Raw genomic sequence first — 102210 nt, 5'->3', positions numbered from 1 at the left:
AACAATGTAGAAGAATGTACTTAAACTTCTATATTGTTCTACATTTTATATAGCAGAATTAGGAATTTTGGAAGTGGTACCATATATACAATAAGTGGTTCTTGATTAGGGGAATGCTCATGACATGAAAAGCCCTAGATTTTTTTGAGAAAATTTAATTAAAATCTGTAAAAATGGACATGACGACTTGAAAAAAGCCTTAAAAAAGTGCACAATGGTATATAAACTTATAAATTGAGGAGTTATAAAGCGCATGGCTAAAAGAGGAATGTTGATCGTCCTTTCAGGTCCTTCTGGTGTGGGGAAGGGTACTGTGCGAAAGGAGATCTTTTCACAAGAAGGAAACAACTTTGACTATTCGATCTCAATGACGACTAGACAAATGCGACCAGGCGAAGTTGACGGTAAAGATTATTACTTCGTTTCAAAAGAAGAGTTTGAAAAAGAGATCGCTGACGGAGGCATGTTGGAGTATGCTCAATATGTTGACAATTATTATGGTACACCATTAAAATACGTTAATGAGATGCTTGATGCGGGTAAGGATGTCTTTTTGGAGATCGAAGTCAAAGGTGCAATGCAAGTACGTGAAAAAGTTTCTGACGGCTTGTTCATCTTCTTGACCCCACCTGACCTAATGGAACTTCGCCAACGGATCATCAATCGCGGGACTGATGATCTAGAAACGATCGATAAGCGTATGGAAAAGGCAAAAGACGAGATCGAAATGATGCAAAATTACGATTACGCGGTCGTAAACGATGAAGTTGCTAAGGCAGCTGAAAAGATCAAAACGATCATTCGGGCTGAACGTTGGCGTGTTAAACGTTTCTTGCCTGATTATAAGAAACAATTAGGGGTCGACTGACCGCTTTAAGTCGAGAGCTAAGAAGTTTAAATGTGAGGCAATAGCGCAATAAATCTAGGAAAGGAAGAGACTATATTCTTCACAAGTTTATTTTGACTTGTTCACATTCATATAGTCGAGAATATTCAATGATTTTATATCCATCAGTAGATGAACTTTTAGAACGTGTCGATTCACGTTACTCTTTGATCATGCTTGCATCTAAGCGTGCCCATGAACTTGATGCTGGGGCACATCCAATGTTAAGCGAATATGAATCGGTAAAAAGTGTTGGCCGAGCTTTAGAAGAAATCGTTGCCGGTGACCTTAAGATCAAATCTGAAGGTGAAGAAGGCTAATATAGTAGAGTGAGACTGAGGTTGACCTTGGTCTCATTTTTTTTGAACAACTAAAAATATTAAATTTGAGGAATGTGCTAAAATATGTATAGATAATTAAAGGGGCTGATTTTTTGGAGAAAAAACATATAGCGCTCTATGTAAGTGGTGGGATCGCGGCCTATAAAGCAGCTATTTTGGCGCGACTCTTCGTTAAACAAGGGGCAAAGGTCAAGGTCGCAATGACTAAAGCGGCGCAAGCGTTTGTTACACCACTAACTTTTAAGGGCTTGACCCATCAAGAAGTTTATACCGATCTCTTTGAAAATGATTCACCTGTACCACATATCAAGTTAGCCGATTGGACCGATCTAGCTGTGGTAGTACCAGCTACAGCTAATGTGATCGCTAAAATGGCTAATGGGATAGCTGATGACTTTGTAACGACTGCTCTATTAGCGACGGCAGCGCCTAAATACGTTGTGCCTGCCATGAATGATAAAATGTGGGCTGATCCTGCAACAAGGCGCAATATTGCACGATTACAGGCCGATGGTGTTGCAATTTTAGAGCCAGTGAATGGTCTATTAGCTGAAGGTTATGCCGGTAAAGGCCGGATGCCCGAACCAGAAGCTATCTATGCTTGGATCGCTGACGTAGAAAATATCGAACAAGATCTTAGAGGAAAAAAAGTTTTGATAAGTGCAGGCGGGACCCGAGAAGCGATCGATCCAGTCAGATATATCGCCAATCGTTCGAGTGGAAAAATGGGATATGCCTTAGCCAAGCGAGCTTTAGCCCGGGGAGCAGAAGTTACCTTGGTCACTGGCCCGACTAAACTAACGCCACCAGCAGGGGTCACGACATATGAGATCCAGACTGCCGCAGAATTAGAGGAAGCGATGCTCACCCATTATGCCAAACAAGATATTGTGATCATGGCAGCCGCAGTGGCGGACTATCGCGTTAAAACAGTTGCAGAACAAAAGATCAAGAAAAATGCTGAAACATGGCAGTTAGAGCTCGTAAAAAATCCGGATATCTTAAAACGGTTAGGCGAATTAAAGCGTGAGCAAGTATTGGTTGGCTTTGCGGCTGAAACGACCGATCTTTTAGCGCATGCAACTAAAAAGTTACAGCAAAAAAATGCTGATCTCTTAGTTGCAAATGATGTTTCACGAAAAGATATCGGCTTTGGGGCTGACGATAATGAAGCCTGGCTATTGACAAGAAAAAACGCACCTAAAGCTACGGGTAAGCTAAAAAAGACGCAATTAGCTGATCTGATCTTGAGTTCTGCTTTGCAGTTACGAGGTGAGAGCTGATGGCACGTTATGCGCAAGTTATTGTTGATGTGCCCGCCATGCAGACTAATCGTCCCTATACGTATGAGTTACCGCAAGAATTACAGGATCAAGCTCAGGTAGGGATGCGAGTGATCGTTCCTTTTGGTAAAGGAGAACGCCAGATCCAAGGGTTTATCGTCGGTCTGACTGATGAATATGAGCTTGCGATCGCTCCTAAGCGCGTTACAAGTTTAATGGACTTAGCCCCAGTTTTGAATAATGAAGCTTTACAATTAGCCGATTGGTTAGCCCAAAAGACATTTTCATTTAAGATCCGTTGCCTGCAAGTGATGTTGCCTAATGTCATGCGTGCGAGTTATTCTAAGAGTTTACGTTTGCTTTCGGCTGTTGAATTACCGCAAGAACTGAACTCACTTTTTGCTGGAGGATCCGAGATCGAATTTGATGAGAGCAAATTGTCGGCACAACAATTGAATAAGTTAGCACAAATGCGCCAAGCTGGTCATTTAGAAGTGGTCTATCATGTTAAAGATCGGGCTAAAGCTAAGCTAGTCGGGGTGGTGACTTCACTGGTCGATGAACAAAATTATACTCAATTCAAAGCTAAAGTGCGGAAAAATGCCCATAAACAATTGGAGTTATTAGAATTTTTATACCAAAATCCGCACCAAAGTTTTTTGCAAACAAAGCTACAAGCAGATTTACAAGTCAGTCTAAATCAATTAAAAAAAGCGGCTCAGCAAGGCTGGCTAAAATTAGCTCAGCAAGAACGCTATCGTGATCCCTATGGTGATAAAACGCTCCAAGTAACTACGCCCAAGCAATTAACGCCTGAACAACAGCGAGCGGTCGAACAGATCGATCAAGCGATAACAGCTAAAAATGCGACTACATTTTTATTGGAAGGTGTGACTGGCAGTGGTAAGACAGAAGTCTATCTGCAAGCGATCGCCCATGCATTGAGCCAAGGACGTTCGGCTTTGATGCTCGTACCAGAAATATCGCTGACGCCACAGATGGTCCAAAGAGTCAAAGAGCGTTTCGGCAAAGATGTTGCGATGTTGCATAGTGCGTTATCAGATGGAGAACGTTATGATGAATGGCGTCGGATCGAGCGCAAGGAAGCCAAAGTCGTAGTTGGTGCGCGCTCAGCTATTTTTGCTCCTTTAGATGATCTTGGGCTGATCATTATTGATGAGGAGCATGAAGCGAGTTATAAACAAGAAGATATGCCCCGTTATCAAGCCCGGGATGTGGCGCTTTGGCGTGGAAAATACCACAATTGTCCCGTCGTTTTAGGCTCAGCGACCCCAGATCTAGCGACGCGTGCGCGGGCGCAAAAGGGTGTTTATCAACAATTGAATTTAACTAAACGGATCAATGGTAGCTCTTTGCCACAGGTCACTTTAGTCGATATGCGTGAAGCGGTCAAAACAGCGCCTGCTCCAGATTTTTCGCAGATATTGCTTGATCAGATCACCGAACGTTTAGCTAGAAAAGAACAGGTCGTCTTGATGTTGAATCGGCGTGGCTATTCGTCGTTTGTTTTGTGTCGCGATTGCGGCTTTGTCTTGAAGTGTCCGAATTGTGATGTTTCGTTGACCTTACACATGGATACGCACTCGATGAAATGCCATTATTGTGGTCATGAAGAAGCGATCCCGAATCGCTGTCCGAGTTGTGATAGCAAAAAGATCCGTTACTATGGGACCGGAACTCAAAAAGTCCAAGCTGAGTTAGAAAAGTTATTGCCTGAAGCAAGGATCTTACGGATGGATGTGGATACAACACGTAAAAAAGGCGCACATGAGCGGTTATTAGCTAAATTTGGAGCGCATGAAGCTGATATTTTATTAGGAACACAAATGATCGCTAAAGGGTTAGACTTCCCCGATGTGACTTTAGTTGGAGTTTTAAATGCTGATACATCTTTGAGTTTGCCAGATTATCGTTCGAGTGAACGGACTTTTCAACTTTTGACCCAGGTAAGTGGACGGGCTGGACGGGCCGATAAGACCGGCCAAGTGGTCATTCAGACTTATAATCCCGAGCATTATGCGATCCAGTTAGCCTGTCGTCAAGATTATGAGCAATTTTTCTTCTATGAGATGAATTTGCGCCATTTGAACAATTACCCGCCGTATTACTATACGATCAAGATCACAGTTAGTGCTAAAAGTGAGGCAGAAGCTGCTAAAGAAAGCTTTGCGATCAAAAAAGGACTCGACCAATGCTTGAGCCCACAAGCGCTAGTTTTAGGGCCAACGCCAAGTTCGATCTTAAAGATCAAGAATCGGTTTTATTACCAATTAGTGATAAAATATAAACAAGAACCCGCTTTGGAAAAATATTTACAAGACTTGCTCTTACAAAGCCAAAGCGGTGAGAAAAAAGGGATCATGGTCGTGATCGATCGTGAACCAGTCAATTTTTTATAATGTTAAGTAAAGAGGATGATAAGTGAAATGACATCAGTAGTATTTATGGGGACACCACAATTTGCTGCCCCGATCTTAGAAGGTCTAGTGACCAATGGATATGACGTAAAAGCAGTCGTGACCCAACCAGACCGTTATACAGGACGTAAACGAGTCTTGACAGCTTCACCAGTCAAAGAAATGGCTTTAAAACATGGGATCAAGGTTTTACAACCAGAAAAGATCTCAGGGAGTCCTGAGATGCAAGAGATCATTGATCTACATCCAGATTTGATCATTACCGCCGCTTTTGGTCAATTTTTACCTACTAAACTGATCCAAGCAGCAAAGATCGGCGCGATCAATGTTCACGGTTCCTTGTTGCCTAAATACCGTGGGGGGGCTCCGGTACAGTATGCGATCATGAATGGGGATGATAAGACAGGTGTCACGATCATCTATATGGTCAAGCAGATGGATGCGGGCGCAATGTTAGCTCAAAAAGAGATGCCGATCGGACCAAAAGACGATACAGCTTCGATTTTTGAAAAGATGAGTATCTTAGGGCGCGATACCTTACTAGAAATGCTACCACAATTGATCGCAGGTGAGATCAAACCAGTTGAACAAGATGAGACTAAAGTCGTCTTTTCACCAACGATCAAACCAGCAGAAGAGAGCTTGAGTCTAGATCTGACAGCTAAAGAACTCGACTGGAAGATCCGTGCATTACGCCCAGCTCCAGGCGCATACTTTGCCGATCTCAAAGGTAAGCGGACTAAATTATGGGAGATCGAACCATTGACGCAAACAACTGAGTTTGAAGCTGGGACAGTGGTCGAAGTTTCAAAACATGAGCTGATCTTAGCTGCAGCTGAAAATACGACTTATAGTGTCAAAATTTTACAACCAGCAGGTAAGCCTAAATTAAAGATCACCGATTATTTAAATGGTGTTGGTCAAGGACTAAAAGTAGGGCAAAAGGTAATTTCAGATGGCAAAGAAGATAAATAAGACACCACGTTATTTAGCGGTTGAATTGCTTGAAAAAGTCGAAAAGCAAGGCGCATATTCAAATTTAGCACTCAATCAAACGATCAAGCAAAATGAACTGACAAAGCGGGATGCCCATTTATTGACTAATATCGTCTATGGTGTGATCCAACATAAGCTTACTTTGGAATATTATTTAAAGCCTTTTATCAAACGGCCAAATAAATTACAAAGTTGGGTCAAACAACTGCTTTTAACGGCGCTTTATCAACAGATATATTTGGATAATATTCCTAAACGGGCGGTCTTTAATGAAACGATCGAGATCGCTAAAGTTAAGGGGCATGCTGGGGTCCGAAAGTTTGTCACAGGGATCTTACATGCAATCGATCGCCAAGGCATACCGAGCTTAGATGCGATCACTGATCCGATCGAAGCTTTGAGCATTGCGACTAGTACACCGCGGTGGTTGGTCGAGCAGTTGCAAAAAGAGGTCGGTACAGCTAAAACTAAAAGTATCTTAGAAACTATCAATCAAGCACCAAAGCAAACCGTCCGTATCAATACTAAAGTAACGACAGCTGAGGCCCTAGCGGCGCAGTTAGAAGCGGAAAAACTTGAAGTAGCTAAAAGTCCAGTCACGCCGTTAGCATTGCAAGTCAACACTGGCTTTATTCCAGCAACAGAAGCTTTTAAAACTGGTCAAGCGATCGTGCAAGATGAAAGTGCGATGTTGGTAGTTGAATCGATGGCGATCAACGCTGGTGACCAAGTTTTAGATGCTTGTGCAGCACCAGGCGGAAAGACTACGCAGATCGCTGCCCAGTTAGAGACCGGCCAAGTTACTAGCTTGGATATCCATAAGCATAAAGTCGCTTTGATAGAACAAAATGCGCTCCGGGCCCATGTTGAGGCGCAAGTGAAAGCTTTACAAATGGATGCACGCAAGGCGTCCGAAGAGTTCGCTAAGGAAAGTTTTGATAAAATACTAGTAGATGCTCCTTGTTCAGGGATCGGTCTGTTACGGCGCAAACCTGAGGTCAAGTATGAGAAAAAATATCAAGACTCATTAGACCTTCACCGGATCCAAGTTAGCATTTTAGATGCGGTGGCACCGTTACTAAAAGTCGGTGGCACCCTGACATATAGTACCTGTACGATCTTAGACAGTGAAAATCAACAAACTGTCTCGGCGTTTCTAAAAGCCCACCCAGAATTTGAGCAGGTCAAAACCAAAACGGCTTTTGAGCTCAAAGCCGACCGTCAAGAGCTGGGCTTGACGATCTATCCTGATGATCACTTATCGGATGGATTTTATATCGCAACATTAGTTAAAAGAACTGAGGTGTAACAGATGAAGATCGCATATACAAGTGATGTTGGTCAAGTCCGCCAAGTCAATGAAGATCGCGTCGCAACTTTTAAAAATAAAGCTGGCTTTAGCTTTGCGATCGTAGCAGATGGCTTAGGCGGACATTTAGGTGGGGAAGTTGCCTCTGAAATGGCAGTTTCTCACCTCGGCTACCTATTTGAACAGACAGAATTAAGTGATGCAACAGCAGCGATAAAATGGCTCGAAGATCAAGTGATCGTTGAAAATAATAGTATTTTGAAACGAGCTGATCAATATCAAGATCTAGCTGGAATGGGAACGACACTTGTATGTGCGATGATCTTTGCCGACCAGATCGCGATCTCAAATATCGGTGATAGTCGAGCGTACTTGTTACATGCCGGTGAATTTGAGCAGATCACAGAGGATCACTCTTATGTCAATGAATTAGTCAAGCGTGGTGAGATCAGCAAGGAAGAAGCTAAACATCATCCGCACAAGAATATTATTACACGGACGTTAGGGGTCTCTAAGCAAGCTAAGATCGATTCATGCATTTTAAAGCTATTGCCGACCGATATGTATTTACTCTGTTCGGATGGCTTGACGAATATGTTAGATGATGAAAAGATCAAGCAGATCTTAGAGTTGCCCGAACTGTCTTTGCAAGCAAAAGCTGAAAAACTAGTTGAGCAAGCTAATTTAGCTGGAGGTTCGGATAATATCACAGTTTTGATAATTTGGTCAGATGAGGAGGACGATGAAAAATGAGAGCCGGTTATGCGATCAATGGTCGCTACCGCATCATCCGCTCTTTAGGCGAAGGTGGCATGGCTAATGTTTACCTAGCTTACGATCTGATCTTAGAACGTGAGGTGGCAGTCAAGCTCTTGCGTCTAGATCTAAGCGACGATAAAGCTGCAATCAGGCGCTTTCAACGTGAAGCCAATTCGCTGATCGAGCTCGATGATCCACATATCGTTGATATTTTCGATGTTGGTGAAGATCATGGTATGCAATATTTGGTAATGGAATATGTTAAAGGGATGGATCTCAAGCGCTACATCGAAAAGCACAAGCCATTAGCCTATGCTACAGTGATCGAGATCATGGAGCAGATCTTGTCAGCCGTAAAAGAAGCGCATAGTCATGGGATCATCCATCGCGATCTAAAGCCCCAAAATATCTTATTAGATGAAGCGGGAAATGTTAAAATAACTGATTTTGGGATCGCGATCGCCTTAGCCGAAGAAACTATGACTAAGACCAATACGCTGATGGGATCAGTTCATTATATCTCACCCGAACAAGCGCGGGGCAGCATGATAACTCAACAATCTGATATTTATTCATTAGGGATCATTTTGTTTGAAATGTTGACAGGGCGCGTTCCATATGATGGTGAAACAGCTGTTTCGATCGCATTGAAACATTATCGCAGTCAAATGCCATCGCCCCGTTCGTTTAAGCAAGATATCCCCCAAGCCTTAGAAAATATCGTTTTGCATGCTACTGCTAAAGATTGCGCTGATCGTTATCAAAACGTGGAAGAGATGCAAGCTGATCTAGCAACTTGTTTAGATGAAAAACGAACAGCTGAGCCACGTTGGCGTCCGCGGATACATGTGGAAGAAGAGACTAAGATCTTACCTAATTTTTATGATGAGGTAGCTCGTGAAGATAAAAACTTAACTAAGACGGTACAAATTACACCAGAACCTAAAAAAGCCGTGAAAGTTCGGCCTAAGCGGTTGAAAATTTGGTTGCTAGTGATCTTAGCGTTACTAGTGGTTCTTGGGGCGATTGTTTATACGCTTCCAAGAGATGTATCGGTCCCTAATTTAAAGGGAATGCATAAGAAAGAAGCGGTCCAGTTATTGGAAAGTCAACGCTTGAGTCTAGGTAAAGTGACTTACCAATACGATGACCGCTATGATGTAGGCTGTGTGACCTTTACCTCTCCAAGTAAGGGAACGACAGTCAAACAGCGCACTAAGATCGATCTGATCTTATCTAAGGGGCTACCTAAAAAAGCTTTTGGCGATTATCGTGGTCGTGATTTTAGTGATGTTAGTCGTAAATTGAAAGCTCAAGGGGTCACGGTCAAACAAAAGAAACAGTATTCAGATAGCGTAGCAAGTGGTGAAATAATTGCCCAATCGATCTCACCTAAAAAGAAAGTTGCCTTTGCCAAAACAACGGTAACATTTACAGTCAGTCAAGGCCCTAACTTAGAAGGAATGATCGATCTAACAGGCTATACTTTGAGTGAAGCTAAGGAATATGCAAGTGAATGTGGTTTAGAATTAGTTGTGAAAAAAACATCAAGTTCAAAGAAGAAAGCTACGTTTGTGATCGCCCAAGAGCCAGCAGTAGGGACACCTTTGCACGAAGGTGATGTTTTGGAGATAACTTTGGGTAGTAAGACTGAAAATATTCCCTACAACTATGAAGTAGAATAGAAATGAAAGGTGATAGAGTAATTGACAAAAGGACAGATCAGACAATCTTTAAGTGGCTACTATGATGTGGTCACTACTGATGGTGTAGAGTATCGAACTAGAGCACGAGGAAATTTTCGCAAAAAAAAGCAAACTCCGCTGGTGGGGGATTGGGTAGAGTTTAAAGCGCAAAAAGCCGACGAAGGATATATTTTAGAGATCTATCCGCGAAAAAATCAGTTAGTCAGACCACCAATGGCCAATTTAGACACAGCTCTGGTAGTTACCGCATGTGTCCAACCGGATTTTTCCAGTAATTTACTTGACCGTCAGTTAGCGATGTTAGAGGCGAATGATGTCTCACCAGTTTTGTATTTTTCAAAATATGATCTTCTTACCGAAGAACAAAAAGCCAAGCTTGATCCGATCCTCAACTACTATGCTAAGTTTTATCCGGTCTATCGGGGCAGCTTGCCAGCTCGACCGGAGACGTTAGAGACGATGTTAGCAAATTTACATCATCAAGTCATCGTTGTTATGGGGCAGACTGGTGCGGGCAAGTCCACACTTTTGAATCAGTTAGAGCCCAGTTTAGAGCTAGCAACTGGCGAGATCTCTAAGGCCTTAAGTCGTGGACGGCATACGACACGTAAAGTTTCACTTTTGCCGATCGGAGATAATCTATTAGCTGATACGCCTGGTTTTTCATCCTTTGAATTATTAGAGATCACTAAAGAACAACTTCCAACGCTCTTTCCAGATCTAGTAGCTCATCAAGCTGACTGCAAATTCAGGGGATGTATGCACATCAATGAACCTAAATGTGCAGTCAAGGCAGCAGTCGAGGCGGGAGAGATCATGCCTAGTCGCTATGCTAATTACCAGTTGTTTCATGATATGATCATAAATCAAAAACCTAAATATAGATAACGGAGGAATTTAATATGAAAATTGCACCTTCAATTTTAAGTGCTGATTTTGCAAATTTAAAAGATGATGTTTCTGTAGTAGAAAAGGCAGGCGCTGAATATTTACACATCGATATAATGGATGGCCATTTTGTCGATAATTTAACATTTGGAGCTAATGTAGTAAAGGCTTTGCGCAAGCATTCAGAATTAGTTTTTGATTGTCATATGATGGTCGATGAACCAGAAAAATATATCACTGATCTAAAAAATGCAGGTGCTGATATCGTTGGGGTCCATTTAGAAGCCACACCGCATATCCATCGTGTTTTGAGCCAGATCAAAGCTAGTGGTCTGAAAGCAGAAGTTGTTTTGAATCCAGGGACACCAGTTATGGCGGCAGCAGAAATTTTACCGCTAGTCGATCAAGTTTTGATCATGACAGTCGACCCAGGTTTTGGTGGTCAAGCTTTTATCCCTGAAACAGTTGCTAAGGTAGCTGAATTAGCAGCTTATAAAAAAGAACATGGGCTTGACTTTGAGATCGAAGTTGATGGTGGGATCAATGCTGAAACGATCAAAGAAGTTGCCCAAGCGGGAGCAACAGTTGCAGTTGCTGGTTCATACGTTTTTAACGCAAAAGATCCAGCAATGCAGATCGCAACGTTAAAAGAAGCTGCTAGATAGGATGCAAGTAAATTTATTAGTCGGAGGTCCAGTGGATTATCTGCCACCGGGGCTTTTGCAAGCTAAGAAAAATGAACGCTGGGTCGGAGCTGATATGGGAGCAGTCCGCTTATGTCAAGCAAAGATCAAGCCCTTATTAGCTGTTGGCGATTTTGATTCTGCAACTGCAGAACAAGTCAAGTTAGTCACAGAAGCCAGTCAAGCTATCTGTAGTTTACCGGCAAAAAAAGACTATACCGATACTGAAGTAGCATTGTTAGAGATCGAGCGCCGGTATCATCCGGAACAGATCGTGGTCTACGGGGCCACTGGGGGACGAAGTGATCATTTTTTGGCTAATTTATTTAGCGTTTTACGTTTAGATTTTCCGACATTTGTGCCTAAAGTTTGCTTCAAAGACTGTCAAAATGAAATTCGATTTTATTTACCTGGAAGTTATACATTAACTAAGTTAGAAGAAATGAGTTATCTCTCATTTATTTCCTTAACACCGGTAACTAAACTAACGCTCCCTGATGAAAAATATCAATTATTTGAGCAAGATCTTTCACTGCCAACTGCATATGTCAGCAATGAATTTGTTGGCGAAAGTGCTAGTTTTAGCTTTGATAGTGGCGTGTTGTGTGTTATTCAAAGTAAAGATAGTTAAAGAAATAATGGTCGTCAATTATTTGGCGATCATATTTTTTTGCAAAAAAATATTGCTTTTTGATTTGTTTTAGATTGAAATTAACAAAACATTAATTAATGTTAAATAATATATAGCATGAGGGGGAGTATTATGAAATTTAAACGATTGGTGACTGGGGCACTTGCTTTAGCAGCCACGGGCTTATTAGTGACAGCTTGTTCAAACAAGCAAAAGGCAAATTCTACAGGGTAGGTAGCTTCAAAACAAGTCTTGAATTGGAGTTATCTAGCTGAACTGGCAACGCTTGATCCATCGAAGGTCTCGGATGCCTATAGTGGTGATATCATCAATAACTCGATGGAGGGGCTATATCGCTTAGGAAAAAACAGCAAGATCGAACTAGGATTAGCGACACAAACAGAAGTCTCAGATGATAATTTGACATATACTTTTAAGTTAAGAAAAGATGGTAAATGGTCTAATGGAGATAAGGTGACCGCGCATGATTTTGTTTATGGTTGGCGCCGAACTGTTGATCAAAAAACGGCCTCACCATACGCTTATCTCTATAGTGGAGTCAAAAATGCTGATGCGATCGTTAAAGGTGAAGCTAAACCTGAAACTTTAGGGATCACAGCTAAAGATGATCATACCTTAGTGGTAACTTTGGAGAAGCCGATCCCATATTTCCAACTATTATTAGGCTTTGAACCATTCTTACCTCAAAATCAAAAAGCAGTCGAAAAATTTGGTGATGAGTATGGAACTTCGGCTAAAACCATGGTCTATAATGGACCATTCGTAGTTGAAGGTTGGACAGGTTCTAACTTGAATTGGAAACTTAACAAAAATCCAAATTATTGGGACAAAAAGAAAGTCAAACTCGAAACGATCAACTTTAAGGTCAATAAGAGCACAACGACATCGTATAATCTCTATCAAAGTAAGCAACTCGACTACACGACTTTGAGCAATGAACAGGCTAAGCAATTGGCAAAAGATCCAGCATATAGTACCTTAAAACAAGCCCGGACTACCTACCTAGACTTTAACCAGACAAAGGAAAGTTTTAAGAATTTAAAGATTCGGCAAGCACTATCCTATGCTGTCGATTGCCAAGAATTAGCTAAAAATATCGTTGGCGGTGGTTCGCAACCAAGTCTAGGGATCGTTTCTCAAGGTCTAGCTGAGTACAAAGGCCAAGACTTTGCTCAGGCAGCGAAAACGACAGCTGGTGTCAGCTATGACAAGAAAAAAGTCAAGGAATTATTGAAGGAAGGTTTGGCTGAATTGGGCCAAGATAAATTATCATTTACTTTAATGAGTAGTGATGATGATATTTCAAAGAAAGTGGCTGAATTTATCCAAAGTCAGCTGGAAGAAAATCTATCTGATGTTAAAGTTTCAGTCCAAAGTGTACCATTGAAAACACGGATCGCCCGTGGTGAAAAAGGTGACTTTGATGTTCAGTTAAGTGGTTGGTCAGCCGATTTTGCTGATCCGATCAGTTTCCTAGATCTCTTTACAAAGGATAATTCTTATAACTTTGGTAAATGGGAAAATGCAGAATACGACCGCTTGATCGAAGCTTCCAAAACGACTGATGCGAGTGATAAAGCGAAGCGTTGGGATGATCTAGTTCAAGCGTCTAAAGTCTTAAGTGAACAACAAGGTGTGGCGCCGCTTTATCAAACTAATGTACCGCAGTTGATAAATGTGACTGTTAAAGGTTTGATCCAAAATTCGGCAGGTGCTACTAATAATTGGAAAGAAGTTTATATCGTTGAGTAGATAAAAACTCCCCGTAAATAGCCTAGTGCTACCTACGGGGAGTTTTTATGTGTTTTTAAGGTAAAATAAAAAGCCCTCAAGTTGGGGCCTGTAAACGCCTCGATTAGACGCGTGTAACTTTACCGGATTTCAAAGCACGAGCTGAAACCCATACCTTCTTAGGCTTGCCGTCAACCAAGATGCGTACCTTTTGCAAGTTTGGCTTCCAGCTACGGTTTGTTTGGTTCAAAGCATGGGAACGCTTCTTACCAAAAGTTGTCTTACGACCAGTTACAAAATCTTTAGCCATGATTATATCCTCCCTTATCTCGAATTAAGGAGCAAGGGGTCTTGCTCATTCACTAAATAAAATTATCATAGATAGCGCGCGATTGCAATAGTTTTCTATAAAGTAATTTTGCTTGACAGCTATAAATGCCTAAAATATAGGCTTTTCCAAAAGTTAAATTTTTATCTAAACCAATATTAGTGGCCTAATAGGGGAGAATGCTAGTATTTAAAGGGTAAAAAAGATAAAATGAACAACTGTTTTTGGGCAATTGCGATAAACATGGTATAATGAAAGGACAAGTATTGATCGAGCAGTGAAAAACTGAACATCGATTTGATATTTCTTTTCCATTTTTTGGGAAAAGGGAATTGTCTTATTAGTTAAGGAGGCTGTATAAAATGGCTGTTAAAATTCAAAATCAATTTGGAAATATCGATATCAGCAATGAAGTGATCGCAACTGTTGTTGGTGGAGCCGCAACTGAAATTTTCGGGATCGTTGGTATGGCCAGCAAAAACCAGATTCGAGACAATTTGAATGAAATTTTAAAGCGTGACAATTACTCTAAAGGTGTTGTGATTCGTCAAGAAGATGAAGGCATCGCTGTGGATGTATATATTATTGTCGGTTATGGTACAAAGATCTCAGAAGTTTGTCGCAATGTACAAGATAAAGTTAAGTACAATTTAGATTCAATGTTAGGCATTACCGCTGAATCTGTGAATGTTATCGTTCAAGGCGTACGTGTCATCAACGATTAGTACCGCGAAATAACCAAGGAGGAGTTAGTAACTTGAAAGTGGAGAATATTACTGAAACAGAATTTCGTAAAATGATTCTGGTCAGTTCGAAAAGATTGACTAATAATGCAGAATTTATCAATTCATTGAATGTGTTTCCGGTGCCCGATGGGGATACAGGGACAAATATGAGTCTTTCCTTTGCGAGCGGTGAAAAATATGTTGCCGAGTCAACTTCAAGTAATGTTGGGGAATTAGCTAATGCTTTAGCTAAAGGTCTGTTGATGGGGGCACGTGGTAACTCGGGTGTTATTTTATCCCAAGTTTTCCGTGGCTTTTCAAAAAGTGTTACCCAAAAAGAAACTTTGAGTGCGGCTGATCTGGCTGTAGCCCTTCAAGGTGGGGTCGAAACAGCTTATAAAGCAGTTATGAAACCGCAAGAAGGTACGATCTTGACGGTAGCACGGAAGGCAGCTGAAGCAGCTAAAAAAACGGCTGCCCAAACAGCTGATGTCGTTGAAGTTATGAAAGCGACTTATGAAGCTGCGGAGGCTGCGTTACAAACGACCCCAGATCTTTTACCCGTTTTAAAAGAAGTTGGCGTTGTTGATTCTGGTGGTCAAGGACTAACTTTTGTCTATCAAGGATTTTATAATGCTTTAGCTGGCAATGAACGCCAAGAAGATGAAGTTCATACACCAAGCCCGATCGAAATGGATGAAATGGTCAATGCAGAACACCATAAGAGTGCCCAAAGTCAATTGCATACTGAAGATATTGAATTTGGTTACTGTACTGAGATCATGGTCCGTTTAGGGGCAGGACGCTTAGTCGACAAGGAATTTAACTACGATGAATTCCGGGAACATCTATCTAAGATCGGGGATTCATTACTCGTTATTGCCGACGATGAAGTGGTTAAAGTTCACGTCCACACAGAGAATCCAGGTAAGGTATTATCCTATGGTCAAGAATTTGGTTCTTTGATCAAAGTCAAAGTCGATAACATGCGTTTGCAACATGAAACGATCTTGGAAAAAGATGATGAAATGCCAGCACCTAATATTCCGGCTACCCCAGAAGTTCAAAAAGAATATGGTGTGATCGCGATCGCTTCAGGTGAAGGGATCGCTAATATCTTCAAAAACTTGGGCGTAACGCATATCATCAATGGTGGTCAAACGATGAATCCAAGTACGAAAGATATCGTTGAAGCGATCGAGCAGACCAATGCTAAGAAAGTGATCATCTTACCAAACAATAAGAATATCTTCTTAGCAGCTCAACAAGCAGCTGAAGTAGCTGATGCTCAAGTTGCCGTAGTTTTGAGTAAGACGATCGCCCAAGGTATGAGCGCAATGCTTGGCTTTAATGATGCAGCTTCGATCGAAGAAAATACCGAAGCGATGACTGAAGAAATGGATGCAGTTCTTTCAGGGCAAGTTACGGTCGCGGTACGTGATACAACGATCGAGGGTCGCCCGATCAAGAAAGATGATTATATGGGGATCGTTGATGGTAAGATCGTAGTCACCCAACCAACTTGTGAACAAGCAGCGATCGAGATGGCTAAGGTGATGTTAGATGAAGATAGTGAGATCGTAACGATCATCTATGGTCAAGATGGTTCAGAAGAACAAGCAAACGAAATTGCAGCTCAGCTTGAAGAATTAGATCCTGAGATCGAAATTGAGATCCATGAAGGTGACCAACCAGTTTATCCATACTTGATCTCAGTCGAATAATGCGCGATAAATTCTAACTTCTAGCGAGCATAGAAGTTAGAATTTATTTGTTTGAGGGGGATTATTTATGGCACGAGCCTTGACGGACTCACCTGCAGTGTTGAAAGGCGTGGGTCCTAAAAAATTACAGGCGTTGAACAAATTAGGGATAAATACGATCGAAGACCTGTTGACCTATTACCCATTTCGCTATGAGGATCTGACGGTCAAACAACTAAGCGACGTAGCTGATGGCGAAAAAGTCGTCTTAAAGGGTGTCATCGCTGCACCACCAGTCGTTTCTAATTTTGGCCGGGCTAAAATGCGGTTGAATTTTGGCTTATTGGTCGAAAATGATCTAGTTAAAGTGACCTTTTTTAATCAAGGTTATTTAGCTAAACAATTGAGTACGGGGCAAGAGGTCGCGATCTATGGTAAATATGATCAACGCCGCCAGAGTTTGACTGGGATGAAAGTGATGTATCAGGCTAAAGATGAAGATCTAGCTGGTGTTTACCGGGCTTCAAAGGAGATCACGGCTAAAACGATCAAAGATCTTGTTTCACTAGCCTATGCTGACTACCATGATCTGATATTTGATATCGTCCCCGATAGTTTGCGCCAAAAATTTCGCTTAGAGACACGTGCGCAGATGATCCATGATATGCATTTTCCAGTGACTTTGGCTCAAGGAAAAGCAGCCCGGCGTTCAGCGATCTTTGAAGAGTTTTTTAAATTCCAATTGCGGATCCAACTGCTTAAGCAAAAACACCGTAAGGAAAACGGGATCGTTATCAAATACGACAACGATAAATTGCGTCAATTCATCAAACAGTTACCGTTTGAACTGACAGCGGCCCAAAAACGGGTCGTTAACGAGATCTGTCGGGATCTACACCGGCCGGAACACATGAATCGTCTCTTACAGGGGGATGTGGGTTCAGGAAAAACGGTCGTGGCGGCTTTAGCCATGTATGCTGCTGTTACAGCGGGGTATCAAACGGTCTTGATGGCACCGACTGAGATCTTAGCGCAACAACATGCCCAAAAGTTAGCCCAATTGTTTGAAGGTATACCAGAGGTCAACGTAGCCTTATTGACCAGTAGTGTGACTCGCAATCAAAAGGCTAAGCAGACTTTACTGGATAATTTAGCCAGTGGGGAGATAAACCTATTAGTCGGGACACATGCAGTGATCCAGGACAATGTCAATTTTAAAAAGCTAGGCTTAGTCGTTACTGATGAACAGCATCGCTTTGGTGTTGGTCAGCGTCAAGCTCTACGCCAAAAGGGAGATTCTCCTGATGCCTTAGCGATGACCGCGACTCCGATCCCACGGACATTAGCGATCACGACTTATGGTGAGATGGATGTTTCGATAATTGATGAACTACCTAAGGGCCGGCAAACCATTAAAACAAACTGGTTACGCCAAAAGCAATTTACGCAAGCACTTGACTTTATGGAACAACAGTTGCAAAATGGTTCACAAGCTTATGTGATCTCACCATTGATCGCTGAGTCAGAAATGCTAGATCTTCAAAATGCTACAGAGATCTATGAAAAGTTAAAGGCTCACTATGCAGGACGCTATGAGTTAGGATTGTTACATGGTCAGCTGACGTCCGAACAAAAAGATGAAGTAATGGATCGCTTTAAAGCAGGTGAGCTAGACGTTTTAGTCTCGACTACAGTGATCGAAGTTGGGGTCGATGTCCCTAATGCAACAGTCATGGTGATCTTAGATGCTGACCGCTTTGGTTTAGCGCAGTTGCATCAATTGCGTGGTCGTGTCGGACGGGGCAATAAACAATCATATTGTTTGTTAATAGCTGATCCTAAGAGTGAGTATGGGATCGAAAGAATGAAAACAATGGTCGAAACGACAGATGGCTTTGTGATCGCCCAAAAAGATCTAGAATTACGCGGCCCAGGGGATGTTTTAGGTAAGAAACAATCGGGGCTACCGGATTTTAAGATCGGTAATCCAGTGAGTGATTTCAATATTTTACAAGTAGCACAATTAGAAGTGGCTAAACTTTTAGCCGACGAAAAATTCTGTTATCGTCAGGAAAATACCGGCTTGATGCGCTATTTGAATCAAGAGCTTACTTATTTTACCAGTTTTGACTAAAGAGAGGATGTATGAAATGAAAATTGCGATCGATGCAATGGGGGGCGACAATGCACCCGAAAGTGTTGTTAAGGGTGCGCTCAAAGCACGTGATGAGTTCAGCGACCTAGAACTTGTTTTGTATGGTGATAAGACCGCGATCGAGAAATATATAACTGATCAAACGCGGATCACGATCGTTAACACAACTGAAGTGATCGGGATGAATGATGAACCGGTCCGGGCGATCCGGCGTAAGAAAGATTCGTCTTTGGTCGAGGCAGCTAATGCAGTCAAGGCTAAAGAAGCCGATGCGCTGTTTTCTTGTGGGAACACAGGGGCTCTTTTGACAGCGGGACTTTTACTGGTCGGACGGATCAAGGGGATCACGCGTCCGGGCTTACTATCGACTTTACCTGTTGTTTCAGGACAGGATGGAGCATTCAACTTACTTGATAGTGGGGCTAATGCCGATAGTAAACCAGAGCACCTTTATCAATATGCCCTTTTAGGTACGTATTACGCTAGCAACGTTCGCGGGATCAAAGAACCACGGATCGGACTATTGAACAATGGGACTGAACCGCATAAGGGAAGTAAAGTGACACAAGAAGCTTACCAACTTTTAGCAGCTGATGAAAATTTGAATTTTATCGGAAATGTTGAGTCTAAAGATCTGATGAAAGGTGTCTGTGATGTAGTCGTTGCGGATGGCTTTACAGGTAATGCAGTCTTAAAAGCGATCGAAGGGACGGCTCTAGCTGTAATGAGTTTGTTGAAAGACACGATCGCTAATGCTGGTGCTAAAGGCAAATTAGGTGCACTATTACTAAAAGACGATCTAAAGAGCATTAAGGGTCGCATGGACCAAGCTCAATATGGTGGTGCGGTCTTACTTGGGGTCAAAGCACCGGTCGTTAAAGCGCACGGGTCAAGTGATGATCTGACGGTGTATTACACATTAAAACAGATCAGGACCATGATCAATGAAGAAATGGTGCCTAATTTTACAAAATACTGGCAAGCCCAACAAGCGAAAGAAGCTTTAGATAGCAAAGACGCTGAGTAATATGATATACTTGTTTGCGAAAAACTAGGATAGGTGAGGTTGATATCCATGACAGAAAACGAAATTCTTACAAAGATCACAACAATTATTGAGGATCACTTCGATGTCTCCACTGATAAGGTGACAGAACAAACAAACTTTAAGACTGATCTTGATGCCGATTCGATCGATCTGGTAGAATTTGTTTTGGAATTAGAAGATACTTTTGGTGCTGAAATTTCTGACGAAGATGCCGAACAAATCGTGACAGTTAAAGATGCTGTAGATTATATCGCTTCACATCAAGGATAGAATTATCTTAGACCAGCTGTAACAAAGCTGGTCTTTTTTGCTATAATGGATAATGCATTAATAAAGTGAGGAGAATCATTTTGATAATTGGACTAACACAAATGCTAAAGGATGATTTTGGCATTGATTTTAAAAATACAGCTTTACTTGACGAAGCTTTTACCCATGCTTCTTATGTAAACGAACATCCACGTGAAAAACTAAAATATTATGAACGGATCGAATTTCTAGGCGACGCTGTGATGCAACTTTGCGTCTCAGAATACCTGTTTAAACGCTATCCTACTTTACCAGAAGGAAAACTCTCACGCTTGCGTGCGGCGATGGTCTGTGAAGACAGTTTCAGCAAATTTGCTAAGGAATGCCATTTTGATGAATATATCCGCTTAGGCAAAGGTGAAGAAAAAGCCAATGCACGTAATCGGGCGTCGTTACTTTGCGATATTTTTGAAGCTTTTATCGGGGCATTATACCTTGATCAAGGTAAAGGCGTCGTAGTCAGCTTTATCAGTCGGGTCGTCTTTCCTAAGCTTGATCTGGGCTGGTTTGATCACTATTTAGATCATAAAACTGAACTTCAAGAATTATTGCAACAACATGGGGATTGCAAGATCACTTATGTAAAAGTTGCTGAAAATGGTCCGGATAATGAAAAAGAATACACCATGGCGGTTTATGCTGATGGACAAAAGATCGGTGAAGGAAAAGGAATGTCAAAGAAAGCTGCCGAACAACAAGCGGCTTTCCAAGCATTAAAAGCACTCCAAAAAAATTAGTTTATTTGAAGGGAAGAAATTCAGCATGAAGTTAAAGTCGTTGACTCTAAACGGATTTAAATCCTTTGCTGACAAGACCAAGATCGAATTTCAAGATGGTATGACTGGGATCGTTGGGCCCAATGGGAGTGGTAAAAGTAACATCATCGAAGCTTTACGTTGGGCTTTAGGGGAGCAATCCGCTAAGAGCTTACGCGGGGGAAAAATGCCAGATGTTATTTTTGCTGGTTCTCAAACAAGGGCTCCGCTAAATCATGCCGAAGTTGAATTAGAATTTGATAACTCAGACCATTTTTTAGATCTAAATGCCGATCAAGTTGTGATCTCGCGTAAGATCTACCGAAATGGTGACAGTGATTTTTTGATCAATAATGCTAAAGTCCGTTTGCGTGACATTGTAGAATTGTTCATGGATACTGGCCTGGGTCGGGAATCATTTTCGATCATCTCACAGGGGAAAGTTGAAGCGATCTTTAACAGTAAACCCCAAGATCGGCGTGTCTTGATCGAAGAAGTCGCCGGTGTGGTCAAGTACAAAAAAGAAAAGCAAAAAGCGCAACAAGAGCTAGCTGAAACTACAGATCACCTAGATCGGGTAGCAGATATTATTACTGAATTACGGCAACAAAGAGAACCACTAAAAGAACAAGCAAGTATTGCTAAGGACTATGTGGCTCAAAAAGAAGAGTTTGATCATTATGAAAAAAGTCGGCTAGTCTTAGAGATCGAGCAACGTGCCAAAACTAAAGCACAGATCGAAACAAAACTTTCTGAGATCGAAAAATTGCTAGCGACTCACACGAAGTACGCTGAGCTCCAAGAGCAAAAATCGCAACAATTAGCCGATAAGCAAGCAAAATTAGAAGCAAAATTAGATGAAGATCAAAGAGAATTCAACCTTTTGACGGGACAACGTGAGAAGCTGATCGGACGTCAAGATATCTCAAAGCATGATGATGATCTCTTTAAAGAACGCCTCGCTGAGTTCAATGAAAATATCAAGCGCGATGAAAGTTTGGTTGCGCAATTACAAGCACAAGTTGATGATCTGACAACACAGCAAGCCAAAGCAGCTTCCTTACAAGATAAGTATACTAAGCAGATCCAGGATATCCAGGCGGCATTAGTCGATGATCCTGAGACTTTGGCTGATCAGATCGAAAAGCTACGGCAAGACCTGATCGATCTGATGCAGGCACAAGTTTCGGCTAAAAATGAATTAGCCTATTTAGAACAGGAAAACAAACGCAATTCAGATCAAAAGCAAGCTGACAAAAAGCGGATCACAAGTGCTAAAGAACAGTTGGCCACGCTCAAAGAAAAACAGGCAAAGGCAAGTAAACAAGCGGCTGAAGCTAAAGCGGCTCATGCTAAACTTCAAGCAACAGTGAACGAACTTCAAACACAACAAACGACCGCTCAGCGTTTGCGCGAAGACCAACAAAGACGCTGGCTCAAGGCAAGTGAGATCTTGCAAAAGGCGCGTGCGCAGCATGAATCACTGCAAAATATTGCAGCTAATTATGCCGGCTATTATCACGGGGTCAAAGCGATCTTACAAGCAGATCTGACTGGTGTAGTAGGTTCGGTAGCTCAACGGCTTAAGGTCCCAGCTAAAGTAGCTAAAGCAATCGATGTGGCATTAGGTGCACAATTACAAAATGTGATCGTGACCGATGATAAAAGTGCAAAAGCGGCAATCAATTATCTGACGAAGCAAAAAGCTGGGCGGGCGACATTCTTGCCCCGTACGACTGTCAAACCACGCTTTTTAGCCCAAGGTCACTTACAGACGGTCAAGCAACAAGCAGGTGTTGTCGGGCTGGCCAAAGATCTGGTCCAGTACGATCCTTTGGATAAACCTGTTGTCGAACATTTATTAGGAGCGATCGTGATCGCCCAAGACCTAGATGCAGCTACTAAGCTTGCTGTAAAGCTCAATTATAGTGTCAAGATCGTAACTTTAGCGGGTGAAGTTATCAATGCTGGCGGCTCGATGACTGGGGGACAAGATAGAAAGCAACGAACTGGTCTGTTAGAACAACAGCAACAAGTTGAAAAACTGGCAGCTGATATTACTGTGATGGAACAAAAACTATCGCAGATCGAATTTGAAGGTGGCCAGACTAAAGAAAAAGTTGAACAACTAGTCCAAGAGCTAGAAGAAATGAAGCCAAGTGAACAACAGGCATTAGAAGAACAACAACAAGCACTCAAGGCTTTGGAACGCTGTGAGCTTGAAGTCGAACATCAAGCTAAGCAAGTTGAACAGTTAGAAGTAATAGCTAGCATGAGTGAGGCTGATCAAAGTCAGTATGAAAGTAAACGTCAAGCTTTGGTCGAGCAACAGGCAACGTTGGCAAAAGATATCGAAGCCAAGCAAAATGAGATCAAATTGCGAGTCGCTTTACAAAAAGATACCAGTGCGACACAAGCAAAACAGCAAGAGTCTTTAAATGAACTCAAGCAAAAAGAAGCGATCGCCAAAGAAAGAGCGCAGTTGCTACAAGTTCAAGTCAAAGAAAGCCAAGTGCAATTAGACCAAACACATGCCCGGATCACTAAAGTACAAGCTAAGATCACTGAGATCAAAGAAAATCAAAAACAAAATCAGGTGCGCGACACCGATATCGAAGCTAAACGCCAAGATGTCGAACAGCGTTATGAAGAGCTTGAGCAAGCGATCGCAGATCAAAAACAAAAACGTCAAGATCTAGCGGTACGCCTTAAAAATGCCCAACAAGAATTGAAACGGGCAAATGAATTGCGTCAGGCTAGCCTGGATGAAAAGAGCGAGATCAAGGCACAACTGGGGAGTTGCAAAGCAGATCTAGCACGTGATCTAGATGAATTAGCTCAAAACTATGGCTTGAGTTATGAAATGGCTAAACAAGAAAACCAAGCAACAGATCTAGAATTTGTCAAAAATAAAGTCCATCTTTTGAAATTAGGGATCGAAGAGCTAGGTGAAGTCAATTTAGGGGCGATCAGTGAATTTGAACGGATCAATACGCGTTATGAATTCTTGACGCAACAACAAGCCGATCTGTTAGAGGCAAAAGCGCAATTAGTCCAAAGTATGGATGAAATGGATACTGAAGCCAAAAGTCGTTTTAAACAAGCTTTTGATGAAGTTGCAGCTGCCTTTTCTGAGATCTTTCCGCAGGTCTTTGAAGGAGGAAAGGCGCTACTTAGTTTGACTGATCCAGCCGATCTCTTGACCACTGGTGTCGAGATCATGGCTCAGCCACCAGGTAAGAAATTCCAGCATTTAAATCTACTTTCAGGTGGGGAACGGGCTTTGACTGCGATCGTATTATTGTTTGCGATCTTAAAGGTCCGCCCAGTACCTTTTGTAGTTTTGGATGAGGCTGAAGCTGCTTTGGATGATGCTAATGTTATCCGTTATTCACGCTATCTCCAACGGTTCAATGCCCAGACGCAATTTATCGTGATCACCCACCGTAAAGGGACGATGATGAACGCCGATGTCTTATATGGGGTCACGATGCAAGAATCTGGGGTCTCAAAGATGGTCTCGGTATCGTTGGATGAATTAGCATAGTGTTTTGGAAAATGCAAATGAATTTGATAAAATAAAACAAAATAAGAAATGAGGGATGGGCATGGGCCTTTTTGATCGATTAAGACGAGCCTTTTCGGGTGAACCTGAAGAAGAGCCAAAAAAAGAAGACGAAATTGTTTCGACCTCAGAAGAAGAAAGCTCAGAACCTGAGGAAACTGCGACTGATGAAACGACAACTGTTACACCAGAAGAAGATCAGTCTGAAGTAACAGAAACAAAAACTGATGAAGCAAAAGCGACTGAACCAGTCGATAAGGAAACTGAAGTGACTGAAGAAGTGGTCGAAACACCAGAAGAAGTAGAAGTCACAAAAGAAATTGAAGTAATATCAGAAAATGAAGAAGAAGTCGAAGAAGAGTCATTAGAACAACAAAGTGCTGAGTTAGAAGAAACTAAAGTGGCACCTAAGGAACCTGAAACAGAGACGACACCTTCTGAAACCGTGCGTTATGACAAAGGTTTGGCTAAGTCGCGTAAGGGATTTGGTGCTAAATTAAATGCTTTATTGGCTAATTTTAGACGAGTAGATGAGGATTTCTTTGAAGAACTCGAAGAAACTTTGATCGAAGCTGACGTTGGCTTTGAGACGGCGATGAAAATCAGTGATGAATTGCAAGATGAAGTAAAATTGCGTAATGCTAAAAGTCGCTCCGATGTCTCTGATGCGATCATCGAGCGTTTAGTCGACATCTATGAAAGTGAAGGCGTTGATGAAGACAATAGTTTACATTTTGCTAAGGACCCAGATGAACCGACCGTGTTCTTATTTGTTGGGGTCAATGGTGTAGGTAAAACGACAACGATCGGTAAATTAGCTCACCGTTACCAACAAGCTGGTAAAAAAGTGTTGTTAGCCGCGGGTGATACTTTCCGAGCAGGTGCGATCGAGCAGCTAGCTGAATGGGGCCGACGTGTTGGAGTCGATGTAGTTACTAAGCCAGAAAAAAGCGATCCAGCAGCTGTTGTTTACGATGCTGTGATCAAGGCTAAAAAAGAAAACTATGATATCTTATTGGTCGATACAGCTGGACGTTTGCAAAATAAAGTCAACTTGATGAACGAGTTGGATAAGATCAAGCGTGTCATTACGCGTGAATTGCCCGAAGCACCGCAAGAAGTATTATTGGCTTTAGATGCTACAACAGGTCAAAATGCCTTGACGCAAGCTAAACAATTTAAAGAAGTTACCGACGTTACCGGGATCGTCTTGACTAAGTTAGATGGGACTGCACGTGGGGGGATCGTGTTAGCGATCAGAAATGAACTTCATTTACCAGTGAAATTAGTTGGTCTAGGCGAAAAAATGGACGATCTCCGCGACTTTTCACCTGAAGAATTTGTCTATGGCTTATTCAAAGGCCTAGTTACACCTAAGAAAGATTAAGGTAAGAAAATGGCAATTGAAAAAACCAATCGGATAAATGCTTTGTTTGAATTCTATGAGCCTTTGCTGACTAAAAAGCAGATGAATTACATTGCTTTATATTACCGGGACGATTTTTCGTTAGGTGAGATCGCCGAAAACTATGAAGTTTCACGGCAAGCAGTCTATGATAACATCAAGCGGACCGAAAAAATTTTAGAAGAATATGAGCAGAAACTGCATCTGTATCGTGATTTTTTACAACAAAGCGAAAAAACGGATGAACTTTTAGCTTATGTGACTGAAAAATATCCGACCGATGAGAAATTATTAGCATTGGTCGAAAAATTAGAAATTTTAGAAGAAAAATGAAAGTTGGTGCACTAAATGGCATTTGAAGGATTAACAGAACGTCTCCAAAATGCGATCGGAAAATTACGGCGTAAGGGTAAGGTCAGCGAATCCGACGTCAAAGAGGTAATGCGCGAGATCCGTTTAGCCTTGTTGGAATCTGACGTTAACTTTAAAGTAGTCAAAGACTTTGTGAAGACCGTGCGTACTCGAGCTGTAGGTGCTGAGGTGCTAGAAAGCTTGACGCCAGCACAACAGATCGTCAAGATCGTTAATGAAGAATTAGTCAAGGTGATGGGGGAAGAAGCCACACCATTGAATAAGTCACCTAAGATCCCGACAGTCATTATGATGGTCGGGCTACAAGGTGCCGGTAAAACAACAACAGCAGGGAAAATGGCTAAGCGCCTAAAAGACGAACAAAATGCACGTCCATTGATGATCGCGGCTGACGTTTATCGCCCAGCTGCGGTCGACCAATTGAAGACGATTGGGCGTGAATTAGATGTCCCAGTCTTTGAAATGGGAACCGATGTCGATCCCGTTCAGATCGTTAAGCAAGGGATGGAACTAGCCAAGGAAAAGAAAAATGACTATGTGATCATCGATACGGCTGGTCGTTTACAGATCGATGAACGATTGATGGATGAGTTAGTCAATATCAAAGAATTGGCCCAACCAAATGAGATCTTGCTGACAGTTGATGCGATGACCGGGCAAAATGCCGTGGAAGTCGCCCAAGGTTTTAACGATCAATTGGATGTAACGGGGGTCGTCTTAACGAAATTAGATGGCGATACTCGTGGTGGGGCTGCGCTTTCGATCCGTGCGGTGACAGGTAAACCGATCAAATTTATCGGGCAAGGTGAAAAAATGACGGCCTTAGACGTCTTTTACCCTGATCGAATGGCATCACGTATCTTAGGGATGGGTGATATGCTCACATTGATCGAAAAAGCTCAAAAGGACTTTGATGAGAAAAAAGCCGAAGAACTCGCCGATAAAATGCGGGAAAACAGCTTTGATTTCAATGACTTTTTAGATCAATTAGAACAAGTTCAAAATATGGGACCGATCGAAGATATCATGAAGATGATCCCAGGGATGGCCAATAATCCAGCCCTAAAAAATATTAAGGTCGATCCTAAAGATATGGAGCATACCAAGGCGATCGTTTACTCAATGACACCACAAGAACGGGAAGATCCAGATCTTTTGAATCCAAGTCGCAGACGCCGGATCGCAGCTGGTTCAGGACGTCCGATCCAAGAAGTGAACCGAATGATCAAGCAATTTAAACAAATGCGTGATATGATGCAAAAGATGTCTAAGGGGAATTTCAGTGGGATGGAAGGTCTCTTAGGTGATGGTATCAGTGGTAAATTAGCTAAGATGTCCATGAATCGCATGGTACGTAAAAATAAAAAACGTAAATTACAACGTTTGCGTAAGCGGCGCAAATAGGCGGTAAATCAAGGTTTTTCATTAAATTAGAAAAATTTTTTATAACTGTCAAGAATTTTCCCTTTACAGCAGACCAAATTACTGGTATATTATTTATCGTTGATAAGATATTAGGAGGTGTAATGCATGTCAGTAAAAATTCGTTTAAAGCGTATGGGTTCTAAGAAGCGCCCATTCTATCGTATCGTTGTAGCAGATTCACGTTCTCCACGTGATGGCCGTTTCATCGAAACAGTGGGTACATACAACCCATTGACACAACCAGAACAAGTTACACTTAAAGAAGAAGCTATCATGGGCTGGTTGAATAACGGTGCTCAACCATCAGATACAGTTCGTAACATCCTTTCAAAAGAAGGCGTTATGAAGAAATTCCACGAAGCTAAGTACTCCAAGAAATAAGGTTAGGTAAATGACAGAAGCAGATGTGAAACAATTGATCTTATCGATTGTCAAACCATTGGTGTCTGAACCTGAGGCGATTGCGATTACAACTGCCCAGGATGCACATTTTCTGAATTTTAACTTATCTGTAGCGCCTGAAGATGTCGGGCGTGTGATTGGAAAACATGGTCGGGTAGCTCAAGCGATCCGGACTATCGTTTATAGCATTCGTATTGACGGACCTTTGCGTGTTCGTTTAAATATTGTAGATGATTAATCAAACCTCTGTCTGAAACCTAGTTTCTTCAGAGGTTTTTTTAATAGCAAATACGAGGAGGGTTTTAAATGGAATTTTATCAAGTTGGGAAAATCGTTAATACTCACGGGATCTGTGGGGAAGTCAAGGTGATCGCAACGACTGATTTTCCAGAAGAGCGTTTTAAGCCAGGTAATAAATTATATGCTTTTAAGCAAAATGCAAGCACGGGAACGGAATTAACGATCCAAAAGAGTCGCCGCCATAAGCAATTTATCATGTTAGCGTTTGAAGGCTACGATAACATCAATTTAGTTGAAAAATTCAAGGGTGATGATCTAAAGGTTTCGGCTGATCAACAAGAAGAACTTGAAGATGGTTCATATTACTATCATCAGATCATCGGTTTAGATGTTGTAGATGAAAATGGCAACTCACTTGGGGAGATCAAGGAGATCTTATCGCCTGGTGCTAATGATGTCTGGGTCGTCAAACGTAAACAAAAAAATGATCTCTTACTGCCAGTGATCGATGAGGTGATCAAAGATGTCGATCTAGCTGCTGGTAAAGTACATGTTGAACTCTTAGAGGGATTGGATGACTAGATGAAGATAGATATTTTAAGTTTATTTCCCGAAATGTTCAAGGGACCATTGACGCAATCGATCGTGGGCAAAGCGATCGAAAAGCAACTCCTTGATGTCGAAGTGACCGATTTTCGTGACTATACGACTAATAAGCAACGTCATGTTGATGATACACCTTATGGAGGTGGCGCTGGCATGTTGTTACAAGCTCAACCAATCTATGATGCTTTAGATGCGATCGCTGCTAAAAATGATGGCTTAGGCAAAGTCATCTTATTAGATCCAGCTGGACGTAAATTTGATCAAAAAGTTGCCGAAGAATTATCGCAAGAAAAACATTTGACCTTTATTTGTGGCCATTATGAAGGCTATGATGAACGGATCAGAGAACGCGTGACAGATGAGATCTCATTAGGGGATTTTGTCTTGACTGGTGGTGAATTAGGTGCGATGGTCGTGATCGATGCGACGGTACGTTTATTGCCTGATGTTTTGGGTAACCGTGAGTCGGCTTTAGGTGATTCATTTTCGATGGGCTTACTTGAATATCCACAATACACCCGTCCAGCCGATTTTAGAGGAATGAAAGTGCCTGAAGTACTAACAAGTGGTAACCACCAAAAGATCGCGGAATGGCGCAATAAGGAAGCTTTACGTCGGACTTATGAGCGCCGGCCTGACCTTCTAGAAAATTACGAGCTTTCTGCTCAAGAGGAAAAATGGCTACGGGAGTTTAAAACACTTGAGGTAAATGACGATGAGTGAAGTCGTGATCAGACCGGTCCAAAAAGCTGATGCTGAGGCTTTGCGCCAGATCTATGCTTATTATGTTGAAAAGACAGCAATCACGTTTGAATATAAAGTTCCGACTTTAGCCGAATTTACTGAACGGATCGAAAAGACTACGGCGATGTATCCTTATTTAGTAGCGGTAAAAGATGATATCGTAGTTGGATTTGCTTATGCAGCTTCTTTCAATCACCGAGAAGCGTACAAATGGGCCGTTGAAGTCACAGTCTACTTGGACCATGCTAGTCGAGGTGGTGGCATTGGCAAAAAGCTCTATCAGGCGTTAGAAAAAGCTCTTAAACGACAAGGGATCCAAAATATCAACGCATGTATCAGTGTTCCTGCGACTGAGGAGCAAGAGCATGTTGATTATGCCAGCATGCATTTTCATGAGCATTTAGGGTATCGGCTGGTCGGCCGTTTCCATAGCTGTGGCTACAAATTTGATACTTGGTATGATATGGTTTGGATGGAAAAGTTTATCGGGACTCATCCAGTGCCAGCACCACCATTAGCTAAACCAAATTTTTAAAATTGATGTTTACATTCAATTTTGAGTATGTTAAGATATTTATTGGCTATTTGCCGACGATTAACGATATTCCGCTGTATCTGGACATGAATGTCGAGGAAAAGGAGAACATATATAATGTCAGTAAACCCATTGATCCAAAAGATTACGGAATCTCAATTACGTAATGATATTCCAGAATTCCGCGCTGGTGATACAGTGCGTGTTCACGCTCGTATCGTTGAAGGTAAGCGTGAACGTATCCAAATCTTCGAAGGCGTTGTTATCAAACGTCGTGGCGAAGGTATCTCAGAAACTTACACAGTTCGTAAAATCAGTAATGGTGTAGGTGTTGAACGTACATTCCCATTGCACACACCACGTGTTGACAAGATCGAAGTTGTACGTTACGGTCGTGTACGCCGTGCTAAGTTGTACTACTTACGTGCATTACAAGGTAAGGCTGCTCGTATCCCAGAACGCCGCCGTTAATAAAAACGTCGAAACCCTTGAGTTTTCAAGGGTTTTTTTATTTGCAAAAAATTAGATGAGGCTAATTTGATCTAAAAAAATACCCTTTGGGGGGACAAATGGGAGAAAACTTTTTTAAAGCTCGTCCAATTTTGAATTCAATTGTTTCTTAGCCTGTTCTGTGACATGAAGATAAATCGTCTGTGTTATTTTGCTTGATTCATGACCAACACGATTCTAGATCACATATAGTGGCACACCTAGCTCTGCGAGTTTGGAAATATGCGTATGCCTAAAAATATGCGATGATACTAGGTTGCGCATTCCGGCAGCGGTTTTAGTTTGATCCGATTTGTATTGATTTGAAATGGCTATATTTTTATATTCTAGCGTTTCTGTGACACTGACGATAATTTTTCTCCCTTTTCTTGAATGTACGTTCTTTTATAGTTTTTTTAAAACTCATTGTAGTAACGGGTTAGGGGATTTTTCAGAAAGGGGCGCTGTGCCACGTAGGTCTCTTCTTGGGGTGAAGATTCTTTTATTGTAGTTACAAGAAATGGTAATATAGTTACAGTATACGAACCAGATCCAAGATACTTAAATAAACAAAAAGAAGGGAAGCGTCTATATTGATGAATTTTGAAAATATTAGTTTTAAATTAACTTCATACTTTATGGATGAAACAATACCGGCAATCGGTGTTGATTTTCTAGATATAACGGGAAAGACTCGTTTTGGTGAAATCGAACTTCCTGGTAATGGGGTATCTATAATTTATACGGATTCAACTAAAGAAGGAAAAATTAGTTATATCGAGATTGTAGACCCAGCTGATTTTTTAAATGATCCATTTTTAGATAATATTGAAGTCAATAACTACAACGTCAAGAATTTGATCATGGTGGCGTATCGTCGATTAAACATTGAACAATTGACTTAATTTTTAAGTACTCATGGTTAAGTGCTTTTTTAATATACTGGAGTGATAAATGTGAAATCAAATTCCTACGAAGGAAAATTTGAATAAAATACAATTCTTGAACACGGACTTCGCAAGAGGATATTATGTAGGTAGAGTTGTTACTATAGATAACGAGTGACAACAGCTAAAATATACTATAGCAGTATAGGTGTTCATTTAGTTCCATGGAAAGGTGATTCGATTCAAATGATTTTAAGTAATTTTGAAAGGACCGCTAGGGGAAAAGTCGTTTTAAAAAATGGTAAAGTATTTATCGGAAAAATTGTAGATTATACTACTAGTTATGATAACAATGATGATGGTGCATACTTGACAATTGTCCCCGAAGCTGGTCCGTTAAAAGGTGGCTATATTTGTTGCTATGAAGATGAAGTGTCACATGCAGAATATCTAGAGTAGTCTAAAATTATTCGAGGGTGACTGTTCCATCGGGAATGTTTACGTTAGATTGGAATAGAGGAAACTGTATAACCAAACGTAGGCAGACGACAGAACTATATACTAGATATGATAATAGTTAAATCAAATAAATATTCTGTAGAATTAAATGTGATGAATAGGTGTAAAATGGAATGGAAAAGTACAAATAACTACTCTTGCAAGCGAGTTTAAAGTATAGAAAATTATAAAAATGGAGGAAAGTTGTATTAATGGACTTTGAGAACTTTAAGTTCAGTTTGACTGAATACGAATTAGATGAAACTGTTCCTGAAATTGACATTGACTTCCCTAACAGGATTGGCCCCACATACCGCGGGGGAATAGAACTACCTAAGGGGATTCAGTCTGTTCTTTTTGCAGAGTGGACAGAATTTTCTGGTGGTGAAATTTGTTCTGTTCAAGTTGCTGATCCTGAAGCGTTTTTAAAAGCGCCAGAACTGGATGACTTTGAAGTTGACGGCTATAATGTTAAAGAATTGATTATGGTAGCGTATCGCCGCTTGAATATTGTACAATTATCTTAAATCTTATGCACTCGTGATTGAGTGCTTTTTTAATATGTTGGAGTGATAGACGTGAAATCAAATTCCTATGCTCGAGTAACGTGTAAAATCTTGAAATACCTAAATGAATTGTTATAAGAACGATTTAGATATTAACATCGACAGTCTGAACGCTAGCATGTTAGATGTTTCGAATCGCCAATTATACGAAACGATGAAAATGCTGTCCGAGTATGGTTACGTCAAAGGAATAGAGTTCATGGACGTTATTTCACCAGAAAATAGTGTACTTAACCATCCGAGAAATTGGCATATTACTAGTCAGGGATAAACAAGCAGGCTACAAACCGCAGCTTGAGCCACCTAATATTCAAGAAAATTTTGCAAAAGGCATTTGGAAAGATGAAATCAATAAGCATGCTCAAAAAAGACATCAAAACAAGGATATACCACATACGCCACAAGACGGAAAAAGTAGAGTTTGAAAAAAATGAAAACTCCGAGTATGACCCTCGTGAAAGGGTATATGTAGGTAGAGTTGTTGCTATAGATAACAAAGGACGAAGGCTTACTGGTGTAAAAATACACTAAGCAGTACAGGTGTTCATTTAGTTCCATGGAAGGGTGATTCGGATTATTTTGAGTAATTTTGAAAGAGTTGCTAGGGGCAAAGTTATTTTAAAAAATGGTAGAGTTATTATTGGGAAAATTGTAGATTATACTACTAGTTATGATAATGATGACAATGGTGCGTATTTAACGATTGTCCCCGAAAAGGGACGTGATAAGGGAGATTATATTTGTTGCTACGAAGATAACGTAGCGCATGCAGAGTATCTGGAGTAGTTTAAAATTATTCAAGGTTATAGTTGCTGTTCTATCAGGATATGATATAGTGAAAGAAAATAAATATGCTGTAGAATTGAATGTAATGAACAGGGGCAAGATAGGATGGGAAGGCATAATTACTTAGAGTATCAATATAAGATAGATTATTACGTGTTGAAAGAAATATGGGGTGCTACTGGTCCACTTTTATATGGAGCAGGTGAACAACTTGCTGAATTTAGGCATAAAGTCGGAATGGAACATTATATAATGCTTGATGAACAGGAGAGGATGAATAATCCTGATGGGTGCTATTATTTCAATGATGTCGATGAATTAGTATTTCAAGGGTGTAGAGAAGAAGATAAGATTATGATGCGTACTAAGATCAAAGAGAACATGGTATCAAGAAATACGGTGCTTTAGAGGAAAGACTATAGTAAGTGTTAGTTCAATGGAAAAAATTTCAATTGACTTTAAGTAACTATTGATGTGCATTCACAACAATAGTTAGATATAGTGATTATTTCCTAAAACAAAGTGTAGAAAACCTCCAACCGATAGCCTTAAATGGGTCGTCGCTGAAAATAGGTTCGAAGAAATATTCACGTCCACAAAATTCTATGCCAGTCTCCCTTTGAAGCTGCATCAGTTCTGTAAATTGCTCGATTTTTGCTTGGCTTTCTGGTGTGGTCATGGAACGATCTCCTCAGTACTTTTGAGTAAAAAGATAGCAGATGTCTCAAACATCTGCTATCTTTTTACTCAAATTCGATCTCAAGGACACTTTCTTCCAACTGTTCTAAGAGTCCGTATTTTTCGATATAATCGAGCCAAGCTTGGCGATCATATTTGTCTTCGATCGCACTGCGTAATTTGGTGTAGATCCCAGTAAGAAAAGTATCGTACATTGCATCGGCGGCTCGTTGGACTTTGGCATCATTCCAGCGAGCCGATCTAGCGCGATTTTGATTGTTATTGGCTTGGTAGTCTAAAGCTCGTTCTTGAAATTTAGTTAAAGCCGAGCAGTGCTCATTTAAATAAGTCTCGAATTCTTGTTTATCCATATCTAATACCTCTTTTGCGAATGCATGTTCTTTTTATATATTGTAGCACATATGTTCGTTTACCGGACAAATAGATCCTGAATTTTTAAATTTATCTTTAAATTACTTAAAACGACAGCTTAAAGATTGCTTTTACAAAATAAAATAGTAAGATAAAGAGTGAGAAGTAGGCTTGGTTAGTAAAATATTGGTTAAAGGAGTTAGGCAGCATCTATGAAAAAAGACGTATGGCGTAATGATGAAGAATATATGAGCTATGTAGGTGAATTGCTAGAAAAGCCAGAAGTCCAACGGTTGGCTAATTATACGCAACACCATTTTTCAACGCGCTTAGAACATTGTATTGCTGTTTCCTATGAAAGCTATTTACTTGCTAAAAAATTCCACTTGGATGCAAAAGCTACAGCTCGTGCTGGCTTGTTGCATGATTTATTTTACTATGATTGGCGTGTGACTAAATTCGACCGTGGCACGCATGCGTGGATCCATCCGCGGATCGCTGTACGTAATGCTGAAAAGTTGACCGTACTAACTCCACGCGAAAAAGATATCATCATCAAACACATGTGGGGTGCAACGACTTGCCCTCCAAAGTATCCAGAAGGCTACATTGTGTCATTAGTTGATAAATATTCGGCAACTGAAGAATACAGTAAACATCTTTCTTTGAAAATAATTGGTTCATTAAAACAAGCTCTATGCTTTGCGAAAGTAAGTGAATAGTGTAAAATAGTGTTAAGCACTATTGAAAGCACAGATAATAGGCCCGTATCACTCGATAGTGCGGGTCTATTTGTGTAATTTAGAAAGGGGTATGTGCCTTGAGTACACAATCAGTATTCAAAGTCTGTCCGAAGTTCCAAAAGACTTTTGGGATTTTAGGGAAAAAATGGAATGGTTTGATCATCGAAGTTTTATTGAACGAAGGGCCACAGCGTTTTAAAGAAATAGCACAAAAAGTTGAGAAATGCAGTGATCGCGTTTTAGTGGAACGTCTAAAAGAGTTGGAGAAGGAAGGGTTGGTAGAACGTGTGATGACTAGCAATAGTTCACGTGCGGTCTATCAATTGACCGACCGGGGCGCCGCTTTAAAAACGATCATGCAAGAGATACATATTTGGTCAGAAAAGTGGTATTCTGAAGAAGATTGCAAATAACTACTTGACTATTTATGCATGCGAGCTTAAACTGAATTGTAGAATATTTAAAGACGTAGACGGAAATTAGTAAGCTGATCGATCAAGACAGAAAAGAGCCGGGAGCTGAGAAGGCTTGCTTGATCTAAGGCCGAATTTCACTTCCTGAGTTGCTGTTGGGATTCCTTAGGATGAATAACAGATCGGTTCATGACCGTTTTATCATGAAAGAGTGCTGTTATTTGCTTAACAGAACAAGGGTGGTACCGCGAAGCCTCGTCCCTTTTTTAGGGATGGGGCTTTTTTACGTTGGAACAGCCGGATGAAAGGAAAGATTAGTGTGAATCTAAGAGAAAAACTTGAAGAGATCAAACAAAATGGCTTAGAAGAAATTAGGCGTGCTGAAGATACTAAACATATCAATGACGTCCGAGTAGAATTATTGGGTAAAAAGGGCTCAATTACTGAAGTTTTGCGGGGAATGCGTGATCTAAGCGCTGAAGAACGTCCTAAGGTCGGAAGCTTCGCTAACACGATCAGAGATGAATTGACCCAAGCGATCGCTGAAAAGCACGCTGAATTAGAGGAATTAAAGTTGGCTAAACGCTTAGAAAGTGAAACGATCGATGTTACTTTACCAGCGACTCCAGTTAAGACGGGGACACCCCATGTTTTAGTCCAAGTTATCGATGAGATCGAAAAACTCTTCTTAGGGATGGGCTTTCAAGTTGTCGATGGACCTGAGATCGAAGAAGATCATTACAACTTTGAAATGTTGAACTTGCCACAAGATCACCCTGCCCGTGATATGCAAGATACATTTTACATTACGAAACAATTATTGATGCGGACGCAAACATCACCTGTGCAAGCTCGGACGATGGAAGTTCATGACTTTAGCAAGGGACCATTGAAGATGATCTCGCCAGGTAAAGTTTACCGCCGTGATACAGACGATGCGACACACTCGCATCAGTTCCACCAAGTTGAAGGTCTAGTCATCGATAAAAATATTACGATGGGTGATCTAAAGGGTACGTTAGAGTTGATCGCTAAGACGGTCTTTGGCCAACAACGCGAGATCCGTTTGCGTCCAAGTTACTTCCCATTTACGGAACCCTCTGTTGAAGTTGATGTTTCCTGTTTCAAATGTGGTGGTAAGGGCTGTTCAGTTTGCAAGCAAACAGGTTGGATCGAAGTTTTAGGTGCTGGTATGGTCCATCCTAACGTTTTGAAGATGGCTGGTGTCGATCCAGAAGTTTATGGCGGTTTTGCCTTTGGTCTTGGACCTGATCGCTTTGCTATGCTCAAATACGGTGTCGATGATATTCGCGAATTTTATCTAAATGATGTTCGATTCTTACAACAATTCGCACAGAAAGGATAACTGATTCATGAAAGTTTCAACAAAATGGTTAAATGAATATGTGCCTGTCGCTGACCTTGAACCGTTAGCATTGGCTGAAAAAATCGAAAGAACGGCGGTCGAAGTTGCTAGCACAGGTAAACTTGAAGATGGACTAAAGAAGATCGTTGTAGGTTATACTTTGGATGTTAAAGATCACCCAAATTCTGACCACTTACACATTTGCCAAGTAGATATTGGTGAAGAAGAACCATCACAGATCGTGTGTGGTGCACCTAATATCAAGGTTGGTCAAAAAGTCATCGTTGCTTTACCAAATTCACGGATCGCTGGTAATGTGAAGATCAAACGCGGTAAGATGCGGGGCGAAGTTTCTGAAGGGATGATCTGTGCTTTACAAGAATTAGGTTTTTCTGAAAGTGTAGTTCCTAAAGAATTTGCTGACGGGATCTATGTTTTACCCGAAGATGCTAAACCAGGTGAACCTGTTTTTGGTTACTTAGGGATGGACGAAACGGTGATCGATCTTGATATCACACCAAACCGTGGTGATCTTTTAAGTATGCGCGGTGCTGCCCATGAGATCGCAGCTATCTATGATCGTGAAGTGACCTTGCCTGTGCCAAATGTGATCGAATCCGCTACAGATGAGATCGCTGATCACGTTACTGTCAGCGCACCTGAAGAATTAGCTAAACCATATATGATGCGGGTCATAAAAGATGTCAAAGTCAAAGAAAGTCCAATGTGGTTGCAAACACGTCTTTGGAATGCAGGCATTCGCCCGTTGAACAATATCGTTGACGTGACAAACTATATCTTGCTTGATTACGGTCAACCATTGCATGCTTTTGACTTGGATAAGTTAGGATCTAAGCAAGTCGTTGTGCGTTTAGCTAAAGAAGGCGAAATGCTAGTTACCCTTGATGGTGAAGAACGTAAATTACAACCAAATGACATTGTGATCACAGCTAATGATGTACCAGTTGCTTTAGCGGGTACGATGGGTGGCTTAGAGACTGAGATCAGCGACGAAACGACCACAGTTGCTTTGGAAGCAGCTGTCTTTGACGGTCATCGGATCAGAAAGACTTCACGGCGGGAAAACTTGCACTCAGAAGCTTCAATGCGCTTTGAACGTGGTGTTGACGTAGCAGCTGTGCGTGAAGCGTTAGATGCTGCTGCGGCAATGATCACTGAATTAGGTGAAGGTCAAGTGGTCAAAGGGGTAGCTAGTGTCAACGAACAAGAAACTACTCCAGCTAAGATCAAGACCTCAGCTTCACATATCAATAAAGTTTTGGGTACAGAATTGACGGTGGAACAGATCCAAGCTATTTTTGATCGTTTAGGCTTTGAAACGATAGTCGCAGCTGATGAGCTGACAGTCTATGTACCAACAAGACGTTGGGATATTGCGATCGAAGCTGACCTAGTTGAAGAAGTAGCACGGATCTATGGCTATGATAATTTGCCAACAACACTGCCAGCAGGGCAAACAACACCAGGTAGCTACACTCCAGCTCAAAAATTGATCCGCCAAGCACGCCAAACTTTAGAAGCAACTGGCTTAGATCAAGCTATTTCATACGGGTTGACGACTGAAGAAAAAGCCAAACGTTTTGCTTTAGAAGAAGCTTTGCCGACTAATTTAGATTTTCCAATGAGCAGTGAACACACGACGGTTCGCATGAACTTGATCTCAGGGCTTTTAGATGATCTAGCCTATAATGCAGCACGTAAAGTTAACGATGTTGCGTTATATGAACAAGGACGGGTCTTCTTTAGAGATGAAGATCAAACACGCCCACGTGAAGTTGAACATATCGCTGGGGCAGTAACGGGCTTAGTCAGTGATGCTAACTGGAATACTACAAAACAAGAAGTTGATTTCTTCTATCTCAAAGGGATCGTAGCTAACTTGTTACATGAATTAGGTGTAACTAACGAATCTTATCAAGCAGTTGCCATGCCAGATATGCATCCTGGTCGGACGGCTGCGATCTATGCAGGAGAAACTTACTTAGGCTTTATCGGTGAAGTTCATCCTAACACAGCTAAGGAATATAAATTAAAACAACGAGTTTATGTTTTTGAACTTGATCTACAAAAAGTTATCGAGTTGCCAAAAGCAGCTAAACTTTATACACCAGTTTCAAAATATCCATCGATCACACGTGATATCGCTTTGGCAGTTTCGGCTGATGTGACAAATCAACAGATCGAAGATTGCATCCGCAAAAATGGTGGTGCTTTCTTGAAAGATATCAAGCTGTTTGATGTATATCAAGGTGAACATATTATGGATGGCTTTAAATCATTGGCTTACACTTTGGTCTACTCTGATCCAAATGCAACTTTACAAGATGAAGCAGTTACCAAAGCTTTTGAAAAAGTGCAAGCTAAGTTAGTCGAAGAATTCGAAGCAGACATTCGTTAGAAATAAAATTAAAGGAGCTCATATGGGCTTCTTTTTTTAGAAATTAACCATGATACAATATTGCAATTAGGCAACCACGCTTATATAATGGTAGAGATAGAGTTTACACGGGAGTGGCTTAGATGAAATAATGCCATGGGTCAAAGAGATCATAGTCAGAAAGAGCACAATGTGGGGCTAAAGATCTCATAAAATCGATAGATCCAGTGTATGATCTTTATACATAGCAAGTTAGCTAGGGGCTTAAAACGCAGGAAAGGAAAAACTATAATTCTTTCACAAATATATATTTATATTTGTTCACATTAGTGTAGTAAGGGTGATTACTTTGGGTAAAGAAAAAGCAAAGAAATCGGTTGCTAAAAAAATCATCACTGGAGTTATCTTGGTGATCGTAGTTTTGATCGTATTAGTCGGAGCATTTGGCTACCACTACGTTAAGACGGCTTTGCAACCACTTGACAAAAACTCGAGTCAACGTATCGAGGTCAAGATCCCTGTTGGAAGTAACAACAAACAGATCGGCGCTATTTTGGAGGAAAAAAAGGTCATCAAGAGCGGCTTTGTCTTTGATTACTATGTTAAGACCAATAAACTAGGGAATTTTAAGGCAGGGTACTATGAACTAAAACCCTCGATGACACTTGAACAGATCTCAAAAGCTTTACAAAAAGGTGGCACTAGTGAACCACTTGACTCAGGAAAAGTTCTTGTTAAAGAAGGGGTAACGATCGATGAGGTCGGAACTGAGATCCAAAATGCGACTAAGTTCAGTAAGAAGGACTTTTTGGCATTAGTCAACGACGAAACTTTCTTAAACGAGTTAAAAAACAAGTATCCAGAGTTATTAACATCAGCGCTTGAAGCCAAAGATGTTCGTTATCGTTTAGAAGGCTACTTATATCCAGCTACTTATTCAGTTCAAGATGATACGACATTAAAACAATTGGTCGAACAAATGGTAGCTAAGACTAATGAAATGTTGTCACCATACTACAGTAAGATCTCCGAACGTCACTACACAGTTCAACAAGTCTTGACCTTAGCTTCTCTAGTTGAGCGCGAAGGTGTGACTGCAGATGATCGTTATAAGATCGCAGGTGTGTTTGAAAATCGCTTAGAAAAGAATATGAAGATCCAATCAGATATCTCAGTTCTTTATGCTTTGGGTAAACACAAGCAAAATGTGACATATAAAGATCTTGAAGTTGATTCTCCATACAATCTATATCAAAATGAAGGTATGGGACCTGGGCCGTTCAATAACCCAAGTATTGCATCGGTAAAAGCTGTCTTAGACCCAGTCGATAAGGATAAAGGTTATCTTTATTTCATCGCAAATATGAAGACAGGTAAGGTCTACTTCTCCAAGACTTATGAAGAACATCAAGCATTGACCAAGAAACTCGAAAAAGATAATCAATAATTAATTTAAGGTAGGTATTTATTAATGTCAGAAGCAAAGAAGCGTCCACGTCCAATTATTATCGGTGTAACTGGGGGATCAGGTAGTGGGAAGACCTCTGTTTCCCGTGCGATCTTTGATCAACTTCATGGTCATTCCTTGATGATGCTCCAAGAAGATTCATATTACAAGAGTCAAGATGATGTTCCATTTGAAGAACGTACTAAAGTCAACTATGACCATCCAAATGCCTTTGATACAGATCTCTTGATCGAACAACTTGAAGATCTGCTCAACTGGAAGACGATCGAGATCCCGGTTTACGATTATGCTGCTCATACACGGAGCAAGGAAGTCGTAGTTCAAGAACCGCGAGAAGTTATCATTGTGGAAGGTATTTTAACGCTAAACGACGCACGTTTACGTGATTTGATGGATATTAAGATCTTCGTGGATGCTGATGACGATATTCGGATTATTCGTCGTATCCAACGTGATATCGAAGAACGCGGTCGGACCTTGCAATCAGTGATCGATCAATATCTTGAAACGGTCAAGCCAATGTATCATCAATTTATTGAACCTTCAAAGCGTTATGCTGACATTATTGTGCCTGAAGGTGGCGAAAATCAGGTTGCGATCGATCTTTTGGTCACAAAAGTTCGTGACATCATTCGTAAAAACGAAGACTAGTTGTGGTATAATGAACCACGCAGTTAATGATATTAATGAGGTGTAAAAATGGCTGAAGAAAAAACATTTCCAATGACATTGGAAGGTAAAGAAAAACTTGAAGTTGAATTAGAAGAACTTCGGACAACTAAACGAGCAGAGATCATCGAACGGATCAAGATCGCTCGTTCCTTTGGAGATCTATCTGAAAACTCCGAATACGAAGCAGCAAAGAATGAACAATCAATGCTTGAAGGTCGGATCAAAGAAGTCGAAAACATGTTGAACCATGCTGAGATCATTGATAATGGCTCGATCGCTGCTGACGAAGTTGCGATCGGTAAAACAGTAGTCTTCCAAGAAGACGACGATGAACCAGAAACTTACCAGATCGTGGGTGCTGCTGAAGCTGATCCATTTGCTGGTAAGATCTCAAACGAATCACCGATCGCCCAAAGCTTAGTTGGACATAAAGTGGGCGAGACCGTGAGTGTTGAAACTCCTGGCGGTGAAATGCAAGTCAAGATCATTGAAGTTAAATAATTTTGTCCAAAGAAGATCTGCCAAAAAGGCAGGTCTTTTTTTGTACGCAAAAAACTCCCTTAGCCATGACCAAGGGAGCAAATATTTAAGTTCTGAAAACAAATAGTCCAGTGCCGATCCCGATAAAGATACAAGCTAAACAAAGAAAGATACTTGTCCAAGCGTTGCCGATCCGAAGCCAAAAATTGCGCGCTGTCATAAGAAATATTAGGCAGGCGGTAATAAAAAATAGAAAGTAGATCAATTTTAGTGGCGCAAAAATAAATAAGACCATCAAAGCGCAGAGCAACAGTAAATTTCTAAAATTTTTGTACCAGTACAAAGTACCAAAGAAGGCTTGTTGGTAAGAAAAACTGCGGTTATGCGGTAAAGAACTAAATTTTAAGATGCCCAGCAAAAGCCAAAAGATATAAAGGGATGTCCCAAGAATATTCATTGCTTAAGCCTCATCTTCCTAATTTTTGCTAAATAGCGTCGTCAAACGTTCCATGAATAAATCGACAAAGCGGGTTTTATCAACGTTGACGGCTGCTTTAGTCAATAAAGCGGGTTCGTTGATCCGAGTCTCATCCCCGATCGTGCGTCCGGCATAAGGCCCCTCGGTATCAACTTTCATGTTTAGATCAAGTGTTGTTACTAACGAAGGATCGATCGCTGCTGCAACAGCTAGTGGATCGTGTAAAGCACAGCCACCTAAGTGAGGACTTGTAACTTTGTAAGCATCGATATAGTAATCTGTCAGATCAGCATATTTTTCACCGGCTAAAGTCTTTAAGTCGCGCCACTTTTGAGTTTCTTTTGTAGTCAAGAGTGTTCGGGTCGTAACGTCTAAGCCGATCATCGTCAATGGGAATTCACTGCGAAAGACTTTATCAGCTGCTTCAGGATCTTGATTGATGTTAGCTTCAGTTACCGGATTGACGTTACCAGGAACAGTCAAAGCTCCACCCATTAAGGTAACTTTACCTACAAGTTTAGCGATCTCAGGATCTTTTTCTAAGGCGGCAGCTAAGTTTGTCAAAGGACCAGTTGGAACGATCACGAGATCTTTGCCGTATTTGTGAGCAGCTTCGATGAAGAAATCGACTCCAGACATTGTTTCTGGTTTACGGTCAGCCTTTTTAAGTTTGACTTCACCGATCCCGTTTTTGCCGTGGATCTGGGCACTGATCGGCATAACTTCAAAGCTATCCTTAGTAGAAGCGTGTGGAAGCCCAGTGAAAACTGGAATATCTGGATGTCCTAACAGTTCAAGCAAGTCTAAACTATTTTGGACCCCATCTTCGACTAGAATGTTACCATATGAACCCACGATCCCGATCAGATCGCATTCTTCTGAAGCTAAAGCATAAGCGATGGCTAATGCATCGTCGATCCCAGTATCGAGATCAAGAATCATTTTGTATTTTGCCAAGTAAATCATCTCCTAAAGTTAGTAATTCACACTCTTAGTTTATCAGAAATTATGGCTTTTGTACTTACTTGAGTGTAAAAAATTAATAAAATATTGCTAAAAACGATAAAATATACGTTAAATCAGCTAAAAACAAAAGATTATCGAATTAAACTTGTTTTCTATCCCGCCTAGAGGTTACTATATTAGTATAACTATACACAGACAGGATTGATTGGATGGCAAAAACAGATCTTTTGACTTTTTTGGAAAGCAATATAGATAGCTTAGATTTTGATGGTAAGATCGAACTTTTTTGGAATAAACGCGCCAAAACATTTGAGATGGAATTGACTTTTTACGCCGAAAATTCTACTAGTCAAGTCATCACAGACGCGGAAGGAGTAAGTTCGGATGAAGCGATCATTTCATTTAGTGACAGTATTTTATTTTATGATGAGAAAAATGCAGCTCAAGTCGAACCAGAAGCGTATTTAGCGTGCTTGAGCTATGCTGGTAAAAAAGGTTGGACATTAGCACGTGGTAAAGCATTTTTTAGTTATTTACAGATCGTGTTAGACAATGGACGTTCGGATCTGCTTGACTTTTTAAATGACAGCGACAAGGAATTATTCGAATTGACCTGGTCGATGAGTGAATTTGAAAGATTTGTGCAGGATGCGACTGAGAATACGGCTGCGGAAAATTTGCCGTACCCTAAATTTTAAGCAAAGGATGAATTTATTTTGGATTGGATCAAATTAACTGTAACGACGACAAATGAGGCGAGTGAAGCTGTTATCAATCTTTTGATGGAAAATGGGGCTGGTGGCGTTGAGATCGATGATTCAGATCTTAGTCAAGTTGAATTAGCTACATATTTTCAAGCACAGGCTGGCTTAGTAGAGCTACTCCCTGAATTAGAACAAAAGATCGCACAATTGCGCGAATTTGGCTTAGATCCAGGCAAGGGAACTGTCAAATTAGCCGAACTGGATGATGATTCTTGGGCAGATGTTTGGAAGAAATACTATCATCCAGTCCGTTTAACGCGCTATTTGACGATCGTGCCAAGTTGGGAAAGTTATACGCCAGAAACAACTGATGAAAAAGTTATCAAACTTGATCCCGGTCGTGCTTTTGGAACGGGAACTCATCCAACAACTAAATTAGCATTACAAGCATTAGAGACTGTTGTGCGTGGTGGAGAGACCATGATAGATGTGGGCACTGGTTCGGGTGTCTTGAGTATTGCAGCTAAGTATTTTGGTGTCGCTCAGATCGCTGCTTATGATGTTGATGCTGAAGCGGTCAAGGCGGCCGAAGAAAATTTGGCGTTAAATGGCATGCAAGATGCGATCACGGTGGGAGCAAATGACTTGTTGGCTGGGATCAAGACCAAAGTTGGGTTGATCACGGCTAATATCTTAGCCGAGATCATCGTACCTTTGATCCCTCAAGCTTATGAGTGCTTAAAGCCAGGTGGGATCTTTATCACTTCCGGGATCATCGCTGATAAAAAAGATTTGATCGTCAGTGAAATTGAAGCCAAAGGTTTTGTGATCGATCAAATCTTAAATATAAAAGATTGGTACTCGATCATCGCCCATATGCCAACGACAGATGAGGTCTAAAAAATGCAACGTTATTTTTATAATGAAATGTTAGCCAATGAGCAATTTGTTTTACCAAAAGATATCTATAAGCATGCAATCACAGTAATGCGGATGCGTGTTGGGGATAAATTTGAGTTGGTGACTCCAGATAAGCAAGTTCAATTGATGGAAGTGACTGCAGTCGATAAACAACAGGCACGAGCTAAGGTCATTGAAACTTTTAGTCATCAAACTGAATTGCCCGTTGTAACCACGATCGCTTGTGGCCTTTCTAAGGGTGATAAAGCGGAATTAATCGTGCAAAAGGGAACAGAATTGGGAGCTGATAGATTTATCTTTTTCAAAGGTGATTTTTCGGTCGCCAAGTGGGATGATAAAAAGCAAGCTAAAAAGATCGCACGGTTGGAAAAGATCGCTTTAGCAGCGGCTGAACAGTCACATCGCACAACGATCCCAACAATCAGCTATTGCAACAGCTTGAAAGAATTAAAACTAGCCACAGATGAGTCAGGTATCGTGGCCTATGAAGAAGCAGCTAAACAAGGGGAAAAAGCTAATTTAGTCAAAGTTATTGAACAACTTATTGCACACCAAGCCCCACATCTGACGGCAGTTTTTGGCCCAGAAGGTGGTTTATCAACAAATGAGATCGAGATCTTGATGCAAGAAGGTTTCATTCAAGCGGGGTTAGGGCCAAGGATTATGCGGGCTGAGACAGCGCCACTATATCTTTTAGCGACGCTTTCGTATGCGTTAGAATTGGTCAAATAGCCTGTAGCAGAGTTTCTTCTATACTAAAATGTGATTTTACGGTAAAATAAAATTAATTAATTTTAGAAACAGGTAATGAGAATGCAATTAAGTAAAGTATCACCCCAAAAAATAATTTCATATTGGGCTTTTGCCACACTGTTTAGTTTCGTGATCCCGATCATTTTTACGGTTTTAAATGTTGATGAGATCACGAAAACGGGTGCGATCTTATTTGGTATCAATGTAGTTTATGCGATCGCAATTGGATTTTATGCAGGTAAACATGCCGATAAGTTTTGGCTAGTGCTATTTTTCCCAGTTATTTACTTGATCGGTTGTGATTTCTTTTTTGATAGCCATGCGATCTATTGTACCGTAGTTTATCTGATGTTGACATGCTTTGCCTATGGTGCTGTACGCAAATAAAATTTACAACAGCAATAGGCACTTTTTGCAGTAGTGAAAAGTGCCTATCGTGCATTCAAATGAATTTGGTAGATTGGTGAGAAAGGAAGCGCTACTGTCTTTAGTGGCGACGGTGATGAGATGGAAAAGAACGTAATTTGGAGTGCAGAAGATGTGATCAACAAATGTAGTGAATACATGAATGCAGAACATGTGGCGATTGTACAAAAAGCCTGTGATTTTGCTACCTACGTTCACCGTGAACAATTTCGTAAGTCAGGAGAACCATATATCGTCCACCCGATCCAAGTGGCTGCGATCTTAGCTGAATTAAAAATGGATCCTGAAACGGTAAGTGCCGGTTTTTTGCATGATGTGGTCGAGGATACGCCCGTTATTTTGGCTGATATTGGTGAGCTTTTTGGTAAAGATATCGAAGTGATCGTAGACGGGGTCACAAAATTGAGCAAGATCCGCTACAAGTCACACAAAGAACAGCTAGCTGAAAATCACCGTAAACTACTCTTGGCGATGTCAAAAGACTTACGGGTCATTATCGTGAAGTTAGCTGACCGTTTGCATAATATGCGTACCTTAAAACATTTGCGTCCAGACAAACAACGCCGTATTGCAAATGAAACGCTCGAGATCTATGCACCGTTAGCTGATCGTTTAGGTATCAGTACGATCAAATGGGAATTGGAAGATACCTCATTAAGATATTTGAACCCTCAACAATACTATCGCATCGTGCATTTGATGAATTCAAGACGTGACGAACGTTTACAATACATCAATGAAGCAATCGATGAGATCAAAGGTGCGATCGTGGATCTTAAGCTCAAAGATTGTGAGATCTATGGGCGACCAAAGCATATTTACTCGATCTATCGTAAGATGCGTGATCAGCACAAGCAATTCAGCCAGATATATGACCTACTTGCGATCCGTGTGATCGTTAAATCGATCAAGGATTGTTATGCGGTATTAGGGGCGATCCATACGAAGTGGACCCCAATGCCAGGCCGATTCAAAGATTATATTGCGATGCCTAAAGCTAATATGTACCAATCGTTGCATACGACTTTGATCGGACCAAATGGGACTCCATTTGAGGTGCAGATCAGAACTGAGGAGATGCACCGGGTGGCTGAATATGGTATCGCTGCTCACTGGGCTTACAAGGAAGGTAAGACAGATGGTGTTAAAGAAACGACAACGGGTGAAAAACTCAACTTGTTCAAAGAGATCATTGAGTTACAAAATGAATCCATTGATGCTAGTGATTTCATGGAAAGTGTCAAGGGTGATCTCTTTAGTGACCGGGTCTATGTCTTTACACCTAAAGGGGATGTCTTTGAATTACCTAAAGGAGCCGGTCCACTAGATATGGCTTATTCGATCCATACGGAGATCGGAAACCATACGACGGGAGCTAAGGTCAATGGTAAGATCGTTCCACTGGATTATCAGGTCAAAAATGGCGATATCGTTGATATTTTGACCTCGCAAAATTCGGCCGGTCCTAGCCGTGACTGGCTAGAGTTAGTGCATACGAATAAGGCACGTAATAAAGTCAAGCGTTTCTTTAAACAACAAGATCGGATCCAAAATATCGACCAAGGTAAAGATATCTTAGAAGAAGCGCTGATCGAAGAAGGCTATAATGTACACGATGTTTTAAATACTAAAAATATTGAGCGGGTCTTGGCTAAACGGCATATTTCCACGAGCGACGATATGTATGCAGCGCTCGGATTTGGTGAATTACAGCCAGCTGGGGTCATTAATATTTTGACACAAGATATTCGTGAGCAAAAAGAATTACAACGTAAAAAACAACAAGAAAAAGATCTTCTTGAAGATCATAAAGGGATCAAAAATAACAATGCTAACAGTAAGAATAAGCATGATGAAAGTGTCTTGATCGAAGGGATCGATAATCTATTGGTCCGCTTGAGTCATTGTTGTAATCCGATCCCAGGTGATGAGATCGTTGGGTATATCACTAAAGGGCGTGGGGTCTCGGTCCATCGAACTGATTGTCCTAATGTGAAAAATGCTGAACAAAGTGGTACGCGTTTGATCGATGTAAGTTGGAATGTTGTTTCTGATGATCGGACACACTATAATACTGACCTTGAGATCCAAGGGTATAATCGTTCTGGTCTGTTGAACGATGTTTTACAGGCGATCAACAATACGACAAAACAACTCAATTCGATCAACGGACGGATCGATCATAATAAGATGGCAACGATCGATGTGACAGTAGGGATCAGAGATAAGGTACATTTGCAACGGGTCATCGATAATATCAAACGAGTCCCTGATGTTTATGTAGTAAAACGAACGATCCATTAAGTGAGGTAAAGAAAAGTGCGTGTAGTATTACAACGAGTAAAAAAAGCCAGTGTGGCGATCGCAGACCAAACTGTTGGTCAGATCGATCAAGGGCTACTGCTATTAGTGGGTTTTCAGGCTGGCGATGGTAGCGAGCAGATCGATTATTTAGTAAAAAAAATCGCCAATTGTCGGATCTTTAGCGATGAAGAGGGGAAAATGAATCTGAATGTCCAACAGATCGCGGGGAAAATTTTGTCGATCTCACAATTTACGCTTTATGCTGATACTAAGAAGGGAAATCGCCCAAGTTTTACTAAGGCCCAAGAGCCAGCTAAGGCGGTGGCTAATTATGCTGAATTCAACCAAAAGTTGCAAGCTTTGGGGATCGAAGTTCAAACTGGAGAATTTGGGGCCGATATGCAAGTGAGTTTGGTAAATGATGGTCCTGTAACGATCATCTTTGATACAGAGAATAGATAGTGAGGTCATAATATGTATCAAAATTATTTTTTTGATTTTGATGGAACGCTCTATGATACGTATCCTGGCATGGTCAAAGCTTTTGTTGAAGCTTTTGCACTTCAAGGAGTAGAACTATCAACAAGTGAAGTTTATCAAGTGATGCGTGAGGCTTCCGTGCGTGAAGCTTATCGACGATACACGACCGCACAGTTAGATGAGGCTAAATTGCATGCTGATTATCGACGTCTAGAAGAAAAGTATCAAGTTCAAGCTAAGCCGTTTTCAGGGGCGCGTGAGTTATTAGAGCGGATCATTGCTAATGGTGGGCAAAACTTTTTATTGACCCATCGCGATAAAAGTTCATTGACATTGCTCGAGCGTGATGGATTTTTGCAATATTTTACGGATCATTCGACGGCAGACGATGGTTTTAAACGTAAGCCAGATCCTGAAGCGTTGAACTTTTTGGTCGCTAAGCATGGACTAGATCCCAGTGTTTCTGTAATGGTCGGTGATCGGACTTTAGATATCATAGCGGGGCACAATGCTAAGATGGCGGGGATCTTATTTGATCCCGATAAGTTGATCAAAGCCGATGTTCATGCAGAACAGATCGTTCAAAACTTGAATGCTATTGAATAAAAATTGCTATAAAAAAAGAGGGGCCTACCACGAGCTTATCGTGATAGGTCCCTCTTTTTTTATACGGCACTGATCCTTAGTTAGTCTATGAGTTGAAACATCAAGATCCCGGCAGCAACGGCCACATTTAGCGATTCAGCATGGCCTTTGATCGGGATATAGAGATTGAGTGAAGTTTGTTGTAAGAGTTCTGCGCTCATCCCATTACCTTCATTGCCCATGATCAGAGCAAAATTTTGGTGTTGGCCAACTTCTTGATAAGAACGAGCATCTTTGTTTAATTCGCTTCCGAAAACAGGATAATTTTTAGCCTTGAAAGCTTGGATCCAAGTGCTCAGATCAGCTGTGACTAATTGAAGGTGGAATTGGCTACCTTGCATTGAGCGGACGACTTTGGGTTGATACATATCAGCTGTCTTAGGCCCAAAAACGACCCCTGAAAAACCAGCTGCATCAGCGGTTCGCACCATAGTTCCGATATTTCCTGGATCTTGGACACCATCAAGTAAGAGCCATGCACCAGAAGCAGTGGTCGGACTGATCGTAGTTTGGTCAAAGGCTACTTCAGCAAAGATCCCTTGGGGCGATTTAGTTTCGCTGAGATGCTTGGCGATCGACTCACTGATCGAGAAATATTGGATCTCGGGCAAGATCTCTAAGTCAGCTAGATACTTGAAACTCGGTGTGACTAGGATCTTTTGGATCGGTTCGTCAGAATTCAATGCCTCTTTGACTAAATGCCAACCATCGAGCAGATAAGTTTGACTTTGTTGACGCCCTTTTTTGGTGACGAGTTTTTTCCAAGCCTTGACTTGAGGATTGGAGACCGATGTAATTTCTTTCATTATCCATGACCTCGTTTTCTAATTTACATAAAATTCAGTATAACATATTAACTGTAACAAGGAAGAATGTTTTTAAAAACGATAACTTATTATAAATTGATTATATAAGTTATGGTTGATGGAATTTTTGTGAACTAAGGAATATAATACGGATAAAAAGTAAATGGGGGCGGTAATTTGCCAAACTTATTAGAGAAAATCTATTTTGAAGAACAAGATCAAACAATGTTAGTTCTTAGTACAAAACAAAATTTTAAGGGTGCTACGGCGATCGTTGATGGAACAGACAAATGTTTTATGATCGTTCGAGTTCATTTTCGAAGTCTCAAAAGTTATCGAGCTAATCGGATCATCGTGATAGTCAAGGGAAACTATATCGCTGATAAGATCAAGGCGATCGTTTAGATTTTCTAGCGCGCATAGGTGTGTTATCATGAGATAAATATGGATCAAGGAAGGTATCAATGATGAATGAATTTGACCAACGTTGTCAACGCTTACGGCAAAAAATGCAAGAAGCTAGTGTAGATGCTTATTTGGTGACTTCACCAGATAATATCTATTATTTAAGCGGCTTTACCGGGGATGCCGGCATTCTGTTAGTAACAGAACAAGAACGTTATTTGATCACTGATGCACGTTTTGAGACGCAAATAGCTCAAACTAATCCGTGGTTAAAAGCAGTGATCACACGGGATTATTTTGGACGAGCCTTAGAGATATGCGAACGTGAGAAAGTTGTTGCTTTAGCATTTGAAGAAAGTTTGAGCTATCAAGTTTATGATCAGTTAGATGAATATGCTCCATGTGATCTAGTCGCATTGAGTGGTTTGATAGAAGCCTTGCGTTCACAAAAATCTGCTACTGAGATCGAAAAGATAAAAGCGAGTTGTCGCTTGGCTAAGGCTGGATTTGAGCATGTCTTAAAACTTGCTAGACCAGGACTTGGAGAACAAGAGCTAGCCTTGGAACTAGATTATTACATGCGAAAAAACGGGGCTAGTCAAGCCTCCTTTGAAACTATCGTAGCTTCAGGAACACGTTCGGCCTTACCACATGGTGTCGCAAGTAACAAGAAATTAGCTTCAGGGGACTTAGTAACTCTTGATTATGGTTATTTTTTAGACCACTATACTTCGGATGTGACCCGAACCTTTTCGCTAGGCAAGGTCGATCCTAAGCTAGAAGAGATCTATCATATCGTTGCTGAAGCTAAGCAACTGACGATCGAAGCAGTCAGACCCGGGATCACCGGAAAAGAACTTGATCAGATCGGACGCGACTATATCGCTCAAAAAGGTTATGCAAAATATTTTGAACACGGTATGGGACACGGGATCGGACTAAATGTTCATGAGGGCCCTTATATCGGTAAAACAAGCACAGAAGTTTTACAGCCAGGACAAGTGATCACTATCGAACCGGGGATCTATTTACCTGATCTGGGTGGGGTACGTTTGGAAGATGATATCTTAGTCACCGAAACGGGCTATGAGAATTTGACCGATTTTTACCAAGAATATTATGAAATTTAAGCGAGATAGCGGTGATTAACTTGCATTTACCGCTGTTCTTTTGATATTATAAAGTGTATGAATTATATTTGGATAAGTGTGCTACTAATGAGATAGTGGGACTTATGTAATTATTTTAGGAGGACTAATATGATTTCAGTAAATGATTTTAAAAATGGCTTAACGATCACAGTCGATGGTGAATTATGGCGTGTGGTCGAATTTCAACATGTAAAGCCAGGCAAGGGTTCAGCTTTTGTCCGTTCTAAATTAAAAAACTTACGTAATGGTGCTGTTCAAGAAAAAACATTCCGTGCTGGTGAAAAAGTAGAACAAGCACAGATCGACCGCAAGAAGATGCAATACTTATATGCTGATGGTAACAACTATGTCTTCATGGATACAGATACTTATGAACAATTAGAATTACCAGGTGAAAGCTTAACAGAAGAATTGAAGTACTTGAAAGAAAACATGGTCGTTAGTGTTATCATGTACGGTTCTGAAACATTAGGTGTTGAATTACCAAATACTGTTGATCTTACAGTTGCTGAAACTGAACCAGGTATCAAAGGTGATACAGCTTCTGGTGGTTCTAAGCCAGCTACAATGGAAACAGGTGTTGTGGTCCAAGTTCCATTCTTCGTTAATGAAGGTGATGTATTAACGATCAACACAACTGACGGCACATATATCTCACGTGCCTAATTTGGTCAATTGAACGTTATTTTCGCCAAAAATCAACCATTTAGCAATTTTAGCTATTTTTTGTGACAGTGACCGTAAGAAAGATAATATGGGATCGGGATTGTCCTGGCATAAAAAACTTGAAGACAGGTAAATTTTTAAAAAAGGATTTCTTGGTTGAATATTGGAAGTGAAAAAATTTAAGAAAGGAAATATATAATCTTTCTTGAGATATAGGGAGTTTCCCTATATTTTTCCATATTTTATATAGCAGGTTTTAGATATGTCTGAAGATAATAATATTGTTTTAACAAGTAAAGAACCCAGCTTAGGTGAAGTTCGTTTAGCACCAGAAGTGATCGAAGTGATCATTGGGATCGCAGCAAGTCAAGTTGATGGTGTATATTCGATGCGTGGTTCGATCGCCAACAGCTTTTCAGAACTCTTAGGCCGTCAAATTCGAGGTAAAGGTGTCAAGGTCAACAAAGACGAAGATCAATTAAAAGTTGATGTCTATGTCTTTTTGAACTATGGCGTCTCAGTTCCTAAAGTTGCGGCTCAGATCCAAGAAAAGGTTCGCCAACAAGTTCTCTTTATGACGGGAATTGAAATTTTAGGCGTTGATGTGCACGTTCAAGGGGTAATACCTGAAAAACAAGAACAAACAATTGACCCAAATAATTTATTTGGGGAAGAGAATGGTGAAGAATAGTGAGTATTAGTAGACATGATACGCGTAAACTGGCTTTTCAAGCACTTTTTGCGTTGAATAGCAACCCAGATGCCTTACCACAAGACGTTTACGAAGCTTTGTTGGAAGATGAGGCGACAACTACAGTACCAGCCTACTTGCCTGAATTGGTAGAAGGCGTACTTACACACCAATCTGAATTAGACGCAAAGATCGATCAACATTTGAGCGCAAATTGGACGCTCGCACGCTTGAACAAGACAGACCTCTTGATCTTGCGCTTAGCGATCTATGAAATGCTTTATGTTGATGATGTTCCGGCTAAAGTGGCTTTAGACGAAGCTTTGCAGTTAGCTAAGGAATTTAGTGATGATAAATCACGGCGTTTTATTAATGGTGTTTTATCAAATCTACTTTAAAGATGAAAAATGTCTGTACTAAAGTTTAGTGCAGGCATTTTATTTTTGAAAAAAATGTAGCTGAGTGTGCTAAAATATTAGGTATACACTAAAGTTAAGGTTGTGATTTATATGACAGTGATGATAGACGGACGCGGAACTGCTGAAAAAATCCGCAGCCAATTAAAGGGAAAGACAGAAAAGTTAAAGCAACAAGGGTTAGAGCCATGTTTGGCTGTTGTTTTAGTAGGGGATGATCCGGCTAGTCATGTATATGTCCGCAATAAAAAACGGGCAGCTGAAAAGATCGGGATCAAGACTAAAGATATCACTTTACCAGCTAACACGACACAAGCAGAGTTATTACAATTGATCGATGAGTTGAATGGCGATGTAACAGTCCATGCGATCTTGGTGCAGATGCCGTTACCAGCACAGCTTGATGAAAATGCAGTGATCGAACGGATCGATCCGAAAAAGGATGCTGATGGTTTGCATCCCGAAAATTTAGGCCATCTTTTTATGGACCAGCCTAAAGCTTTACCATGTACCCCACGTGGCATTATGGTCCTATTAGAAGAGTATCAGATCCCGGTGGCTGGTAAAAATGTTGTGATCATCGGACGCAGTAATTTAGTTGGACGTCCTTTAGCTGCTTTGATGATAAATGCAGATGCTACCGTCACTGTGGCGCATAGTAAGACTAAAGATCTTCCAAGAGTTGCTAGCCAGGCTGATATTTTAGTCGTTGCAACGGGACGAGCTGAAATGGTCGATGAGACTTATATCAAGGAAGGCGCAACTGTGATCGATGTTGGGATCAACCGTTTGGCTAACGGCAAATTAGTCGGTGATGTCAAACAAGCTAGTGCTGTAACTAAGGCAGCTTATTTGACACCAGTTCCCGGCGGCGTTGGACCGATGACGATCGCAATGTTGATGCAACAAACGCTTGAATTGGCAGAAAAGAGCAATAGCTAATGGAAAAAGATCAATATTTGACCGTCACCGCACTAACTAAGTATTTACATCGAAAATTCAGTGCTGATCCATATTTGAATCGTGTCTATCTGACTGGTGAGATCTCAAATTTCCGTTTACGTCCCCGCCATCAATATTTTAGTTTAAAAGACGATGGTGCTAAAATAGATGCAGTCATGTTTCAATCGGCATTTAACAAACTGAAATTCAATGTTGAAGATGGAATGAAAGTCTTAGTGGTCGGAAGAGTAGATCTGTATGAACCTAGTGGAAATTACCAAATCACGATCGAGAAGATGGAACCAGATGGTGTGGGCGCTTTGTATCAAGCGTTTGAGCAATTAAAAACTAAATTAGCCACAGAAGGGTTGTTTAGCGCACCTAAGCGGCCATTAGTCCATTTTCCTAAACGGATCGCAGTGATCACTAGTCCATCGGGCGCGGTCATCCGCGATATCATCACGACTACTAGACGGCGGTATCCGATCGCACAACTAGTTTTATTTCCCGCAGTCGTTCAGGGCGAAAAAGCAGCTGATTCATTAGTTGGACGTTTAAAAGAGGTCAATGCTCGAGGAGATTTTGATACGATCATTATCGGTCGTGGTGGGGGCTCGATCGAGGATCTATGGCCCTTTAACGAAGAAAAAGTTGCCCGAGCGATCTTTGAAAGCCAGATCCCGATCATTTCTTCGGTTGGACACGAAACCGATACGACGATCGCTGATTTAGTAGCTGATGTCAGAGCGGCGACCCCTACTGCAGCAGCTGAATTGGCAACACCGGTCTTAGAAGACGAGATCTTACGGATCAAACAAGATAAGTTGCGCTTGATCCAAAGTTATCAAGCTATGCTGAAGTTACGCCGCCAACGGCTACAAAAATTGCAAAATTCTTACGTTTTTATGCAACCAAACCGTCTGTATGAAGGCTACCTTCAAAAGCTTGATGGTTACCAGAATCGACTCAAACAGGCTTACCGGGAACAGTTATATCAAAAAGAAAAGTCATTTTCGGAGTTGATGACGCGTTTGCAGAGTTCTTCGCCAAAAGATACGATCAACTTGCATAAACAACAAGTGGTACAACTCAAAAAAGATCTATTCCGGGCAACGGAAAAGTATGTTGGTGATAGGGAGCAACGTTTGATAAAGGCTACTAATGCCTTGGATATGTTGAGCCCGTTACGTGTCATGGGACGTGGCTTTTCTTACGTCACAGCGGATGAAAAGATCATCAAAAAGACATCTGATCTGACGGTCGGTTCGGAGATCAAATTGCATTTGAGCGATGGTAGTGTGAAGGCTAAAGTTACTAAAATTGATGGGATGAAGAAAAAATGACAGAAAATAATTTAACTTTTGAACAAGAATTACAAATGTTAGAAGCGATCGTAGGCAAACTTGAGCAAGGCGATGTTCCTTTAGAAGAAGCGCTAGCACAATTCCAAAAAGGGGTAGCTTTGAGTAAAAAATTACAAGAGACCCTCCAAAATGCCGAGGATACTCTGACCAAAGTTATCAACGAAGAAGGTCAAGAAGTCGTCTTTGAAGCAAACAATGACTGAGATTTAGCTGTGTATTGTGAGAAATTTGATGGGAGCAATACTGTTAAAGTAAACAAGGAAGGAATCTAGGTTTTCTTGATGATCCCATACCTAGAGAGTGAAAAATGCAGTTAGCAACTTTTCAAAATAAAATGATCCCTTTGCTTGAACAGCATATGCGACATTACTTGGCACAATTTACTGAGAATAAGACGCTACAAGCAGCTATGCAATATTCGCTTGAAGCGGGTGGTAAGCGGATCAGACCGCTTTTGATCATGTTGATCTGTCAAAGTTTAGGCAAAAAGATCGATCCAGATGTTTTGAGTGTGGCGGGAAGTTTAGAATTTCTGCACACCTACTCTTTGATCCATGATGATCTACCTGAGATGGATAATGATGATCTCCGGCGGGGAAAACCGACAAATCATAAAGTTTTTGGTCAAGATATAGCGGTTTTAGCAGGTGATGCCCTTTTAACTGAGGCTTTTGGTTGGATAGCTAAAACAAAGCTGTCACCTAAAAAACGTGTTACCTTGGTGGCTGAACTCGCCAAAGCTGCAGGGGCAAATGGGATGGTCGCAGGCCAAACCAGTGATATCTTAGGTGAAAAGACCACGTTGACTTTAGCTGAGTTGATGCAAGTCCATAAAAACAAGACCGGACAATTGTTGGAGTATGCTTGTTTTGCCGGTGCCATTTTAGGTGGAGCGACCCCAAAACAAGAGCAGGCATTAGTTACTTTTGGCCAAAAATTTGGTCTAGCCTTTCAGATCTATGACGATATTTTAGATGTAACGGCGACGACTGCCGAGTTGGGTAAGACAGCTAATAAGGATGTGGCGGAAAATAAAAATACTTATCCGCGCCTTTTAGGACTAGAGGGAGCTAAGCAAGCGCTAGCTAATACGTTGGAACAAGCAAAAGATCAACTTGAGTTTTTAGCCGGAAGTGGTTTTGAGACTTCTCTTTTGCGTCAAGTGCTAGAGTATTTTAAATTATAAGTAAGGATGTAAGTATGAAAAAAGAACGTGTAGATGTATTATTGGTCAAGCAGGGTCTATTCGAGACACGCGAACAAGCAAAACGTGCAGTTATGGCAGGCGAGATCTTAGGTGAAAATGAAGAACGCTTAGATAAACCAGGTGAAAAGATCGATCCAAGTGTCAAATTACATTTTAAGGGTAAAAAAATTCCTTATGTTAGTCGTGGTGGCTTAAAGCTTGAAAAAGCGCTCAAAGTCTTTAAACTAAGTACCAAAAATAAGACAGTCCTTGATATTGGTTCATCTACGGGGGGCTTTACTGATGTCGCCTTACAAAAAGGGGCTAAGTTGAGTTATGCTCTCGATGTGGGAACTAATCAATTAGCTTGGAAGTTGCGCCAAGATCCGCGAGTCGTTGTGATGGAGAATACTAACTTTCGCTACAGTAAATTAGAAGATTTTACTGCTGGACGCCCTGATTTTGCGACGATCGATGTTTCTTTTATTTCTTTACAACTTATTTTGCCGACTTTACATGCGATCTTGGAGCCGGGCGGAGACGTGGTGGCTTTGATCAAGCCTCAATTTGAGGCGGGCCGTGAAAAGGTCGGTAAGCATGGGATCGTTCGGGATGAAAAAGTTCATTTAGAAGTAGCCCAAGAGTTGATCGCTTTTGCTGTCAAAGCAGGCTATGATGTTTTAGACCTTGATTTTTCACCGATCACGGGTGGTGAAGGAAATATTGAATTTTTAGTTCATTTGCGTTCAACCTCAGAGACTGCAACGATCAGTGCGAATGTCGATCCAAGTGCGGTGATCAAACAAGCCCATCAAACATTACTTCATCAAAAAGATAAGTAGGTAGGAAGGATGATTTCTCAGTGAGAAAACAAGATAGACAACGAATTATTAAAAAAATGATCCAGGATAATGCGATTTATCGGCAAGAAGACTTTGTTAGTCTCCTTTCAGCTAAGGGAGTTGAAGTGACTCAAGCTACTATCTCACGTGACGTAAAAGAGATGCAGTTGATCAAAGTCCCAACGCCAGATGGATCGTATCGGTATAGTTTACCGACGACCAAGAAGGATAATACCGAAAAAAAACTAAGGAAAGTTTTGCGTGACGCCTATCTTGTTTCTGACTGTCACCGTGATCTATGTATGGTCAAAGTTTTGCCTGGTAATGGGCCAGCGCTTTCGAGCTTGATCTCACAAATGAACTATGATGAAGTCTTTGCTACTTTAGGCGATGATGACACGATCATGCTCTTTGCACGCTCAAATGAGGATGCATTGCAGATCGAGCGTAAATTATTGGCTTTGATCGATGATAAATAGGACTTTTAGATTTTGGGAAAGGAAAAACTGTTACTCTTAGCAACAGCAGGAAAGTACTTTGTTACAAGAATTAATGATCCGTGATTTTGCAATTATTGAGCAGTTGACCGTTGATTTTGGAACGAATATGACGGTCTTGACTGGTGAAACAGGGGCTGGTAAATCTATCATTATCGATGCTTTAGGACTACTAGCAGGTGGACGTGGCTCGAGTGATTTTATCCGCAAGGGAGCTAATAAGTCGTTACTCCAGGGGCAATTTACCATTCCTAAAGCGATGCGCACATATGAGCTTTTAGATGAATTTGGGATCGAATGTGAAGATGACGTTTTGATCTTACAACGCAATATTTATCGCAGTGGTAAAAATGTTTGCCGGATAAATGGTGTTTTGGTCAATTTGGGCACATTACGGCAGGTAGGGCAAACCTTGATCGATATCCACGGACAAAATGAGCATCAAGAATTGATGGATCCTGAGCGCCATTTAGCCCTAGTTGATAATTATCAGCCTGAGATCCTAGCTAAATTGACACAATACCAGGCACTTTATGCCAATTATCGTCGCCTTTCGCAAGCACTGGAGCAACGCGAGAAAAATGCGCATGAGTGGGCTCAAAGACTCGATATGTTACAATTTCAAGTTAATGAGATCAGTGAGGCGCAGTTACACGAGGGCGAAGAAGAAGAGCTCCAAGAACAAAAACGTCAATTAGATAATTATCAAACGATCCATCACGCCTTAGAGATGAGTTATCAAGCACTAAATGGTGAAGAATTAGATGTGATGAGCGTTCTAGGAAATGTCATGAGTGAATTAGAAGATGTGGCTGAGTTCAATTCTGAATTAGCCGCGATCTACGAAAAGGTTTCTGATGCTTTTTATAATCTGCAAGATGCAGCACATGAAGTTTCAGGGCAATTAAGTGATCTGGAGTGGGATGAAGAACTGCTAAATTCAATTGAGGCACGGCTCGAAACGATCCATCAGCTCAAGCGTAAATATGGTGATTCGATCGAAACGATCTTGGCTTATTACGATAAGATAAAACACGAGCTTGAAACGATGCAACAAAGCGATGAAAACTTAGAGCAGCAAGTCGAACAGGTCAAAGAAGCTCACGCCAAGGCAAAAGAATTAGCACTAGAGATCAGCGAGTTACGCAAACAGACTGCTAAACGCCTTGAAAATGAGATCCATCAGCAATTAAGTGCGCTTTATATGGATAAAGCTGTTTTTGAAGTACGTTTTTTACCAGAGAACGGGCAATTGACTGAGACTGGGCTTGATCGGGTCGAATTTTACATTCAAACTAACCCCGGAGAAGAAATGGGCGCTTTAGCAAAGATCGCTTCTGGTGGTGAATTGTCGCGGATCATGCTCGCGCTAAAGACGATCTTTGCCCAAAATAAGGGTGTGACGAGTATTATTTTCGATGAGGTCGATACTGGAGTCAGTGGGCGCGTCGCCCAGGCAATCGCAGAAAAGATCAGTCAGATCGCAACTAATTCGCAAGTGTTGTGTATCACGCATTTACCACAGGTCGCAGCTGTGGCAGACCATCACTACTTTATTGCTAAGCATGTAGCTAATGGTCGGACTGAAACTTCGCTGACGATCTTAAACGATAAGGAACGGATCGAAGAATTAGCCCGAATGTTATCGGGTTCTTCGATCACGACTTTGACGCTAGAACATGCAGAAGAATTGCTAAAAATGGCTAAGGCAAGTAAATAGTTCTAAAAGATGCACTTTGAGGCATCTTTTTTTTGAATAAAAAAACTAGAAGTCGGTAAACTCCTAGTTGCTAAAATATTGACTTTAGATCATATCACGGTAGAGCCCAATGACTTTGCCTAAAATTACGACATTATCCAAGATGATCGGATCCATCGTTTCATTTTCAGGTTGTAATCTAAAATATCCGTCTTCTTTGTAGAATCGCTTGCACGTTGCTTCATCGTCTTCGGTCATGGCGATCACGATATCACCATTGTCAGCAGCAGATTGTTTTCTAACGATAACTTGATCACCATCTAAGATCCCAGCATCGATCATGCTTTCACCACGGATGTTCAACATGAACAAATCATTGGCATCGCTTAAATTAGGTGGTAATGGGAAATAATCAGTTGTTTCTTCAACGGTTAAGATCGGCATCCCTGCAGTTACCGTTCCGACAACGGGGATCTCATTTAAGGTCGTTTTGATCCCCAAAGCGTCTAGACCAGCTGGAGTAACTTCCATTGCCCGTGGCTTAGTAGGATCTTTTTTAAGAAAGCCTTTCTTAGTTAAGCGTGCTAAATGACCGTGTACAGTTGAGGTCGAAGAAAGGGAGACTGCTTGGCAGATCTCGCGTACAGTCGGTGGATAACCTTTGCTCTCAACTGTATTGTAGATAAAACGCAAAATGTTTAGCTGTCTTTTTTCGGATGCTTTTGTCATTTTGAACACCTCAATACATTTTTATAGGGTAATTATAACATAGAAAACCAACAGTTACAAACAAGCGTTTGCTTTATCTAGAGAAAGTGACTAAGTTAATGACTTTCTTAAAATTTTGAGATAGAATATAAATGATAGATCATCTTGGAAAAGAGGAATTTAACATGGAAAAAGACGAAAAATTAGAACAAGCGTCAGAAACGACGGAAGCAAAAAAAGGTGCGATCCCCCAAGAACTGATCGATCGCATCAATGAATTATCTAAAAAGAAAAAAGAAGGCACGCTAACAGAAGCTGAAAAAGAAGAACAACAAGAATTGCGTAAGACTTACTTAGCGATGTTTAGAGAAAACTTCCGTAGTCACGTAGAAATGTTACAAGTCTACGATAAAGATGGCAATGAAGTTACGCCAGAAAAGGTCAAAAAGATCCAACGTGAACGTGGTTTGCGTGATAATTAAAGTCGTTTAGCGCTTTATTTTTAAGGATAACTTGTGTAGAATAAGTAGTTGAATGAATATAATGAGAAGGGGGTGCTGAAATGTCTACTGGAATTTGGATCGTACTTGTAGTCTTAGCGCTTATCCTTGGCTTTGTTGGTGGTTTCTTTGCTGCTCGTAAGTACATGGAAGACTATTTGAAGAAAAATCCGCCGATCAATGAACAGATGTTGCGGACGATGATGATTCAGATGGGGCAAAAGCCTTCTGAAAAGAAACTTCATCAAATGATGGCTTCAATGAAGCAAAATATGTCTAAAAAGTAATTTAAAACTAAAAATAGGTTGTGACTTGCGAGTCCAACCTATTTTTAGTTATTTTTTTGTTGTAGGATCGATGTAGTGGAAGTTTGGATCGATCGCTTTGTCCAGTTTGGTAAAGGCTTGTTCCATTTCATTGATGATCGTTGCTTGGGTCTCATCGGTCAATTTAGTTTTGCGATCAACGTAGATCGGTTCACCAAAGCGAACAGTTGTCTTTTTACGACTAAAGAGTGTTTTTAAGGTCAAGGGCCCTTGGTAAACGGCAGGAACGATCGGGACACCAGTCATTTTAGCGATCAAAACGACGCCCCCTTTCATTTCCTGTGAATGTCTAGTCCCAGAAGGAAACATGATCAAAGAAAGATCACTTTTTTTAAGCAACTTGACTGGGGTCTTGATCACAGAGGGACCAGGATTTTTTCGGTTGACCGGAAAAGCGTTGGCATGTTTTAGGATAAACCGCAAAATTGGATTTTTGAAAAGTTCTTCTTTTGCCATGAAGCTGAATTTTTTAGGAGAAGCTGCTAAGGCAAAATACAAGGGATCAAACCAAGTGCGGTGTGGGCCAACCAAAATATAATTTCCTGAAGGTAAGTTTTCTTTGCCTTCAAAGTTTGGTTTACCGTTGATCAGATAAACAAGAAACCTAACTAGGCCTCGAATAAATGAATAAAACATGGTATTTACTGCTATAGACTGTGAGATATTTGAAAGTTCTATAGCCTTCCTTTCTTAGATAGCGCTGCTGCTAGCCGGCTCACAGTTTAACTTTCAAGTGGCTTCAATACTTGGACAGCGCTATTTATTTATTATACATTTTTTAGTATGCTAAATTTATCTTAAAATTGCAAGTCACGTTAAAGAGTAAAAGAAGGTGTTTTGATTTGAATAAAATCGAATTGAGAGAAGATGAACGGATCGACCAGTTATACGCTAACGATATCAAAATAATTCAAAGCTCAAAAGTTTTTTCTTTTTCTTTGGATGCAGTGTTACTGGCCCATTTTGCCGAGCCAACAAAAAAAGAAAATGGCAAAGTAGTCGATCTCTGTGCGGGAAATGGGGCAGTTGGTCTATTTTTGACAAACAAAACTAAAGCTTCGATCGTGGCTGTCGAGATCCAACCTAAATTAGCTGAAATGGCTGAACGTAGTGTTAAATTAAATTCTTTAGAAAAACAGCTGACTGTCTTGAATCTTGATCTAAACGATTCGTTGACGCATTTGAAAAAAGATAGCTTTGATACGGTCACATGTAATCCCCCGTACTTTTCGGATCTTCCAACTAGCAAAAAAAATCCTAACCCTTATCTGGCATTGGCCCGCCATGAGATCACGGTGACTTTAGCTCAAACGATCGAAATGAGTAGTGCACTTTTAAAAACTAAAGGTAAAGCTTATTTTGTTCATCGTCCTGATAGACTGTGGGAGATCTTTGAATGCATGCAAAAAAATCGGCTAGCTCCTAAGAAGATCCAACTAGTCTATCCTAAAGCAGGTCGTGAAGCTAATATGGTCTTAGTCGAAGCGATCAAAGATGGACGCAAAGGCGGATTGCGCTTTATGCCTCCGATCACAGTTTATCAGGCAAATGATGAATATACACCGGAGATGAGGGAAATTTTATATGGAACAGCAGAGTAAACAGTATTTTTTCTATGTTTTACGCTGTGCGGATGCTACTTTTTATACAGGCTTTACGACTGATCTCAAACAGCGTTTAATGACTCACAATAGTGGACAGGGAGCTAAGTATACCCGTGTTCGGCGCCCGGTGAAAATGATCTACCATGAGCAATTTGCGACTAAAAGTTTAGCACTTAAAAAAGAATATGCGTTCAAACAACTAACACGCCAACAAAAGGAAAGCTATTTGCGTGAACATGGAGTAGCTGAGAAATATTTGTTAAGATAGACTTATGTTATAGTAAGAGTTGAAGTGCTAACTTTAGATTTGAAGTTAAAATGTGAGATCATCAAGAAAAGTTAGCTAAAATTCAAGAAAGGAAGGCTGCATTTCTTCATTTGGAGTCACATTTGGTGCAGCAGTTCGTTATGAAGTTTATTGCTTATAATGTACGTCAAGATGAACGTGCTTATTTTGAAAATTGGTCTCAAAAAAATAATATTGAAATAAAATTAGTTGCCGATGAAGTTACGTCCGAAAATTTGAGCTTGTCCAAGGGATATGATGCTGTTATCAGCTTTCAGACTGGGACGTATCCAGCGGATCTTTTTAAGACTTTGGCTGGTTATGGTGTCAAAGATGTTTCGATCAGAAATGTCGGGGTCGATAATCTAGACCTAGCTGAAGCTAAGAAATATGGGATCGCGGTAACTAATGTGCCGGCATATTCGCCTAATGCGATCGCTGAATTTTCAGTAACGATCTTACTACAATTGTTGCGTAATCAAAATATTTTCCGCAAGCGAATGGCTTCCAATGATTATCGCTGGGCTCCCTTTGTTGGTAAAGAGATCAGAGCTTTGACGATCGGGATCGTTGGCACGGGGCGGATCGGTAAAGCTGCGATCGATATCTATAAGGGCTTTGGTGCTAAGATCTTGGCGTTTGATCCCTATCATGATCCTAAATTGGAAAGTGAAGGTATCTATGTTGATACGCTAGAAGATCTAGTGGCTAAAGCCGATGTGTTGACTTTGCATATGCCAGGCTCTGACAAAGATGGACATCTGATCGATGCTAAAATGATCGAAAAAATGAAAGATGGCGCTTATATCATCAATACTGCGCGCGGTTCTTTGATCGATGCTAATGCTTTACTTGCAGCTTTGAAGAGTGGCAAATTAGGTGGTGCTGGTTTAGATACGTATGAATTTGAGACACCGATCTTTAACCACGATTTAAATGAAACGGGTGTTGAAGATGAACTGTTCAAAGAGTTAGTTGCGTTAGATAACGTTGTGATGACGCCACACATTGCCTTTTACACTGAAATAGCTGTTGAAAATATGGTCAATATCTCATTAGATTCGGCTAAATCAGTGATCGAGACTGGAACGGCCCCGACTTTAGTTCAAACAAAATAAGCTTGATTTTTTAACAGAAACGTTTGCAATTGCTCTAGGAGTAGGTTATAATACCAAGAGTGCCTATAAAGGTACAATTCACACCTTATGCGATGGTCAAAAGAGTGCTCATTTGAGTTTTTTGATCGTTGAACATAGGGGAGGATAATAAAAACTATTTTGGAGGTTAATTGTAATGGCTGTTATTTCCATGAAACAATTACTTGAAGCTGGTGTACATTTTGGTCACCAAACACGTCGTTGGAACCCTAAGATGAAGAAGTACATCTTCACAGAACGTAATGGTATCTACATCATCGACTTACAAAAAACTGTTAAGTTGATCGACGATGCTTACGATTTTATGAAAGATGCTGCTGCTAACGATGGTGTTATCTTGTTTGTTGGTACAAAGAAACAAGCACAAGATGCGATCGAAGAAGAAGCAAAACGTGCAGGTCAATACTACGTAAACCATCGTTGGTTAGGTGGTACTTTGACAAACTGGAACACGATCCAAAAACGTATCAAACGTTTGAAAGAGATCAAAGCAATGGAAGAAGATGGCACATTTGAAGTGTTACCTAAGAAAGAAGTTGCTTTGTTGATCAAAGAACGCGATCGTCTTCAAAAATTCCTTGGTGGTATTGAAGATATGCCACGTATCCCTGATGTATTGTTCATCGTGGATCCTCGCAAGGAACGTATCGCTGTTAAGGAAGCACAAAAGCTTAACATTCCTATCGTTGCTATGGTCGACACAAACGCTGATCCAGATGAAATTGATGTTAAGATCCCATCAAACGACGATGCTATCCGTGCCGTACGTTTGATCACATCTAAGATGGCAGATGCGATCATCGAAGGTCGTCAAGGCGAAGATGATGCACCTGTTTCAGAAGAAACTTTCCAAGCTGCTAACGGCGAAGAAGTTGAATCCATCGAAGAAATCGTTGAAGTTGTTGAAGGCAACAACGATACAGATGCTGAATAGTTAATAAACTTAGGCTGTCTCAGGTTTTAGGTAGGCATTTTGGCCTTAGTCTTGAGATGGCCTTTTTTTAAATTTATGGTTTGGATACACCATGGTTTTTATGCCAAAAGTACTCCAAATTAATCACTCTAAGGAGGCCACTAGGCTATGGCAAAAGTTACTGCTGCTCAAGTAAAAGAATTACGCGAAAAAACTGGCGTAGGTATGATGGATGCTAAGAAAGCTTTAGTTGCTGTTGATGGCGACATGGACAAGGCTATTGATTTCTTGCGTGAAAAAGGTATGGCAAAGGCTGCTAAGAAGAGCGACCGTGTTGCTGCTGAAGGTTTAGCTGATGTTGAAGTTGTAGGTAACACAGCTGCAGTTGTTGAAATCAACGCTGAAACAGACTTTGTTGCTCAAAACCAACAATTCAAGGACCTTGTAAAACGTGTTGCAGGTTTGATCGCAGAAAACAAACCAGCTGATTTAGAAGCTGCTTTGGCTATCAAGACTGACAAAGGTACGATCAACGAAGAAATCATCGAAGCTACACAAGTTATCGGTGAAAAGATCACATTGCGTCGCTTTGAATTGGTTGAAAAAGCTGACAACGAAAACTTCGGTGCTTACTTACACATGGGTGGTAAGATCGCTGTTTTAACTGTTGTTGAAGGTGCTGATGAAGTGGCTGCTAAAGACGTTGCAATGCACGTTGCAGCTATCAATCCTAAGTACGTTAACCGCGACCAAGTGCCTGCTAGTGAAGTAGAACACGAAAAAGCAGTTTTAACTGAAGAAGCTAAGAACGAAGGCAAGCCAGAAAACATCATCGAAAAGATGGTTGCAGGTCGCTTGAACAAGTTCTTTGCTGAAGTTGCTTTGGATGACCAAGCATTTGTTAAGGATCCAGACTTGACAGTTGCTAAATTCATGGCTTCTAAGGACGGCAAGGTCAAAGCCTTCGTTCGTTACGAAGTTGGTGAAGGTATCGAAAAGAAAGCTGATAACTTTGTAGAAGAAGTTATGAGCCAAGTTAAATAACATTCGCTTATTTTAACGCTAGAACCCTTGATATATCAAGGGTTCTTTTTTGTGTTGGGAATGAAACTATTCCATATTAGCAAGAATAAGCAATTTTTGTGGTGTTTCTAATTATTAAAGAAAATGAGTAGCAGTACTTGACAGTAGTCGTTTTTCGGAAGAAAATTTAGTTAGTTTTATTTAGTATAATGGGTATTTATGGAAATATTGATAGAAGTGTTCTCTAAAGGGGGACAGAGTGATGACTAATTTGATCTATCAGCTGTTAGTTGAAACGAAGACAGGCTTGAAAGTATGTAAATTATGGAACGAGCTTACTAAGTTATTTAATGCTTATCTGAGTTATTGTTCTAAAAATAAAGTCGTAGGTGTGATAAGTTATTTAATAACAATTATTGTTGGCGCGGTAGTACTTAAACTTTGGCTTATTCCGTTCTTGCTCAAGCTTATGCTTATTGGTGCCTATCTTCTGGGAGGATTAGTTTTTGGTGCAGTTTTGTCTGTTATCTTACTATTAAATTTCTTTGCCCAACACTTATGACCTGTCCGGATAAATAATATGTTAAAAAAGTTGAGATAGAACACTATTTTCTGAGAACATAATGATAATCTATGATATATTTAACGCAACAATTCGCAATTCATAGTGTTTTTAGGTAAAATAGAAAAAGAAGTTTCTAGTCAGAATAGTTAGGGAGCATAATAATAATGTTAAAAGATTTAATTGGACGCAATATAACTGCTATGGTCATTGATGAAAATGCAGATTATGTTTTTGCGCAAAAAGAAGGAACAACTTTTAGGATCGCCAAGAGCGAACTTTTGAAGTTACCTAAACCAGGGGCTATGATCTCAGGCTTTGCTTATGAAAATGAAGATCATGAATTACAGTTGACTAAAACTGAACCCAAGAGTGGTTTTGATCGTTATGCATGGGGTGAAGTAAAGAAGGTCCAACGTGGCTTAGGGGTCTTTGTTGATATCGGTCTACCTAACAAAGACATCGTAGTTTCGACTGATACTTTACCTGAATTGCAAAATCTTTGGCCTAAAGCAGGCGACCGTTTGATGATCGCTTTACGTGTAGATGATAAAGGCCGTCTTTGGGGCGAATTAGCTACAATGGAGATGTTTAAAGCTGTAGGTGATGCTGCAAGTCAAAAGATGATGAATAAAGACGTGATCGCAACGGTCTACCGTTTGAAGATGGTGGGTTCATATGTCATTACTAAAGATTACCAATTAGGCTTTATTCATCCGTCAGAACGTGATCAAGAACCGCGTTTAGGTCAAGAAGTTAAGGCCAGAGTGATCGGGATAAGACCAGATGGGACATTGAATCTTTCATTACGTCCACGTGCTTATGAAGCTATCAGTGATGATGCGCAAATGCTTCTAGCTGCTTTACAACATAATGCAGAAGGCCGTTTGCCGTTTACAGATAAGAGTGATCCGGCTGAGATCAAAGTCTATTTTGGGATCAGTAAAGGACAATTTAAACGCGCAGTTGGGCATTTGATGAAAGCTGGCTTAGTTGTGCAACGAGATGGATATTTGATCTTAGTCAAATAGAGTATAGAAAGGAAGGATGACCTTGGATCAGTTAGCAAAGATCGAACAAAAGTTACATGCACAAGGTTTTAAATTAACACCTCAAAGAAGAGCCACGATCGCAGTGTTACTTGAGCATCAAGCTAGGCATCTTTCGGCCGAAGAGGTTTATTCCTTACTCCATCAAAAACATCCTGAAGTTGGTTTAGCAACTGTTTATCGGACCTTGGACGTTTTGGCCGAGATCCAGATCGTCAATAAGATAAGTTTTGAAGATGGGATCGCACGCTTTGACCTAAAAACAAGTGATAAGGGACATTTTCATCATCATCTTGTATGTAGTGTTTGTGGCAATGTGACTGAGATCTACGAAGATATGCTGATCGACGTTGAAGAACGACTCGCCCGGCAATATCATTTTGAGGTCACAGATCATCGGCTAACTTTTTTGGGTATTTGTCAAGATTGTCAACGAAAACAAGTGATCAAGGAAGTGAAAGACGATGCCTCCAACATCTGAAGTGATAGCTGATTATTTGCATTATCTCATGGTCGAACGTGGTCTATCTAAAAACACACTTCTGAGTTATGGACAAGATCTGCGCCAGTTTGCAGCATTTTTAGAGCAAAAAAAAGTTACGCTGACTCAGGTCGATCGTGATCTGATCATGTTGTATTTAGAGAGCCAATTACAACATCAAAAAGCCAGGACCACGATCAGTCGTTGTATTACAAGTTTAAGGCGTTTTTTTCGCTATTTGATGCAAGAAGAGCTCGTCACTAAAGATCCGATGCAACTGATCGAATTACCTAAAAAAGAAAACCATCTGCCGGAAGTATTGTCAGTGTCTGAAGTTGAAATGTTACTTCAGACACCTGATGTAGAAAAGCCATTGGGGTTACGTGACCGTGCGATCTTAGAATTGATGTATGCGACTGGATTACGAGTCAGTGAGGTCATCAATTTGAAATTAGCTGACCTACATTTAGAGTTAGGGATCATCCAAACACTAGGTAAGGGTCAAAAAGAGCGGCTCGTCCCGATCGGAGATACAGCTGTAATGTGGGTCCAGCGCTATTTAAAAACGGCGCGTCCTAAACTATTGCGAACACCAAATGATTATTTATTTTTAAATTTTCACGGAAATCAATTGACTCGTCAGGGGATCTGGAAAAATTTGAAACAGCAGGTCAAATTGGCGGGGATCAAGAAAAATGTGACTCCACATACGTTGCGACATTCATTTGCGACCCATATTTTAGAAAATGGAGCTGATCTGCGGATCGTCCAAGAACTATTAGGGCATGCAGATATTTCAACAACGCAACTCTATACGCACTTATCTAAGAAACGCTTAGCTAAGATCTACAATGAAGCTCATCCGCATGCGTGATTGTCTTTCGCGTGAATTTGTGGTAATCTAGCATAATCAGATGAGCAATTAGCTATTGGAGGAGAAAATGCTTTATAAGTATAAAAGCGACTATGAAAAAACCGCAATGGGATTGTTATCGTTTATCCCCGATTTAAAAGAGATCGCTAATTTGAAGACGGAAATTGAATGGTACGAAGCTGACAGCTCGCATGTGCTATATTTATGGAAGAATGAGAATCGTGATTTTGTCGGTGTTTTAGGGACCGAAATAAATGAAGATTTCATCATGGTACGTCAGATAGCAGTAACACCAACGGAAAGAAGTCAAGGACTGTGCTTTTTGATGCTAGATAATTTAGCCGAACTCTATCCGGATAAGAAGATAATGGGTAATATTGAAGCTTCGTCCTTGATAGCTAAATGGGAGCACCATAATGAAAAATGAAGCGACGCCAAATGTAAAAGAGTTACTATTTAAAGTTCCTGATTTTGAGGGGCCGTTAGATCTATTGTTGCACTTGATCAAGAAAAATCAAATGGATATCTATGATATTCCGATGGCGGAAATAACTACCCAGTATATTGACTACTTGCACCAGTTAAAGGAAATGCAATTAGACATTGCTGGGGAGTATTTGGTTACAGCTTCGATGCTGGTCAATATTAAAAGTAAGATGCTTTTACCAAATGAGCAAGCTAGCCTACAAACAGACGATGAAGTTGAAGATCCACGTGAAAGTTTAGTGCAACAATTGCTATTACACCAAACATTTCAAACTGCTGCCCAGAATATGCGCGGTTATGCTGATGAAAGGATGAAGTTATATCCGCGTGAACAAGCGCTCGTACCAGCTGGTGCTAGTTTAGGGAAACTTGACCCTGATAGCTGTGATATAACTGCATTGCAGAAAGCATTTGCACGTTTGATGCTCAAACGTAAGGCCCAAAAACCAGTTATGCGCAAAATCGAATCAGAACGTTATTTCTTAAAAGATCAGATCACGCGGGTCGAAAAATTGGTCAAGCAAGCAAAAGAGCCGATCGAATTTGAGGATCTGTTTGCAGCAAATGCAGCCTTAGAGCTAGTGGTGACGACCTTTTTAGCACTTCTTGAATTGGTCAAACAAGGAGCGATCAGAGCCACACAAGAAGATATTTTAGGACCAATAAAATTAGTGAGTGGTGAAGTAAATGCTGTCTAATCAAGCTAAAATAGAAAGTTTGCTGTTTGTAAGTGGAAATGAAGGCATAACAGCGCGCGAGCTTTCACAGTTGACAGGGATCATGAAACCGGCTGTCTTAGATCAGTTAGCTTTGATCGAAAAAAAATATAAACAGGATGCCAACACCGCCTTAAAGTTGATCCATGCAGAAGAGCGTTATCGGTTGGTGACTAAGAAAGCTGTGACTGAGCTAGTTAAACAGTATTTTGAATCACCGGCAATGACGGAATTATCCTCAGCTGCATTAGAAACGTTGGCCGTAGTGGCTTATAAACAGCCTGCGACTCGGATCCAGATCGATGAGATCCGTGGAGTGCAATCAAGTGGGATGTTGCAAAAGCTGTTAGTGTTAGATCTGATCAAAGAAGCTGGTCGAATGGATGCTCCTGGTCGTCCGATCATGTATGCAACAACGGAAAATTTCCTTAATTATTTTGGGATCGAATCGCTAGCACAATTACCTGAATTACCACAAGATGACGAAAAAAATGAAGCTACTTCAGATGATCTAATGTCATTATTTAACGACGCATTAGATGATGAAGAGTAGTTGATAGTGAAAGGAAAAAACTGCAGTTGCTGCAGTAGGTGACTAAAAATGGCAGAAAGACTGCAAAAAGTGATGGCTAACGCTGGGGTGGCTTCTCGGCGTGCCAGTGAAAAGATGATCTTGGACGGACGGGTTCGAGTTAATGGTAAGGTCATCAAAGAATTAGGTCAAAAAGTTGACGGAAATGACGTGATCGAGGTCGATGGACACTTGATCGAACGCGAAGAAAAGGTCTATTACCTTTTCTATAAGCCACGTGGCGTTATCAGCGCGGCTAAAGATGATAAGGGTCGTAAAGTGGTGACTGATTACTTTACTGATTATAGTGAACGTGTCTATCCCGTTGGACGGTTAGATTATGATACTTCTGGTCTGCTTTTATTGACCAATGATGGAGAACTAGCTAATCGTTTGATGCATCCACGTTATAAAGTCAACAAGACTTATGTGGCTAAAGTCAAAGGAATTGTCCAAAATGATGAGTTAAAGCAACTACGTGTGGGCGTCCGCTTAAAAGATGGCAAAAAGAGTGCCCGGGCTAAGGCCAAGATCTTGTCTTTAGATAAAAAAAGTGATACTTCGATCGTGTCGTTGACGATCCATGAAGGTCGAAATCATCAGGTCAAGAACATGTTGCAAGCTGTCGGACATCCTGTTAAGAAGCTCAAACGTGAAACATATGGCTTTTTGACCTTAGCTGGATTGACTTCAGGGCAATATCGTGAGTTGACACGTGAAGAAGTAAAAGCTCTTTATGAGCTAGGAAATAAGTAAGTTACTTGTTTTTTTTAAGTTAGTATGCTAAACTAACTGTGATAATAATTTAGGTTTATCTTCAGGGCAGGGTGTAAATCCCGACCGGCGGTAAAAGTCCGCGACTCCTCGTTTATTGCGAGGACTGAACTGGTGTGATCCCAGTACCGACAGTTAAAGTCTGGATGAAAGAAGATAGGTTTTATATACATGGGTGGAGTGGATGCTTTACCGATGAAAATAGACCTCTGTTGCTCAAGATGAACAACAGGGGTCTATTTTTGATATAGGATCTACTGTGAGATGGACCTCTTAGGAGGAATTAGCTTTGGCAGTAAAACGTTGGGTAGTAGCAGCTTGCTTAGCTGCTATCTCGTATCTTTTGATGTTTCTATCATTTGTGATAGTTCCGATCGTACCTTTTATGAAGTTAGATTTTTCGGATATTCCGATCTTATTGGCTTTCTTTATTTTAGGTCCATTAGGTGGGATACAGGTCGCATTTCTACGTTCCTTGTTGTATTTTCTGATCACAGGGCCGTCATTACCACAATTGATCGGCGTCAGCTTGAGTTTTGTGGCGACGTTAGCGTTTTGTTTACCACTTTACTATTTGCTCAAAAACAAGTCATTGGTATGGCAAAATGTTGTAGGAGCTATTTTAGGGGCCACGCTGAGCTTAACAGTTGTATTAGCCTTACTTAACTGGCTTGTGACGATCCCGCTATATATGAGCTTGTTAGGGATGAAATTAAGCATTCCTTTAGGACAGATGATTTTATTTGGAGTCGTACCATTTAATTTGATCAAGGGGATCGTGATCGGTGCAGCTTTTATTTTGATCTATAAAAAGTTAAGTGTTTGGATCGAACATAAAAAATATCTCCAATCATAATAAAAAGAGGGCTCATAGCGAAAGAATTTTGCTATGAGCCTGTTTATTTAGAATTTAACAGTATAAAAATATCCGATCAAATTTCTCAAACATGGAATTTGATCGGATATTTTTAGCTTAGGCTAGTAGTTTTTCAGCCAATTATTTGTTATTACCTGCTTGGTGAGCAGCTAATTTTTCAGCATAGCGCTTATTACCTTTGTATAGCTCATACATTGTCCAGATCAAGAGCGCTGCGATCACAACGATCAAGGTATAAGCAATTCCGTTAGCTAATTGAAGTTGAGCAGCTGATGGCTTATCACCGAAGAAACCAGCCACCATATCTGGTAAGCCCTTGAAATCAAGGATCGTTAAGGTCAAGACAGAAAGCCAACCTAGAACTTTGACCCAAAGAGAGTTTTTGAAACGTTCGCCCATTTCAGTCTTACTATTTGTCATCATCAATAATGGTAACATTGAGAATGGTAAGGCTAAGGACAAGAATACTTGAGAATTGATCATCAAGTTGTTTAGCGCTTCGTGTTCTTGTTCAGCACTTTGACCAGCTGAAAGTGAAACACAGACCAAAACCGGGATAACAGAGATCAAACGTGTGATCAAGCGACGTGCCCAAAGTGGCATCTTCAAATGAACGAAACCTTCCATGATAACTTGACCAGTCAATGTACCCGTGATAGTTGAGTTTTGACCAGAAGCAAGCAAGGCAACAGCAAAGAGTACAGAAAGGATACCTGATTTAGCAACCGAGATCAAGACACCGTTACTGAGCATTGATGTATCAGATAAAGCTTCGTAAAGACCAAAGAATGATGGATCATCTACTGCACCGCTCTTGAAGACCGCTACACCCATGATCAAAAGTAATGAGTTAACGACAAAAGCAGCACTCAATTGAATGTTAGAATCCCAAGCTGAGAAACGTACAGCTTCGGCAACGTCTTCTTCGTTGTTATGATCGATCTGACGAGTTTGGGAAACAGCAGAGTGTAAGTACAAGTTATGTGGCATGACCGTTGCCCCGATGATCCCTAAGGCACCGTTCAATGGTGTCATACCATGAACTTCAGGTGAAGTTGCGAAAGTTTGTGAAGTTGGAATGAAACCTGCAAAAACAGCACCCCAATCAGGATTTGACAATGCAACTTGGTAAGTGAAGACGAACAAGATAACTAAAATTAAAGCAACAACGATCGCTTCGATCTTTCTAAAACCGATTTTTGTTAATAAAAGCAAAAGTAAAACGTCAAATACGGTAATAAATACGGCAAATACTAGTGGGATACCGAATAAGAGATATAAGGCAATCGCAGCCCCGATAACTTCAGCGATATCAGTAGCCATGATAGCTAACTCGGTCAAGATCCATAAAATGATCCCGAGCGTCTTGCCTGTTCTGGCACGGATCGCTTGGGCTAAGTCCATCCGGCTCACGATACCAAGTTTGGCAGCCATGTATTGTAAAAGCATCGCGATCAAACTTGACATCAAGATAACGGACATTAATAGGTATTGGAAGTTTTGTCCACCGGTGATGGAGGTTGACCAGTTACCTGGATCCATATAACCTACCGCAACTAAGGCACCTGGGCCAGAGTAGGCAAATAGGGTCCGCCAAAATCCTTTCCCTTTAGGCACTGTAACAGTACCATTGATTTCCTCTAATGAGGGACCATTCGCATATTCAACGAGTTTGTGTTTTTCGTGTTTTTTATCCACAATAAAAACCGTCCTTCCTTTTTTAGGTACTTAGACATTGTACACCTTATTAAGCCAAATTAAAAGTATTTTTTAGGTGTGCCTTACAAAAAATATTTTTAACCTAACTTATGTTGTTTGAAACAAATTTAGAAGAATTATTCAGGTTTAGCAAAAAAATCAGCAAATTTAGCGTATATTATATAGTGAAGACTTTTAGTGGGCGGTGGGCATATGGATTATGGATCAGAAAAATGGTTGCTTTATTTCTCTGAGAGTCAGCCGAGACGCCCCGCCGTCATTCGTCAACTCTTGAGTAACCATCTAACGACTTCGGCTTTATTTTGGGGGAGGGCATATGGACTTTTAGATATCATTGCTTTACCGCTAGATATAAATAACTTCGAGCCTACATTAGATGAACTATGCCAAAAGAAGTTGCTAGTGGAGACTTCGAAAGGGATGTGTTTGACTGCTAAAGGTAAATTACGGGTCGAAGAATTGAAAAGTAAGCACCAATTTTTGCGTGAACCGGCCTTTTTTAATGGATTTGATCTTAAGGGCTGGGAGAAGCAATTTTATTTATTAGTTCAAGTTGCGTCAGAATTGAGCTATCAAAATAATAAATATTTTGCGATCACCAATGATTTTAGAACGCAACAACTTTTCAAAAACTGGTTCAGACGATATGGAAAAGCTACATTATTAGAGGAGATAACGACATCATTGACTGATTTCTTAGCACATGAGCCTAAGTTGGATGCGCAACTCTTTTGTGAACAATTAACGGGACATGGACGTTTAGGACAGACTAAAGCACAATTAGCTGCAAGATATCGACTACAAATTGCTGAGATCGAGGTGGGCTGGCGCGATATGTGTGCTCGATATGCTAAATATTTGCTTGAACAAAACTTTGAGCTGGCAAAGCTTGTTTTGAATTATAAACGCCTATCTAACTTGCCGGCTAGTACAGAGAAGACATATACTTTGTTTTTAGCGGGTAAAAGTATTGAAGAGATCGCAAATTTACGAAGGATACGGAAGAGTACAGTCCAAGAACATCTTTTAAATGTAGCTATTCTAGCAGATGATTTTCCAAAAGAACAGTTGTTGTCACCGAAGATAAAAAAGCAGATCGTGGATCTTTTTGAAAACTGTCCAGTCTTAGACTGGAAGTTTCAACAATTGCATGAAAGCTACCCTGAGATCTCATTTTTTGAGTATCGTTTATGCCAAATAGAAAGGATAATTGCAGGTGAAAGAAAAGCTTGAAGCCATCTTGAAAAGTGAATTTGGCTATCCAACATTTAAAACTGGTCAAAAAGAGACGATCGAGTCTTTATTAGCTGGTAAAGATACTTTAGCTATTTTGCCGACGGGAACTGGAAAATCTCTGTGCTACCAGTTTATCGGAAAATATCTAAAGCGTTCAGTATTGATCGTTTCACCCTTGATATCACTGATGCAAGATCAAGTCGAGCAACTGCGGTACAGTGGTGAAAAAGCGGTAGTTGCTCTAAATTCACAATTGAGTTTTGCTGAGAAGAGATTTGTATTACAAAATATTGCTAGTTTTCAATATATCTATGTTTCACCGGAAATGTTGGGCTCGGCTGAAGTTTTGAACGCACTTGGTCAATTAGAGTTAGGACTGTTTGTCATCGATGAAGCCCACTGTATCTCGCAGTGGGGACCTGATTTTCGACCTGAGTATCTAAATTTAGGCAAAATCAGAAAAAAGCTACATGAGCCCCTGACTTTAGCCTTGACTGCAACGGCAACTCCTAGAGTAGCACAAGATATAACTGCTAGTCTGGGATTAGCACAGACAGGAAATGTGATCCGATATCCGGTTGATCGGCCCAATATCTATCTAGGAACACAAAGTTTTATAAATGAACCCGAAAAACTTGCGTATCTCCTAGAATTACTTCCTAAGTTAAACGGGAAGGGGATCATTTACTTTTCAAGTAAGAAAAAAGCTGACGAAATAAACGAAAATTTGGTAACTAAGGGATTCAAGAGTGCAGTTTATCACGCTGATCTAGAGCTGACAGAACGTTTTTTGGTACAACAACAATTCTTAAATGATCAATTAGATGTTATTTGTGCAACTAGTGCTTTTGGAATGGGGATCAATAAGCCTAATATCCGGTATGTGATCCACTATCACATGCCAAATGATCTTGAAGCTTATGTGCAAGAGATCGGCCGTTGTTCGCGTGACGGGAAAACTGGGATCGCAGTGCTACTATATGAGCCTGGTGATCTAAAACGTCAGGAATTTTTGATCGAAAAAACCTTGCCTAACCCCCAACAGATCCGGTATTTTACCAAACACCAAGAGTTGCTCCAAAACTTTCCCAGTGAAGAAATGCAATTATTAGCACGGCTGTTAGCTAATGGTTATCAAAAAGATCAGATAGAGACATTGGTGAAAAAGCGTCAGACTGAACGTAATGTTGCTTTACAAAAAATGCATCAATATCTTAAAACTGGTAACTGTAAACGCCAATTTATCGCGCAATATTTTGGTGATAAAGTTGAAAACATCCATGGCTCAGGAACTTGTTGTGGCACTGGTCAAGCGCTCCCATTAGAAAAACTTGGCTTATTAGGAGAGCCGGCAGTAAAGGTGAGTGAAATAAACGAGCTGGACTATCGCGAGATCTTACAGCAATTGTTTAAAGAAACCTAACTAAATGAGAATTTCAAGCGATTATTTATATATTTTTAGGAGTATTTATGCTATTATATTTTGTAATATTAGTAGTTTTGTGAGTACTATGAGCTAATTGTAAAAACAAGCTATCGTTTATGAATGTCAACTAAAAAGTTAGAATGTGGAGCTGACATTTAATTACTTTGATATTGTTTTATACTGTTATCGGCGGTATCATAAATTTATGTAGCAAGCTCTAAGAGATATTATAATTGCTTCTAAACTATATAGTTTGCCATGCATGTATGGCATTAATGGTAATAATAAATTTTTAAGAAAGGAAAAAACTATATTTCTTTTTGATCATGACACTAAGTGATCTTAGTAGCATGATTCCATATTTATATAGTGGGATTTTAATAAAAATGAGTCGAAAGAATAACGACCACACCAAAAAACCTTGGGAAAAGACCTTTGAAGAGATAAAAGATGATAAGGGAAATTACTCGCGTAGAGCTAGCCGGCAGAGCAATAAACGAAATACGATGCTGACAACGATCTTATTGGGTGTCTTTGTGGTCATCATTGTAAGTACGATCGTATTTTACTTTGTTTCACAACGGGCCTCTAGGCAAACTGTAAGTACCGATGATTCGATCGAAGTGGTCTCTTCAAGCGAAAAAAAATCATCTTCGAGTAAGAAAAAGGCTGTAGCTAAGAAAAGTTCAAGCAAAAAGAAGGATACAACTAGAGAATCTAAGTCAAAAAAGAGTTCAGATACGCAATCTGATAGTACTGATAGCACACCACAAGCAGCACCGCAAGACACAACACAAGCGCAAGCAAGTAGCGAACAGCCTGCAAATCACGAAAATCAAGCAAATGCTGAACACCGAGCAGCTGAAAGTTCACAAGAATCGCAACATTCAGAAGAACAATCTTCCCAACAAGAGCAGTACATCTCTGTTCCAGCAGGGCAAGGCTTGTATCGGGTAGCGGTCAATAATGGTTTGACGCTAGATCAGTTATTGCAGTTGAATCCAGGCTTAACAGCTAATTCAAGTATTTTACCAGGACAACAGATCCGTGTAAAATAAGCTTTAGAATAATAAAAGAGAGGAAAAACAATAAAAATGTGTCCTTAGTTTTCTTGGGACACATTTTTATCTGTTTAAATGGGGTATATTATAGTATGCAAACAAAAATGCAAATTGCGGTCGATGGGCCCGCTTCTGCAGGTAAGAGTACCGTTGCAAAGTTAGTCGCTAAAAAATTAAATTACATTTATTGTGATACAGGCGCAATGTATCGCGCCACAACTTGGAAAGCACTCCAAACGGGTGTTGCACTAGATGATGATCAAGCTCTAGGGAAAATGCTCGAGACGATGGAATTGAGCTTTAAGCCTAATGACCCAGAACAATTAGTATTTGTTGATGGAACAGATGTGACAACTGCGATCAGATTGCCAGAGATCACTAATAATGTTTCACTTGTCTCAGCTCAACCAAGTGTGCGCAAAAATTTAACTGAGCGTCAACAACAGATCGCAAGTGAAGGCGGGATCGTGATGGACGGACGTGATATTGGTACGACCGTTTTGCCAAAGGCTCAAGTAAAGATCTTTTTAGTTGCGAGCGTACACGAGAGAGCTTTACGGCGCTTTAAAGAAAATCAAGCTAAAGGTATCGATACGCCATTAGCTAAACTCGAAGCTGAGATTGAAGCCCGTGATTATAAAGACTCACACCGTAAAGTTTCGCCATTGACTAAGGCAGATGATGCGATTTTATTGGATACTACTTCACTAGATATTGCACAAGTTACCGATGAAATCATGAAAATTGTTAAAAATACAGAGAAATAGGTAATTTAACTAGCATTTTGAACTGCTTTCAGTTAAAATGGTTATTAGAGTTAGTCGTTAAGGAGGACAAAGTCCATGAGTGAATCAGAAAACAAGGATTTATTAGAAGCTTTAAACAGCGTTAGACCAGTTAAGGTTGGCGACGTTGTCAAAGGCGAAGTGTTGGCATTTGATGATAAAAAGCAAGTTATCGTAGGGATCGAAGGCACCGGTGTTGAAGGTGTTGTTCCTGCACGCGAATTGAGCGTTAAAGCAGATGAGATCGAAGATAACATCAAAGTTGGCGATGTGCTTGACTTAGTTGTTATTTCTAAGATCGGTTCTGACAAAGAAGGCGGTAGCTACTTATTATCACAACGTCGCCTCGAAGCCCGCAAAGTATGGGATGAAATCGAAAAGAAATTTGAAGCAGGTGAAACTATCACAGTTCCTGTAACTCAAATTGTAAAGGGTGGCTTAGTTGTTGACGCTGGCGTTCGTGGCTTTGTCCCTGCATCAATGGTTTCTGACCATTTCGTTGAAGATTTCAACCAATACAAGGGTCAAGAACTTGAACTTAAGATCGTTGAGATCGAACCAAGCGAAAACCGTTTGATTTTATCTCATAAAGAAATCGTTCAACAAGAACGTGAAGCTAAGAAACAAGAAGTTATGTCACAACTTGCAGCCGGCGATGTGCTTGATGGTAAAGTTGCGCGCTTAACTAACTTTGGTGCGTTTATCGACCTTGGTGGCGTTGACGGTTTAGTTCACGTTTCTGAAATTTCCTACGAACGTGTTGGCAAGCCATCTGATGTCTTGAAAGTTGGCGAAGATGTTAAGGTCAAAGTGTTAGCTGTCGATCCTGAAAAAGATCGCATCTCACTTTCTATCAAACAAACATTGCCACAACCTTGGGACAATATTGAAGAAAAAGTTGCTGAAGGTGACGTTCTTGATGGCAAGGTAAAACGTTTGACAAGCTTTGGTGCATTTGTTGAAGTATTCCCAGGTGTTGAAGGCTTGGTACACATTTCACAAATTTCACACAAGCATATTGCTACACCAAATGAAGTTTTGACATCTGGCCAAGACGTTAAAGTCAAAGTCTTGAATGTTAACGGTGCAGACCGTCGTTTAGCATTATCTATCAAAGCTTTACAAGAAAAACCAGCAGCTGATAAAAAAGAAGTTGAAGTTGTCGAAGAAGAACATGTTGAAATTCCAGAAGAAGATACAGGTTTTACTTTAGGCGACTTAGTCGGTGACGACTTAAAAAATGAAGACTAATCTCACGTAATTGAGATTCATTTTGACTGGCCCAAGCGTAAAAGGTTTTGGGTCAGTTTTTTTTCTAAAACATTATTATAAGGAGTGATTAAAATGGCTAATCCAGTCGTTGCGATCGTTGGACGTCCAAATGTCGGGAAATCAACGGTTTTTAACCGGATCGCTGGTGAGCGGATCTCTATTGTTGAAGATACCCCTGGTGTGACTCGTGATCGTATTTATGCGAAGAGCGAATGGCTCGGACAACCCTTTAATTTGATCGATACAGGTGGGATCGATATGGGGGACGAACCATTTTTAGCCCAAATTACCGAGCAAGCTCAAATCGCGATCGATGAAGCTGATGTGATCGTTTTTGTGACAAGCGTCAAAGAAGGAGTCACGGATGCTGATGAAAAAGTAGCAAAGATCTTATATCGAACTGATAAACCAGTTATTTTAGCTGTAAATAAAGTAGATAACCCTGAACTTAGAAGTGAGATCTATGATTTCTATTCATTAGGGTTTGGCGACCCAATGCCACTTTCTGGAACTCACGGGATCGGTACGGGTGACTTATTAGATAAGGTCTGTCAGGCATTTCCTAAAGATGGAGCTAAAGAACAAGATGATTCGATCAAATTTAGCTTTATCGGACGCCCTAATGTCGGTAAGTCTTCTTTAGTCAACGCGATCTTAGGTGAAAACCGCGTGATCGTTTCTAACGTTGAAGGCACAACGCGTGATGCGATCGATACGAAATTCGTGGCTGAAGATGGAACGGAATTTACGATGATCGATACTGCAGGGATCCGTAAAAAAGGTAAAGTTTATGAAAATACAGAAAAATATTCTGTTTTACGGGCCATGCGTGCGATCGATCGTTCTGATGTCGTTTGCGTTGTTTTAAATGCTGAAGAAGGTATTCGTGAACAAGATAAACACGTAGCCGGCTATGCGCATGAAGCAGGACGTGGGATCATCATCGTTGTCAATAAGTGGGATACTTTGAAAAAAGATAACCACACGATGAAAGAGTTTGAAAAGACGATCCGGCAAGAGTTCCAATACTTGAGTTATGCACCGATCGTATTCGTTTCAGCTAAGACGCATCAACGCTTAGAACAATTACCAAAATTGATCGAGCGTGTAAATCACAACCATGAACGCCGTATCTCATCAGCTGTCTTGAATGATGTTATCATGGATGCGATCGCGCATAATCCAACCCCAACAGGCAATGGACGTCGATTGCGGGTCTACTATGCGACTCAAGTGGCCACTAAGCCACCAACATTTGTCGTCTTTGTTAATGACCCAGAATTGATGCACTTTTCATATGAACGTTTCTTGGAAAATCAGATCCGAGCAGCGTTTGATTTTGAGGGTACACCGATCCATGTGATCGAAAGACGGCGTAAATAATCAAAGATAAAAAATTAAAAAAATTATGCCTAAATTTATCTTATTTTTTCAAAAAAATGATTAAAAACGTTGCTATATTAGGCTTTCTGTGCTATCTTATTAACTGAGCAATGATTTGTTAGTCATTGTTTCACCATTTCTGGCTAGTTTAGAAATGGACAAGAAGATATGCCTATATCTTTATCTTCACTTGAGGAGGTGAAACACATGGCAAACAAAGCACAATTGATCGAAACTGTTGCTGAAAAGACAGGTTTGACAAAGAAGGACGCAACTGTTGCAGTTGATGCAGTTTTTGGTTCTATCCAAGACTACCTTAAAGAAGGCGAAAAAGTTCAATTAATCGGCTTTGGTAACTTTGAAGTTCGTGAACGTGCAGCTCGTAAGGGTCGCAACCCACAAACTGGTAAAGAGATCCAAATCCCTGCAAGCAAGGTACCTGCATTCAAACCAGGTAAGGCGCTTAAGGATGCTGTTAAATAAGATTGACTTATTTTAGCTTCGACCCTTGATATATCAGGGGTCTTTTTTTGTATTAAAGAATACTGGAGCCATAGTTGATTTGAAGTCAACCATGGCTCCAGTATTATATTAGGCATTTAGATGTTGGATAAATTTTAAGTAAGCTTCTTGTTCACCGGTCGCTTGGATCTGACAAACATTGGGAGTAACTGTATTGTGATGTAAGTGATTTTCAGCAACTAAAATATCATGGGTGAAAGTTGCATTTCCGATCAACTGGATCTTAAATTGATCATCTAATTGTTGCACTTTAGTTTTGACCATTCCCCCGGGATTGAAGACTGTTATCTCTTGCGTGAGATCGCAGTGCTCGGGATGACTGAGATAAAAGGCTAAACTTGTAGCCGACATTCCAGTCCCACAAGCATTAGTAAAACCTACGCCCCGTTCGTAAGTACGCACAAATAGCTTGTTTTGACCTAGGATCTGAGCAAAGTTGACGTTGACACCATCTGGAAAATACGGGTTTGGGGCATTTAACTTAGCGCCTAATTCGCCTAAAAATGTTCCAGCTTTCTCAATATCGGGTACAAAACTGATCAAGTGGGGATTGGGTACGGCCATGATCGTAAAGTGTAATTTTTCCTGAGGGTCAAATTCCGCCAAGGGACGATCGATGACCTGCTCAGCTCCTAGGTTATCAAAGGGAAGATAGCGCTTCTCAAAATGAACGGGTGAGATCTCAACGCCAAAAGCAGGAACATTAGGCGCTAGGTCGGCTTGTTTTTGGACTTCTAGGTCACTTTGGCGAGTCTGAACTTTAAAAGCTGTCAGCACGTGTTTTTCGGCCAAATAACGCGCAACTGTACGCAGACCATTACCGCACATTGATGCTTCGCTCCCATCAGCATTGATAACGCGCATTTGTGCCACCGTGTTGGGAGTAGAACTCTTTTGAACGACTAGGACGCCATCCGAACCACCTAAGATACCGGAAGTTTTAGTCGTGAGTGTTTTGGTCAGTGTGACCAATTCTTGTTCGGTCAAAGGTGTAGTCAGTAATGTTTGATCTAAGATAAAAAAACTATTCTGTGATCCATGAACTTTTTTTAAGTTGATCATGAATATCCCTCCAATTTTTTAAGCGAATAAGGGCTTATTTTCCCCCATCTTGTATGATGAGAGGTAATCTCGCTTTAATTTTTCGATAACTGAATTGTATCATTTTTAATTTTAATGACAAGAGTCAAATATATAAAATTCTAGATTTTTTTATAAAAAAACCGATTTTCAAAAAAATAATATTAAAATCCCTTGACGTATCACATTAAAAATTATAATATTATGTTAAATCGAAGAGGCGCAACTGACATGAGTAAGGTTCTTTAGCTGCTATAACAGTGTTTGAGTGGTCCTTGAAAGGGGAAGTTGCCGAAGTTTTAGGTGTTTATAGACACTTAACGCTGGGTTGTGGTTTAAGAGATCACAGACTGTCGCAAACTAAACTTTGCGGAGTGCTATCGATCAAACAGAATTTTGCAATTATTCCAGCAAGATCTTTTTAGGCGATAGGACTAAAAAGATCTTTTTTTTGTGCAATTTATTTATTGGAGGGGAACTTATGACGTTACCAACGAATAACGCCGGTCATTTGACGATCGGCGGTGTAGATGCGATCAGCTTAGCCCATCAATACCAAACTCCATTGGTCGTATATGATGTGGCTTTGATCAAGGAGCAGATCACTAAATTTAAACGAGTTTTTGAAGAGCAAGCTGTTGACTATGAAGTCAGCTATGCTAGTAAGGCATTTTGTTCGGTAGCAATCTACCAAGTGATCAATGAATTGGATTGTCATACAGACGTTGTTTCCGGTGGTGAATTAGCAACTGCTTTAAAAGCTGGTTTTCCCGCTGAAAAGATCAGTTTCCATGGAAATAATAAGTCGATCGCTGAACTTGAATTTGCGATCAAAGCCGGCGTCGGTGTGATTATCGTGGATAATTTTTATGAGATTGAACTTCTACAGAGGGTCTTACGGGAGCAAAAAGCTAAAACTAAAGTCATCTTGCGCGTGACTCCGGGTATCTCAGCACATACGCATGAATATGATCAAACGGGCCAGATCGATAGTAAATTTGGGTTTGATCTAGCTTCGGGGCAAGCTGATAAGGCTTTGACTCAGTTACTGGCTGACCCGCAGATCACGGTTTTAGGGCTCCATGCACATATTGGTTCCCAGATCTTTGAATTAGGTGGCTTTGAGTTAGTTGGTCAAAAATTGATGGAAGTGGCTCATTCTTGGAAGCAAAAATACGATTATACAACTAAAGTTATCAACGTTGGTGGTGGTTTTGGTATCAAATATACCGCTGAAGATGATCCGTTGGCACCAGAAAAATTTGTCGAGCAGATCATTAAGGCGGTAAAGCAAAAGGCGCTGGAATATGAGTTGGAGCTTCCAGCAATTTGGATCGAGCCCGGGCGTTCGATCACAGGACCAGCTGGATATAACCTATATACAGTCGGGGCACGAAAAGATATTCCAGACCATTTATCGTATTTAGCAGTTGATGGTGGCATGGGAGATAATATTCGCCCCGCCTTATATCAAGCTAAGTATGCAGCTGTTTTAGCTAATGAGCCAAACGCCAAAGTGACTCAGACAGTGCATTTAGCTGGAAAATACTGTGAATCAGGGGATATTTTGATCGATAAATTAGCTTTACCTGAAACAAAACCAGGTGACATCATCGCGCTGTTAGCAACGGGGGCATACGGTTATGCGATGGCTTCAAATTACAATCGTAACCCACGTCCCGCAGTTGTTTTTGTCGAAAATGAGCAGGCTAAACTAGTAGTCAAACGTGAGACTTACGCTGACTTATTGAAGTTGGATCTACCTTATAAATAAAATCAAGAAAGGAAAGCTACTTTTTGGTAGTAGCAATTAAAGAACATGGCAGAATTAAACGCACAAGAAATTATCAATTTTATCGCAAACGCAGACAAGAAGACACCGGTCAAAGTTTATTTGAACGCTTCGATCGCTGACCTTGATATTCCAAATGAGATCAAAGTTTTTGGCGGGGCAGATAGTGCTGTATTATTTGGTGACTGGCAGGTCGTCAAACCATTTTTAGCCACTAACCAAACTAAGATCAAAGACTATGTGATCGAAAACCAAACGCGAAACTCCGCTGTACCGTTACTAGATCAAAAAGATATCAATGCGCGGATCGAACCCGGCGCTTTGATCAGAGATCAGGTCTTGATCGGTGATAATGCAGTCATCATGATGGGGGCGATCATCAACATTGGAGCCGAGATAGGTGCTGGTTCAATGATCGATATGGGGGCTGTTTTAGGTGGCCGTGCGATCGTAGGTAAGAATTGTCATATCGGTGCGGGGACTGTTTTGGCGGGGGTAGTCGAACCAGCGTCGGCAACGCCTGTGATCATCGAAGACGATGTTTTGATCGGCGCTAATGCTGTTGTTTTAGAAGGTGTTCGGGTCGGTAAAGGCGCAGTCGTGGCTGCTGGTGCGATCGTGACTAAAGATGTTGAACCTTACAGTGTCGTTGCCGGGGTACCAGCTAAGTTTGTTAAATACACTGATGAAAAGACCAAAGAAAAGACAGGCTTAGAAGATGATTTAAGAAAGTTGTGAGCAAAATGTTAAGTGAAAGTAAGTTGACAAAGATCTATCAAGAGTTGCATCAGATCCCCGAGTTAGCACTAGAAGAAGTCAAAACGAAAGCATATTTACAACAAGAGATCGCTAAATTAGATCAAAGTTACTTAGAGATAAAAGAGATCCCTGAGTTGCCAACGGCTTTATTGGTCAAAGTGCGGGGAAGTGTCCCTAAAAAAACGCTCGGCTATCGCTGCGATATCGATGCGTTGCCCCTCACAGAAGAAACAGGCTTAGAGTTCAGCTCGAAAAATCCTGGGGTGATGCACGCTTGTGGTCATGATATCCATATGACAGTGGCATTGGGAGTCTTAGCTTATTTTACAACTACTCGTCCTAAAGATGACTTGATCTTTTTCTTTCAACCAGCTGAAGAAAGTAAGAATGGTGGTAAATTAGCTTATGAATTAGGCGTTTTTAGTGGAGAGTGGCGCCCCGATGAATTCTATGCTTTGCATGATGCACCTGAACTGCCTGCTGGTGCGATCGGATGTAATTTAGGAACATTATTTGCAGGAACAACTGAAGTCGATATCCATTTGTACGGCAAAGGAGGCCATGCAGCTTATCCCCATCAAGCCAATGACATGATCGTCTGCGCTAGTGCTTTGATCATGCAGGCGCAAACGATCATCTCGCGCAATGTCGATCCAACTAAGGGTGGTGTCTTAACGTTTGGTGAACTAAAGGCTGGTACGATCAGAAATGTGATCGCTGGTAAAGCGGTGATCAAAGGCACCATTCGTGGCTTGACCCAAGAGATGATCACCTTGATCCAAAAAAGATTACAGGAGATCTGCGATGGTGTAGCCCAGAGTTTTGATGCTCGAGTCGAGCTTACCTTGAATCAAGGTGGTTATCTACCCGTTGAAAATGATCCTGTATTGACGGCTTTTTTCATTGAACATATGCAAAAAGCGCCAGATGTTGAATTTATCGAGACTGAGCCGAAGATGACCGGGGAAGATTTTGGATACTTACTTTCCAAATTTCCTGGGACGATGTTTTGGTTAGGTGTAAATGATGTCCATGCTTTACATAGCAATAAGCTAGTGCCTGATCAAACAGCGATCCTCAAGGGAGTCAATGCAATAACTGGGTTTTTATGTGCCCGTATGAAACAAGAGAAAGAAGTGGATGCTTAATGTTAACCAGATCACAGATCATAACCGCGATCGTGACCCCATTTACGGCTGAAGGACAGATCGATTATCCTGCCTTAGAAAAATTGACTGAACACTTGTTACAAAGTGGGACCCAAGGCTTTGTGATCGGCGGTACAACGGGTGAGACGCCAACTTTGACACATCAAGAGAAATTAACGCTTTACCAAAAGTTTGCCCAAATAGTTGCTGGACGTGTTCCAGTGATCGCTGGTTGTGGAACGAATGCGACTCAAGCGACTTTAGAATTTATCAATGAAGTTGCAAAGATCACGGGAATAGATTACGCTTTGGCCGTAGTACCTTATTACAATAAACCAGATCAAGCTGGGATAAGAGCACATTTTGAATATTTGGCTAAAAAGGCTGAGCTTCCCTTGATCATGTATAATATACCTAGTCGGACTGGTGTCAAACTCGATAAAGAAGTGATCGTAGACTTAGCCAAATTGGATAACATTGCTGGGGTAAAACAATGTGGCAGTCTAGATGAGCTGGCATATATCATCGAGAATACACGTAATGAAGCTTTTAGTGTCTTTACTGGTGAGGATGCACAGGCTTTAGCAGCTAAGAAATTAGGCGCAGTTGGAGTTATTTCGGTGGCGGCACATATTTACGGTGAGCAAATGACACAAATGTATCAAGCATTTGCTAAAGCTGATCAAAGTAAAGCTAAGGCATTGGAACAATGGTTGCTCCCTAAGATGCAAGCTTTGTTTATGTATCCTTCACCAGCTCCAGTCAAAGCCGTGTTGAATGCCCAGGGCTTTGCTGTTGGTGGGCTTAGGTTACCGTTGCTTGCTTTAAATGAGGCTCAACAACAAGAATTAGCATCAAGCCTAGGATTAGCTAAAAATGCTTTATCAAAACGATTACCATTAGATTTGGGGGAGACAAAATGATCAAGATTTTAGTTGCAGGTTATTCAGGTTCAATGGGCCAACAGGTCTTAAAGTTGATCGATGAGACACCTGATTTTGAATTGGTGGCGGTTTTTGCTTTAGGAGCTACCGAAAGTGATCGTCAACGCTTTGGTCTTGGTGAGCAGGTCAAGATCTACAATGAGCTGTCGCAGATCGAACATGGAGCTGATGTTTGGATCGACTTTACCGCTCCGAGTGCTGTGTTTGAAAATGTCAAATTTGCTTTAAAACACGGGATGCGTCCCGTAGTGGGAACTACAGGTTTGACCGATGAAGAGTTAGCTGAACTTAAGCAGTTAGCTTTAGCTCAGCAGCTAGGTGGCTTGGTGGCACCTAATTTTGGGATGTCAGCGGTATTATTGATGAAATTTGCCAAAGAAGCAGCCAAATATTTCCCTGATGTTGAGATCATTGAAATGCATCATGATAATAAAAAAGATGCACCCTCAGGGACAGCCTTGATGACAGCCAAGTTGATCGCACAAAATCGCGTACCGCATCATCAAGGAGCAAAGGATGAAACTGAGACCCTAGCGCATGTACGTGGCGGTGACTATGAAGGTATCAAGCTCCACTCAGTTCGTTTGCCAGGATATGTGGCTCATGAACAGGTCCTTTTTGGTGGTGCAGGTGAAGCCTTGACGATCCGCCAAGATTCATTTGATCGGGCTTCGTTTATGAGCGGTGTCAAGCTTGCGGTGCAAAAGGCTAAGGCATTAGACGGTTTAATCGTTGGATTAGAAAATATTTTATAAAAAGAAGGTAAAGTAAAATGAGAGAATATACAGTTGCTATTTTAGGTGCTACTGGTGCGGTGGGTTCACGGTTGATCGAACAATTAGAACAGTCAACGATCCCAGTCAAGAAGGTCAAATTGCTTGCTTCCAAGCGTTCGGCAGGTAAACAGCTCAGTTTTAAGGGCCAAGCGATCACGATCGAAGAGGCAACACCAGAGGTATTTGAAGGTGTTGATCTAGTTTTAGCTTCAGCTGGTGGTGCTGTTTCTAAGCAATTGCTCCCTGAAGCAGTTAAGCGCGGGGCGGTCTGTGTCGATAATACGAGTGCTTTTCGGATGGAGCCAGAAGTACCGCTAGTCGTCCCAGAAGTCAATGAACAAGCTTTATTTGAACACCGTGGGATCGTAGCTAATCCTAATTGTTCAACGATCCAAATGATGGTCGCTTTAGAACCGATCCGCCAAAAATTTGGCTTAGAACAGATCATCGTTTCGACTTATCAAGCAGCTTCAGGCGCAGGTCAAACTGCTTTAGATGAAATGCTTTCAGAGGCCAAAGATTATTTGAATGGGGAGACAATGGAAGGTAAGATCTTTCCAGTCAAGGGTGACAAGAAGCATTATCCACTAGCTTTTAATCTTTTGCCACAGATCGATGTCTTTGAAGAAGATGGTTACTCACATGAAGAGTGGAAGATGATCCATGAAACTAAAAAGATCATGCAAGGTGACATGAATGATCCAAAACTCAAAGTGACGGCGACCTGTGTTCGGGTCCCAGTCGTGATCGGCCACGGTGAATCGGTCTACTTTAAGACGGCAGATACCACTTTGACAGCTGAACAAGTCAAAGAAACGCTTAAAACTGCTCCTGGAGTCGTTTTACAAGATGATCCGGCTCACCAAGAATACCCACAGCCACTGACAGCTGAAGGTAAACGTGAGACTTTTGTGGGACGGGTACGTGCTGATAAGGAAAATCCGGGTAGTTTTAACATGTGGATCGTGTCAGATAATTTGTTGAAGGGAGCTGCATGGAATACAGTTCAGATCGCTGAACGCCTAGTTGAAAATGATCTCGTACATGTTCCAGCGGATCCATATTTAGGTTAATACCAAAGAAGTCGTTATTAATTTAGCGACTTTTTTATGTTATGATGGTAGCTAGAAGTTATTAAGTAAAGGTGGTAACCACATGACTTATTCGGAAGAAACACTAGATCATTTAGCGCAAGGAGATTTTACCAAAGCAAATGAAACTTTAGAGCTTGCGTTGACTAGGGATGAAGACGATATGCTATACAGTTTGGCCGAAGAGCTGTATTCACTAGGCTTTTCTGAGATGGCAGCTAAAGCATACGAAACTTTAGTCAAACGCTATCCCAATGAAGATAGCTTAAAGACCGCCTTAGCTGAGATCCAGATCGGTGAAGGTAATGATGATCAAGCCTTAGCGATCTTATCTCAGATCACTCCGGAATCAAATGCTTATTTAGAAGCTCTTTTAGTTAGCGCTGATCTTTATCAGACGCAAGGGGCTTTTGATGTCAGTGAACAAAAATTGCTAACGGCTTATCGATTAGCACCAGATGAACCGGTGATCGAATTTGCTTTAGCTGAGTTATACTTTAACATTAAAGAATATCGTAAAGCAGCTCAATTTTATCGTTCCTTGTTAAAACAAGGGATCTTAGAGTTTTCCCGGGTCAATTTAGTGGCTCGTTTGGGTCTTTCTTATGCCGGCTATGGTAAGTTTGAGACTGCATTAGGCTATTTAGAACAGATCCCAGAAGAACAACTCGATAACGATACGTTGTTCCAATTAGCCTTTACCCAACGTGAATTAGGTGATCTTGAAGCTGCGACGGCCAACTTTGAGAAGTTGCGTGAACGTACGCCAGATTATGTGACGGTCTATCCATATTTAGCTGATCTCTACGAACAAGCGGGTCAGTTTGGTCAAGCTTTGATCACGGCCCAAGAAGGTCTAGCCGTGGATGAATTTAATGAAGCCCTATACCAAAAAGCCAGTCAATTAGCTGCTAAATTGGGCAAAAACAAGGAAGCAACTGATTACTTGAAAGAAGCCTTAGCGTTAGATCCAAGTAATTTGACGCTAGTTTTGGAATTGAGTAACCAATTATTGGCTACGCAACAAGATCAAGAAAATATCGAACTTTTGAAAGATTATTTGGCTAAAGATGAAGTTGATCCGCAGATCTATTGGAATCTAGGGCGTTCATATGCCAACTTGGATAATTATGAACAGGCTTTGACTAATTACGAAACAGCTGCTCGTTATTTAGATGACAATGCTGAATTTTTAAGGGATGCAGCTTTCTTCTTTAGAAATGCAGGGCACCGTACTGAAGCTAGTGCAGCAGCTAAAGCTTACCTCATGCAAGTTCCGACTGATTATGAAGTCGAAGATCTATTAGATGAATTACAATATTGATAGCAAAAAAGCGCTCGAATTCGGGCGCTTTTTTGCTATTGAAGTTCGTATCTGATCAGTTCTTGTCGATAATAGTTGAGTGAAGTCCCATCAAGATGCAATTTGTCACTAAGTTGTTGCTCATTTAAGTGTTGTTCGGTCAATAGAGCATGGAAGATCGCAGCTTGGTAGAGCTTACGTGGGATCAAAGGTAAGAAGCATTTAGGTTGGTCAGCTTTGAGATATTTATGCAAGCCAGGCAAAGTCAGCCGGGGTTCAACTAGATTGATCCGCTGTTTTAAGAAAAGATCTTGACTGTGCTGTTTAGTTTGCAAAGGAGCAAGATATTCTTTAAAGCGGTCTAAGAAGATCTGTTCATTGGGGGCAAAGTTTTCCGTGTCTAATATCTGATAAAAGCCACTTTGTAAGATCTCGGTGATCGTATAATAGTGTGAGATAAATAATAAAGTGGCACGCGTGTAATACGATAAGTCATCGTTTTCCAGTAATAGCGGTAGTTCTTCTTGCCAATTTACCGGGACCAGCTCATTTTTAGAGCGTTTTAGTCCTTTTAATGGTAGAGTAGGCAAGCTAGTTGAAAGACGTTCATTGAAGAGAAACGCAAAATAAACATTAAGGTGTGTCAGATATTTGTTGTAAGTCGTATTTTTGATCTCCCGTTTGACTTGGAGCATGTTTAAATAATCACGGATATCGCTTTCGGTCAGGTTAGAGAGATCAGGATCCGTGCGGTAAAGGCTGTTGAAATTTCTTAGATAGTTGAAGAGATCGGCGACATCACGACAAAGATCATCACAAGTATTTTTTTCAAGCACCCGATCGTATTCTAAATAATGCCGAAATCTATCTTCATAAGGGAATTGTGCCATATTTACCCACCTTGATAATAATAATTTGTTACTTTAACAATAGCAAAAAGTGTAAATGCTTGCAAGTTTATCAATAATAAAATGTTACTTTAACTTTAAGAAATAAAATAAAAGAATGCGCCAAAAACCGGCGCAGTCAACAAAACATTTTATAACTGATCTTAAGCTAGTAAGTTAGCGACCTACTTATGTTATTATAAAACTAGAGAGGGTGTGTTTGCATGGTATCAAATGAACGTTTAAGTATAATAGATCTTATCATGATAAGTTTGGGGTGTGCTTTTTATGGCTTGGGTCTAGTCTCGGTCAATATAGCAAATAATTTAGCTGAAGGTGGAGTTACAGGGATCACGTTGATCATTCGTTATTGGTTACATATCGATCCAGCGCTATCAACGATCTTGATCAATATTCCCTTGATCATCATTGGCTATCGCTACTTAGGGAAAAAAGCTTTAGTTTATACGGTTTATGGAACATTGGCTTTGTCATTTTGGATCTGGTTTTGGCAACGATTCTATATTCCGATAAATATTCATAATGATCTCTTTATTGCCGGGATCTTAGCTGGGATCTTTGGTGGTGTTGGCTCAGGGATCGTCTATAAATTCGGTGGAACTACCGGGGGGACCGATGTCGTAGCTCGGATCTTGGAGAAGGAAAAAGGGATCCAGATGGGAAAGACACTGCTTGCGTTAGATGTGGTCGTTTTGACGTTATCTCTGAGCTACTTGGACCTACGCCAAATGATGTATACCTTGCTCGCTTCGTATGTCTTTTCGCAACTAGTTAATTTTATCCAAGGTGGGGCATATGCAGCGCGCGGTGTTGTGATTATTTCACGCTTTCCAGATGAGATCGCTAAATCGATCATCCAAGATCTTGATCGGGGCGTCAGTTATTTAGCTGGACAAGGGGCATTTTCCAATCAAGATTTTAAAGCGATCTACTGTGTCGTCAGTCCCAGTGAATTGACGGCCATCAAGCGGATCGCAGAGCATCATGATCCCAAAGCTTTTATCTCAGTCTTAGATGTGACCGAAGCATTGGGTGAAGGTTTCACGTATAATCGGCCCAAGAAGAAATTACTATGAAATGAGTGTGAGCTAAATGAGCAAAAAATATAAAATATTTGCCGGTGACGTAGAATTTTCATATATGGGTAAAGAGTTGACTAATTGTACAATTTAACAAGTGATGAGAAAAGTGAATTGATGTTTTTCGTTTTTGAAATGACCGATCACCCTAATCCAGAGGACGCTTGCCTTTATTTTGATGATCTAGAAGAACTTTACTGGCCTAAGTTGACACCCGAAGAAAAAGAAAATGTCAGAAAAGCTATCGAACCACATATCATAAAATTAAAGTAATTTACCTTAGCATTCAGCGAAAGTTGAGTGCTTTTTTGTTAGATACTTTTAATTGTAACGCTGAATTGAGACGGCTATAATAATACTGACTATATATTTAGAATAGGTTGGATATAGATTATGCAAGTAGAAAAAATACCTCAAGAATTTACGGTAGCTTTACCGTTGTTACAACAGATAAGAGCTGCTGGCTTTGAAGCTTACTTTGTGGGGGGAAGCGTCCGGGATACGATCCTAGGCTTACCGATCCACGATGTTGATATTGCAACTAGTGCATATCCGGCCGAGATAAAAGCGATCTTTGAGCGGACAGTCGACACGGGGATCGAGCACGGAACTGTCATGGTATTAGACCATGGTGAAGGTTACGAAATCACGACTTTTCGGACGGAAAGTGGCTATCAAGATTTTCGGCGCCCTGATAAAGTCGAATTTGTGCGTTCTTTAAAAGAAGATCTCAAGCGCCGCGACTTAACGATCAATGCTTTGGCTTTAGCACCCGATGGCACTGTGATCGACATGTTTTCTGGCTTAGATGACTTAAAAAATAAAACGATCCGTGCTGTGGGTGATCCGACTGAGCGTTTCTTTGAAGACGCCTTACGCATGATGCGGACAGTACGCTTTGCTAGTCAATTGGATTTTAAGATCGAGCCTAAGACTTTACAAGCGATCAAAGCCAATGCACATTTACTCGAAAAGATCGCGGTTGAACGGATCCAAGTCGAATGGATCAAATTATTATTAGGTAAAAATGTGGTCCAAGGACTAGATGCCTTTTTAGAAACAGAACTTTTCAAATACTGCCCACAATTTGCGACACGTGAGCAAGCTTTACGTAAGATCGCCAAATTGCCTCAACTAAAACTAGTAGATGAATTAGAATGTTGGGCATTATTGGCCTATGTCTTTGAGCTTACCCCTAAACAAGTCCGCAGTTTTCTCAAAGCTTGGAAAACTTCAAATGATATCAGTATGGAAGTTCAAAACGTCCTATCGATCCTTGAGCAAGCCACACCTGATCTTGATCCGTTGGTCTGTTACCATGCTAAAGAACGTGCAACTAAAGCAGCGAGCCACCTATTAGATATCTTACAGTTACCTTTGACCGGTGCTAAACTTTTACAGACCTATACAGCGTTACCGATCAAAGATAAGGCGCAGTTAGCTTTGAATGGTAAGGATCTGATCCAAACACTGGGCCTAAAACCAGGACCAGGATTAGGCAAGATCTTGAATACGCTCGAACAAAAAGTTGTGCTAGGTGAACTAGCCAACGATAAAGCAGTTTTATTAGCTCAAGCTGAAAAATTAAGTAAGGAATTAAACTAGATGCAAACACTTCGAATTGAAAATTTAATTAAGACCTATGGCGATAAAACACTGTTTCAAGATGCGAGTTTTATCATCAATGAACATGACCGGATCGGCTTGATCGGGACTAATGGTTCAGGGAAGACGACTTTTTTGAATGCGATCAGTGGTTTTGATCCCGCCGATTCTGGTGAATTGATCGCACCTAATAATTATCGGATCAGTTATCTAAAGCAACAACCTGAATTGGATCCAGAAAAAACGATCATGGAAGCTGTTTTTGATGGTGCAGCGCCAGTTTTTCAGACGATCAAACATTACGAACAAGCATTAACGGCCTACAGTAATAATCCGGAAAATGAAAAACTCCAAAAACGCTACGATGAGGCTGAAGCCAAGATGAATCAAGAAGATGCTTGGAGTGCTGATAGTGATATTAAGACTATTTTGACGCAGTTACACATCAACGATTGGCATCAAAAGATCAAGACACTTTCTGGTGGTCAGGTCAAACGGGTCGGCCTAGCCCAAGTTTTGATCCAAGAGCCAGACCTACTGATCCTAGACGAACCGACAAACCACTTGGACTTTGATTCGATCGCTTGGCTAGAAAATTACCTAGCTTCGTATAAGGGTGCGCTTTTAGTAGTGACCCATGACCGTTATTTCTTAGACCAGATCGCTAATCAGATCATTGAACTATCATTTGGCAAATTATATTTTTATACCGGGAATTATCAAGATTTTGTCGATCAAAAGGCAAAACGTGTCGAACGCGAATTGACTGCTGAACATAAGCAACAACAGCTCTATAAAAAAGAATTAGCGTGGATGCGTACCGGGGCTAAAGCGCGAACAACTAAACAGCAAGCTCGGATCAATAGCTTTAATGAACTAAAAGAAAATCTCAACAAAGTTCAAGTTGATGGTAAAGTCGATATCAATCTAGGGCAACAACGCTTAGGTAAAAAAGTTTTAGAGCTAAAACATGCTTCATTAAACTTAGATGAGCATGCGATCTTAAAAGACTTTGATCTGTTGATCCAAGCCGGTGATCGGATCGGGATCACAGGGGTCAATGGTGCTGGTAAATCAAGTTTATTGAATGTTTTAGCTGGGAAATTAGCTTTAGACAGTGGAGAATTGATCACAGGTGAAACGGTTAAGATCGCCTACTACCAACAAAAAACAGAAGACATCCCTGAGGACAAACGAGTTATCAGTTATCTAAATGATGTTGCTCAAACGATCGTCAATAAAGATGGCGAGCACGTCAGCACGACGCAATTGCTCGAACAGTTTCTCTTTCCAAGATCAATGCATGGTACCTTGATCAAGAAACTTTCTGGGGGCGAAAAACGGCGCTTATATCTTTTGAAACTACTGATGATGCAGCCAAACGTCTTGATCTTAGACGAACCGACAAACGATCTAGATATCGGTACATTGACGGTATTGGAAGATTATCTCGATCAATTCCAAGGAACCGTGATCACAGTTTCGCATGACCGTTATTTCTTAGACAAAGTAGCCGATTCACTTTTGATCTTTGAAGGCAATGCTAAAATAACGCGGCATTATGGGCTTTTCACAGATTATCTAAAAAAAGATCTAGATAAACGACCTGCCAAAAAAGTAGTCAAGGAAAAGCCAGTTACCAAATCGACTGAACCAAAAGAAAAAACAAAATTGACTTATGCTGAGCAGCTTGAATTTGATAAATTAGAACAAGAGATCGAAATGTTGGATGAAAAGCTAGAACAATTACAGACGCAAATGGGTGAAGTGGATGGTTCAGATTATCCTAAGCTCGCCAGTTTACAACAAGAGATCGACGACCTAAATGCACAAAGTGAACAAAAAATGGCCCGCTGGGAAGAGTTAGGACAATACGTCTAATAAAACATGATATAATGATCTATCCCAAATAATTGCATCGGAGGAAGAAAATGACTGCACTTGAAGAACCGTATTTACAATTGATTCGAGATATTTTAGAAAAGGGTCATCAAAAAGGTGACCGGACTAAAACAGGGACGACCAGTTTATTTGGTTATCAAATGCGCTTTGACCTAAGCCAAGGTTTTCCTTTATTGACAACTAAAAAAGTTCCTTTTGGCTTGATCAAAAGTGAGTTGCTTTGGTTTTTGAAGGGTGATACCAATATTCAATACCTATTGCAACATAATAATCATATTTGGGATGAATGGGCTTTTAAAAATTGGATCGAAAGTGATGAGTACACTGGACCAGATATGACTGATTTTGGCTTACGTGCTCAAAAAGATCCAGCGTTCAAAGAAGTATATCTAACAAAAAAGAAGCAATTTTGCGACCGGATCGTTAACGATGATGAATTTGCAGCTAAGTATGGCAATTTAGGTGACGTTTATGGTGCACAGTGGCGGCATTGGAAAACCCGTACAGGCGAAACGATCGATCAGATCAAAGATGTGATCGAGACGATCAAAACTGACCCAAATTCTAGACGAATGATCGTTTCGGCTTGGAATCCTGAAGATGTACCTTTCAGTGCTTTGCCACCGTGCCATACGTTATTTCAATTTTATGTCAATGACAATAAGTTGAGTTGTCAGCTCTATCAACGAAGTGGTGACGTCTTTTTAGGAGTACCGTTCAATATTGCTAGTTATGCTTTATTGACACATTTGATCGCCCATGAAACAGGATTAGAGGTAGGCGAATTTATCCATACTTTAGGGGATGCGCATATCTACTCTAACCATCTTGAGCAAGTTAAAGAGCAATTAGCACGTACACCTAAAGTGGCCCCTAAGTTGTGGTTGAATCCAGCTAAAAAAGACGTTTTGTCATTTGAAATGGATGATATCAAACTAGAAGGCTATGAATCTTGGGGAGCTATCAAAGCACCTGTGGCTGTATAAGAAAAGGGGTAAAAAAATGATCTCATTTATTTGGGCTGAAGATAAGGCACATCATATCGGATACCAGGGGAAATTACCTTGGCATCTGCCAGCTGATCTAGCTTTCTTTAAAAAACAAACTATCGGTCACCCGATCGTTATGGGACGCAAGACTTTTGCTAGTTTTCCAGGCTTATTGCCGAAGCGCCAACATGTCGTCTTGACGCACAGTGAAGAATTAAAAAAAGAAGCACAAACGACTGAACGCTTAACGGTTTTTTCAGATCTAACTGAGCTAAAGACTTGGTTATCACAACAGTCTGAGGAAGTTTTTGTGATCGGTGGCGCTTCGCTGTTCAATAGTTTGCAAGAAGAAGTTGAGCGCCTGTATGTGACCAAGATCGCTGCTGAATTTAAGGGTGATACGCTTATGCCTGAGCTAGATTATTCAAAATTCAAAGTGATCTTTCAAGAAGACGGTGTGGTCGATGAAAAAAATCATTATCCACACACCTTCTATATCTATGAACGTAAATAAAAAACGGGGATGTTTTATTACGACATCCCCGTTTTTATCATCACTAACGGATCAATTGTATCAGACCTAAAAGCCAAGTCCAGATCAGCAATGTTTCTGCAAGACATGAGAGCCAAAGTAGTTTAGGCTGGGCTTTATTCCACCAATAGGAAAGGATCCCTAAGATGATGGCGATAATAAAGAGTGGTTCAAAGATCTGACCGGTAACGATCAAGATCAAACAGACCAACCAAACGACCAAGCTAACGGCATAGACCCATTGCCAGTATTTTAGATAAAAAACACATTCATAGATCAATGTTAAGACCGCCCAAGCAGTCACGAGTCCAAAAGCGACCCAGCCGGCTGCAAAAAACTTTACCCCAAAACAAAGTGGGTAAAGCAGCGTCATAAGCGTCAAAGCTCCTAAGCTACGTGTTATCGTGTCTAAAGGACGGTGAGCTTTAGTATTATACAGAGCTAAAGTAATGATCTTTAGCAATAGATACAGGCTAACAGTCCCTAAGATAAGCGAAAGCGCAACAATAAAGGCAGTTTTGGGATGCCCAGCTAGCAGCGTGATGATCGTTAAAAAGACAGAGCCTAGCAGCGCGATCCCTGTGATGATCGAACTAGCGATCAGATTTTTGTTAGTATATTTAGGCAAATAGATCGACCTTTCTGATAAAAAATTTTTGATCAATTACAATTGTAACATACTAGCAAATACAACTTACATGAGATAAGTATTTAAATTAAAGTGCATTTAGCTTACAATAAAGGCAAGACCAATTAAAGGGGGATATTTTTTGAAAGCAATCGGAAAAATAGCAGCATTTGTCGGTTGTATCGTTGGAATAGCTGCTGTTTTTTATTTAGTTTTACAGCTTGTATTACCGCAGAAACAAGAATTGGACCCAGTCAAAAAAGTTACCGCTAAAGTGGAACGAGCTACTACCAAAAAAGCCAAACCGACCCTAACCTTGACTGCTTTAGGTGATTCTTTGACTTTTGGTGTGGGTGATACCACAGATAAAGGTGGTTATGTTGGCTTGATCAAGACCAAGCTCGAGCAAAAACAAGCTCTAACGGTGACCACACACAATTACGGCAAGACTGGTGATCGTAGTGATCAGATAAAACAACGTGTGCTTGATTCAAAACAGCTCCAGTCAGATCTTAAAAAGGCTGATGTGATCACGATGACGGTCGGCGGGAACGATCTGATGAAAGTTCTTCAACAAAACTTCAATAGTTTAGCTGAAAATAAACTCAGTAATGCAATGCCTAAAGCTAAAACTGAATATGCAGCTAATTTACAGAGTTTATTAGCGACTGTGCGGCAATATAACAAAACTGCACCGATCTTCTTGATCAGTGTCTACAATCCATTTTATGTATATTTTCCGACTTTAACACAAATGCAACAATATACTGATGAATGGAATGAAGTTGCTAAGGATACTATTAAAAATGAGTCGAAGATCTATTTTGTGGATGTAAATAAGCGGCTATCTGAGGGGCAATATTACGGTAGATCGAAGGCAACACTGCAAAAAAATGCGACGACCGATCTAAATGATGTTGCTGATAGTAAACTTGAGCAACTTTTAAGTGATGATAAGGAGAAAAATGACTATCTATCTGATGAAGATCATTTTCATCCTAACGATAAAGGTTATCGCTACATCACTTCTAGACTATATCAAGTGATGCTCAAACATAAAAGTACATGGTTAGAGGGTGAAAAATAAAATGAAACAAAATCCTTGGAAATGGGCGTTTGCGATCCTTTTAGGGCTAGTATTAGGCTTTATCGTCTTTGTTTGGTTTCAAGTAACGACTCCAAGCTCAGATCAAAAACAGATCGCAACGCAAACAACACAAAAACAAGGACAGTATGCCAATGTCAATGTTGTTTTGAATAAAGAGCAACTAAGTGCGGCTGTCAACTATTATCTACAACAAAACCAAAAGAAGGGTGCGATCAAGTACCGTTTCGTCTTGGATAAATCTGCGATCTTGATGGGGACGACAAAGATCTTAGGCAAAGATGTCTCCTTCACGCTATATGCGACGCCACAGCTTGACGATTCGGGAAATCTAGAACTAAAAACTAAATCAGTCGCGATCGGATCTTTGAATGCTCCACCAAGTTTTGTCTTAGGGTATATCAAAAATAATTACGATCTCGGTAAGTGGGCTAAGATCAATGCCTCCAAAGCAACGATCACCCTTGATCTAAATCAATTGACCAAAAAACAAGGGATCAAGATCCAAGGTGAAAAATTTGATCTCAAGCAAGATGATCTTCAATTTAAAGTCGCTTTCCCATTGAGTAATACTAATTAAAGGTAGGTAAATTTATGCGCGAAAGTTTTTATCGGTATTTGATGACTAAACGTGATCCCAATGGTGTAGATGAGATCAGTCATTTTGCCAATGCAGCGTTCTTTGATCAAGCTTTTCCTAAACATTCGGATGATTATCATGAGATCTCGCATTATCTCGAATTGAATGCGACTTATCTACCTTCAATGAGTGTTTTCGATGAAGCTTGGCAAGGATATTTGGAAGAGGTAATTTAAGTGGAAAAAGAGAAGCAAAAAGAACCAAAACTTAAAAGAGTGTTTTTACAAAAAAAGTACAATTTATTGACCACCGTGCTCGTTGCAGTTTGTGTCGCCTTGCTCAGTGGCGGTGGCGTGTTTTGGCTGATGGATCGTCAGGTAAAGGGGCTCGAGTCTGCTAACCAAGCAATGGGCAAGATCAACACGGTCTATAATGCCCTTTACTACAACTATTATAAAGATGTCAGTCAACAAAAACTGGTTGATGGTGCTTTAAATGGGATGGTCGAGGCTTTAGGTGATCCCTTTACCGAGTATATGAATGCGACTGAAAGTCAAGAATTAAATGATTCGATCTCGGGAAGTTTTGGCGGTATCGGCGCCCAAGTGCAAAAAAGTGGTTCAGAGATCAAGATCATGTCACCGATCGCAGGGACACCAGCTGCTAAAGCCGGTTTGAAAGCAAATGATGTTATCGTCAAGATCGATGGCAGATCGACTAAGGATTACTCCTTGAATAAAGCTGTTTCATTGATGCGGGGTAAAGTTGGGACTAAGGTTTCAGTTACGATCAAGCGGAATGGAACGACTTTCACGAAGACTTTGACGCGGGCTAAGATCCCAGTTAAAACAGTTGAGGGTAAATTAGCTACTGAAGATAAGCAGGTCGGTTATATTCAAGTAACTTCATTTTCTGAAAATACTGCCAAAGAATTTAAACAAACAGTCCAAAGCTTGCGCAAAAAAGGGGCTAAGTCCTTTATCATCGATGTACGTAATAATCCAGGTGGCTTGATGGATCAAGCTTTAGCGATGTCTTCAATGTTTGTTGAAAACGGCAAACCGATCTTACAAGTTGTTGGCCGTGATGGCAAGCCAACGGTCTATAAGGCAAGTAATGAACTGGATGACGGTTTCAAGGTCAAGGAAAAATCGATCGTCTTGATCAATGGCGGCTCCGCTAGTGCTTCAGAGATCTTTGCGGCGGCACTCAAACAATCAGGTAACAATGTCACTTTGATCGGAACTAAGTCCTATGGTAAAGGAACAGTTCAAAATACGCTACCATTCAAAGATAAGACTGAATTGAAATTAACGATCGCTAAGTGGTTGACGCCAGATGGAACTTGGATCCATAAAAAAGGGATCAAGCCAGATGTCGAAGCGGATTATCCGGATGTTGCCTACTTGACTGCGATCGATACAGCTAAAACCTATCAAGAAGGACAAAATTCAAAGCAGATCAAGAATTTGCAACAGATGCTGGTCTTTTTAGGCTATGATTTGGATGAAAAATCAGGTTACTTTAATGA

At 40.7% G+C, this 102210-nt stretch carries 110 protein-coding genes, 2 pseudogenes and 2 riboswitches (1 of these 114 running past the window's edge); of the genes and pseudogenes, 100 read left to right on the top strand and 12 right to left on the bottom strand.

Going from position 1 to position 102210, the window contains the following annotated elements; genetic code table 11:
- Nucleotides 1-253 precede the first annotated feature (253 nt).
- The 12 genes and pseudogenes from gmk to FC30_RS09165 all read left to right on the top strand — a co-directional run bounded on the left by gmk (nucleotide 254) and on the right by FC30_RS09165 (nucleotide 13693).
- Complete coding sequence (gene gmk, locus FC30_RS09220; protein ID WP_010688870.1) at nucleotides 254-868, top strand: guanylate kinase; 615 nt, start codon at nucleotides 254-256, stop codon at nucleotides 866-868.
- 128 nt (nucleotides 869-996) lie between these two features.
- A complete protein-coding gene (rpoZ, locus tag FC30_RS09215) occupies nucleotides 997-1206 on the top strand; it encodes a DNA-directed RNA polymerase subunit omega (protein WP_004047376.1) in 210 nt (69 codons plus the stop codon).
- A 113-nt stretch (nucleotides 1207-1319) separates the two neighbouring features.
- Nucleotides 1320-2510: a bifunctional phosphopantothenoylcysteine decarboxylase/phosphopantothenate--cysteine ligase CoaBC gene (gene coaBC, locus FC30_RS09210; protein ID WP_010688872.1), complete on the top strand. Its 1191-nt coding sequence runs from the start codon at nucleotides 1320-1322 to the stop codon at nucleotides 2508-2510.
- Entirely contained in the window at nucleotides 2510-4930 is a 2421-nt protein-coding gene (gene priA / locus FC30_RS09205) for a primosomal protein N' (protein WP_010688873.1), read from the top strand. Before coaBC ends, priA begins: the two co-directional genes overlap by 1 nt.
- A gap of 27 nt (nucleotides 4931-4957) precedes the next feature.
- A complete protein-coding gene (gene fmt, locus FC30_RS09200; protein ID WP_010688874.1) occupies nucleotides 4958-5923 on the top strand; it encodes a methionyl-tRNA formyltransferase in 966 nt (321 codons plus the stop codon).
- Nucleotides 5904-7253, top strand: a complete 1350-nt coding sequence (gene rsmB / locus FC30_RS09195; protein ID WP_010688876.1) for a 16S rRNA (cytosine(967)-C(5))-methyltransferase RsmB — start codon at nucleotides 5904-5906, stop codon at nucleotides 7251-7253. Before fmt ends, rsmB begins: the two co-directional genes overlap by 20 nt.
- A gap of 3 nt (nucleotides 7254-7256) precedes the next feature.
- Entirely contained in the window at nucleotides 7257-8006 is a 750-nt protein-coding gene (locus FC30_RS09190) for a Stp1/IreP family PP2C-type Ser/Thr phosphatase (protein WP_010688877.1), read from the top strand.
- Nucleotides 8003-9697: a Stk1 family PASTA domain-containing Ser/Thr kinase gene (gene pknB / locus FC30_RS09185; protein ID WP_010688879.1), complete on the top strand. Its 1695-nt coding sequence runs from the start codon at nucleotides 8003-8005 to the stop codon at nucleotides 9695-9697. The genes FC30_RS09190 and pknB overlap by 4 nt, the downstream gene beginning before the upstream one ends.
- Before the next feature lie 21 nt (nucleotides 9698-9718).
- Nucleotides 9719-10606 carry a ribosome small subunit-dependent GTPase A gene (rsgA, locus tag FC30_RS09180; protein ID WP_010688881.1) on the top strand — a complete coding sequence of 296 codons (888 nt, stop codon included), beginning with the start codon at nucleotides 9719-9721 and terminating at the stop codon, nucleotides 10604-10606.
- Nucleotides 10607-10620: 14 nt separating this feature from the next.
- Nucleotides 10621-11271, top strand: coding sequence for a ribulose-phosphate 3-epimerase (gene rpe / locus FC30_RS09175; RefSeq protein WP_010688882.1), 651 nt, complete (start codon nucleotides 10621-10623; stop codon nucleotides 11269-11271).
- Nucleotide 11272: 1 nt separating this feature from the next.
- Nucleotides 11273-11920, top strand: a complete 648-nt coding sequence (locus FC30_RS09170; protein ID WP_010688884.1) for a thiamine diphosphokinase — start codon at nucleotides 11273-11275, stop codon at nucleotides 11918-11920.
- A 132-nt stretch (nucleotides 11921-12052) separates the two neighbouring features.
- Nucleotides 12053-13693, top strand: a pseudogene (locus FC30_RS09165) (peptide ABC transporter substrate-binding protein).
- A 103-nt stretch (nucleotides 13694-13796) separates the two neighbouring features.
- On the opposite strand, the gene rpmB reads toward FC30_RS09165, so the two are convergent.
- On the bottom strand, nucleotides 13797-13982 hold the full coding sequence (gene rpmB, locus FC30_RS09160) for a 50S ribosomal protein L28 (RefSeq protein ID WP_004047397.1): 186 nt from the start codon (nucleotides 13980-13982) through the stop codon (nucleotides 13797-13799).
- A gap of 380 nt (nucleotides 13983-14362) precedes the next feature.
- Between rpmB and FC30_RS09155 the strand changes: the two genes are divergently transcribed.
- From FC30_RS09155 to rplS, 16 genes are all read left to right on the top strand, one after another.
- Nucleotides 14363-14725, top strand: coding sequence for an Asp23/Gls24 family envelope stress response protein (locus FC30_RS09155; RefSeq protein ID WP_004047399.1), 363 nt, complete (start codon nucleotides 14363-14365; stop codon nucleotides 14723-14725).
- A 32-nt stretch (nucleotides 14726-14757) separates the two neighbouring features.
- Nucleotides 14758-16449 (top strand): DAK2 domain-containing protein, encoded by a 1692-nt coding sequence (locus tag FC30_RS09150; protein WP_010688890.1) that lies wholly within the window; start codon nucleotides 14758-14760, stop codon nucleotides 16447-16449.
- A gap of 67 nt (nucleotides 16450-16516) precedes the next feature.
- Nucleotides 16517-18562 (top strand): ATP-dependent DNA helicase RecG, encoded by a 2046-nt coding sequence (gene recG, locus FC30_RS09145; protein ID WP_010688891.1) that lies wholly within the window; start codon nucleotides 16517-16519, stop codon nucleotides 18560-18562.
- A gap of 16 nt (nucleotides 18563-18578) precedes the next feature.
- A complete protein-coding gene (plsX, locus tag FC30_RS09140) occupies nucleotides 18579-19610 on the top strand; it encodes a phosphate acyltransferase PlsX (protein ID WP_010688892.1) in 1032 nt (343 codons plus the stop codon).
- A gap of 48 nt (nucleotides 19611-19658) precedes the next feature.
- Nucleotides 19659-19901, top strand: a complete 243-nt coding sequence (gene acpP / locus FC30_RS09135; RefSeq protein ID WP_010688893.1) for an acyl carrier protein — start codon at nucleotides 19659-19661, stop codon at nucleotides 19899-19901.
- Nucleotides 19902-19981: 80 nt separating this feature from the next.
- Nucleotides 19982-20677, top strand: coding sequence for a ribonuclease III (gene rnc / locus FC30_RS09130; protein WP_010688894.1), 696 nt, complete (start codon nucleotides 19982-19984; stop codon nucleotides 20675-20677).
- Nucleotides 20678-20702: 25 nt separating this feature from the next.
- A complete protein-coding gene (smc, locus tag FC30_RS09125; protein ID WP_010688895.1) occupies nucleotides 20703-24242 on the top strand; it encodes a chromosome segregation protein SMC in 3540 nt (1179 codons plus the stop codon).
- Nucleotides 24243-24303: 61 nt separating this feature from the next.
- Nucleotides 24304-25647: a signal recognition particle-docking protein FtsY gene (gene ftsY / locus FC30_RS09120; protein WP_010688896.1), complete on the top strand. Its 1344-nt coding sequence runs from the start codon at nucleotides 24304-24306 to the stop codon at nucleotides 25645-25647.
- A 9-nt stretch (nucleotides 25648-25656) separates the two neighbouring features.
- A complete protein-coding gene (locus tag FC30_RS09115; RefSeq protein WP_010688897.1) occupies nucleotides 25657-25998 on the top strand; it encodes a putative DNA-binding protein in 342 nt (113 codons plus the stop codon).
- A gap of 15 nt (nucleotides 25999-26013) precedes the next feature.
- Nucleotides 26014-27441 carry a signal recognition particle protein gene (gene ffh, locus FC30_RS09110; RefSeq protein ID WP_010688898.1) on the top strand — a complete coding sequence of 476 codons (1428 nt, stop codon included), beginning with the start codon at nucleotides 26014-26016 and terminating at the stop codon, nucleotides 27439-27441.
- 126 nt (nucleotides 27442-27567) lie between these two features.
- Nucleotides 27568-27843: a 30S ribosomal protein S16 gene (gene rpsP / locus FC30_RS09105; protein WP_004047418.1), complete on the top strand. Its 276-nt coding sequence runs from the start codon at nucleotides 27568-27570 to the stop codon at nucleotides 27841-27843.
- 10 nt (nucleotides 27844-27853) lie between these two features.
- Nucleotides 27854-28102 carry a KH domain-containing protein gene (locus tag FC30_RS09100; protein WP_004047420.1) on the top strand — a complete coding sequence of 83 codons (249 nt, stop codon included), beginning with the start codon at nucleotides 27854-27856 and terminating at the stop codon, nucleotides 28100-28102.
- 68 nt (nucleotides 28103-28170) lie between these two features.
- Entirely contained in the window at nucleotides 28171-28686 is a 516-nt protein-coding gene (rimM, locus tag FC30_RS09095) for a ribosome maturation factor RimM (RefSeq protein ID WP_010688900.1), read from the top strand.
- Nucleotides 28687-29433, top strand: a complete 747-nt coding sequence (gene trmD, locus FC30_RS09090) for a tRNA (guanosine(37)-N1)-methyltransferase TrmD (protein ID WP_010688901.1) — start codon at nucleotides 28687-28689, stop codon at nucleotides 29431-29433.
- A complete protein-coding gene (locus FC30_RS09085; protein WP_010688902.1) occupies nucleotides 29426-29989 on the top strand; it encodes a GNAT family N-acetyltransferase in 564 nt (187 codons plus the stop codon). The genes trmD and FC30_RS09085 overlap by 8 nt, the downstream gene beginning before the upstream one ends.
- A gap of 117 nt (nucleotides 29990-30106) precedes the next feature.
- Complete coding sequence (gene rplS, locus FC30_RS09080) at nucleotides 30107-30460, top strand: 50S ribosomal protein L19 (protein WP_004047428.1); 354 nt, start codon at nucleotides 30107-30109, stop codon at nucleotides 30458-30460.
- Between the two features lie 114 nt (nucleotides 30461-30574).
- Here the strand turns inward: rplS and FC30_RS09800 are convergent.
- Nucleotides 30575-30847: pseudogene (locus FC30_RS09800) on the bottom strand (tyrosine-type recombinase/integrase); the annotation flags it as partial.
- Nucleotides 30848-31074: 227 nt separating this feature from the next.
- On the opposite strand from FC30_RS09800, the gene FC30_RS09075 reads away from it, so the two are divergent.
- The 6 genes from FC30_RS09075 to FC30_RS09050 all read left to right on the top strand — a co-directional run bounded on the left by FC30_RS09075 (nucleotide 31075) and on the right by FC30_RS09050 (nucleotide 33623).
- Nucleotides 31075-31383, top strand: a complete 309-nt coding sequence (locus FC30_RS09075) for a hypothetical protein (protein ID WP_010688903.1) — start codon at nucleotides 31075-31077, stop codon at nucleotides 31381-31383.
- Between the two features lie 156 nt (nucleotides 31384-31539).
- Nucleotides 31540-31824 (top strand): hypothetical protein, encoded by a 285-nt coding sequence (locus FC30_RS09070; RefSeq protein WP_225361389.1) that lies wholly within the window; start codon nucleotides 31540-31542, stop codon nucleotides 31822-31824.
- Between the two features lie 251 nt (nucleotides 31825-32075).
- Nucleotides 32076-32390, top strand: coding sequence for a hypothetical protein (locus FC30_RS09065; RefSeq protein ID WP_010688905.1), 315 nt, complete (start codon nucleotides 32076-32078; stop codon nucleotides 32388-32390).
- Between the two features lie 103 nt (nucleotides 32391-32493).
- Entirely contained in the window at nucleotides 32494-32700 is a 207-nt protein-coding gene (locus FC30_RS09795) for a YjcQ family protein (protein ID WP_317301479.1), read from the top strand.
- Between the two features lie 308 nt (nucleotides 32701-33008).
- Entirely contained in the window at nucleotides 33009-33215 is a 207-nt protein-coding gene (locus tag FC30_RS09055; RefSeq protein ID WP_010688908.1) for a hypothetical protein, read from the top strand.
- 105 nt (nucleotides 33216-33320) lie between these two features.
- Nucleotides 33321-33623: a hypothetical protein gene (locus FC30_RS09050; RefSeq protein ID WP_010688915.1), complete on the top strand. Its 303-nt coding sequence runs from the start codon at nucleotides 33321-33323 to the stop codon at nucleotides 33621-33623.
- 97 nt (nucleotides 33624-33720) lie between these two features.
- Here the strand turns inward: FC30_RS09050 and FC30_RS09495 are convergent, their stop codons facing one another.
- Both FC30_RS09495 and FC30_RS09045 read right to left on the bottom strand, forming a co-directional pair.
- Entirely contained in the window at nucleotides 33721-33894 is a 174-nt protein-coding gene (locus FC30_RS09495; protein ID WP_010688916.1) for a hypothetical protein, read from the bottom strand.
- 64 nt (nucleotides 33895-33958) lie between these two features.
- Nucleotides 33959-34264, bottom strand: coding sequence for a hypothetical protein (locus FC30_RS09045; RefSeq protein WP_010688917.1), 306 nt, complete (start codon nucleotides 34262-34264; stop codon nucleotides 33959-33961).
- 213 nt (nucleotides 34265-34477) lie between these two features.
- Between FC30_RS09045 and FC30_RS09040 the strand changes: the two genes are divergently transcribed.
- The 7 genes from FC30_RS09040 to greA all read left to right on the top strand — a co-directional run bounded on the left by FC30_RS09040 (nucleotide 34478) and on the right by greA (nucleotide 41826).
- On the top strand, nucleotides 34478-34987 hold the full coding sequence (locus tag FC30_RS09040) for an HD domain-containing protein (protein WP_056938508.1): 510 nt from the start codon (nucleotides 34478-34480) through the stop codon (nucleotides 34985-34987).
- A gap of 98 nt (nucleotides 34988-35085) precedes the next feature.
- Entirely contained in the window at nucleotides 35086-35421 is a 336-nt protein-coding gene (locus tag FC30_RS09035; protein WP_010688920.1) for a winged helix-turn-helix transcriptional regulator, read from the top strand.
- 319 nt (nucleotides 35422-35740) lie between these two features.
- The gene (pheS, locus tag FC30_RS09030; RefSeq protein ID WP_010688921.1) at nucleotides 35741-36787 is read left to right on the top strand and encodes a phenylalanine--tRNA ligase subunit alpha; all 1047 of its coding nucleotides are present in this window, start codon (nucleotides 35741-35743) and stop codon (nucleotides 36785-36787) included.
- A gap of 7 nt (nucleotides 36788-36794) precedes the next feature.
- Nucleotides 36795-39206, top strand: a complete 2412-nt coding sequence (gene pheT, locus FC30_RS09025) for a phenylalanine--tRNA ligase subunit beta (RefSeq protein WP_010688922.1) — start codon at nucleotides 36795-36797, stop codon at nucleotides 39204-39206.
- Between the two features lie 328 nt (nucleotides 39207-39534).
- Entirely contained in the window at nucleotides 39535-40632 is a 1098-nt protein-coding gene (gene mltG, locus FC30_RS09020; RefSeq protein ID WP_010688924.1) for an endolytic transglycosylase MltG, read from the top strand.
- Between the two features lie 24 nt (nucleotides 40633-40656).
- On the top strand, nucleotides 40657-41304 hold the full coding sequence (gene udk, locus FC30_RS09015) for a uridine kinase (protein ID WP_010688926.1): 648 nt from the start codon (nucleotides 40657-40659) through the stop codon (nucleotides 41302-41304).
- Nucleotides 41305-41352: 48 nt separating this feature from the next.
- Nucleotides 41353-41826, top strand: coding sequence for a transcription elongation factor GreA (greA, locus tag FC30_RS09010; protein WP_004047561.1), 474 nt, complete (start codon nucleotides 41353-41355; stop codon nucleotides 41824-41826).
- 454 nt (nucleotides 41827-42280) lie between these two features.
- On the opposite strand, the gene FC30_RS09000 is transcribed toward greA, so the two are convergent.
- Nucleotides 42281-43240, bottom strand: coding sequence for a nucleoside hydrolase (locus tag FC30_RS09000; protein WP_010688929.1), 960 nt, complete (start codon nucleotides 43238-43240; stop codon nucleotides 42281-42283).
- A 218-nt stretch (nucleotides 43241-43458) separates the two neighbouring features.
- On the opposite strand from FC30_RS09000, the gene FC30_RS09490 reads away from it, so the two are divergent.
- The 7 genes from FC30_RS09490 (at nucleotide 43459) to FC30_RS08965 (ending at nucleotide 49443) form a co-directional block, all read left to right on the top strand.
- Nucleotides 43459-43947, top strand: coding sequence for a DUF3013 family protein (locus tag FC30_RS09490; protein ID WP_010688930.1), 489 nt, complete (start codon nucleotides 43459-43461; stop codon nucleotides 43945-43947).
- A gap of 18 nt (nucleotides 43948-43965) precedes the next feature.
- On the top strand, nucleotides 43966-44853 hold the full coding sequence (prmA, locus tag FC30_RS09485) for a 50S ribosomal protein L11 methyltransferase (RefSeq protein ID WP_010688932.1): 888 nt from the start codon (nucleotides 43966-43968) through the stop codon (nucleotides 44851-44853).
- 3 nt (nucleotides 44854-44856) lie between these two features.
- Entirely contained in the window at nucleotides 44857-45606 is a 750-nt protein-coding gene (locus FC30_RS08985) for a 16S rRNA (uracil(1498)-N(3))-methyltransferase (protein WP_010688934.1), read from the top strand.
- 81 nt (nucleotides 45607-45687) lie between these two features.
- A complete protein-coding gene (locus tag FC30_RS08980) occupies nucleotides 45688-46014 on the top strand; it encodes a hypothetical protein (protein WP_010688935.1) in 327 nt (108 codons plus the stop codon).
- Between the two features lie 120 nt (nucleotides 46015-46134).
- Nucleotides 46135-48357, top strand: coding sequence for a RelA/SpoT family protein (locus FC30_RS08975; RefSeq protein ID WP_010688936.1), 2223 nt, complete (start codon nucleotides 46135-46137; stop codon nucleotides 48355-48357).
- A 15-nt stretch (nucleotides 48358-48372) separates the two neighbouring features.
- Nucleotides 48373-48819 (top strand): D-aminoacyl-tRNA deacylase, encoded by a 447-nt coding sequence (gene dtd, locus FC30_RS08970; RefSeq protein ID WP_035447921.1) that lies wholly within the window; start codon nucleotides 48373-48375, stop codon nucleotides 48817-48819.
- A 12-nt stretch (nucleotides 48820-48831) separates the two neighbouring features.
- Entirely contained in the window at nucleotides 48832-49443 is a 612-nt protein-coding gene (locus FC30_RS08965; protein ID WP_010688939.1) for an HAD-IA family hydrolase, read from the top strand.
- 80 nt (nucleotides 49444-49523) lie between these two features.
- On the opposite strand, the gene FC30_RS08960 is transcribed toward FC30_RS08965, so the two are convergent.
- Nucleotides 49524-50288 carry a TrmH family RNA methyltransferase gene (locus FC30_RS08960; protein WP_010688940.1) on the bottom strand — a complete coding sequence of 255 codons (765 nt, stop codon included), beginning with the start codon at nucleotides 50286-50288 and terminating at the stop codon, nucleotides 49524-49526.
- Between the two features lie 177 nt (nucleotides 50289-50465).
- Between FC30_RS08960 and FC30_RS08955 the strand changes: the two genes are divergently transcribed.
- The 12 genes from FC30_RS08955 (at nucleotide 50466) to recN (ending at nucleotide 60168) form a co-directional block, all read left to right on the top strand.
- Complete coding sequence (locus FC30_RS08955) at nucleotides 50466-50693, top strand: hypothetical protein (RefSeq protein ID WP_010688941.1); 228 nt, start codon at nucleotides 50466-50468, stop codon at nucleotides 50691-50693.
- A gap of 62 nt (nucleotides 50694-50755) precedes the next feature.
- Entirely contained in the window at nucleotides 50756-51823 is a 1068-nt protein-coding gene (locus FC30_RS08950) for a M24 family metallopeptidase (protein ID WP_010688942.1), read from the top strand.
- 129 nt (nucleotides 51824-51952) lie between these two features.
- Nucleotides 51953-52510: an elongation factor P gene (efp, locus tag FC30_RS08945; protein ID WP_004047589.1), complete on the top strand. Its 558-nt coding sequence runs from the start codon at nucleotides 51953-51955 to the stop codon at nucleotides 52508-52510.
- A gap of 262 nt (nucleotides 52511-52772) precedes the next feature.
- Entirely contained in the window at nucleotides 52773-53201 is a 429-nt protein-coding gene (locus tag FC30_RS08940) for an Asp23/Gls24 family envelope stress response protein (RefSeq protein WP_004047591.1), read from the top strand.
- A complete protein-coding gene (gene nusB / locus FC30_RS08935; protein WP_010688944.1) occupies nucleotides 53201-53599 on the top strand; it encodes a transcription antitermination factor NusB in 399 nt (132 codons plus the stop codon). The genes FC30_RS08940 and nusB overlap by 1 nt, the downstream gene beginning before the upstream one ends.
- Nucleotides 53600-53710: 111 nt before the next feature.
- Entirely contained in the window at nucleotides 53711-54559 is an 849-nt protein-coding gene (gene folD / locus FC30_RS08930) for a bifunctional methylenetetrahydrofolate dehydrogenase/methenyltetrahydrofolate cyclohydrolase FolD (RefSeq protein ID WP_010688945.1), read from the top strand.
- Complete coding sequence (gene xseA / locus FC30_RS08925) at nucleotides 54559-55902, top strand: exodeoxyribonuclease VII large subunit (protein WP_010688946.1); 1344 nt, start codon at nucleotides 54559-54561, stop codon at nucleotides 55900-55902. The genes folD and xseA overlap by 1 nt, the downstream gene beginning before the upstream one ends.
- A complete protein-coding gene (locus tag FC30_RS08920) occupies nucleotides 55899-56126 on the top strand; it encodes an exodeoxyribonuclease VII small subunit (protein ID WP_010688947.1) in 228 nt (75 codons plus the stop codon). The genes xseA and FC30_RS08920 overlap by 4 nt, the downstream gene beginning before the upstream one ends.
- A 104-nt stretch (nucleotides 56127-56230) precedes the next feature.
- Nucleotides 56231-57109: a polyprenyl synthetase family protein gene (locus FC30_RS08915; protein WP_010688948.1), complete on the top strand. Its 879-nt coding sequence runs from the start codon at nucleotides 56231-56233 to the stop codon at nucleotides 57107-57109.
- 14 nt (nucleotides 57110-57123) lie between these two features.
- A complete protein-coding gene (locus FC30_RS08910; RefSeq protein WP_010688951.1) occupies nucleotides 57124-57951 on the top strand; it encodes a TlyA family RNA methyltransferase in 828 nt (275 codons plus the stop codon).
- A gap of 20 nt (nucleotides 57952-57971) precedes the next feature.
- Nucleotides 57972-58430 (top strand): arginine repressor, encoded by a 459-nt coding sequence (locus FC30_RS08905; RefSeq protein WP_035447941.1) that lies wholly within the window; start codon nucleotides 57972-57974, stop codon nucleotides 58428-58430.
- Nucleotides 58431-58488: 58 nt separating this feature from the next.
- Nucleotides 58489-60168, top strand: a complete 1680-nt coding sequence (gene recN, locus FC30_RS08900; protein WP_010688953.1) for a DNA repair protein RecN — start codon at nucleotides 58489-58491, stop codon at nucleotides 60166-60168.
- Between the two features lie 84 nt (nucleotides 60169-60252).
- Here recN and lexA read toward each other — a convergent pair whose 3' ends face one another.
- Nucleotides 60253-60876, bottom strand: a complete 624-nt coding sequence (gene lexA / locus FC30_RS08895) for a transcriptional repressor LexA (RefSeq protein WP_010688954.1) — start codon at nucleotides 60874-60876, stop codon at nucleotides 60253-60255.
- A gap of 164 nt (nucleotides 60877-61040) precedes the next feature.
- Here lexA and FC30_RS08890 point away from each other — a divergent pair, with 164 nt between their 5' ends.
- Nucleotides 61041-61337, top strand: a complete 297-nt coding sequence (locus tag FC30_RS08890; RefSeq protein ID WP_010688955.1) for a DUF896 domain-containing protein — start codon at nucleotides 61041-61043, stop codon at nucleotides 61335-61337.
- 80 nt (nucleotides 61338-61417) lie between these two features.
- The gene (locus FC30_RS08885) at nucleotides 61418-61642 is read left to right on the top strand and encodes a YneF family protein (RefSeq protein ID WP_004047611.1); all 225 of its coding nucleotides are present in this window, start codon (nucleotides 61418-61420) and stop codon (nucleotides 61640-61642) included.
- 48 nt (nucleotides 61643-61690) lie between these two features.
- Here the strand turns inward: FC30_RS08885 and FC30_RS08880 are convergent, their stop codons facing one another.
- On the bottom strand, nucleotides 61691-62317 hold the full coding sequence (locus FC30_RS08880) for a lysophospholipid acyltransferase family protein (protein ID WP_010688957.1): 627 nt from the start codon (nucleotides 62315-62317) through the stop codon (nucleotides 61691-61693).
- Nucleotides 62318-62523: 206 nt separating this feature from the next.
- On the opposite strand from FC30_RS08880, the gene FC30_RS08875 reads away from it, so the two are divergent.
- From FC30_RS08875 to FC30_RS08810, 14 genes are all read left to right on the top strand, one after another.
- Nucleotides 62524-63282 carry a tRNA1(Val) (adenine(37)-N6)-methyltransferase gene (locus FC30_RS08875; protein WP_010688959.1) on the top strand — a complete coding sequence of 253 codons (759 nt, stop codon included), beginning with the start codon at nucleotides 62524-62526 and terminating at the stop codon, nucleotides 63280-63282.
- The gene (locus FC30_RS08870) at nucleotides 63266-63553 is read left to right on the top strand and encodes a GIY-YIG nuclease family protein (protein WP_010688961.1); all 288 of its coding nucleotides are present in this window, start codon (nucleotides 63266-63268) and stop codon (nucleotides 63551-63553) included. The genes FC30_RS08875 and FC30_RS08870 overlap by 17 nt, the downstream gene beginning before the upstream one ends.
- Before the next feature lie 140 nt (nucleotides 63554-63693).
- The gene (locus tag FC30_RS08865) at nucleotides 63694-64689 is read left to right on the top strand and encodes a D-2-hydroxyacid dehydrogenase (RefSeq protein ID WP_029507313.1); all 996 of its coding nucleotides are present in this window, start codon (nucleotides 63694-63696) and stop codon (nucleotides 64687-64689) included.
- A 175-nt stretch (nucleotides 64690-64864) separates the two neighbouring features.
- A complete protein-coding gene (rpsB, locus tag FC30_RS08860) occupies nucleotides 64865-65662 on the top strand; it encodes a 30S ribosomal protein S2 (RefSeq protein WP_004047620.1) in 798 nt (265 codons plus the stop codon).
- Between the two features lie 147 nt (nucleotides 65663-65809).
- Nucleotides 65810-66685: a translation elongation factor Ts gene (gene tsf / locus FC30_RS08855; RefSeq protein WP_010688964.1), complete on the top strand. Its 876-nt coding sequence runs from the start codon at nucleotides 65810-65812 to the stop codon at nucleotides 66683-66685.
- 241 nt (nucleotides 66686-66926) lie between these two features.
- Nucleotides 66927-67226: a hypothetical protein gene (locus FC30_RS08850; RefSeq protein WP_010688965.1), complete on the top strand. Its 300-nt coding sequence runs from the start codon at nucleotides 66927-66929 to the stop codon at nucleotides 67224-67226.
- Between the two features lie 167 nt (nucleotides 67227-67393).
- Nucleotides 67394-68257, top strand: a complete 864-nt coding sequence (locus FC30_RS08845; RefSeq protein ID WP_010688967.1) for a CvfB family protein — start codon at nucleotides 67394-67396, stop codon at nucleotides 68255-68257.
- A gap of 16 nt (nucleotides 68258-68273) precedes the next feature.
- Complete coding sequence (fur, locus tag FC30_RS08840; protein WP_029507314.1) at nucleotides 68274-68756, top strand: ferric iron uptake transcriptional regulator; 483 nt, start codon at nucleotides 68274-68276, stop codon at nucleotides 68754-68756.
- Complete coding sequence (xerD, locus tag FC30_RS08835; protein ID WP_010688970.1) at nucleotides 68740-69630, top strand: site-specific tyrosine recombinase XerD; 891 nt, start codon at nucleotides 68740-68742, stop codon at nucleotides 69628-69630. The genes fur and xerD overlap by 17 nt, the downstream gene beginning before the upstream one ends.
- A 67-nt stretch (nucleotides 69631-69697) precedes the next feature.
- Complete coding sequence (locus FC30_RS08830; protein WP_010688971.1) at nucleotides 69698-70057, top strand: GNAT family N-acetyltransferase; 360 nt, start codon at nucleotides 69698-69700, stop codon at nucleotides 70055-70057.
- Nucleotides 70047-70814, top strand: a complete 768-nt coding sequence (locus FC30_RS08825) for a segregation and condensation protein A (RefSeq protein WP_010688972.1) — start codon at nucleotides 70047-70049, stop codon at nucleotides 70812-70814. The genes FC30_RS08830 and FC30_RS08825 overlap by 11 nt, the downstream gene beginning before the upstream one ends.
- Nucleotides 70804-71385 carry an SMC-Scp complex subunit ScpB gene (gene scpB / locus FC30_RS08820; RefSeq protein WP_010688973.1) on the top strand — a complete coding sequence of 194 codons (582 nt, stop codon included), beginning with the start codon at nucleotides 70804-70806 and terminating at the stop codon, nucleotides 71383-71385. The genes FC30_RS08825 and scpB overlap by 11 nt, the downstream gene beginning before the upstream one ends.
- 48 nt (nucleotides 71386-71433) lie before the next feature.
- Nucleotides 71434-72159 carry a pseudouridine synthase gene (locus tag FC30_RS08815; RefSeq protein WP_010688974.1) on the top strand — a complete coding sequence of 242 codons (726 nt, stop codon included), beginning with the start codon at nucleotides 71434-71436 and terminating at the stop codon, nucleotides 72157-72159.
- A 53-nt stretch (nucleotides 72160-72212) separates the two neighbouring features.
- Nucleotides 72213-72339: riboswitch (FMN riboswitch) on the top strand.
- A gap of 127 nt (nucleotides 72340-72466) precedes the next feature.
- A complete protein-coding gene (locus tag FC30_RS08810; protein ID WP_010688976.1) occupies nucleotides 72467-73033 on the top strand; it encodes an ECF transporter S component in 567 nt (188 codons plus the stop codon).
- 141 nt (nucleotides 73034-73174) lie between these two features.
- Here the strand turns inward: FC30_RS08810 and FC30_RS08805 are convergent, their stop codons facing one another.
- Entirely contained in the window at nucleotides 73175-74752 is a 1578-nt protein-coding gene (locus tag FC30_RS08805; protein WP_010688978.1) for an Nramp family divalent metal transporter, read from the bottom strand.
- Nucleotides 74753-74965: 213 nt separating this feature from the next.
- On the opposite strand from FC30_RS08805, the gene FC30_RS08800 reads away from it, so the two are divergent.
- The 7 genes from FC30_RS08800 (at nucleotide 74966) to FC30_RS08770 (ending at nucleotide 82419) form a co-directional block, all read left to right on the top strand.
- Nucleotides 74966-76006 (top strand): helix-turn-helix domain-containing protein, encoded by a 1041-nt coding sequence (locus FC30_RS08800; protein ID WP_010688979.1) that lies wholly within the window; start codon nucleotides 74966-74968, stop codon nucleotides 76004-76006.
- Nucleotides 75990-77432 (top strand): RecQ family ATP-dependent DNA helicase, encoded by a 1443-nt coding sequence (locus tag FC30_RS08795; RefSeq protein ID WP_010688980.1) that lies wholly within the window; start codon nucleotides 75990-75992, stop codon nucleotides 77430-77432. Before FC30_RS08800 ends, FC30_RS08795 begins: the two co-directional genes overlap by 17 nt.
- Nucleotides 77433-77821: 389 nt before the next feature.
- Nucleotides 77822-78493, top strand: coding sequence for a LysM peptidoglycan-binding domain-containing protein (locus tag FC30_RS08790; protein ID WP_010688982.1), 672 nt, complete (start codon nucleotides 77822-77824; stop codon nucleotides 78491-78493).
- 95 nt (nucleotides 78494-78588) lie between these two features.
- Entirely contained in the window at nucleotides 78589-79263 is a 675-nt protein-coding gene (gene cmk / locus FC30_RS08785; protein WP_010688984.1) for a (d)CMP kinase, read from the top strand.
- A gap of 75 nt (nucleotides 79264-79338) precedes the next feature.
- Nucleotides 79339-80532: a 30S ribosomal protein S1 gene (rpsA, locus tag FC30_RS08780; RefSeq protein ID WP_010688986.1), complete on the top strand. Its 1194-nt coding sequence runs from the start codon at nucleotides 79339-79341 to the stop codon at nucleotides 80530-80532.
- A gap of 93 nt (nucleotides 80533-80625) precedes the next feature.
- The gene (gene der, locus FC30_RS08775; protein ID WP_010688987.1) at nucleotides 80626-81936 is read left to right on the top strand and encodes a ribosome biogenesis GTPase Der; all 1311 of its coding nucleotides are present in this window, start codon (nucleotides 80626-80628) and stop codon (nucleotides 81934-81936) included.
- Between the two features lie 207 nt (nucleotides 81937-82143).
- On the top strand, nucleotides 82144-82419 hold the full coding sequence (locus tag FC30_RS08770) for an HU family DNA-binding protein (RefSeq protein WP_004047651.1): 276 nt from the start codon (nucleotides 82144-82146) through the stop codon (nucleotides 82417-82419).
- A gap of 108 nt (nucleotides 82420-82527) precedes the next feature.
- Here FC30_RS08770 and dapF read toward each other — a convergent pair whose 3' ends face one another.
- Complete coding sequence (gene dapF, locus FC30_RS08765; protein WP_010688990.1) at nucleotides 82528-83520, bottom strand: diaminopimelate epimerase; 993 nt, start codon at nucleotides 83518-83520, stop codon at nucleotides 82528-82530.
- A gap of 226 nt (nucleotides 83521-83746) precedes the next feature.
- Nucleotides 83747-83926: riboswitch (Lysine riboswitch) on the top strand.
- A 78-nt stretch (nucleotides 83927-84004) separates the two neighbouring features.
- Between dapF and lysA the strand changes: the two genes are divergently transcribed.
- The 7 genes from lysA (at nucleotide 84005) to FC30_RS08730 (ending at nucleotide 91372) form a co-directional block, all read left to right on the top strand.
- Nucleotides 84005-85312 carry a diaminopimelate decarboxylase gene (gene lysA / locus FC30_RS08760; protein WP_373878868.1) on the top strand — a complete coding sequence of 436 codons (1308 nt, stop codon included), beginning with the start codon at nucleotides 84005-84007 and terminating at the stop codon, nucleotides 85310-85312.
- 45 nt (nucleotides 85313-85357) lie between these two features.
- Nucleotides 85358-86068 (top strand): 2,3,4,5-tetrahydropyridine-2,6-dicarboxylate N-acetyltransferase, encoded by a 711-nt coding sequence (dapD, locus tag FC30_RS08755; protein ID WP_010688994.1) that lies wholly within the window; start codon nucleotides 85358-85360, stop codon nucleotides 86066-86068.
- A 5-nt stretch (nucleotides 86069-86073) separates the two neighbouring features.
- Nucleotides 86074-87237, top strand: coding sequence for an N-acetyldiaminopimelate deacetylase (locus tag FC30_RS08750; RefSeq protein WP_010688995.1), 1164 nt, complete (start codon nucleotides 86074-86076; stop codon nucleotides 87235-87237).
- Nucleotides 87237-88160: a 4-hydroxy-tetrahydrodipicolinate synthase gene (gene dapA, locus FC30_RS08745; protein ID WP_010688996.1), complete on the top strand. Its 924-nt coding sequence runs from the start codon at nucleotides 87237-87239 to the stop codon at nucleotides 88158-88160. The genes FC30_RS08750 and dapA overlap by 1 nt, the downstream gene beginning before the upstream one ends.
- Entirely contained in the window at nucleotides 88157-88936 is a 780-nt protein-coding gene (gene dapB / locus FC30_RS08740; protein WP_010688997.1) for a 4-hydroxy-tetrahydrodipicolinate reductase, read from the top strand. The genes dapA and dapB overlap by 4 nt, the downstream gene beginning before the upstream one ends.
- Before the next feature lie 17 nt (nucleotides 88937-88953).
- A complete protein-coding gene (locus tag FC30_RS08735; protein ID WP_010688998.1) occupies nucleotides 88954-90030 on the top strand; it encodes an aspartate-semialdehyde dehydrogenase in 1077 nt (358 codons plus the stop codon).
- A gap of 82 nt (nucleotides 90031-90112) precedes the next feature.
- Nucleotides 90113-91372, top strand: coding sequence for a tetratricopeptide repeat protein (locus FC30_RS08730; RefSeq protein ID WP_010688999.1), 1260 nt, complete (start codon nucleotides 90113-90115; stop codon nucleotides 91370-91372).
- 35 nt (nucleotides 91373-91407) lie between these two features.
- Here FC30_RS08730 and FC30_RS08725 read toward each other — a convergent pair whose 3' ends face one another.
- The gene (locus FC30_RS08725; RefSeq protein WP_010689000.1) at nucleotides 91408-92241 is read right to left on the bottom strand and encodes a site-specific integrase; all 834 of its coding nucleotides are present in this window, start codon (nucleotides 92239-92241) and stop codon (nucleotides 91408-91410) included.
- A gap of 221 nt (nucleotides 92242-92462) precedes the next feature.
- Between FC30_RS08725 and FC30_RS08720 the strand changes: the two genes are divergently transcribed.
- The 6 genes from FC30_RS08720 to FC30_RS08695 all read left to right on the top strand — a co-directional run bounded on the left by FC30_RS08720 (nucleotide 92463) and on the right by FC30_RS08695 (nucleotide 98348).
- Nucleotides 92463-93335 carry a YitT family protein gene (locus FC30_RS08720; protein WP_010689001.1) on the top strand — a complete coding sequence of 291 codons (873 nt, stop codon included), beginning with the start codon at nucleotides 92463-92465 and terminating at the stop codon, nucleotides 93333-93335.
- 84 nt (nucleotides 93336-93419) lie between these two features.
- On the top strand, nucleotides 93420-93611 hold the full coding sequence (locus tag FC30_RS08715; protein ID WP_010689002.1) for a hypothetical protein: 192 nt from the start codon (nucleotides 93420-93422) through the stop codon (nucleotides 93609-93611).
- Nucleotides 93612-93731: 120 nt separating this feature from the next.
- Nucleotides 93732-94943: a CCA tRNA nucleotidyltransferase gene (locus FC30_RS08710; protein WP_010689006.1), complete on the top strand. Its 1212-nt coding sequence runs from the start codon at nucleotides 93732-93734 to the stop codon at nucleotides 94941-94943.
- A complete protein-coding gene (locus tag FC30_RS08705) occupies nucleotides 94944-96824 on the top strand; it encodes an ABC-F family ATP-binding cassette domain-containing protein (RefSeq protein ID WP_056938507.1) in 1881 nt (626 codons plus the stop codon).
- 50 nt (nucleotides 96825-96874) lie between these two features.
- Nucleotides 96875-97831 carry a thymidylate synthase gene (locus FC30_RS08700; protein WP_010689011.1) on the top strand — a complete coding sequence of 319 codons (957 nt, stop codon included), beginning with the start codon at nucleotides 96875-96877 and terminating at the stop codon, nucleotides 97829-97831.
- 16 nt (nucleotides 97832-97847) lie between these two features.
- Nucleotides 97848-98348, top strand: a complete 501-nt coding sequence (locus FC30_RS08695; RefSeq protein WP_010689012.1) for a dihydrofolate reductase — start codon at nucleotides 97848-97850, stop codon at nucleotides 98346-98348.
- A 43-nt stretch (nucleotides 98349-98391) separates the two neighbouring features.
- On the opposite strand, the gene FC30_RS08690 is transcribed toward FC30_RS08695, so the two are convergent.
- Nucleotides 98392-98994, bottom strand: a complete 603-nt coding sequence (locus tag FC30_RS08690) for a hypothetical protein (protein ID WP_010689013.1) — start codon at nucleotides 98992-98994, stop codon at nucleotides 98392-98394.
- A 142-nt stretch (nucleotides 98995-99136) separates the two neighbouring features.
- On the opposite strand from FC30_RS08690, the gene FC30_RS08685 reads away from it, so the two are divergent.
- The 4 genes in view from FC30_RS08685 to FC30_RS08670 are tightly spaced (at most 14 nt apart) and all read left to right on the top strand, a layout consistent with a single transcriptional unit that may run on beyond the window.
- Nucleotides 99137-100081, top strand: coding sequence for an SGNH/GDSL hydrolase family protein (locus FC30_RS08685; RefSeq protein WP_010689014.1), 945 nt, complete (start codon nucleotides 99137-99139; stop codon nucleotides 100079-100081).
- 1 nt (nucleotide 100082) lies between these two features.
- Nucleotides 100083-100679 (top strand): YpmS family protein, encoded by a 597-nt coding sequence (locus tag FC30_RS08680; protein WP_010689016.1) that lies wholly within the window; start codon nucleotides 100083-100085, stop codon nucleotides 100677-100679.
- A 14-nt stretch (nucleotides 100680-100693) separates the two neighbouring features.
- Complete coding sequence (locus tag FC30_RS08675) at nucleotides 100694-100915, top strand: YozE family protein (protein ID WP_010689018.1); 222 nt, start codon at nucleotides 100694-100696, stop codon at nucleotides 100913-100915.
- Nucleotides 100916-102210 carry the 5' portion of a S41 family peptidase gene (locus tag FC30_RS08670; RefSeq protein ID WP_010689020.1) on the top strand. It continues 163 nt past the right edge of the window, so only the first 1295 of its 1458 coding nucleotides appear in the window; the start codon lies at nucleotides 100916-100918; the stop codon falls past the right edge of the window.

The organism is Ligilactobacillus animalis KCTC 3501 = DSM 20602 (assembly GCF_001434535.1).
Taxonomy (GTDB): Bacteria; Bacillota; Bacilli; order Lactobacillales; family Lactobacillaceae; genus Ligilactobacillus; species Ligilactobacillus animalis.
The sequence above is the reverse complement of the archived record's forward strand: the minus strand, read 5'-3'. Positions and strand labels throughout refer to the sequence as shown.

Bases quoted from the DNA above. Each gene is read 5' to 3' on its own strand.
- gmk (WP_010688870.1), top strand. From the start codon at position 254: ATGGCTAAAAGAGGAATGTTGATCGTCCTTTCAGGTCCTTCTGGTGTG.
- rpoZ (WP_004047376.1), top strand. From the start codon at position 997: ATGATTTTATATCCATCAGTAGATGAACTTTTAGAACGTGTCGATTCA.
- priA (WP_010688873.1), top strand. From the start codon at position 2,510: ATGGCACGTTATGCGCAAGTTATTGTTGATGTGCCCGCCATGCAGACT.
- fmt (WP_010688874.1), top strand. From the start codon at position 4,958: ATGACATCAGTAGTATTTATGGGGACACCACAATTTGCTGCCCCGATC.
- rsmB (WP_010688876.1), top strand. From the start codon at position 5,904: ATGGCAAAGAAGATAAATAAGACACCACGTTATTTAGCGGTTGAATTG.
- FC30_RS09190 (WP_010688877.1), top strand. From the start codon at position 7,257: ATGAAGATCGCATATACAAGTGATGTTGGTCAAGTCCGCCAAGTCAAT.
- pknB (WP_010688879.1), top strand. From the start codon at position 8,003: ATGAGAGCCGGTTATGCGATCAATGGTCGCTACCGCATCATCCGCTCT.
- rpe (WP_010688882.1), top strand. From the start codon at position 10,621: ATGAAAATTGCACCTTCAATTTTAAGTGCTGATTTTGCAAATTTAAAA.
- FC30_RS09170 (WP_010688884.1), top strand. From the start codon at position 11,273: ATGCAAGTAAATTTATTAGTCGGAGGTCCAGTGGATTATCTGCCACCG.
- rpmB (WP_004047397.1), bottom strand. From the start codon at position 13,982: ATGGCTAAAGATTTTGTAACTGGTCGTAAGACAACTTTTGGTAAGAAG.
- FC30_RS09155 (WP_004047399.1), top strand. From the start codon at position 14,363: ATGGCTGTTAAAATTCAAAATCAATTTGGAAATATCGATATCAGCAAT.
- recG (WP_010688891.1), top strand. From the start codon at position 16,517: ATGGCACGAGCCTTGACGGACTCACCTGCAGTGTTGAAAGGCGTGGGT.
- plsX (WP_010688892.1), top strand. From the start codon at position 18,579: ATGAAAATTGCGATCGATGCAATGGGGGGCGACAATGCACCCGAAAGT.
- acpP (WP_010688893.1), top strand. From the start codon at position 19,659: ATGACAGAAAACGAAATTCTTACAAAGATCACAACAATTATTGAGGAT.
- smc (WP_010688895.1), top strand. From the start codon at position 20,703: ATGAAGTTAAAGTCGTTGACTCTAAACGGATTTAAATCCTTTGCTGAC.
- ftsY (WP_010688896.1), top strand. From the start codon at position 24,304: ATGGGCCTTTTTGATCGATTAAGACGAGCCTTTTCGGGTGAACCTGAA.
- FC30_RS09115 (WP_010688897.1), top strand. From the start codon at position 25,657: ATGGCAATTGAAAAAACCAATCGGATAAATGCTTTGTTTGAATTCTAT.
- ffh (WP_010688898.1), top strand. From the start codon at position 26,014: ATGGCATTTGAAGGATTAACAGAACGTCTCCAAAATGCGATCGGAAAA.
- rpsP (WP_004047418.1), top strand. From the start codon at position 27,568: ATGTCAGTAAAAATTCGTTTAAAGCGTATGGGTTCTAAGAAGCGCCCA.
- FC30_RS09100 (WP_004047420.1), top strand. From the start codon at position 27,854: ATGACAGAAGCAGATGTGAAACAATTGATCTTATCGATTGTCAAACCA.
- rimM (WP_010688900.1), top strand. From the start codon at position 28,171: ATGGAATTTTATCAAGTTGGGAAAATCGTTAATACTCACGGGATCTGT.
- trmD (WP_010688901.1), top strand. From the start codon at position 28,687: ATGAAGATAGATATTTTAAGTTTATTTCCCGAAATGTTCAAGGGACCA.
- FC30_RS09085 (WP_010688902.1), top strand. From the start codon at position 29,426: ATGAGTGAAGTCGTGATCAGACCGGTCCAAAAAGCTGATGCTGAGGCT.
- rplS (WP_004047428.1), top strand. From the start codon at position 30,107: ATGTCAGTAAACCCATTGATCCAAAAGATTACGGAATCTCAATTACGT.
- FC30_RS09075 (WP_010688903.1), top strand. From the start codon at position 31,075: ATGAATTTTGAAAATATTAGTTTTAAATTAACTTCATACTTTATGGAT.
- FC30_RS09065 (WP_010688905.1), top strand. From the start codon at position 32,076: ATGGACTTTGAGAACTTTAAGTTCAGTTTGACTGAATACGAATTAGAT.
- FC30_RS09795 (WP_317301479.1), top strand. From the start codon at position 32,494: ATGAATTGTTATAAGAACGATTTAGATATTAACATCGACAGTCTGAAC.
- FC30_RS09050 (WP_010688915.1), top strand. From the start codon at position 33,321: ATGGGAAGGCATAATTACTTAGAGTATCAATATAAGATAGATTATTAC.
- FC30_RS09495 (WP_010688916.1), bottom strand. From the start codon at position 33,894: ATGACCACACCAGAAAGCCAAGCAAAAATCGAGCAATTTACAGAACTG.
- FC30_RS09045 (WP_010688917.1), bottom strand. From the start codon at position 34,264: ATGGATAAACAAGAATTCGAGACTTATTTAAATGAGCACTGCTCGGCT.
- FC30_RS09040 (WP_056938508.1), top strand. From the start codon at position 34,478: ATGAAAAAAGACGTATGGCGTAATGATGAAGAATATATGAGCTATGTA.
- pheT (WP_010688922.1), top strand. From the start codon at position 36,795: ATGAAAGTTTCAACAAAATGGTTAAATGAATATGTGCCTGTCGCTGAC.
- udk (WP_010688926.1), top strand. From the start codon at position 40,657: ATGTCAGAAGCAAAGAAGCGTCCACGTCCAATTATTATCGGTGTAACT.
- greA (WP_004047561.1), top strand. From the start codon at position 41,353: ATGGCTGAAGAAAAAACATTTCCAATGACATTGGAAGGTAAAGAAAAA.
- FC30_RS09490 (WP_010688930.1), top strand. From the start codon at position 43,459: ATGGCAAAAACAGATCTTTTGACTTTTTTGGAAAGCAATATAGATAGC.
- FC30_RS08985 (WP_010688934.1), top strand. From the start codon at position 44,857: ATGCAACGTTATTTTTATAATGAAATGTTAGCCAATGAGCAATTTGTT.
- FC30_RS08980 (WP_010688935.1), top strand. From the start codon at position 45,688: ATGCAATTAAGTAAAGTATCACCCCAAAAAATAATTTCATATTGGGCT.
- FC30_RS08975 (WP_010688936.1), top strand. From the start codon at position 46,135: ATGGAAAAGAACGTAATTTGGAGTGCAGAAGATGTGATCAACAAATGT.
- FC30_RS08965 (WP_010688939.1), top strand. From the start codon at position 48,832: ATGTATCAAAATTATTTTTTTGATTTTGATGGAACGCTCTATGATACG.
- FC30_RS08960 (WP_010688940.1), bottom strand. From the start codon at position 50,288: ATGAAAGAAATTACATCGGTCTCCAATCCTCAAGTCAAGGCTTGGAAA.
- FC30_RS08950 (WP_010688942.1), top strand. From the start codon at position 50,756: ATGAATGAATTTGACCAACGTTGTCAACGCTTACGGCAAAAAATGCAA.
- efp (WP_004047589.1), top strand. From the start codon at position 51,953: ATGATTTCAGTAAATGATTTTAAAAATGGCTTAACGATCACAGTCGAT.
- FC30_RS08940 (WP_004047591.1), top strand. From the start codon at position 52,773: ATGTCTGAAGATAATAATATTGTTTTAACAAGTAAAGAACCCAGCTTA.
- folD (WP_010688945.1), top strand. From the start codon at position 53,711: ATGACAGTGATGATAGACGGACGCGGAACTGCTGAAAAAATCCGCAGC.
- xseA (WP_010688946.1), top strand. From the start codon at position 54,559: ATGGAAAAAGATCAATATTTGACCGTCACCGCACTAACTAAGTATTTA.
- FC30_RS08920 (WP_010688947.1), top strand. From the start codon at position 55,899: ATGACAGAAAATAATTTAACTTTTGAACAAGAATTACAAATGTTAGAA.
- FC30_RS08915 (WP_010688948.1), top strand. From the start codon at position 56,231: ATGCAGTTAGCAACTTTTCAAAATAAAATGATCCCTTTGCTTGAACAG.
- FC30_RS08910 (WP_010688951.1), top strand. From the start codon at position 57,124: ATGAAAAAAGAACGTGTAGATGTATTATTGGTCAAGCAGGGTCTATTC.
- lexA (WP_010688954.1), bottom strand. From the start codon at position 60,876: ATGACAAAAGCATCCGAAAAAAGACAGCTAAACATTTTGCGTTTTATC.
- FC30_RS08890 (WP_010688955.1), top strand. From the start codon at position 61,041: ATGGAAAAAGACGAAAAATTAGAACAAGCGTCAGAAACGACGGAAGCA.
- FC30_RS08885 (WP_004047611.1), top strand. From the start codon at position 61,418: ATGTCTACTGGAATTTGGATCGTACTTGTAGTCTTAGCGCTTATCCTT.
- FC30_RS08880 (WP_010688957.1), bottom strand. From the start codon at position 62,317: ATGTTTTATTCATTTATTCGAGGCCTAGTTAGGTTTCTTGTTTATCTG.
- FC30_RS08870 (WP_010688961.1), top strand. From the start codon at position 63,266: ATGGAACAGCAGAGTAAACAGTATTTTTTCTATGTTTTACGCTGTGCG.
- FC30_RS08865 (WP_029507313.1), top strand. From the start codon at position 63,694: ATGAAGTTTATTGCTTATAATGTACGTCAAGATGAACGTGCTTATTTT.
- rpsB (WP_004047620.1), top strand. From the start codon at position 64,865: ATGGCTGTTATTTCCATGAAACAATTACTTGAAGCTGGTGTACATTTT.
- tsf (WP_010688964.1), top strand. From the start codon at position 65,810: ATGGCAAAAGTTACTGCTGCTCAAGTAAAAGAATTACGCGAAAAAACT.
- FC30_RS08850 (WP_010688965.1), top strand. From the start codon at position 66,927: ATGACTAATTTGATCTATCAGCTGTTAGTTGAAACGAAGACAGGCTTG.
- FC30_RS08845 (WP_010688967.1), top strand. From the start codon at position 67,394: ATGTTAAAAGATTTAATTGGACGCAATATAACTGCTATGGTCATTGAT.
- fur (WP_029507314.1), top strand. From the start codon at position 68,274: ATGACCTTGGATCAGTTAGCAAAGATCGAACAAAAGTTACATGCACAA.
- xerD (WP_010688970.1), top strand. From the start codon at position 68,740: ATGCCTCCAACATCTGAAGTGATAGCTGATTATTTGCATTATCTCATG.
- FC30_RS08830 (WP_010688971.1), top strand. From the start codon at position 69,698: ATGCTTTATAAGTATAAAAGCGACTATGAAAAAACCGCAATGGGATTG.
- FC30_RS08825 (WP_010688972.1), top strand. From the start codon at position 70,047: ATGAAAAATGAAGCGACGCCAAATGTAAAAGAGTTACTATTTAAAGTT.
- scpB (WP_010688973.1), top strand. From the start codon at position 70,804: ATGCTGTCTAATCAAGCTAAAATAGAAAGTTTGCTGTTTGTAAGTGGA.
- FC30_RS08815 (WP_010688974.1), top strand. From the start codon at position 71,434: ATGGCAGAAAGACTGCAAAAAGTGATGGCTAACGCTGGGGTGGCTTCT.
- FC30_RS08800 (WP_010688979.1), top strand. From the start codon at position 74,966: ATGGATTATGGATCAGAAAAATGGTTGCTTTATTTCTCTGAGAGTCAG.
- FC30_RS08790 (WP_010688982.1), top strand. From the start codon at position 77,822: ATGAGTCGAAAGAATAACGACCACACCAAAAAACCTTGGGAAAAGACC.
- cmk (WP_010688984.1), top strand. From the start codon at position 78,589: ATGCAAACAAAAATGCAAATTGCGGTCGATGGGCCCGCTTCTGCAGGT.
- rpsA (WP_010688986.1), top strand. From the start codon at position 79,339: ATGAGTGAATCAGAAAACAAGGATTTATTAGAAGCTTTAAACAGCGTT.
- der (WP_010688987.1), top strand. From the start codon at position 80,626: ATGGCTAATCCAGTCGTTGCGATCGTTGGACGTCCAAATGTCGGGAAA.
- FC30_RS08770 (WP_004047651.1), top strand. From the start codon at position 82,144: ATGGCAAACAAAGCACAATTGATCGAAACTGTTGCTGAAAAGACAGGT.
- dapF (WP_010688990.1), bottom strand. From the start codon at position 83,520: ATGATCAACTTAAAAAAAGTTCATGGATCACAGAATAGTTTTTTTATC.
- dapD (WP_010688994.1), top strand. From the start codon at position 85,358: ATGGCAGAATTAAACGCACAAGAAATTATCAATTTTATCGCAAACGCA.
- FC30_RS08750 (WP_010688995.1), top strand. From the start codon at position 86,074: ATGTTAAGTGAAAGTAAGTTGACAAAGATCTATCAAGAGTTGCATCAG.
- dapA (WP_010688996.1), top strand. From the start codon at position 87,237: ATGTTAACCAGATCACAGATCATAACCGCGATCGTGACCCCATTTACG.
- dapB (WP_010688997.1), top strand. From the start codon at position 88,157: ATGATCAAGATTTTAGTTGCAGGTTATTCAGGTTCAATGGGCCAACAG.
- FC30_RS08735 (WP_010688998.1), top strand. From the start codon at position 88,954: ATGAGAGAATATACAGTTGCTATTTTAGGTGCTACTGGTGCGGTGGGT.
- FC30_RS08730 (WP_010688999.1), top strand. From the start codon at position 90,113: ATGACTTATTCGGAAGAAACACTAGATCATTTAGCGCAAGGAGATTTT.
- FC30_RS08725 (WP_010689000.1), bottom strand. From the start codon at position 92,241: ATGGCACAATTCCCTTATGAAGATAGATTTCGGCATTATTTAGAATAC.
- FC30_RS08720 (WP_010689001.1), top strand. From the start codon at position 92,463: ATGGTATCAAATGAACGTTTAAGTATAATAGATCTTATCATGATAAGT.
- FC30_RS08710 (WP_010689006.1), top strand. From the start codon at position 93,732: ATGCAAGTAGAAAAAATACCTCAAGAATTTACGGTAGCTTTACCGTTG.
- FC30_RS08705 (WP_056938507.1), top strand. From the start codon at position 94,944: ATGCAAACACTTCGAATTGAAAATTTAATTAAGACCTATGGCGATAAA.
- FC30_RS08700 (WP_010689011.1), top strand. From the start codon at position 96,875: ATGACTGCACTTGAAGAACCGTATTTACAATTGATTCGAGATATTTTA.
- FC30_RS08695 (WP_010689012.1), top strand. From the start codon at position 97,848: ATGATCTCATTTATTTGGGCTGAAGATAAGGCACATCATATCGGATAC.
- FC30_RS08680 (WP_010689016.1), top strand. From the start codon at position 100,083: ATGAAACAAAATCCTTGGAAATGGGCGTTTGCGATCCTTTTAGGGCTA.
- FC30_RS08675 (WP_010689018.1), top strand. From the start codon at position 100,694: ATGCGCGAAAGTTTTTATCGGTATTTGATGACTAAACGTGATCCCAAT.